Source organism: Falsiroseomonas sp. E2-1-a4 (genome assembly GCF_051433165.1).
GTDB lineage: Bacteria > Pseudomonadota > Alphaproteobacteria > Acetobacterales > Acetobacteraceae > Falsiroseomonas.
Genome location: NZ_JBHMFS010000001.1, coordinates 498,344 through 588,127, shown reverse-complemented (window position 1 = coordinate 588,127; position 89,784 = coordinate 498,344). Strand labels below are relative to the sequence as shown.

At 69.4% G+C, this 89,784-nt stretch carries 87 protein-coding genes, 1 other RNA gene and 1 riboswitch (1 of these 89 running past the window's edge); of the genes, 26 read left to right on the top strand and 62 right to left on the bottom strand.

Features of this window, described 5'->3' with window-relative positions:
- Positions 1–67: 67 nt before the first annotated feature.
- The 3 genes from ACFHNC_RS02785 to ACFHNC_RS02775 are packed head-to-tail and all read right to left on the bottom strand — an operon-like array spanning position 68 to position 3,277.
- Positions 68–1,924, bottom strand: coding sequence for an extracellular solute-binding protein (locus tag ACFHNC_RS02785; RefSeq protein WP_437167678.1), 1,857 nt, complete (start codon positions 1,922–1,924; stop codon positions 68–70).
- 43 nt (positions 1,925–1,967) lie between these two features.
- Entirely contained in the window at positions 1,968–2,750 is a 783-nt protein-coding gene (gene hisN / locus ACFHNC_RS02780; RefSeq protein ID WP_437167691.1) for a histidinol-phosphatase, read from the bottom strand.
- On the bottom strand, positions 2,747–3,277 hold the full coding sequence (locus tag ACFHNC_RS02775) for a c-type cytochrome (protein WP_437167677.1): 531 nt from the start codon (positions 3,275–3,277) through the stop codon (positions 2,747–2,749). Before ACFHNC_RS02775 ends, hisN begins: the two co-directional genes overlap by 4 nt.
- A gap of 210 nt (positions 3,278–3,487) precedes the next feature.
- On the opposite strand from ACFHNC_RS02775, the gene ACFHNC_RS02770 reads away from it, so the two are divergent.
- Entirely contained in the window at positions 3,488–4,363 is an 876-nt protein-coding gene (locus ACFHNC_RS02770) for a prephenate dehydratase (RefSeq protein ID WP_437167676.1), read from the top strand.
- Between the two features lie 24 nt (positions 4,364–4,387).
- Here the strand turns inward: ACFHNC_RS02770 and ACFHNC_RS02765 are convergent, their stop codons facing one another.
- Genes ACFHNC_RS02765 through nudC form a run of 3 tightly spaced genes read right to left on the bottom strand, consistent with a single transcriptional unit; the run spans position 4,388 to position 7,048 of the window.
- Positions 4,388–5,764, bottom strand: a complete 1,377-nt coding sequence (locus tag ACFHNC_RS02765) for a hypothetical protein (RefSeq protein WP_437167675.1) — start codon at positions 5,762–5,764, stop codon at positions 4,388–4,390.
- A 58-nt stretch (positions 5,765–5,822) separates the two neighbouring features.
- Positions 5,823–6,122: a phosphoribosylamine--glycine ligase gene (locus tag ACFHNC_RS02760; protein WP_437167674.1), complete on the bottom strand. Its 300-nt coding sequence runs from the start codon at positions 6,120–6,122 to the stop codon at positions 5,823–5,825.
- Positions 6,119–7,048, bottom strand: coding sequence for an NAD(+) diphosphatase (gene nudC, locus ACFHNC_RS02755; protein WP_437167673.1), 930 nt, complete (start codon positions 7,046–7,048; stop codon positions 6,119–6,121). The genes ACFHNC_RS02760 and nudC overlap by 4 nt, the downstream gene beginning before the upstream one ends.
- Before the next feature lie 168 nt (positions 7,049–7,216).
- On the opposite strand from nudC, the gene ffs reads away from it, so the two are divergent.
- The 4 genes from ffs to recR all read left to right on the top strand — a co-directional run bounded on the left by ffs (position 7,217) and on the right by recR (position 10,398).
- Positions 7,217–7,309, top strand: an RNA gene (gene ffs, locus ACFHNC_RS02750) — signal recognition particle sRNA small type.
- 53 nt (positions 7,310–7,362) lie between these two features.
- A complete protein-coding gene (locus ACFHNC_RS02745; RefSeq protein ID WP_437167672.1) occupies positions 7,363–9,294 on the top strand; it encodes a DNA polymerase III subunit gamma/tau in 1,932 nt (643 codons plus the stop codon).
- A 6-nt stretch (positions 9,295–9,300) separates the two neighbouring features.
- The gene (locus tag ACFHNC_RS02740) at positions 9,301–9,642 is read left to right on the top strand and encodes a YbaB/EbfC family nucleoid-associated protein (RefSeq protein WP_437167671.1); all 342 of its coding nucleotides are present in this window, start codon (positions 9,301–9,303) and stop codon (positions 9,640–9,642) included.
- 159 nt (positions 9,643–9,801) lie between these two features.
- Complete coding sequence (gene recR, locus ACFHNC_RS02735; RefSeq protein WP_437167670.1) at positions 9,802–10,398, top strand: recombination mediator RecR; 597 nt, start codon at positions 9,802–9,804, stop codon at positions 10,396–10,398.
- A 61-nt stretch (positions 10,399–10,459) separates the two neighbouring features.
- Here recR and ACFHNC_RS02730 read toward each other — a convergent pair whose 3' ends face one another.
- From ACFHNC_RS02730 to ACFHNC_RS02700, 7 genes are all read right to left on the bottom strand, one after another.
- The gene (locus ACFHNC_RS02730) at positions 10,460–12,016 is read right to left on the bottom strand and encodes a D-aminopeptidase (protein ID WP_437167669.1); all 1,557 of its coding nucleotides are present in this window, start codon (positions 12,014–12,016) and stop codon (positions 10,460–10,462) included.
- Entirely contained in the window at positions 12,016–12,927 is a 912-nt protein-coding gene (locus ACFHNC_RS02725; RefSeq protein WP_437167668.1) for an EamA family transporter, read from the bottom strand. The genes ACFHNC_RS02730 and ACFHNC_RS02725 overlap by 1 nt, the downstream gene beginning before the upstream one ends.
- 231 nt (positions 12,928–13,158) lie before the next feature.
- Positions 13,159–14,304 (bottom strand): mandelate racemase/muconate lactonizing enzyme family protein, encoded by a 1,146-nt coding sequence (locus tag ACFHNC_RS02720; RefSeq protein WP_437167667.1) that lies wholly within the window; start codon positions 14,302–14,304, stop codon positions 13,159–13,161.
- The gene (locus ACFHNC_RS02715) at positions 14,301–15,278 is read right to left on the bottom strand and encodes a Bug family tripartite tricarboxylate transporter substrate binding protein (protein ID WP_437167666.1); all 978 of its coding nucleotides are present in this window, start codon (positions 15,276–15,278) and stop codon (positions 14,301–14,303) included. The genes ACFHNC_RS02720 and ACFHNC_RS02715 overlap by 4 nt, the downstream gene beginning before the upstream one ends.
- Before the next feature lie 73 nt (positions 15,279–15,351).
- Positions 15,352–16,746, bottom strand: coding sequence for an amidase family protein (locus tag ACFHNC_RS02710; RefSeq protein WP_437167665.1), 1,395 nt, complete (start codon positions 16,744–16,746; stop codon positions 15,352–15,354).
- A gap of 52 nt (positions 16,747–16,798) precedes the next feature.
- Positions 16,799–17,575 carry an enoyl-CoA hydratase/isomerase family protein gene (locus ACFHNC_RS02705; RefSeq protein WP_437167664.1) on the bottom strand — a complete coding sequence of 259 codons (777 nt, stop codon included), beginning with the start codon at positions 17,573–17,575 and terminating at the stop codon, positions 16,799–16,801.
- Positions 17,572–18,219, bottom strand: a complete 648-nt coding sequence (locus ACFHNC_RS02700; RefSeq protein WP_437167663.1) for a 3-oxoacid CoA-transferase subunit B — start codon at positions 18,217–18,219, stop codon at positions 17,572–17,574. The genes ACFHNC_RS02705 and ACFHNC_RS02700 overlap by 4 nt, the downstream gene beginning before the upstream one ends.
- A gap of 169 nt (positions 18,220–18,388) precedes the next feature.
- On the opposite strand from ACFHNC_RS02700, the gene ACFHNC_RS02695 reads away from it, so the two are divergent.
- Positions 18,389–18,793 carry a host attachment family protein gene (locus ACFHNC_RS02695; RefSeq protein WP_437167662.1) on the top strand — a complete coding sequence of 135 codons (405 nt, stop codon included), beginning with the start codon at positions 18,389–18,391 and terminating at the stop codon, positions 18,791–18,793.
- A gap of 4 nt (positions 18,794–18,797) precedes the next feature.
- Here ACFHNC_RS02695 and ACFHNC_RS02690 read toward each other — a convergent pair whose 3' ends face one another.
- From ACFHNC_RS02690 to ACFHNC_RS02665, 6 genes are all read right to left on the bottom strand, one after another.
- Complete coding sequence (locus ACFHNC_RS02690; protein ID WP_437167661.1) at positions 18,798–19,478, bottom strand: 3-oxoacid CoA-transferase subunit A; 681 nt, start codon at positions 19,476–19,478, stop codon at positions 18,798–18,800.
- A 38-nt stretch (positions 19,479–19,516) separates the two neighbouring features.
- A complete protein-coding gene (locus ACFHNC_RS02685) occupies positions 19,517–20,377 on the bottom strand; it encodes a MaoC/PaaZ C-terminal domain-containing protein (RefSeq protein ID WP_437167660.1) in 861 nt (286 codons plus the stop codon).
- Positions 20,378–20,379: 2 nt separating this feature from the next.
- Positions 20,380–22,512 carry an acetate--CoA ligase family protein gene (locus ACFHNC_RS02680; RefSeq protein WP_437167659.1) on the bottom strand — a complete coding sequence of 711 codons (2,133 nt, stop codon included), beginning with the start codon at positions 22,510–22,512 and terminating at the stop codon, positions 20,380–20,382.
- Positions 22,513–22,619: 107 nt separating this feature from the next.
- The gene (locus ACFHNC_RS02675; RefSeq protein ID WP_437167658.1) at positions 22,620–22,850 is read right to left on the bottom strand and encodes a hypothetical protein; all 231 of its coding nucleotides are present in this window, start codon (positions 22,848–22,850) and stop codon (positions 22,620–22,622) included.
- A gap of 178 nt (positions 22,851–23,028) precedes the next feature.
- The gene (locus tag ACFHNC_RS02670) at positions 23,029–23,676 is read right to left on the bottom strand and encodes an acetyltransferase (RefSeq protein WP_437167657.1); all 648 of its coding nucleotides are present in this window, start codon (positions 23,674–23,676) and stop codon (positions 23,029–23,031) included.
- Positions 23,677–23,685: 9 nt separating this feature from the next.
- Positions 23,686–25,188 (bottom strand): transglycosylase SLT domain-containing protein, encoded by a 1,503-nt coding sequence (locus tag ACFHNC_RS02665; protein ID WP_437167656.1) that lies wholly within the window; start codon positions 25,186–25,188, stop codon positions 23,686–23,688.
- Between the two features lie 383 nt (positions 25,189–25,571).
- Between ACFHNC_RS02665 and ACFHNC_RS02660 the strand changes: the two genes are divergently transcribed.
- Both ACFHNC_RS02660 and ACFHNC_RS02655 read left to right on the top strand, forming a co-directional pair.
- Positions 25,572–26,189 (top strand): glycine zipper 2TM domain-containing protein, encoded by a 618-nt coding sequence (locus ACFHNC_RS02660; protein WP_437167655.1) that lies wholly within the window; start codon positions 25,572–25,574, stop codon positions 26,187–26,189.
- 56 nt (positions 26,190–26,245) lie between these two features.
- Positions 26,246–26,812: an ABC transporter permease gene (locus ACFHNC_RS02655; protein WP_437167654.1), complete on the top strand. Its 567-nt coding sequence runs from the start codon at positions 26,246–26,248 to the stop codon at positions 26,810–26,812.
- On the opposite strand, the gene ACFHNC_RS02650 is transcribed toward ACFHNC_RS02655, so the two are convergent.
- Positions 26,730–27,302 (bottom strand): D-sedoheptulose-7-phosphate isomerase, encoded by a 573-nt coding sequence (locus ACFHNC_RS02650; RefSeq protein ID WP_437167653.1) that lies wholly within the window; start codon positions 27,300–27,302, stop codon positions 26,730–26,732. The two genes, ACFHNC_RS02655 and ACFHNC_RS02650, sit on opposite strands and share 83 nt — an antisense overlap.
- Positions 27,303–27,636: 334 nt before the next feature.
- On the bottom strand, positions 27,637–27,768 hold the full coding sequence (locus tag ACFHNC_RS02645; RefSeq protein WP_437167652.1) for a hypothetical protein: 132 nt from the start codon (positions 27,766–27,768) through the stop codon (positions 27,637–27,639).
- A gap of 35 nt (positions 27,769–27,803) precedes the next feature.
- Between ACFHNC_RS02645 and ACFHNC_RS02640 the strand changes: the two genes are divergently transcribed.
- Together ACFHNC_RS02640 and ACFHNC_RS02635 are read left to right on the top strand one after the other, a co-directional pair.
- Positions 27,804–28,478 (top strand): hypothetical protein, encoded by a 675-nt coding sequence (locus ACFHNC_RS02640; protein WP_437167651.1) that lies wholly within the window; start codon positions 27,804–27,806, stop codon positions 28,476–28,478.
- Entirely contained in the window at positions 28,472–28,978 is a 507-nt protein-coding gene (locus ACFHNC_RS02635) for a hypothetical protein (protein WP_437167650.1), read from the top strand. The genes ACFHNC_RS02640 and ACFHNC_RS02635 overlap by 7 nt, the downstream gene beginning before the upstream one ends.
- 171 nt (positions 28,979–29,149) lie before the next feature.
- Here the strand turns inward: ACFHNC_RS02635 and ACFHNC_RS02630 are convergent, their stop codons facing one another.
- Together ACFHNC_RS02630 and ACFHNC_RS02625 are read right to left on the bottom strand one after the other, a co-directional pair.
- The gene (locus ACFHNC_RS02630) at positions 29,150–30,268 is read right to left on the bottom strand and encodes an ATP-grasp domain-containing protein (protein ID WP_437167649.1); all 1,119 of its coding nucleotides are present in this window, start codon (positions 30,266–30,268) and stop codon (positions 29,150–29,152) included.
- Positions 30,268–31,653 carry a cytochrome P450 gene (locus tag ACFHNC_RS02625; protein WP_437167648.1) on the bottom strand — a complete coding sequence of 462 codons (1,386 nt, stop codon included), beginning with the start codon at positions 31,651–31,653 and terminating at the stop codon, positions 30,268–30,270. Before ACFHNC_RS02625 ends, ACFHNC_RS02630 begins: the two co-directional genes overlap by 1 nt.
- A 76-nt stretch (positions 31,654–31,729) precedes the next feature.
- Between ACFHNC_RS02625 and ACFHNC_RS02620 the strand changes: the two genes are divergently transcribed.
- Positions 31,730–32,470 (top strand): hypothetical protein, encoded by a 741-nt coding sequence (locus ACFHNC_RS02620; RefSeq protein ID WP_437167647.1) that lies wholly within the window; start codon positions 31,730–31,732, stop codon positions 32,468–32,470.
- Between the two features lie 4 nt (positions 32,471–32,474).
- The gene (gene crtD, locus ACFHNC_RS02615; RefSeq protein ID WP_437167646.1) at positions 32,475–33,953 is read left to right on the top strand and encodes a 1-hydroxycarotenoid 3,4-desaturase CrtD; all 1,479 of its coding nucleotides are present in this window, start codon (positions 32,475–32,477) and stop codon (positions 33,951–33,953) included.
- Between the two features lie 30 nt (positions 33,954–33,983).
- Here the strand turns inward: crtD and ACFHNC_RS02610 are convergent, their stop codons facing one another.
- The 15 genes from ACFHNC_RS02610 to ACFHNC_RS02540 all read right to left on the bottom strand — a co-directional run bounded on the left by ACFHNC_RS02610 (position 33,984) and on the right by ACFHNC_RS02540 (position 48,144).
- A complete protein-coding gene (locus tag ACFHNC_RS02610; protein WP_437167645.1) occupies positions 33,984–34,577 on the bottom strand; it encodes a hypothetical protein in 594 nt (197 codons plus the stop codon).
- Between the two features lie 33 nt (positions 34,578–34,610).
- Entirely contained in the window at positions 34,611–35,297 is a 687-nt protein-coding gene (locus ACFHNC_RS02605) for a response regulator transcription factor (protein ID WP_437167690.1), read from the bottom strand.
- Between the two features lie 177 nt (positions 35,298–35,474).
- Positions 35,475–37,019 carry a phytoene desaturase family protein gene (gene crtI, locus ACFHNC_RS02600; protein WP_437167644.1) on the bottom strand — a complete coding sequence of 515 codons (1,545 nt, stop codon included), beginning with the start codon at positions 37,017–37,019 and terminating at the stop codon, positions 35,475–35,477.
- Positions 37,020–37,038: 19 nt separating this feature from the next.
- Positions 37,039–37,476 (bottom strand): YqaA family protein, encoded by a 438-nt coding sequence (locus ACFHNC_RS02595; protein ID WP_437167643.1) that lies wholly within the window; start codon positions 37,474–37,476, stop codon positions 37,039–37,041.
- Between the two features lie 75 nt (positions 37,477–37,551).
- Positions 37,552–38,628 (bottom strand): photosynthetic reaction center cytochrome PufC, encoded by a 1,077-nt coding sequence (gene pufC / locus ACFHNC_RS02590; protein WP_437167642.1) that lies wholly within the window; start codon positions 38,626–38,628, stop codon positions 37,552–37,554.
- Positions 38,625–39,629 (bottom strand): photosynthetic reaction center subunit M, encoded by a 1,005-nt coding sequence (gene pufM / locus ACFHNC_RS02585; protein WP_437167641.1) that lies wholly within the window; start codon positions 39,627–39,629, stop codon positions 38,625–38,627. Before pufM ends, pufC begins: the two co-directional genes overlap by 4 nt.
- Before the next feature lie 21 nt (positions 39,630–39,650).
- Positions 39,651–40,478, bottom strand: a complete 828-nt coding sequence (gene pufL, locus ACFHNC_RS02580) for a photosynthetic reaction center subunit L (RefSeq protein WP_437167640.1) — start codon at positions 40,476–40,478, stop codon at positions 39,651–39,653.
- Between the two features lie 128 nt (positions 40,479–40,606).
- Positions 40,607–40,792, bottom strand: coding sequence for a light-harvesting antenna LH1, alpha subunit (pufA, locus tag ACFHNC_RS02575; protein ID WP_437167639.1), 186 nt, complete (start codon positions 40,790–40,792; stop codon positions 40,607–40,609).
- A 36-nt stretch (positions 40,793–40,828) separates the two neighbouring features.
- Positions 40,829–41,023: a hypothetical protein gene (locus ACFHNC_RS02570; protein WP_437167638.1), complete on the bottom strand. Its 195-nt coding sequence runs from the start codon at positions 41,021–41,023 to the stop codon at positions 40,829–40,831.
- A 124-nt stretch (positions 41,024–41,147) separates the two neighbouring features.
- A complete protein-coding gene (gene bchZ, locus ACFHNC_RS02565) occupies positions 41,148–42,608 on the bottom strand; it encodes a chlorophyllide a reductase subunit Z (protein ID WP_437167637.1) in 1,461 nt (486 codons plus the stop codon).
- A gap of 1 nt (position 42,609) precedes the next feature.
- Entirely contained in the window at positions 42,610–44,091 is a 1,482-nt protein-coding gene (gene bchY, locus ACFHNC_RS02560; RefSeq protein WP_437167636.1) for a chlorophyllide a reductase subunit Y, read from the bottom strand.
- A 4-nt stretch (positions 44,092–44,095) separates the two neighbouring features.
- On the bottom strand, positions 44,096–45,115 hold the full coding sequence (locus ACFHNC_RS02555; RefSeq protein ID WP_437167635.1) for a chlorophyllide a reductase iron protein subunit X: 1,020 nt from the start codon (positions 45,113–45,115) through the stop codon (positions 44,096–44,098).
- Positions 45,112–46,041: a chlorophyll synthesis pathway protein BchC gene (gene bchC / locus ACFHNC_RS02550; RefSeq protein WP_437167634.1), complete on the bottom strand. Its 930-nt coding sequence runs from the start codon at positions 46,039–46,041 to the stop codon at positions 45,112–45,114. Before bchC ends, ACFHNC_RS02555 begins: the two co-directional genes overlap by 4 nt.
- A gap of 79 nt (positions 46,042–46,120) precedes the next feature.
- Positions 46,121–47,263, bottom strand: coding sequence for a methyltransferase (locus ACFHNC_RS02545; protein WP_437167633.1), 1,143 nt, complete (start codon positions 47,261–47,263; stop codon positions 46,121–46,123).
- Positions 47,264–47,271: 8 nt separating this feature from the next.
- Positions 47,272–48,144, bottom strand: coding sequence for a polyprenyl synthetase family protein (locus ACFHNC_RS02540; protein ID WP_437167632.1), 873 nt, complete (start codon positions 48,142–48,144; stop codon positions 47,272–47,274).
- A gap of 220 nt (positions 48,145–48,364) precedes the next feature.
- On the opposite strand from ACFHNC_RS02540, the gene ACFHNC_RS02535 reads away from it, so the two are divergent.
- Positions 48,365–49,162, top strand: coding sequence for a DUF2189 domain-containing protein (locus tag ACFHNC_RS02535; RefSeq protein ID WP_437167631.1), 798 nt, complete (start codon positions 48,365–48,367; stop codon positions 49,160–49,162).
- A gap of 3 nt (positions 49,163–49,165) precedes the next feature.
- Here ACFHNC_RS02535 and ACFHNC_RS02530 read toward each other — a convergent pair whose 3' ends face one another.
- From ACFHNC_RS02530 to bchF, 18 genes are read right to left on the bottom strand one after another with little or no spacing between them, the layout of a single operon-like run.
- On the bottom strand, positions 49,166–50,194 hold the full coding sequence (locus ACFHNC_RS02530; RefSeq protein ID WP_437167630.1) for a phytoene/squalene synthase family protein: 1,029 nt from the start codon (positions 50,192–50,194) through the stop codon (positions 49,166–49,168).
- Positions 50,191–51,084, bottom strand: a complete 894-nt coding sequence (bchO, locus tag ACFHNC_RS02525) for an alpha/beta fold hydrolase BchO (protein ID WP_437167629.1) — start codon at positions 51,082–51,084, stop codon at positions 50,191–50,193. The genes ACFHNC_RS02530 and bchO overlap by 4 nt, the downstream gene beginning before the upstream one ends.
- Positions 51,084–52,817 (bottom strand): magnesium chelatase subunit D, encoded by a 1,734-nt coding sequence (locus tag ACFHNC_RS02520; protein WP_437167628.1) that lies wholly within the window; start codon positions 52,815–52,817, stop codon positions 51,084–51,086. The genes bchO and ACFHNC_RS02520 overlap by 1 nt, the downstream gene beginning before the upstream one ends.
- On the bottom strand, positions 52,814–53,854 hold the full coding sequence (bchI, locus tag ACFHNC_RS02515) for a magnesium chelatase ATPase subunit I (RefSeq protein ID WP_437167627.1): 1,041 nt from the start codon (positions 53,852–53,854) through the stop codon (positions 52,814–52,816). Before bchI ends, ACFHNC_RS02520 begins: the two co-directional genes overlap by 4 nt.
- A 20-nt stretch (positions 53,855–53,874) precedes the next feature.
- Positions 53,875–55,086 carry a 5-aminolevulinate synthase gene (hemA, locus tag ACFHNC_RS02510; protein WP_437167626.1) on the bottom strand — a complete coding sequence of 404 codons (1,212 nt, stop codon included), beginning with the start codon at positions 55,084–55,086 and terminating at the stop codon, positions 53,875–53,877.
- Positions 55,083–55,919: a putative photosynthetic complex assembly protein PuhE gene (gene puhE / locus ACFHNC_RS02505; RefSeq protein WP_437167625.1), complete on the bottom strand. Its 837-nt coding sequence runs from the start codon at positions 55,917–55,919 to the stop codon at positions 55,083–55,085. The genes hemA and puhE overlap by 4 nt, the downstream gene beginning before the upstream one ends.
- A gap of 4 nt (positions 55,920–55,923) precedes the next feature.
- Positions 55,924–57,048: a magnesium-protoporphyrin IX monomethyl ester (oxidative) cyclase gene (gene acsF / locus ACFHNC_RS02500; RefSeq protein WP_437167624.1), complete on the bottom strand. Its 1,125-nt coding sequence runs from the start codon at positions 57,046–57,048 to the stop codon at positions 55,924–55,926.
- The gene (locus ACFHNC_RS02495; protein ID WP_437167623.1) at positions 57,036–57,365 is read right to left on the bottom strand and encodes a hypothetical protein; all 330 of its coding nucleotides are present in this window, start codon (positions 57,363–57,365) and stop codon (positions 57,036–57,038) included. Before ACFHNC_RS02495 ends, acsF begins: the two co-directional genes overlap by 13 nt.
- Positions 57,366–57,370: 5 nt before the next feature.
- Complete coding sequence (puhC, locus tag ACFHNC_RS02490) at positions 57,371–57,817, bottom strand: photosynthetic complex assembly protein PuhC (protein WP_437167622.1); 447 nt, start codon at positions 57,815–57,817, stop codon at positions 57,371–57,373.
- A 17-nt stretch (positions 57,818–57,834) separates the two neighbouring features.
- Entirely contained in the window at positions 57,835–58,500 is a 666-nt protein-coding gene (puhB, locus tag ACFHNC_RS02485) for a photosynthetic complex putative assembly protein PuhB (protein WP_437167621.1), read from the bottom strand.
- On the bottom strand, positions 58,497–59,273 hold the full coding sequence (gene puhA / locus ACFHNC_RS02480; protein WP_437167620.1) for a photosynthetic reaction center subunit H: 777 nt from the start codon (positions 59,271–59,273) through the stop codon (positions 58,497–58,499). The genes puhB and puhA overlap by 4 nt, the downstream gene beginning before the upstream one ends.
- Positions 59,274–59,296: 23 nt before the next feature.
- The gene (locus tag ACFHNC_RS02475; protein ID WP_437167619.1) at positions 59,297–60,700 is read right to left on the bottom strand and encodes a BCD family MFS transporter; all 1,404 of its coding nucleotides are present in this window, start codon (positions 60,698–60,700) and stop codon (positions 59,297–59,299) included.
- A 23-nt stretch (positions 60,701–60,723) separates the two neighbouring features.
- Positions 60,724–61,425 carry a magnesium protoporphyrin IX methyltransferase gene (gene bchM, locus ACFHNC_RS02470; RefSeq protein WP_437167618.1) on the bottom strand — a complete coding sequence of 234 codons (702 nt, stop codon included), beginning with the start codon at positions 61,423–61,425 and terminating at the stop codon, positions 60,724–60,726.
- A 1-nt stretch (position 61,426) separates the two neighbouring features.
- The gene (bchL, locus tag ACFHNC_RS02465) at positions 61,427–62,323 is read right to left on the bottom strand and encodes a ferredoxin:protochlorophyllide reductase (ATP-dependent) iron-sulfur ATP-binding protein (protein ID WP_437167617.1); all 897 of its coding nucleotides are present in this window, start codon (positions 62,321–62,323) and stop codon (positions 61,427–61,429) included.
- A complete protein-coding gene (locus tag ACFHNC_RS02460; protein WP_437167616.1) occupies positions 62,320–65,955 on the bottom strand; it encodes a magnesium chelatase subunit H in 3,636 nt (1,211 codons plus the stop codon). Before ACFHNC_RS02460 ends, bchL begins: the two co-directional genes overlap by 4 nt.
- Before the next feature lie 33 nt (positions 65,956–65,988).
- Positions 65,989–67,575 carry a ferredoxin:protochlorophyllide reductase (ATP-dependent) subunit B gene (gene bchB, locus ACFHNC_RS02455; protein ID WP_437167615.1) on the bottom strand — a complete coding sequence of 529 codons (1,587 nt, stop codon included), beginning with the start codon at positions 67,573–67,575 and terminating at the stop codon, positions 65,989–65,991.
- A 4-nt stretch (positions 67,576–67,579) separates the two neighbouring features.
- Positions 67,580–68,857: a ferredoxin:protochlorophyllide reductase (ATP-dependent) subunit N gene (locus ACFHNC_RS02450; protein ID WP_437167614.1), complete on the bottom strand. Its 1,278-nt coding sequence runs from the start codon at positions 68,855–68,857 to the stop codon at positions 67,580–67,582.
- Complete coding sequence (gene bchF / locus ACFHNC_RS02445; RefSeq protein ID WP_437167613.1) at positions 68,854–69,339, bottom strand: 2-vinyl bacteriochlorophyllide hydratase; 486 nt, start codon at positions 69,337–69,339, stop codon at positions 68,854–68,856. The genes ACFHNC_RS02450 and bchF overlap by 4 nt, the downstream gene beginning before the upstream one ends.
- A 366-nt stretch (positions 69,340–69,705) precedes the next feature.
- On the opposite strand from bchF, the gene ACFHNC_RS02440 reads away from it, so the two are divergent.
- The 8 genes from ACFHNC_RS02440 (at position 69,706) to ACFHNC_RS02405 (ending at position 78,308) form a co-directional block, all read left to right on the top strand.
- Positions 69,706–70,665, top strand: coding sequence for a cobalamin B12-binding domain-containing protein (locus ACFHNC_RS02440; RefSeq protein ID WP_437167612.1), 960 nt, complete (start codon positions 69,706–69,708; stop codon positions 70,663–70,665).
- Between the two features lie 97 nt (positions 70,666–70,762).
- Positions 70,763–72,178: a transcriptional regulator PpsR gene (ppsR, locus tag ACFHNC_RS02435; RefSeq protein ID WP_437167611.1), complete on the top strand. Its 1,416-nt coding sequence runs from the start codon at positions 70,763–70,765 to the stop codon at positions 72,176–72,178.
- On the top strand, positions 72,162–73,082 hold the full coding sequence (gene chlG / locus ACFHNC_RS02430) for a chlorophyll synthase ChlG (RefSeq protein WP_437167610.1): 921 nt from the start codon (positions 72,162–72,164) through the stop codon (positions 73,080–73,082). Before ppsR (ACFHNC_RS02435) ends, chlG begins: the two co-directional genes overlap by 17 nt.
- Positions 73,079–74,410: a BCD family MFS transporter gene (locus ACFHNC_RS02425; protein ID WP_437167609.1), complete on the top strand. Its 1,332-nt coding sequence runs from the start codon at positions 73,079–73,081 to the stop codon at positions 74,408–74,410. Before chlG ends, ACFHNC_RS02425 begins: the two co-directional genes overlap by 4 nt.
- Entirely contained in the window at positions 74,407–75,639 is a 1,233-nt protein-coding gene (locus ACFHNC_RS02420; protein ID WP_437167608.1) for a geranylgeranyl diphosphate reductase, read from the top strand. The genes ACFHNC_RS02425 and ACFHNC_RS02420 overlap by 4 nt, the downstream gene beginning before the upstream one ends.
- Positions 75,640–75,641: 2 nt before the next feature.
- The gene (hemC, locus tag ACFHNC_RS02415; RefSeq protein ID WP_437167607.1) at positions 75,642–76,685 is read left to right on the top strand and encodes a hydroxymethylbilane synthase; all 1,044 of its coding nucleotides are present in this window, start codon (positions 75,642–75,644) and stop codon (positions 76,683–76,685) included.
- A gap of 415 nt (positions 76,686–77,100) precedes the next feature.
- Positions 77,101–77,937: a HesA/MoeB/ThiF family protein gene (locus ACFHNC_RS02410; protein ID WP_437167606.1), complete on the top strand. Its 837-nt coding sequence runs from the start codon at positions 77,101–77,103 to the stop codon at positions 77,935–77,937.
- Positions 77,934–78,308, top strand: a complete 375-nt coding sequence (locus tag ACFHNC_RS02405) for a DsrE/DsrF/DrsH-like family protein (RefSeq protein ID WP_437167605.1) — start codon at positions 77,934–77,936, stop codon at positions 78,306–78,308. The genes ACFHNC_RS02410 and ACFHNC_RS02405 overlap by 4 nt, the downstream gene beginning before the upstream one ends.
- Positions 78,309–78,446: 138 nt before the next feature.
- Here ACFHNC_RS02405 and ACFHNC_RS02400 read toward each other — a convergent pair whose 3' ends face one another.
- Positions 78,447–79,370, bottom strand: a complete 924-nt coding sequence (locus tag ACFHNC_RS02400; RefSeq protein WP_437167604.1) for a YihY/virulence factor BrkB family protein — start codon at positions 79,368–79,370, stop codon at positions 78,447–78,449.
- Positions 79,371–79,494: 124 nt separating this feature from the next.
- On the opposite strand from ACFHNC_RS02400, the gene ACFHNC_RS02395 reads away from it, so the two are divergent.
- The 4 genes from ACFHNC_RS02395 (at position 79,495) to ACFHNC_RS02380 (ending at position 81,992) form a co-directional block, all read left to right on the top strand.
- Positions 79,495–79,908: a DUF3830 family protein gene (locus tag ACFHNC_RS02395; protein ID WP_437167603.1), complete on the top strand. Its 414-nt coding sequence runs from the start codon at positions 79,495–79,497 to the stop codon at positions 79,906–79,908.
- A 15-nt stretch (positions 79,909–79,923) separates the two neighbouring features.
- A complete protein-coding gene (locus ACFHNC_RS02390) occupies positions 79,924–80,256 on the top strand; it encodes an FKBP-type peptidyl-prolyl cis-trans isomerase (protein ID WP_437167602.1) in 333 nt (110 codons plus the stop codon).
- Positions 80,257–80,318: 62 nt separating this feature from the next.
- A riboswitch (SAM-I-IV-variant riboswitch) is annotated at positions 80,319–80,428 on the top strand.
- A gap of 30 nt (positions 80,429–80,458) precedes the next feature.
- Positions 80,459–80,749 carry a hypothetical protein gene (locus tag ACFHNC_RS02385; RefSeq protein ID WP_437167601.1) on the top strand — a complete coding sequence of 97 codons (291 nt, stop codon included), beginning with the start codon at positions 80,459–80,461 and terminating at the stop codon, positions 80,747–80,749.
- Positions 80,750–80,816: 67 nt separating this feature from the next.
- Positions 80,817–81,992 carry a 3-hydroxybenzoate 6-monooxygenase gene (locus ACFHNC_RS02380; protein ID WP_437167600.1) on the top strand — a complete coding sequence of 392 codons (1,176 nt, stop codon included), beginning with the start codon at positions 80,817–80,819 and terminating at the stop codon, positions 81,990–81,992.
- A 3-nt stretch (positions 81,993–81,995) separates the two neighbouring features.
- On the opposite strand, the gene ACFHNC_RS02375 is transcribed toward ACFHNC_RS02380, so the two are convergent.
- The 5 genes from ACFHNC_RS02375 to ppsR (ACFHNC_RS02355) are packed head-to-tail and all read right to left on the bottom strand — an operon-like array spanning position 81,996 to position 88,980.
- A complete protein-coding gene (locus ACFHNC_RS02375; RefSeq protein WP_437167599.1) occupies positions 81,996–83,855 on the bottom strand; it encodes a putative bifunctional diguanylate cyclase/phosphodiesterase in 1,860 nt (619 codons plus the stop codon).
- Positions 83,852–84,745: a substrate-binding domain-containing protein gene (locus ACFHNC_RS02370; RefSeq protein ID WP_437167598.1), complete on the bottom strand. Its 894-nt coding sequence runs from the start codon at positions 84,743–84,745 to the stop codon at positions 83,852–83,854. Before ACFHNC_RS02370 ends, ACFHNC_RS02375 begins: the two co-directional genes overlap by 4 nt.
- A 24-nt stretch (positions 84,746–84,769) precedes the next feature.
- Positions 84,770–85,378, bottom strand: coding sequence for a biliverdin-producing heme oxygenase (locus tag ACFHNC_RS02365; RefSeq protein WP_437167597.1), 609 nt, complete (start codon positions 85,376–85,378; stop codon positions 84,770–84,772).
- Between the two features lie 3 nt (positions 85,379–85,381).
- Positions 85,382–87,637: a GAF domain-containing protein gene (locus ACFHNC_RS02360; protein WP_437167596.1), complete on the bottom strand. Its 2,256-nt coding sequence runs from the start codon at positions 87,635–87,637 to the stop codon at positions 85,382–85,384.
- On the bottom strand, positions 87,634–88,980 hold the full coding sequence (gene ppsR, locus ACFHNC_RS02355) for a transcriptional regulator PpsR (protein WP_437167595.1): 1,347 nt from the start codon (positions 88,978–88,980) through the stop codon (positions 87,634–87,636). The genes ACFHNC_RS02360 and ppsR (ACFHNC_RS02355) overlap by 4 nt, the downstream gene beginning before the upstream one ends.
- A gap of 227 nt (positions 88,981–89,207) precedes the next feature.
- On the opposite strand from ppsR (ACFHNC_RS02355), the gene ACFHNC_RS02350 reads away from it, so the two are divergent.
- Positions 89,208–89,784 carry the start of a phytoene desaturase family protein gene (locus ACFHNC_RS02350; RefSeq protein ID WP_437167594.1) on the top strand. Its footprint extends 887 nt past the window's final position, so the window shows 577 of its 1,464 coding nt (coding positions 1–577); it begins with the start codon at positions 89,208–89,210; the stop codon falls past the right edge of the window.

Here is an 89,784-nt window from a genome sequence, read left to right as displayed (position 1 = left end):
CCCCCCCCCCCCCCCCCCCCCCCCCCCCCCCCCCCCCCGGGCCACAAACGCAGCACTCCCATAGCCACTACAGCGTCCGCCGGGCTTCGGTCAGGGCGCGTTCCTTGGCGGGGTCGATCCACCAGGTTTCGAGGCCGAGGCCGTAGCGCGGGTTGCGTTCGGGGCGGCCGAATTTGTCCCAGAAGGCGATGCGGAAGCTGCGGGTGTGCCAGTTGGGGATCATGAAGTTGTTCCACAGCAGCACGCGGTCCAGTGCGCGGGTGCGGGCGATGAGTTGGTCGCGGTCCGGTGCGCTGATGACGAGTTCCACCAGCTCGTCGATCGCCGGATCGCTGATGCCGGCGACGTTGCGGCTGCCATTCTCCCGCGCCTTGGCGGAGGAGAAGAAGTCCCGCTGTTCGTTGCCGGGGGAGAGCGACTGGCCGATGACGTCCACGGTCATGTCGAAGTCAAAGGCGTCGGTGCGGGTCTGGTACTGCGCCGGGTCCACGGTGCGGACGCGGACGGACATGCCGATGCGTTCCAGTGCCTGAACATAGGGCAGGGCGATGCGTTCGAAGGTGGCGCCTTGCAGCAGGATCTCGAATTCGAAGGGCTGGCCCTGCGGCCCGACCAGGCGGCGGTTCTGCACGCGCCAGCCGGCGGCCTGCAGCAGGCGGAGCGCGTTGCGGATGCCCTCGCGGTTGTTGCCGGAGCCGTCGGTGACGGGAAGCTTGTATTCGGTGGTGAAGACTTCCTCCGGCACGCGGCCGCGAAAGGGTTCAAGGATCGCGAGTTCGGCGCCTGTCGGCAGGCCAGATGAAGCCAATTCGGAATTGGAGAAGTAGCTCTGTGTGCGGGTGTAGCTGCCGAAGAACAGGTTGGCGTTCATCCATTCATAGTCGAACAGCTCGATCAGCGCGCGGCGCACGCGGGCATCCTGGAACAGCGGCCGGCGCAGGTTCATGGCGAAGGCCTGCATGCCGGTCGGCAGTTCGTGGCGCACCTCGTCCTGCTTCGCCAGGCCGCGGCGCATGGCGGGGAAGTCGTAGCCGGTCGCCCAGTCGCGGGCGCTGTTTTCCGTGCGGAAGTCGATCTGCCCGGCCTTGAAGGCTTCCAGCGCCACGGTGGTGTCGCGGAAATATTCGTAGCGCTGCACGTCCCAGTTCTGCGTGCCCTTCTGGGTCGGGATGTCCTTCGCCCACCAATCCGGCACGCGGCGATAGACCAGGCTGCGCCCGGCGTCGAAGCGCTCCAGCCGGTAGGCGCCGGAGCCGAGCGGCGGGTCCAGCAGCGGGCGGGCGAAGTCGCGACCCTCCCACCAATGGGCGGGCATCACGGGCATCTGGCCGAGGATCAGGCCGAGTTCGCGGTTCTCATTGCTGCGGAAGCGGAAGGTCACGCGGCGCTCGGAGTCAGCCACCACCTCCGTGACGTCGCCCCAATAGGACCGGAAGAAGGGGCGGCCATGGGTGCGCAGCGCGTTGAAGGTGAAGACGACGTCGGCGGCGGTGACGGGGCGGCCATCATGCCAGCGGGCGGCCGGGTTCAGCTCGAAGCTGATCGCCATGCGGTCGGCCGGCAGGTCGATCCATTGCGCGAGATAGGGGTATTCGCTGCTCGCCTCATCGGTGCTGTTGGACAGCAGCGTGTCGTAGAGCAGGCTCAGACCGACGGCGGGGGTGCCGCGCAGGATGTATTGGTTGAAGCTGTCGAACGACCCGATCGCGGTCAACGCAATCTCCCCGCCCTTCGGCGCATCGGGGTTCACCCAGGGGAAGTGGGTGAAATCCGCGGGCAGCGCGGGTTCGCCCAGCAGGGACAGCGCATGGGTGCGTATCGCCTCACCGGGCGCGGCGGAACCGCCGGCGGGCGTTGCGGCATGCAGGGCGCTCGGCGCGAGGCCGAGGGCGGCGGAAAGGGTCAGCAAATCGCGTCGGCGCATAGCCGCTATGTTGGGGGTTCCGCCCCGCCACCGCAACCGCGGCTCAGCCGGTTAGCAGGCGGGTCGCTTCCGGCAGCAGGGCGGCATCGCCGAGGGCCAGCACGGTGCCGTCGCCATCCAGGCGCAGCGGGCGGCCGGCCCAGTCGGTGCAGGTGCCGCCGGCGCCCTGGATCACCGGCACCAGCGCGGCCCAGTCCCAGGGCTTCATGGTGGCATCCACCACCGCATCCACCAGGCCGAGCGCCAGCAGGCCATAGGCGTAGCAATCGCCGCCCCAGGTGGTGCGGCGCGCGGCCGCCTTCACGGCGGCGAATCGGGGGGCGGAGTCGGCATCGAACATGTCGGGGGAGGTGCAGGAGAGTTCGGCCTCCACCAGCCGTGCGCAGGGCCGGCAGCGCGGGGTGCCGCCGAAGCCGGAGCGGAAGGTGGTGGGCTGGCCCGCCACGCCGATCCAGCGTTCCCCGGTTGTCGGCTGGTCGATCAGCCCGAGCACGGGGGTGCCCCGGTGCAGCAGGCCGATCAACGTGCCGAATAGCGGGCGGCCGGTGACGAAGGCGCGGGTCCCGTCGATTGGGTCCAGCACCCAGACCCATTCGGCGTCCGGGTTGGTGTCCCCGTATTCCTCGCCGATCACGCCGTGGTCGGGGTGGCGTTCGGCGAGCAGCGCCCGGATGGCGCGTTCCGCAGCCCGGTCGGCTTCGGTGACCGGGCTGGCATCGCCCTTCGCTTCCACCAGCAGGGCGGAGCGGAACAGCGGGCGGATGACGGCGCCCGCTGCCTCCGCGGCGGCTTCCGCCGTCGCGAGGAAGTCAGCCGCGCCGCTCAGGGCAGCGGTGCCGGCTCTGCGGACAGGGAGCGCAGGTAGGCGATGACGTCCGCGCGCTGGCCGATGTTGGACATGCCGGCATAGGCCATGCGCGTGCCCGGGATGGCGGCGGAGGGGCGCAGCAGGAAGGCGTTCAGCGACTCGTAATCCCAAGGTTCGGCGGCCTTCGCCCGCAGCGCGGCGGAGTAGTTGAAGCCCTCGACATGGGCGTGCGGCCCATTCACCACGTTCCACAGATTCGGGCCGATACCGTTGTTCCCGCCCTGGTTGAAGCTGTGGCAGGAAGCGCAGGCGCGCTGGGCGACCTGGCGGCCGGTATCGACATTGGCAGCGGCCAGCAGCGGGCCGATCGGCTGCGGCGCGGCGGCTGCGGCGGGCGCAGCGGCGGGCGGCGGCGCGGCGACGGCCAGCGCGCTGGTCTCCAGCCGCTTCGGATGCACGATGGCGCCGCCGATCACGCCCGAGACCATGAAGACCACGCCTGCGGTCAGGACCGCGGCGAACACCTTGTTGACTTCCAGACTCATCCTGGAGTGCACCCTTCCGAAGCGCCGCTGCGGGCTGCCACAACCGGGCCACCGCAAGGCCAACATGAAAAACAGGCCGTCGCGGCGGGCTCGCGCCGCTTGCGGCGGGCTTGCGCCGGTTTCGGCCTGCCGTAAAACCTGCCAGACAATATAGGCGCCGGCGGTTAACGACAACCCGCACGGATGCCGCCCGCAGGACCTTCGCACCCCATGCCCCAAGCCACTTCCGGGATGCCCTCTGGCATCATCGCCTTCCAGGGCCTGCCGGGCGCCTATTCGGACCTCGCCTGCCGCCAGGCCTATCCCGGCTGGACCACCCTGCCCTGCGCCTCCTTCGAGGCGGCGATCGCGGCGGTACGCGAAGGGCGCGCGGGCCTGGCCATGCTACCTTGCGAGAATTCGCTGGCCGGCCGCGTGCCGGACATCCACCGCCTGCTGCCCGATAGCGGCCTGCATGTGGTGGGGGAACACTTCGAGCGGGTGGAGCATTGCCTTCTCGCGCCGAAGGGCGCCTCGATCGCCACGCTCAGGCGCGCCCACAGCCACCCGGTGGCGCTGGGCCAGGTGCTGAACCTGCTCAAGGACCTGAACCTGCAGCCGGTGATCGAGGCCGATACCGCCGGCGCCGCCAGCCTGATCGCGGAACGCGGCGGGGTGGAGGATGCGGCGATTGCCAGCGAACTGGCGGCCGAAATCTATGGCCTTGAGATCCTGCGAAGGAATGTTGAGGACGCGGCGCACAACACCACGCGCTTCTATGTCTGTTCCCTGACGCAGCTCGCGCCGCCCTTCGAGGCCGGGGATTGGGTGACCAGCTTCGTCTTCCGCGTCCGCAACATCCCGGCGGCGCTGTACAAGGCGCTGGGCGGCTTCGCGACCAATGGCGTGAACATGACCAAGCTTGAAAGCTACATGGTCGGCGGCGCCTTCACCGCGACGCAGTTCCTGGCCGATGTCGATGGCCGCCCGGATGAGCCGGGCCTGGCGCGGGCGCTGGAGGAATTGTCCTTCTTCTCCGCCGATCTCCGCATCCTCGGCACCTACCGCGCGCACAAGCTGCGGCTGGCGCAGCGCGAGGGGAATTAGCCCCGCGCGGCTCCGCCGCAGGACTCAGCGCGGCTCCGCAGCAAGGGTCAGCACAAGATCCGGCTCAGGCCCGAGCGCAGCCTCGGGCCGGGCGATGTGCAGCGCCTCGCTGATCACGCATTCCGCGACCATCCGGCGCAGCCACCAGCCGATCCGGGTGGGTTCCGCGCTGCCGCCGAGGCCCGGCTCGGTCAGCACCACAACCCGCCACGGAAGCGGCGCGGCTGTGGTGGACCAGGCTTCCAGCCCCGGCAGGTCCGGCCCCATCGCGCGCGGTGCCGGCAGGTCGGCGAACAGCCCCTCAGGCAGCGCCGGTTCCGTCTCCGCCACCGAGACGCCAAGGAAGGCCTGCCGCCCCGGTGCCGCGGAGGCCGGCAGATCCCGCCGCGGCAGCGCGGCGAGATCAGCGCGGGCGAGCAGGTTGGCGGCGCGGACGAGATCCGTCGTCGCCCGCGGATACCGCAATTGCAGCACCGCCAGCAGGGTGGCCAGCAGCGCCACGCAACCCTCCACCGACAGGCTGCACCCATCCAGGCGCCACAGCGTGGCCAGTTGCGGCTGGCGGGCGAAGGCGTGGCGCAGCGGCACCCAATCCCGCGCCAGCAGCGGCCGCGAGGCCGCCAGATCCTCCAGCGCCGCAAGACCCGGCGCGGGCACGCCACCGAGCAAGGAACCGCGCGCCGGCACCAGCAGGTGCAGCACCGGCCGCCCCGCCGCCTCGGCCAGCCGCGCCAGGGCCTGCATGGGTGCCAGCGGCGGCGGCAGTGGGGGGTCCGGGTCCGGACCGAGCATGGGCAGGACAGGGGCGACCGGCGCCGGCGGCTGGGCCATGGTTGACGGTGGCGGCGACGGGACGGAGGACGCCGGTGCTGCCCGCACCGGCTCCGGCCGTTCCCCCGGCGCCGGCGGCCGCGGCACCCAGCCCGGCGCGGACCAGGCGGCTTGGGGAGCGGGCGGGGAACGTGGTGGTTGGGCAGGCGGTGGTTGGGAAGGCTCGGGCGGCGGGGGGTGAGGCGGTGCCTCTGGCATTGCCTCCGCCGTCGGCTGGGTCGTCGGCTCCCAGCCCGCGGCGCCTTCCAGTTGTTCGCGCATCCGCCGGGTCATCACCAGCGTGGTGGCCGCCTGGTGGCCGGCCAGAAGGGCCCGCACCCGCACCCGGCCTTCCAGGAAATCCTCCGGCGCCAGCGGCATCGGGGCGCGCAGGCGGAAACCGGGGTTGCCATCGTCGCGGGTCACATCCGCGGTGCATTCGGCCAGCACCTCCAGCCCGCGCATCAGCCGGATCACCGGCCGCGCCGCGCGGTCCTTCGGGTCCGCCGCCCAACCCACCACCACCTGGCCATCACGCAGCGCATCGAGGAAGCCGACCAGGCCACGGGATGGCGGCGCGGCGCCACTCACAGCCCGTAATCCTGTGCGAACCGCGGCTCCGCCGGGCAGAGAACGCCGCACGCCACGGTCAGAAGCCCGGCTGGCGCAACGGTTCGACTCCACCACCACGGGCCAGGCCGCGGCGTCGCAGACAGTCGGTGAAGGCGCGGCTTTCGGCGGCGCGGCGCGCCTGGTCGAAGCGTTCCTCGCTGCTTGGCAGGCCGATCACCACACGGCGGGACTGCGCCGCCACCCCCGGCGCCTGCCGCGCCTCCGCCCGGCATTCGGCATGGGTGGGGCTTTCGGCCGCCACCGGTCCAGGCGCCGCGCGGCCACCGCAGCCGGCCAGCAGCAGGATCGCGGCGAGGGACGAAACGAAGATTCTCATGCGTCCTGCTCCAGCCAATCCTCGATCAGCCGGCGCGCGATGGAATCGACGCGCGGCAGGGAAAATCCATGCGCCGCAGGGTCGCGGAGCTGTTCGCGCGTGAACCAGCGGGCGTCCTTCAACTCCTCCGGGTCGATGTGGATCTCGTCCGACAGGCCCTCGGCATGGAAGCCCAGCATGATGCTGGCGGGGAAGGGCCAGGGCTGGGAGGAATGGTACAGCACATCCCCCACCTCGATGGCGGCTTCCTCCATCACCTCCCGCCGCACCGCTTCCTCCAGGCTCTCGCCCGGCTCCACGAAGCCCGCGAGGGTGGAATACATCGCCACATTGGGGAAACGGTGCGAATGGCCCAGCAGGCAGCGGCCGTTCCGCACCACCAGCATGATGACAGCCGGGTCGGTGCGCGGAAAATGCTGGGCGTTGCAGTTGGTGCATTGCATGGCGTTGCCGGCACTGCGCGGCGCGCAAGTGTGGCCGCAGACGCCGCAGAAGCGGTGCCGGGTGCGCCAATGCATCAGCCCGCGCGCATGGGCCAGCACCGAGGCCTCCCCCGGCGGCAGCAGGCCGGCCACCTGGCGGAGGTCGGTGAAGCCGCCCATGCCTTCGGGCAGCAGCGGCAGCGGGTCCTCGGCGGCGGAGCAATCCACCGCGAAAACCGGGCGCTGCTCCCACATCCCAAGAAAAGCCCAGGGGCCGCCGGCCATCCGGACGGCCTCCGCCGCGCCGCCGGTCAGCAGCACGGCCTCCGGATGGCCATCCTCGACCCCCTTCATCAGGCTGCGACTGCGCCAGACCGGGGCGAACAGGGTCTCGGGATCGGCAAGCGCCTGGGCGATCCAGTCGGCATCGTCCCGGCGGGTGCCCGCACGGTCGAGCGGGCTGCCGGTATAGGCATTGGGGCGGCTGGCGGGGACGGAGAGCATCAGGGCGGACCCTGCCACGCGGCTGTGATGGGGGCAACTGAGGGGGCGGCGGGGGAGGAAGGCCGGGGAGAAGGTATTCTCCCCGGACCCCTCATCTATTTTTGGGATTTGGTCCGACGCCGGGGGGGCATTGCCCCGGAGCGACCGAGGCCCGATATTAGGGGTGGAAGGTCGGCGACGGACGTGCTCCTCGCCAACCCGGTCAGGTCCGGAAGGAAGCAGCCGTAACGAGTTCTCGCGCGGGTCGCCCGCCGATCTTCCACCTTTCCCGCGGCCCTGGCATCCGGGCCCCACGTTCCCCGGACAGCGCCCCGATGACCAGCGACATCTTTGGCGACCCCGTTGAACAGGACCTGCCCGAGCCGCCGCAGGACGGGCCGGGGCTGTTCGGCGACCCGGCACCGGCCGCGCCCGCACCTGCCTCGCCGCCTGCCCCCGTCCAGGCCCCCGCCGGCACGCCTTATCGGGTCCTCGCCCGCAAATACCGCCCGGCCACCTTCGCCGATTTGATCGGGCAGGAGGCGCTGGTCCGCACGCTGCGGAACGCCTTCGCACAGGGGCGGGTGCACCACGCCTTCATGCTCACCGGCGTCCGCGGCGTCGGCAAGACCACCACCGCCCGCATCATCGCCCGCGCGCTGAACTGCATCGGGGTGGACGGCACCGGCAAGCCGACGCCGGAACCCTGCGGCGTGTGTTCCGAATGCCGCGCCATCCTGGCCGACCGCCACCCGGACGTGCAGGAACTGGATGCCGCCAGCAACAACGGCATCGACGATGTGCGCGAACTGCGCGAACGCCTGCGCTTCCGCCCCGCCCAGGGCCGCTTCAAGGTCATCATCCTGGACGAGGTCCACATGATGTCCAACGCCGCCTTCAACGCGCTGCTGAAGACGCTGGAGGAACCGCCGCCGGATGTGAAGTTCATGCTGGCGACGACGGAACTGCGGAAGGTGCCCACCACCATCCTGTCCCGCTGCCAGACGTTCCGCCTGGCCCGCGTGCCCCAGGAGACGCTGCGGACGCATTTTTCCCGGATCTGCGACCTCGAATCCGTGCCGGCGGAGGCGGAAGCGCTCGCCATGGTCGCCCGCGCGGCGGATGGCTCCGTCCGCGATGGCCTGTCCATCCTCGACCAGGCGATGGCGCTGGCGGGTGGCGAGAAGGTCACCACCGGGCTGGTCACGGAAATGCTGGGCCTGGCGGATCGGGGCCTCGCGATCGACCTGATGGAAGCGCTGATGGCAGGCGACACCGCGGCGGCGCTGGCGCTGTCCGAGGGCGCGCATGCCCGCGGAACGGACCCGGCCGTGGTGCTCTCCGATCTGCTGGAACTCGTCCATCTGCTGTCCCGCATGAAGACCGTGCCGACGCTGAAGGACGACCCGGCCCTGCCCGAGGCCGAGCGCACCCGCGGCGCCGCGCTGGCGGAGAAGCTGGCGATCCCGGTCCTCGCACGCGCCTGGCAGATGCTGCTGAAGGGGCTGGCGGAGGTGGCGCAGGATGGCGTCAACCGCCGCGCCGCCGCCGAGATGGTGCTGATCCGCCTGGCCCATGTGGCGGACCTGCCGACCCCGGGCGACCTGGTGCGCCGCCTGACCGAAGCCGGCCCCGCCACCGCCGCGCCCAGCCCCGCACCCACGGGCGGCGGCGGCGGGCTGCGTGCCATTGCGGGTGGCGGCGCGGCGCTCGCCATGGCCGCGCCTGCCCCGGTTGCGGCACCCGCTGCCGCACCGGCTCCGATGCCGTCCAGCTTCCGGGAGATCGTGGCGCTCGCCTCCGGCCGGAAGCCCAGCCTGCACGCGCATCTGCGGCTCAATGTGCATCCGGTGCGGATCAGCCCCGGCCGCATCGAGATCCGCCCCCGCCCGGAAGCCCCGCGCGACCTGGCGCAGCAGATCACGGCCCTGATGCAGGAGGCGACTGGCACGCGCTGGACCGTCTCCCTGGTGAATGAGGGCGGCGAGCCGACCCTGGCCGAACAGGGCAAGACGGCGGAAGCCGACCGCCTGGCCCTGGCACAGACCCACCCGCTGGTGCAGGCCGTGTTAGCCGCCTTTCCGGGGGCGCGGATCGAGGCGGTGCGCGATGCCTCGCTGGATGCCTACGGCCTGGCCCCCGCCATGGCGGCCGACCTGGCCGCCGCCGAAGATGGCCGCGACTTTGCCCCGCCCGATGCCGAATCGGCCGGGCTGGACGATTTCCACGCCGGGCCCGGCGATGATGACCTTTCGCAGGAGGATTGAGACCCCATGAAGAACCTCGGCAACATGCTGAAGCAGGCGCAGCAGATGCAGACCCGCATGCAGGAAATGCAGGCGCGGCTGGAACAGACGGAAGTCGAAGGCGGCGCGGGCGGCGGCATGGTGAAGGTGTTGCTCTCCGGCAAGGGCGATTTGCGCCGCGTCTCCATCGACCCGTCCCTGATGGTGGCCGATGACCGGGAGGTGCTGGAGGATCTGCTGGTCGCCGCCCATGCCGACGCCAAGCAGAAGGTGGAGGCGACGATGGCGGAGGAAATGCAGAAGGCCACCGCCGGGCTGGACATTCCGGGCGGGCTGGGCGGCCTCGGTGGCCTCAAGCTGCCATTCTGACAATCCCCACCACGTTGCTGCGCCACGCGGCGGGGGCCCCGGAATGGTGTTGATCCTCCGGGGTTGGTCGCCCTGCCCTGGCAAACCCACGGCAGGTTTCCGGCGGCAGCGATGAACACGGCAGCCCTGGCGCGTGCACGCGGATGATGGGTCTGAGGCATGTCTGACCGCGACCCGATCGAGCATCTGATCGCCCTGCTCTCGCGCATCCCCGGCCTCGGCCGGCGGAGCGCCAGGCGGGCGGCGCTGCGGATGCTGATGCGGCCGCAGGAGACCATGCTGCCGCTGGCCGAGGCGCTGTCGGCCGCCGCGCGCGCCGTCAGGCCCTGCGAAAGCTGCGGCAATTTGGACGCAAGCTCCCCCTGCAGCATCTGCCGCGACCCGCGGCGCGACCGGCATCTGATCTGCGTGGTGGAGGGGGTGGCTGATCTCTGGGCGCTGGAACGCGCCCATGCGCATCAAGGGCTGTACCATGTGCTCGGCGGCGTGCTGTCGCCGCTCGGCGGGGTGGGGCCGGAGGATCTGTCGATCAGCCCCCTGCTGGCCCGTATCGCGGCGGACGGGGTGGAGGAGGTGATCCTCGCCTTGCCCGCCACGGTGGATGGCACGGCAACGGCGCATTACGTGACGGACCGGTTGCGGCCCGCCGGCGTGGCGGTGACACGGCTGGCGCAGGGCGTGCCGATGGGCGGCGCGCTGGATGTGCTGGATGAAGGCACGCTGGCCGCGGCGCTACGGTCCCGCCGGCCAGCTTGATATGTTCTGACGCATTTTCCGAGTCGTCAGGCGAATCCGCCTGACTTGAAAATGCTTGGGCCTACCGGTCCCCGATGCGCGCATAGTCGAGACCCCGCGCGAGCCAGCACCCCGCCGTGACCCCCGCCACGCGACCGGCGGCGTCGCGGCGGAAGGCGAGGGTCCAGTCGCCGGGCGGGGTGTGGTCCAAGGCGCGCCAGCAGGGCAGCGCCCAGAGGTCCGGGCTGATCGGGTCCAGCAATTCCATCCGCCCCTGGCCGAGGAAACCCGAAAAGCCGCCATAGGGCGGGCCGCCGGAATCGCTCACCAGCAGATCGGCGTCGAGTTCCGCGCAGCGGTAGCGGCCGGCGATGTCGGCTGGCGCCTCGCCTTGGCTGGGGATGAGCAGGCTGGCCTGGTTCTCCTGCGGCCGGTCCATCCACAACCCTTGCGGCGTCGGGCGCAGGCGGGTGCGGCCATTACCGGCGCTGCCATCGGCGTGAAGGTCCAGCCGTTCCGCGCCATGGCCGAAGCGCAGCCGCACCACGCCGGGGGCGGCGTGATCGATCCGCGCCGTCAGGCCGGTCTGCGGTTCCTGATAGGCGCCGAGCCAATCCGGCGCGGGCAGGGTTGCATCGGCCAGCGGCGGCTGCGCGCCGAGCAGCGCGGCCAGCGCCTCCATCGCCGCGGCATTGGCGTCCGACAGGTGGTTGAACATCACCACCACGGAGATGCGGTGCGCCGGCGCGTAAAGCCGGTGGCTGCGCCAGCCGCGCAATGCGCCGCCATGGCCGAGGATAGGCGTGCCGAAGGCCTCGCCCCGGCCGAGGCCGAAGCCATAGGGCGCGGCGGCACCATCGGCGAAGGCGACCGGCACGGAAAGGCGGGCGTGCAGGCTGGCTGGGTCGTCGCGCGTCGCGTCGATATGGCGTTCCCAGGCGATCATGTCGTCCAGGCTGGCGCCGAGGCCAGCATCGCCGGTCCAGATCACGCGGTTCTCGGCGGCGCGGAAGCCGGTGGCGTGGGTGCCCTCATAGCCCTCGGTGCCGTCGGGCATGGCGCGCGTATCCGCGGACAACATCGCGGTTTCCATGCCGACACGGTCGAAGATGCGGGTGCGCAGCAGGTCGGCGAAGGATTCGCCGGTGACGTCCTGCAAGGCGTCCGAGATCAGCCGGAAGTTCTGGTTGCAATAGGCATAGCGGGTCCCGCGGGCGAAGTGCAGGCTGGTGGTGCCGGCGATGACGCGCGCGGACTCCACATCCCCGAAGGCGGATTCCGCCGGCGCACCGTGCAGCATGGCGACTGCCCAGTAGTCGCGCAGGCCGGATTGATTGTGCGCGAGGTGCCGCGTGGCCGGCGCTGCCTCGCCCAGCAAAGGCAGGCGCGCGCGGATGGCGGCGTCCAGCGCTTCCGGCGCGCCGACTGCCTCCAGCATCGCGCCGCAGGTGAATTGCTTGGTGATGGAGCACAGGCGGAACAGCGTGCGCGGGGTGAAGGGAATGCGCCGCTCGGCATTCGCATAGCCCCAGGCATGGCGCGCCAGCACCTCGCCCTGCCGCAGCACGGCGATGGCGCCGCCGGGGCCGGGGTAGCGGCGCGGCAGGTCGCGCAAAACCTGGTCGAGGCGATCGGACATCAACGGCTTCCCCACAGGACCAGCACCACGCCGGCCACCACGATCAAGGCGCCGATCACATCGGCACGCGTCGCCTTCTCCCGCAGATAGAAGCGGCTGAAGGCGAGGGTGAACAGGATCTCCACCTGCCCCACCGCGCGCACCAGCGCCACCGGCGCCAGCGCGAAGGCGGAGAACCAGCAGGCGGAGCCCATGGCGGACAGCGCCCCCACCTGCGCGCTGTCCCGCCAGGTGGCGAAGACGGCGCGGAACTGCGTCGGCTCCTTCCAAGCCAGGTAGCTGCCCTGCATCAGCGTCTGCAGCGTATTGGTGATGACCAGGATCAGTAGCGCCTTGAAGATCACGTCGGAGCCCGGCATTTCCTGGTTTGCCATCTTGATCAGCACGCCGGTGACGCCGAAGCAGAAGCCGGCGCCGATGCCGCACAAGGCCGCCGGCTGCGTCACCCCGCGCAGCAGCTCCGCCGGGCTGGTGCCGCGCCCGGCGAGCGACAAATACAGCACGCCGCCGACGCCGACCGCGATGCCGACCCAGGAGAACAGCGACAGATGCTCGTTCAGCAGGAGCGTCGCGACGATGGCGGCCTGCATCGCCTCGGTCTTGGAATAGGCGGTGCCGACCGCGAAGTTGCGATGGCCGAAGGCCATGATGAGCAGGTTGGTGCCGAGGATCTGCCCGAAGCCACCAATGGCGCACAGCGCCAGCACCGCCCAGCTCAGCGACGGCAGCGTGCCGCCGAAGATCGCGAAGTAGAGGCCGAAGATCAGCAGCCCCACCGGCAGGCCATACAGATACCGCACCACCCCGGCCGCATTGACGGAAAGCTGCCCGCGCAGCTTCTGCTGCTGCGCAGTGCGCCAGCACTGGAACAGCGCCGCGGAGACGGTGAAGCCGATCCAGCCGGGGATCATTCCTTGCCCTCAGGTGCCGGGCGGCCCCTCCGGGGCCTTGGCTCGCCGGACTGCCGGCGGGCCGCCTTCGCGGCCTCGCCCGCCCTCGGCAGGCGCAGGTCGTGCCCTTGGGCCGGGCGGCCCCTCCGGGGCCTTGGCTCGCCGGACTGCGGGCGGGCCGCCTTCGCGGCCTTGCCCGCCCTCGGCGGGCGCAGGTCGTGCCCTTGGGCCGCTGATATCATAAGGCGGTTATCAGCCCAGCCGCGGGTCCAGCCAAGGGCGGTCCATGCGTTTCCAGGGCGGAATCTCGCCCGGGTTCAGGGTGATGCCGAGCCCCGCCGCCTGCGGAAGCGGCGCCGTGCCCTGGATGAAGCGCAGGCTCTCGCCCTGGACGATGTCGAAGAAGGCCTCCGTCTCCCCATACTGCACTTCCAGCACCAGGAAGTTCGGGATGGTGGCGCAGAGATGCACGGAATGGGCGTGGCAGACCGGGCCGGTGGGGTTGTGTGGCGCGATCTCCACCCCCGCCGTCTGGGCCAGCGCGGCAATTCGCAAAATTTCCTCCAAGCCCCCGGCGTGCTTCGCATCGGGCATCAGCACGTCGTAGCAGCCCGCCTCCACCAGCGGGCGATAGGCGGCGAGGCCGGCCAGGCTCTCGGCCCCCGCCAGCCGCATGCCGCGCGCATTGGCCATGCCGCGCAGGCGGATGATCTCGCGGTGGTTCGCCTCCGCCACCGGGCATTCGAGCCAGAACAGGTCGGCGTCCGCCACATCGCAAATGAGCTGCGCGGCGCCGCCTGGCGAGAAGCGCCAATGCGCGTCCACCATCAGATCCACATCCAGGCCGATGGCGGCGCGGACCGCGGCGATGCGGGCAAGGCCCTCGGCATAGGCGGCGCGGTTGGCCGGCGTGCGGCCATCCTCCCACACCATCGGCTCGAAGGGCGCCAGCTTCACGCCGCCGAATCCCTCCGCCACCGCACGGCGTGCGGCGGCGGCGAAGCCGTCCGGCGTGCGCGGATTGGCGCCGCGGTTGATGTTGGCATAGAGCCGCACCGTGTCATGGAAGGCACCGCCGAGCAGACGGAACAGCGGCTCCCCATTCCGCTGCGCCGCCAGATCGCACAGCGCCTGGTCCAACGCGGAGATCGCGGTCGCCGTCACCAGCCCGCCCGGCGCATGCGGCAGCAGGCGGGCGATGCGGTTGCGGTCGCGTGCATCGGCGCCGCGCCAATTCGCCTCCAGCCGCGAGATCTCGGCCGCCATCAGCGGTTCATGGTTGCCCAGCGTGCATTCGCCGAGGCCCACCAGCCCATCCTCGGTCCGTACCTCGACGAAGCACCAATTGGTTTTCGGCGTGACGTTGAAGCCCCGGAAGGCGATGCCCTCGATCTTCATGTGACGCGGATATTCGCGCGGGCGGCCAGGTCCTTCCACTTGGCGATGTCGCTGCGCACGCGCGCCGCCAGCACATCCGGCCCGCTGGCGATCACCTGCCCGCCGATCAGCTTCACGCGGTCCACCACTTCCGGCATGCGGCCGATGCGCTGCAATTCCGGCACCAGCCGATCCGCGATCGGCCGTGGCAGGCCGGGCGGGCCGAACAGGGCGTTCCAAGCAATGGTCTCGAAGCCCGGCAGGCCGGATTCATGCAGCGTCGGCACCTCCGGCGTATCGGGCCAGCGTTCCAGGCTGGTGACGGCGAGCATCTTCACATCGCCGCGGCGGACGAAGGGCAGGATGTTGACCATGTTGGCGATCAGGAACGGCGTGTCGCCGCTGATCACGCCCTGGCCCATCTGCGACGCGCCGCGATAGGGAATATGCTCCATCCGCACGCCGGCCATCATGCAGAACAGCTCCGCCGACAGATGCGCGGAGGATCCGACGCCGCCGCTGCCATAGTTGAAATGCCCGGCCGGCTGCGCCTTGATCGCCGCGATCAGGCCCGCGACGTCCGCCACCGGAAAGACGCGCGGGTTCACCACCAGCGCGTTCGGCCCGGTCACCAGCAGGGAGATCGGCACGAAGTCGGTTTCGAGGTTGTAGGGCAGGTCCGGGTAGATCGCGGCGTTGATGCCGTTGGACCCGGCATTACCGAGCAGCAGCGTGCTGCCATCCGGCGCCGTGCGAAACGCATGTTCCACACCGACGCGGCCGCCAGCGCCGGGGCGGTTGTCGATGACGAAGGGCTGGCCGAGCGCCTGTTCCAGATAGGGCGCGAACAGGCGGATGGTGGTGTCGTTGCCGCCGCCGGGCGCACCGGGCTCGACGATGCGGACAGGGCGCGTTGGCCAGGATTGCGCATGGGCGGCGCGGGCGGCGAAGGGCGCAGCGAGGGCGGCGCCGAGCAGGGTGCGACGTTGCGGCATGGGTTGTTCTTTCTTCCGGCGTTGCTCCAGCGTCATCATGGCGCCAGATGCGGGCCTGGAACAACCCGTCCGGTCAGCCGGGATCCACGGGGCTGGCCGGCACGCCGGCGGCCTCGATCACCTCGGCCGCGGCGAACAGCACATCCTCCCGGTACCGCCCGGCCAGAAGCTGCGCGCCCACCGGGACGCGGCCGACGAGACCGGTGGTCACCACCAGGCCGGGCAGACCCATCAGCGGCAGGCCGACCTGGGTGAGCTGGGCGTCCATGATCTGCCGGAATCGCGCCGGGCTGGCCACGTCATCCTGGTCCGGGAAGGGCAGCTCGGCGGAGACGGGGGTGATGGCCAGGGGGTAGCGCTCGAAGAAGGTCATCCAGGCGCGGAGGAAGAAGGCGCGCTTCTGCAGCCCGTCCATGAAGGCGTTGAGGTCCGGCTCCGGGCACAGCGCCTCCATCTGGGCGAAGACGAAGCTGGCATCCGGGTCGGCTTCCTGGTGCAGGCTGGCATTCAGGCCGCGGCGGCTTTCGGCCAGCCACAGCATGGCCTGGATCGAGGCGGGTTCGCGCAGGGGTGGGCATTCCACCTCCTCCACCACCCAGCCATCGGCCTCCAGGCGCTTCGCGGCGTCACGCAGCGCGGCCTCCACCTCCGGCACCGTGGCCATGCCCTCGGGGCGGATGCAGAGCGCGGCGCGCTTCTCGACCGGCGGGCCGGCATGGGCGGCATCGACCCACCAGGGGTCGCGGATGTCCCGCGCGCTCATCGCCGCGAAGGACAGGCGCAGATCGCCGATGGTGCGCGCGATGGGGCCGGAGACGGCCATCAACTGCCCGCCCGCGTGCCGCTCCGCCCCCGAGGCATTCCAGGCCGGAATCCGCCCAAGCGTCGGCCGCAGCCCATGCACGCCGCAGGCATAGGCCGGATAGCGGATGGAGCCGCCGATATCCGTGCCATGCCCCACGGCGCCGATGCCGGCCGCGACGCCCGCCGCCGCCCCACCGGAGGAACCGCCGGGCGTGATGCTCGCATCGCGTGGGTTCTTCGTGTGGCCATGGAGGCCATTCCGGCAGAACCAGCGCAGCGAGAAGGCCGGCGTATTCGTGCGTCCCAGCAGCACCGCGCCGGCGCGGCGGAGATTCGCCACCACCGGGCTGTCCTGCTGCGCCACCAGGTCCTTCTGCACGCGCAGGCCGTTGGTGGTGGCGTAGCCCATCTGGTCCGCATTGACCTTGATGGTCACCGGTACGCCCGCCATCGGGCCGGGGTCCTCGCCACGGCCGATCGCGGCATCGATCACCGCAGCCTGCGCCAGCACATCTTCCGGCCGATGGTCCACCACGGCGTTGATAGCGGGGTTCGCCGCATCCAGCCGGGCCAGGGCGTCGCGCGCCACCTCCGTCGCGCTGACCTGACCGCTGCGTACGCGTGCGGCGATTTCGGTGGCTGGCAGGCGCCAATACTCGGTCATGTTGCGGCTTCCCCTTGCGTCGCAGTCAGGCTGCGTCGCAAGGGGAGAACGGTCAACCGCCGCCGAACACCGGCTCCCGCTTCGCCATGAAGGCCGCGCGACCCTCGGCATGGTCGGCCGAGAGGAAGCACATGGTCTGCCAGTCCCGCTCCCGTTCCAGCGCCGCATCCAGACCCTCGGCCAGCATGCGTTTTGTCAGCGCGATCGGCAGGGCGGCCTGGGCGGCGAGACCTGCCGCGACGCGCTGCGCTTCGGCCAGCGCCCCGCCCTTCGGCACCACGCGATCGACCAGGCCGATCCGCTCCGCCTCGGCGGCGTTGATCGGCTCGGCGTAGAACAGAACCTGGCGCGCCCGCGCCACGCCGATCCGCGCCGGCAGGGTGAAGGGCAGGCCGAGATCGGCCATCAGCCCGACCTTGTTGAAGCCCGCCATGAAGCGCGCCTCGGCGGAGGCCACGATGGTGTCACTGGCACAAGCGACCGACAGGCCGGCGCCGACGCACCAGCCCTCCACGGCTGCCACGATCGGCAGGCGCCCGCCGACCATCAGGCGGATGATGCGATGGGTGCGCCGCATCCTCTCCCGCCCCTGCTCCGCATCCCGCACATCCATGCCCGAGATGTCGCCGCCCGAGCAGAAGGTGCCACCAGCGCCGGTGATGACCAGGGCGCGCACGGCGGCATCGCCCTGCGCGGCTTCCAGCGCCTCGAACAACTGTTCGCGCAGCGGCACGGACAGGGCGTTGCGCCGCGCCGGGTAGTCCAGCGTCAGCGTCAGCACGCCACCGTCGCGCGCCTGCGCCACGCGCATCACCGGAGTCTCGCTCATGAATCGGTGTGCAGCACGGCGCCGGTCTGCGCCTGGAGATCGGCGAGCGACAGGCCTTCCGCCAGAATCTCCCGCAGCACGAAGCCGCGGCCCTGCACCACATCCACCACCGCCAGGTTGGTGTAGATGCGCTGCACCGCGCCCGGCGCCGTCAGCGGGTAGCCGCAATTCTCCACCAGCTTCGGCCGACCATCCTTGGTGGTGTGGTCCATCACCACCCACAGCCGCTTCGCACCCGCGGCCAGGTCCATCGCGCCGCCGACGGCGGGTGCCGTGTCGTTCTCGCTGGTGGCCCAATTGGCGATGTCGCCATTCTCCGCGACCTCGAAGGCGCCGAGCACGCACAGGTCGATATGCCCGCCGCGAATCATCCCGAAGCTGTCGGCGTGATGGAAGAAGCTGCCGCCCGGGCGGAGCGTGACCTGCTGCTTGCCGGCATTGACCAGCCAGGCATTGCCCTTCCCGGCCTCCGGCGCCGGACCCATGCCCAGGATGCCGTTCTCGGAGTGCAGGATCACCTCGCGTTCCACCGGCACGTGATCCGCCACCATGGTGGGAATGCCGATCCCGAGATTGACGAACCACCCTTCCGGGATGTCCTGCGCCACCCGCGCCGCCATGCCCTGCCGCGTCACACCCGCCATTGCGTCGTTCTCCTGCCGATCCTCTTGCCGGTCAGCTTATCGCCCCGGCCGGGGTGGTGCCAGGGAGCCAACCGGCTGCCCCGGCGTTGGTGCTGCAGGGCGTCCCCCTTTTCCACCGGCATCTGGCCGGTGGAACTTCGGGGGCGCGATCCGGCCCCAGGAGTTCCCCATGCAGCTTCCGAACAATGCCTATGTCGCCGTCGTCGATGGCGAGAAGCTTCAGCTTTACCGCAACGATGGCGATGCCGGCGCGATGGAGTTGGCCGAGATGCAGCCGCCCGCGGTGGATGCCGACAACAAGGGCAGCGGCGGCCGCCATGCCAGCAGCTCTGCCAATCCCAGCGACAGCCAGCAGGATGAGGATGGCTTTGCGGCCGGCGTCGCCGCGATGCTGAACCAGCAGGTGCTGGCCGGCCATATCGAGAATCTGGTGATCATCGCCGCGCCGCGCACGCTCGGTGAGCTGCGCAAGCACTACCACAAGACCCTGTCGGCGAAGCTGCTCGGCGAGATCGCCAAGGACCTGACCGGGCATTCGATGAAGGACGTCGAGGCGACCGTCACCGCCAACTGAAGCCCTACACCCAGGGCGCCCCGCGCCGGACCTCGATGACGCGCTGGACGAAGATTCCCGGCGTGTGGACATGGTCCGGCGCGATATCGCCGAGCTCCAGCACATGGTGGGTCTGCGCCACCGTCAGGGTGGCGGCCATGGCCATCACCGGGTTGAAGTTCCGGCCCGATTCCCGATAGGTCAGGTTGCCCCAGCGATCGGCCTGCCAGGCCTCGACCAGCGCGACGTCGCCCGGCAGCGCCATTTCCAGGATGTGCTCGCGGCCGTTGAAGACGCGGCTTTCCTTGCCCTGGGCGAGCTTGGTGCCGGCGCCCGTGGGCGTGAAGAAGGCCGGGATGCCGGCGCCGGCGGCGCGCATGCGCTCGGCCAAGGTGCCCTGCGGCACGATCTCCAGCTCCAGCTTGCCGGCGCGGTACAGCTCCTCGAACACCGTCGAGCCGGCAGAGCGAGGGAAGGAGCAGATGATCTTCCGCACGCGGCCTTCCATCATCAGCCGCGCCAGCCCGACCTTGCCGGCGCCGGCATTGTTGGCGACCACGACCAGGTCGCGCGCGCCCTGTTCCAACAGGCCCTCGATCAGCTCGTCCGGCTGCCCGACGGCGCCGAAGCCACCCATCATCACGGTGGCGCCGTCCTTCACGCCTTCCAGCGATTCGGCGATCGACTGGACGATCTTGTTGATCATATCCGCCCTCAATTCCTGTGTTCAGCTAGCGGGTTGGTTCAGCGGGTGCGGAAGGCGCCGTGGCTGATGACGGTCAGGTCGCGCTCCACGACCTTGGCGCGGAAGGCGGCACCTTCCGGCGTCCGCCAGATTTCGGTGCGGATGGTCTCGCCCGGGAAGACGGGGGCGGAGAAGCGGCATTCCATGCGGCCGAAGCGATCCGGGTCGTGGTCGCAAATCGTGGCCAGCAGCGCGCGGCCGACCACGCCGAAGGTGCCGAGGCCATGCAGGATCGGCCGCGGGAAGCCCGCCTTGGCGGCCAGCGCCGGGTCGGAGTGCAGCGGGTTGTGGTCGCCGTTCAGGCGGTAGATCAGCGCCATTTCGGGCCGCGTCGGCAGGTCCAGGGTGATTTCCGGCGCGGAGTCGGGCTCCGCCGCCAGCCGCTTCACCGGCCCGTCCGGCCCGCCAAAGCCGCCATCGCCGCGCAGGAAGGTGGTGTTCTCCACGGTGGCGAGTTTCGCGCCGGTGGCGTCGTCCAGGATATCGCGCGCGGTGTAGAGCAAGGCGCCCTTGCCGGCGCCCCGGTCCACCAGTCCGGTCACGCGGGATTTCCCCACCACCGTGCCGCTGGTGGGCAGCGGGGCGAACAGTTCCACGGCCTGCTCGCCGGCCACCAGCTTTACGGCGTCCACGCCGGTCGCCGGGTCCGCCAGCCAGAATCCGGGATAGCCGAGCACCACCGCCATGGTCGGCAGCGCGCGCATCGCCGCGCCCTCGGTGACGTAGCGCAGCGCCGCACTGTCCATCGGGTCCTGCCCGACACCCAGGGACAGGGCGTACAGTGCACTATCCTGCCAACGAAGCGCCTGGCGGATTTCGGGGATCCGAAAATTCAGCAGAGATTGATAATCGATCGGCATGGTCAGTCCGTCAGTTCGAGGACGGCATCGGCGGCGAAGGCGCCCTGCCCCGCGGGCAGCACCAGCAGCGGGTTGATCTCCGCCGAGGCCAGGCGCGGCCCTGCCGCCGCGCCGAAGCGGGACAGCGCCACCAGCGCCTGGGCCAGCGCCGCCACATCCGCCTTGGGCTTTCCGCGCGCCCCGTCCAGCAGAGGGAAGCCGCGCAGGGATCGGATCATCGCCTCGGCCTGGCTCACATCCACCGGGCAGCGGCGGAAGGCGACGTCCGCAAAAATCTCGATGAAGACGCCGCCGAGACCCACCATCGCCATCGGCCCGAAGACCGGGTCCCGCACCACGCCGAGCGCGATCTCGGTCCCGCCCACCACCTGCTTCGCGACCAGCACGCCATCGATGCGCGCTTCCGGCGCATGGGCACGGGCGCGTTGCATCAGCAGGGCGAAGCCCTCGCGCACGGCGGCATCACTGGCCAGGTTCAGCAGCACGCCGCCGATCTCGGATTTGTGCAGGATGTCGGGCGACAGGATCTTGGCCACTACCGGGTAGCCGATGGCCTCCGCCGCATTCACCGCATCCTCGGCGCTCTGGCAGGCGGCTTCCGGCACCATGGGGATGCCGGCGGCGTCCAGGATGCGCTTGGCATCTGCTTCGTTCGGCGCGCGGGCGGGCAGCCGGATCGGCGGCAGGGTTTCGGGCGGAATTGCAGGCTGGGCGAAGGCTTCGCCGAAGCGGCCCATTACGGCCAGCGCCACCACGGCCCGAGAAGGATCCTCCATGCACAGGAAGCCATCCGCCTCCCACTCCCGCACCCGCTCCAGCGGCGCCAGGATGGACAGCAGGAAGATGCGGTCCGGGTGTGCATCCAGCACCTTCTTCAGTTCCGCCCGCAGCCTTGGCGCCATGGAGGGGCTGGCACCCCACTGGGTGAAGAAGGCGATGACGCTGGCATAGCCGCCATCGGTGACCATGGATTCGGCGAAGGCGCCGATCACGCTCATGTCGTTGAAGGCCTGCGCGGTGCAGTCCACCGGATTGAGCGGCGAGGAGAAGGGCACGAGCGCCTTCAGTTTCGCCTGCGCCTCCTCCGGCATCGGCGGCATCGGCAGGCCCACGGCCTCCGCCGCATCCGACATCAGCACCCCGGCGCCGCCGGAAATCGTCACCACGCCAAGCGAGTTGCGCTTTGGAAAAATGCCGCGCTGGGCGACGTAGCAGACATCCAGAAGCTCTTCCGTGGTGCGCGCGCGGTGCACGCCGAATTCGGCCAGCACCGCATCCATCACCCGGTCATCGCCGGCGATGGAGGCGGTGTGGGATTGCGCCGCCGCCTGGCCGAGCGCGCTGCGGCCGACCTTCATCATCACCACCGGCTTTTTCGCAGCGCGGGCAGCTTCCAGCGCCGCGATGAAGCGCGGGCCGTTCTGGATACCCTCGGCATAGGCGGCGATGACCTGCACCTCATCGCTCTCCGCCATCCAGCCGATGATGTCGGACAGGCCCAGATCGGCCTCATTGCCCGTGGTCACCAGGACGGGGGTGGCGATGCCGCGGTCCCGCGCGGCGGCGAACAGATGGCTGCCATAGGCGCCGGACTGGCTGGCGATGCCGACACCGCCCATCCCGGGCAGCGCCTGGCGCGGCCAGCCATTCTCGAAGCTGGCGGAGAAGATCGGGAAGTAGCCGAGCGTCGCGTTGAACAGGCCGAGGCAGTTGGGGCCCAGCAGCCGCATCCCCGAAGGCCGCGCCGCCTCCAGCAGCCGCGCCTGCATCGCGGCACCCGCCTCACCCGTCTCCGCGAACCCGGCGGTGAAGACGATGGCCGCGCCGCAGCCCCGCGCACCGAGATCGGCCACGGCCTGGATCGCGGCTTCCCCGGGGATGGCCACGATCGCCGCATCCGGCGCCTGTGGCAGGTCGCCCACGCTGGCGAAGGCCGGGACCCCCTGCACCGTCGCCCGGTTCGGGTTCACCGGCATCAGCGCGCCCTCAATCCCCTGGGCAAAACCCTGGGAGAGCATGTAGGCCAATGGCCGCCCGCCGATGCGGGTGGCGTCGTCGGACGCACCGACCACGGCGACGGAGCGCGGCCGCAACAGCCGATCGAGATCCCGGAATGCCAGCGACGCCTCCCCCATCAAGTCGCCGGCAAATTGCGGGAGTGGCGGGGGCGGGGCAAGCCCGGCCCGCCGATATCGAGGCGGTCGCAGCCCGCACGGGTCGCGTGATAGTGCCCTGAGGGGCCTCAGCGGATCAGCAGGCCGAGCCCGACCATCAGCACCAGCAACACCAACCCGGCCCGCACCGCGGTCATCAGGTCGCTGGTCTTGCTGGCTGGGCCAGTATCCTCATCCTCCCATCCGGAGGAGATGACGGGGTATTCGGGACGTGCGGGCGTTTCCTCGGCCCCTGCCGTGCGGTCCGGCCGGGTGGCGGGCGCGTGACCGGTTTCCGCGAGTTGCGCGGGCGGCCGCAATCCAAGCAGATCGCGCTGACCCCTGGGGATTCTGGAACCTGTTTCCATGGCCCGGGAGTATTTCCATTTCGCAAGGAAATTTCCAGCACCCGGTGGTTACAGACTCACTTTTTTGCGACGCACGAAACGCGCCGCCGGGCACCGACTGCAATCCAGACGTGTCTCGCGATGCCCGTGCTCAAGTCTTTCGCGTGGCGCCTGGGCCAGAAAGCCGCCGCGCCGGCACGCCGCCCAGCCGTGCACCATCCGGCACCGGCCCCGCCACCGCGGCACCCGGCGCCACCAGGGCATCGGCGCCGATCGCCACCGCCGGTCGCACCACGGCGCCAGCCGCCACCAGCGCCCGCCGGCCCAGCGAAACGCCGCCGCACAGCACCGCGCCGGGGCCGAGATGGGCGGCATCCTCCAGCCGGCATTCATGCTCCACGATGGCGCCGGTATTCACCAGCACCAGCCGCCCCAGCCGCACCAGCGGGCCGAGCAGGGCGCGGGCCATCACCTGGCTGCCCGCACCGAGGACGGCGGAGGGCGAGACCAGCGCTGCGGGATGGATCAGCGGCGGCAGGGTGAAGCCGGCGGCCTCGCAGCGCGCCCCGAGGGCCTCGCGGGCGGCATTGTCACCGATGGCGATGACCGCCTCGGCCAGGCCCTGCGCCCGCAATGCGGGAAGCAGGCTGGTGCTGCCGAGGATCGCGCAGCCGAGCAACGGCCCGGCGTCCGGGCCGCGACCCAGGCCATCATCCAGCAGCCCGGTGATGGGCTGGCCGCAGGCGCGCAGTGCCTCGATCACTACCAGCGCATGGCCGCCCGCGCCGATGATCAGCACGGGCGTCGTTCAGACGCCGGGCGCCACCACCATGCAGGCGCCCTGGCCGCGCAAGCGCTCACAGGCCTGTTCGGCGGCGGCGCGGTCCGCCAGCCCGGTCACCCGCGCCCGGTACAGGGTGGAACGCCCCTGCGGCACCGGCTGGACCTGGGCCTGGGTGCCGGCGGCGCCGACCCGGCTGCGCGCCTGGCCGGCCGCGTCCCGCGCCAGATTGGTGGAGGCGAAGGCACCGACCTGGATGCCCCAATTGCCGCCGCCCGCCGGTGTGGTGGCAACAGCCCGGCGCGCCGGCAGCGTGCTGGCCTGCGCCTGCGGGATCAGCCCGAAGCCGCGGGAGGGCGGAGCCGAGGCAACCAGGCCCGGCGGATCGACCCGCACGAAGGGCAACGTCTGCGGCTGCAGCGACGCGACGGAGGGCGCGAGCTGGCGCGGTTCGGGCCGCGGTGGCGGCGCCATCGCCAGACGCGACGCGGCCGGCGGCGGTGCCATCGGTGAGAGCTGCTCCGTGGCGACACCCCCATAGCTGCTGAAGCTGCCCGGATCGCCAGGGCTGTCCACGGGCTGCATCCGCGTCACCTGCGATGACACCTGCTGGAAGCTGGCGAAGCTGGTGGCTGGCGGCGGGGTGGCGGCGTGGTCGCCGGGGCTGGCGATCGGCTCCATGCGGGTCTGGAAATCGCCCAGGCTCGCCACCGGCGCCATGGCCACCACCGTGCCCGGAATCGCGCTCGGACTCGTGCCATGGGCGGCGGCCTGGGACACCATGAAGCCCCCGGCGGAGGCGATCTGCGTCGGCGCCGAGTAGCTCTGCGTCGAGCCATCCGGAATCGGGTCCATCCGCACCACCGGGCCCGGCGGCAGGCTGGCCACCTGGATGCCCGGATCCACCGCGCGGCGCTGGTCGCGCAGCGCCAGCATGGTGGCGGTGTCGCCGCGGCGCGGGCCGACGGGGATGCTCAGCGGGATTTCAGCGGCGGCATAGACCTCCGGCGCCGCGCGGCGGCCCGGATGCGTGCCCTGGATGCGCGGCCCGATGCGGGCGACGTAGTTGCGGGTTTCGGCCGGCAGGCCGCGACCACCCCACAGATAGTCCTCGAGCCGTCGCGGTCCGGCATTGTAGGCCGCCAGGAAGCCCGGCGCGCCGTACAGTTCATACATCTCCCGCAGATAGGCGGTGCCGGCCATCAGGCTGTCCCACGGATGGTAGGGGTCGGAACCGAGGCCGTATTTCGCCCGCAATTCGCGATAGGTGCCGGGCATCACCTGCATCAGGCCCATGGCGCCGACGCGGGAGGTGGCGGAGACGCGACCACCGGATTCCTGGCGCATCACCTCCCGGATCCAGCGCTCCGGAATGTCGAAGCGCTGCGAGGCCTGGGTGATGTAGGGCCCCCAGGGGTCGTGCGACGGGCCGGGCGGGTCGTAGCTGTGCGGCCGCGCCCACTGCGAGGATGCTGTGGACGGCGATTGTGTCACCGCCCGTTGCGTGGTCTGGCCGCAGGCGGCCAGCATCCCAAGAATCAGGCAGGCCGCCAGAGGGCGCCCCATAAGCCCCCTCGGGCCCGCAGCGCTGAACCGGTTCATGCCCAGGATCTCCGTCGGTTGCGGGTGCCGATCCCGAGGCCTGCCCCCCCGGCCCGCGCATCGCCCCCTAGCGATGCACCGGCCCAGGCCAACCCCGACTTCCGTCCCGTCGTTCAAGTCCGCTCGCAAGTATCTAAGGAATTGCCTAACCCATTGCGACCGGCTGAGGCAAGGACGAGATCATGGCAGAACCTGCCCGGATCGCGCCTTGATGGTGGAACAACCTTCGCGCAAACACTATTTCTGAGGCTTGTACGCGACCATTCCGGCACCTGACCCTGCCGCACATCTTGCTGAGAGGTAACGTGACCATGCGCCTGACACCCCTGCGTCTGACCACCGGGCGCCTGACCCAAAGGCTGATCCCAGCCATCGCCGCGCTGGCCCTGGTGGTCACCCTGCCGGCCTGCGCGCCGCAGCAAACCGGCAGCACGGTGCGAGCCGGCACGCTGGGCAGCGCCGCCTCCGTCTCCTACGGCACCATTGTCGGCAGCCGGCCGGTGCAGGTTGGGGGCGGCGGGTCCGGTATCGGCACCGTGGGCGGCGCGGTGGCGGGCGGCATCGCCGGCAGCTTCATCGGCGGCGACACGCGCTCCAACCTCCTGGCCGGGCTGGGCGGCGCGCTGCTCGGCGGCCTCGCCGGCACCGCGGTGGAAGGCGGCATGACCCGCGGCACCGCCATCGAATTCGTGGTGCGGGAGGATCGCGGCGGCGATATCGCCGTGGTGCAGACGAACGAGGAAGGGCTTCAGGCCGGCGATCGCGTGGTGATCACGCGCGGTGACCGGGTGCGCCTGTCCCGCGCCGCGGGCGGCCCGCCGCCGGCGTCCTACCTGCCCCCGCAGGGCTACCTGCCGGGTGCCGGAAGCGGGGCGCAGGTCTCCAGCCCCTATGGCTCGCCGCAGGGCAATCGCGGCGCGGTGAAGTAGCCGGGCGCCGGCCAAAGCTCTGGCCCGGCCTAGCCCGCCGGGCTATGAGCCGCCGCATGCTGGACCAGACCGCTGCGACGATGCCGGCCTATCATGTCGACGCGGCAGACCCGCAGCGGCTGCGGAAGGCGATCGAGGATGTGCGGTTGGGCACCAGCCGCTGGCGCCTGGCCTTCACCCTGGCCTGGCTCGATATCAGCAACCGCTACCGTGGCTCGGTCCTCGGCCCGTTCTGGCTGACGCTGTCCACCGGCGTGATGCTGGCCGGCCTCGGCCTGCTGTATGCAAGGCTGTTCGACCTGCCGCTGCGGGAGTACCTGCCGCATCTGGCGGTCAGCCTGGTGATCTGGAACGCCATCAGCCAGATGGTGAACGACAGTACCACCAGCCTGATATCGTCCGAGGCCATCATCCGGCAGTTGCCGCTGCCCTACACCGTGCATGCGCTGCGCTGTGTCATGCGGAACGGTATCATCGCCGCGCACAACCTGCCGCTGATCCTTCTGAGGGCGCAGCAACCAGGCAGCATGCTGAGGCTGTTCAGCCCACCGCGAACCGCTCCTCCACCGCCGCGCAAAACCAGTGATATAGCGCCAGATGCACCTGCTGAATGGCCGGGGTGAAGCGGGAGGGGACGGCCAGCAGGTGGTCCGACACCGCGGCCAGCTTGCCGCCGCCCTGCCCGGTCATGCCGATGGTGGTCATCCCGATCCTTCGCGCGGTCTCGAACGCCTGCACCATATTCTCCGAGTTGCCGGAGGTCGATAGCCCCAGCAGCACGCCACCCGCCTCGCCATAGGCCTCGACCTGGCGGGCGAAGACGCTGGCGAAGCTGTAGTCATTGGCCCAGGCGGTCAGGATGGTGGCGTCGGCGGACAGGCAGATGGCCTTCAGCGCCCGGCGCTCCTTCAGGAAACGGCCGACCAGTTCCCCCACGATATGCTGGGCATCGGCCGCCGAGCCGCCATTGCCGCAAACCAGCAACGGCCGCCCCGCCACCAGGGCGGCGACGGTAGCCTCCACCGCCGCCTCCATCACCGGATCCAGGCCCTGCGCGCGGGTGGCGGACAGCAGGGCCTCGGCCTCCGAGAGCCAGGCATCGAGCGTGATCATGGGGTTGGTCCCTTCAGCCAGCCGTTGCCGCGGGCGCATAGAGCAATTCCACGTCAGGCGGAACCGCCAAGGCGCGGGGGACGGCCGGGACCCGGGCGCCGGCGCCCCGCTTAACCAGGCTTTCAGTGCCGCGCTGGTAGCCTTCCGCCGGTTCAACCCCGGCCAAGGAGTGCCGCATTACGCTTTCGGCGCTTCCCAACGCCGCCGCCGCCGTCACCGACAGCATCTTCACCTGAACCTTCCGCGCCACCGGCGGGGACAGTTGGGGCGGGCTCCTGGTCGAGGATTTCACCCGCTACGTCGTCGGCAGCACCCTCGGCACGGCGCATGGCAGCTACACCATCGTCGCCGCCGCGCCGCAGGGCACGGATCTCGGCACCTTCGGCATGGAGGAGGGCTGGATCTCCGTCGGCTGGTACCGGGACAGCACCGGCGTCTGGATGCTGACCCGGCTGGGCGAGGCCACCGCCGCCGGCTTCGCTGGGCTGGGCAGCGAGGTGGATGCCGCCTGGACCGGCAGCGCCTGGGAGAGCTTCCGGGCTGGGCGGCGCCGACCAGGCCGATGTCGACAACCTGGCCGACAGCCTGTTCACCTGGTCCTTCACCGCCCATGGCGGCGACATGATGTTCGGCACGCTGCTGGGAAAGGGTGCGGCCTGGGCAGTCGGCGACACCTTGGCCACCGCGCATGGCGTGTATCAGATCCTGACCAGGGCCGCCCTGGGACAGGACCAAGCGCAGGCCGCCGCGGCCGGCACTGTCCATACCACCCGCTACTACGATGCCGCGGCGCGCACCGACTTCGCGCTGGAAAGCGGCGGGGCGGGGCCCACCGGCTATGCCGGGCTGGGCAGCGAGCTGGACCGCGCCTGGACCGGCAGCGCCTGGGTCCTGGTGGGCCAGGGTGGAGCGCTGCAGGCGGACCGCATCCCGGATGTGGTGCTGGGTTGGACCTTCCTGGCGCGGAACGGCGACACCTACACCGGCCATCTCATCGGGCACAGCACGGCCTGGGACGTTGGCGACCAGTTGGTGATGCCGCGCGGCAGCTACACCATCACCTCCGAGACCTCGCTAGGCGGCCAGATCTTTGCGGATGCCACGGTCTGGACCACGGGGGATATTTCGACCACAGCGCATCGCGGCTGCTGCCCAGCTATTCCAGCGCGGTGCTGAACGGCGCACCGAGCGGCTATGCCGGCCTGGGCTCCGAATACGACTATGCCTGGCATGGGCGTGTCTGGGATGATTACGGTCGGGCCGGCGCCGTGCTCGCCTCCGTCGAGCCCAGCGCCATCTTCCGCTGGCGGTTCGACGCCAATAATGGCGACTATTACACGGGTTGGGTGATCCAGAACCTGGATGTCTACGACCCGGGCGACGTCATCGCCACGGCGCATGGCCGCTACACCATTGAGGCGGAGGATCCGTGGACCGGCAGCCAGGCCTTCGGCACCGTCTGGACCTACACCTACTTCGACGCCTCGGCCAACCAGCTCATGCCGACCTATCGTTGGAGCACGCTCGGCGGCGTGCCGAGCGGTAGCCGTGGCCTGGGCAGCGAAGCCGACTTTGCCTGGAACGGTCGATCCTTCTCGGATTTCGGCCAGGGCGGCGCCAGACAGGCCTTTGCTTCAGCCTCTACTTCTGGCGGTGCGGATGAGCTGTTCGGTTGAGGCTCGGCTAAGTGACCGTTTGAGAATGCCGGCGGCTGAGGACCCGCAGGTGAATTTTCGTCCCTGCAAGGCGCCGGATGCAGCCGATGCTGGTTGCATCGGCAAATCCGGCAACACAGCAGGGGCGGAAAAGCACCGTGGGACCGACCCGCCGGTGTTTTCAAACGGTCACTAAGCATACCAGCCGACATCCAGTGTCGCGACCTCTCCGAACGGCACGCGCTTCTGCGCCGCCATGCGGATGATGGGCCAGGTGGTCCAGGGCATGGCCAGCAGCGGCATCGGGTCCCGCGCCTGCCAGCAGACATCGCGCGTGGTCAGCAACTGGCGCAGGTTGCGCCGGAAGGGACCGCCACGGAACAGCGAAAGCTGTGTCTCCGTCAGGCAGGACCAGAATTGCTGCAGGCGGGTTTCCGGCCTGTGGCACGGCGGCGGGGCGTCGGGGTCCACCACGGCGCGGGCCAAATCGGCAGATTCGAAGAAGTGCAGGCCGCTGGTGGTGCGCGGGTTGCACTCCAGCCCCCAGGGGCGCCCGGCTTCGTCCACGATCAGGTCGAAGGCGATGAAGCCGGACCAGTTGGCGGCGGCGGCGAAACGGCGCACCCAATCCTCGATGGCGGGATGCGCCACACGTTCAAACGCCACGGCGACGGAGCCGGACATCTGGATGCCCCGATAGACCGTGGTTGCCAGCACGCGGCCCTGATGCGCCAGGGAGCAGGTGCTGAACTCCGCCCCGGCGACGAAGCTCTGCACGAGGCACGGCACCTCCGCCGAAGGCAGCGCCGCGCCCTGCGGCAGCAGCATCACGCCACGGCCGGAGCAGCCATGCACCGGCTTCACCACCACGCGTCCTGCCGCTACGATCGCCTGCGCGCCGGGATCACCGAGCGGCGCCGAATCCGGTACGTCCAACCCGTGCGCCCGGGCGAAGGCGACGAAGCCCCCCTTGTGGTGCAGCGGCAGCAGCACATCCGGCGGCATGGTCAGCACGCGGACGCCGGCGGGCAGCAGCGGCGGCAGGTGCGCGACATGCATCGTCTCCTCCGACACCGGCAGCACCAGCTCCACCGCCTCATCGCGCACCACCTGGGCGAGCGCGGACAGGTAGGCCTGCTTGCCGTCAACGGGTGCCGGCACGCGGATGGATTTTGCCACGGCGCGGGAGGAGCCGCAGAGGTGTCGTGCAAAAGGCTCCGCGACAACGACGCGCCAGCCGATCTGCGAAAAGCCGCGCGCGAGGTCGAGCGCCTTAGGCAGGCGGCCCAGCGTCAGCAGCACGGTGGGCATCAGGCCGCCGTCACCCGCATCTGGATCTGCCGCGCCGGCCGCGTGGTCAGCCGCGCGGCCGGGCGTACATCCTGCGGTTCCACCAGCGAAAAATCGAAGCGGCGGAACAGGCGGGCGATCAGCAACACCGCCTCCACCGTCGCGAAGGCGGCGCCGGCGCAGATGCGCGGGCCGATGCCGAAGGGAATGTAGGCGCCGGCCGTCAATTCCGCCTCGCGTTCTGGCAGGAAGCGGTCGGGGTCGAAGGTGTTGGGGTTGGTCCAGTAGCTTCGGTGCCGGTGCAGCAGCCAGGGTGCCACCATGATCAGCGCGCCGCGCTTCACGCGATAGTCGCCAATCCGCGTCGCTTCATTGGCGATGCGCGGCAGGAAGGTGATGGGCGGGTAGAGACGCAGCGTTTCGCGGAACACGTTGCGGGTGAAGACCAGGCGCTTGGTGTGCTCGAAGCCTATCGGCCCGTCACCGCATACCGCCGTGATCTCCGCGCGCAGCCGCGCGACGTAATCCGGCCGCGAGGCCAACAGATAGAAGACCCAGGTCAGCGCGCTGGCGCTGGTCTCATGGCCTGCCAGGAACAGCACGCCGAGCTGGTCGATCAGCTCCTCCCGCGTGAAGGCGCGGCCTTCCCCATCCCGCGCGGCGACGACGGCGCTGGCGATGTCATCGAAGCTCTGGCCGGCGTCGAGGTGGCTGCCCAGCAATTCGCCCAAGCTGCGGCGGATCAGCGCGCAGCTGTCCAGCACGGCCTGGGTCTGGGGGATGCGCGTCCAGGCGCGGTCCATGATCAGGCGGCGGATTTCCACCTGCGCCACGCTGCGTTCGAAGAAGGTGAAGGCGTCGAACACCTCATGCGCCACGCGGGATTGCAGGCTGGTGGAGAAGACGGAGCGGCAGATGATGTCCGCCGTCAGATGGCTCATCGCCAGGTCGAGCGAGAAGACCTCCTGCGAGGCCGCGGTCTGCCCGAGTGTCGCTTCCGCCGCCTCGATCCCGGCTTCCATGCAGGGGAAGGCGCGGTTCACGCGCATCAGGGTCAGCGCCGGGTCCATCATCTGGCGCTGGCGCTTCCAGGTGGCGCCGGAACTCACAAAAATGCTGTCGCCGATCAGCGGCTCCAGCGCATTCACCATCAGGTCCGATTTCGGGAAGATGCCGTCCGGATCGACCAGCACGTGGCGCACCAGCTTCGGCTCGTTCACCACCACGATGGACCGGCGCGAATAGCCCAGCGGGCCGATCGGCATGGTGTAGGCCTCGGTCGGCAGCAGGCCGAGCAGGTCTCCCTCCCCTTCCAGCAGCGCGCGGAACAGCGCCACCACGGGGGAGCGCGGCGTGGGGTGCGGCGGCACGAAATTGCGCGCCACGCTGGCGCCAAAGCCTTCCATCACCGTCATTTCCTCGCCTTGCAGCGGCAACTGTCAAGTGGCATTGTCACTTTCTGTCAAGGGAGGAGAACAGCAGATGGTGTTGATGCTGTTCCACAGCCTGGTCATCGCGCACATCCTGACCGGCGTGACCGGCGCCATCGCCTTCTGGGTGCCGGTGATCGGCCGCAAGGGTGGCGCCAACCATCGCCGCTGGGGGCGCATCTTCACCTTCGCCATGCTCGCCACCGGCAACTTCGCAGTGGCGATGAGCCTGCTGACGCTGGCCGACCCCTTCGGCACGCATCCGCACCTGGCCGCCGACTACGATGCGCCCTTCCTGCGCGGCATGTTCGGCTGGATGATGCTGCATACCGGCATCCTGACCATCAACCTCGCCTGGTATGGCTGGCTCTGCATCACCAGCAAGCAACGCCACGCGGCAAACCGCACGCCGTTGAACCTGGCGCTGCAATACGCCGTGATCGCCGCAGCGCTGGTCTGCGCGGTGCAGGGCTGGATCATCGGGCAGAATTTGATGATCGGCATCGCGGTGGTCGGCATCGCCACCGGACTGACCAATCTGTGGTTCCTGCACAAGCCGAGCGCGACGCGGACCGATTGGCTGAAGGAGCACATCAAGGCCTTCGTTGGCGCCGGCATCTCCGTCTACACCGCCTTCATGGCCTTCGGCTCCGTCCGCATCTTCCCGGAGCTCGCGCTGCATCCCGGCATGTGGAGCATCCCGCTGATCGTCGGCCTCGCGCTGATCATCTGGCACCGGCTGGAGGTGGAGCGGCAGGCGCGCAACCGGCAGCGTCTGCGCGCGGCGGCCTGACGCGATGCATGTCGTGGTGATCGGCGCCGGCATCGGCGGCCTGTCGGCTGCGGCGGATCTGGCCCGCCAGGGTGTGCGCGTCACGGTGCTGGAACGCGCGGCGACGCCGGGCGGCAAGATGCGGCATGTGCAGGCCGGCGGTGCGGCCATCGATGGCGGCCCCACGGTCTTCACCATGCGCTGGATTTTTTCGGGTTTGTTCGAGGATGCGGGGCGGCGGCTGGAGGATGCGCTGGTGCTGCGCCGTGCGGATATCCTGGCACGCCACGCCTGGCGCGAGGGCGGGCGGCTGGACCTGTTCGCGGATATAGACGAATCCGCGGAGGCCATCGGCGCATTCGCCGGGGCGCAGGACGCGCAGGGGTTTCGCGATTTCGCCGCCCGCAGCGCGGACATTTTCCGCACGCTGCAACACAGCTTCATCGCGGCGCAGCGGCCCTCCCCGCTCGATCTTGTGCGGCGCGTCGGGCGGCTGGATGCGCTGTGGCGCACGGCGCCCTGGGCGACGATGTGGCAGGCGCTCGGCAGCCACTTTCGCGATCCGCGGCTGCGCCAGTTGTTCGGCCGCTATGCCACCTATTGCGGCTGCTCCCCCTTCCTCGCACCCGCCACGCTGATGCTGGTCGCGCATGTGGAACAGGACGGCGTCTGGCTGGTGGAGGGCGGCATGCGAGGCGTGGCCGACGCCATCCGCGACCTTGCCGAAAGCCAGGGCGCCAGCTTCCGCTTCAACGCGGAGGTGGAGGAAATCCTGGTGCAGAACGGCCGTGCCGCCGGCGTGCGGTTGGCGGGTGGGGAGACGCTGGCGGCCGATGCCGTGGTATTCAATGGCGATGTGGCCGCGCTCGGCCAGGGGCTGCTCGGCGGCGCCGCGCGACATGCGGCGCGCGATACGCCGCGTGCCGCGCGGTCCCTCTCCGCCGTCACCTGGTGCATGAATGCGGTGACGCACGGCTTCCCGCTGACCCACCACAACGTCTTCTTCGCCGAGGACTACGCCGCCGAATTCGCCGCCATCTTCCGCGCCCGCCAGATCACCGAAGCACCCACCGTCTATATCTGCGCCCAGGATCGCGGCCACGCCGAGGTGCCACCCGGCACGCCCGAACGCCTGCTGCTGCTGGTCAACGCCCCCGCCGATGGCGACCTGGCCGACCTGTCGCCCGATGCGCTGGAGCAGTTGCAGCAGCGCAGCCTGGATCTGCTGCGCCGTTGCGGCCTGATGATTGAGGCGACCCCCGGCAACACCACCACGACCACGCCGGCCGGCTTCCACAGCCTGTTCCCCGGCACCGGCGGCGCGCTGTATGGCCGCGCCAGCCACGGCGCCACCGGCACCTTCGCGCGCCCGGGCGCCGCATCGCGCCTGCCGGGTCTGTTCCTCGCCGGCGGCTCCGTCCATCCGGGGCCGGGCATTCCCATGGCGGCCATGTCCGGCCGGCTGGCAGCGGCACGGGTGCTGGAGGTTCGGCCGCGCCGCTGATTCGCGCGGATGCCGAAGTCCGCCGCTAGTTCAGGCCGCGCCATCCGCGCGGCGCGAGGCACAGGTGCGGGCAAGCCGGCGCCGCCTGGCAGCGGTGCAGACCAGCAGGGCGGCCATCAGGGCCAGCGGAACACCGAACAGTCCGATCGAGGCCGGCTCGGGCACCGGGGCAGGTTCCGGCTGGGCCAACGGGCGCCCGCCTTCGACATGCTGTGCTCCCTCCCGGTACGCGATGCCTGGAGCAAATATGCTGGGGCCGGTCAGAAGGAGGTCCATTCCCTCGCCGATCAGCGTCGTGGCGGCCACTTCCCCGTCACCGCCGGCCTCGGCCACACCATCACCAGCAAGCAGCCGACGCCCGGTCTCCATCAGCGCATTGGGCAGGCCGAGCGTCTGGCAGACCAGGAGCGTGCCGCCCGTGGCCGCGGCACCCGTGGCCATGGGCGCCGAGACCTGTGCAATCCGCCGGCTAGCGCCGATGACCCGCCAACTGCCATCGACGAACTCGGTCGGCGAGGCGGCCTGCGGCGCGCTGCCGGAAGCCGGCCCCGCACCGCTTCGCCCTGACGGCCGCTTCCGTGCGAGGAGCCGGCAGATGAGCGGCGCAAGATCCAGCGCGCTCATGTCACGAACTCAGGAAGGGCATCGGGCGCATCATCATGCGGCCTGGTTCAGGCGGTAGCCGTCGCGATTCGTCAGCAGCAAACGTGCGTTGGCCGGATTGTCCTCGATCTTCTGGCGTAGGCGCCAGATATGGGTCTCCAGCGTATGGCTGCTGACTGCGCTGTTGTAGCCCCACACCTCCATGAGCAGCGTGTGCTTCGCCACCGGCCGTCCATCCGCGGCATGAAGATACTTCAGAACGGCAACCTCCTTGCTCGTCAGCCGGATGGTCCGGTTGCGGGCGCGCTCGAACAACTGCTTGGCGGAGGGGCGGAACGCATAGGGCCCGATGGTGCGCACGGCCGATTCCGTCGTGGCGGAAATCCGCAGATGGGCCCGGAGGCGTGCCAGCAGTTCCGGCATGCTGAATGGCTTGAGGATGTAATCATTGGCGCCGCTGTCGAGGCCCGCGACGACATCCGCCTCGTCACTTGCCTCGCTGAGCAGAAGGATCGGCATGTCGAAGCCTTCAGACCGCAGGCCGCGGCAGGGCTCGGGGCCATCTGCCGCGTTGAGACCCGTATCGATCAGAACCGCGCTGCAGCCGCCCGCCGAGGCGCGAAGGAAGACCCTGGCTTCCGCGCCGTCATCGGCCTGGTGGACGGAGAAGGAAGGCGCCAGGCCCTCGGCGAGGCTGGCACGCAGGCGGCGATCGCTGCAAATGAGCAAGACCGTATTCATCTGGAGACCTTTCCCGCAAAAAAACTTCTTCTCCATCAGCATACGGCCGCAGAAGATCTGCACACCTCACATCCGTGGGAGAATTCGTCTTAAATTGCGGTATTTGTCTTTTTTAGGGACGTCGCCGGTAGCCGTGCCCTGCCGGCGGTGCGTTGCCGCCGGCCAACACCGTTCAGCTCAGGCCGTCTGTTGAGACCGCAGCCGCGATCCTGCCAGCGTGTCGCCATGCGGCACCACCTGGTCCAGGATGCGCGCCGAGGACACCACGCCCGGGACGCCGGCGCCGGGGTGCGTGCCGGCGCCGACGAGGAACAATCCGGGCAGATCCTCGCTGACATTGTGCGGACGGAACCAGGCAGATTGGAAAAGCTGCGGTTCCAGCGAGAAGGCCGCGCCCTGCACGGATAGCAGCCGGTCGCGGAAATCCTGCGGTGTCAGGATTCGGGAGGTGACGAGGCTCGCACCCAGGCCGGGCAGCACCGTGTCCTCCAGTCGCTTTTCGATGGCGGCGCGGTAGGGTTCGGCATGCTGCGCCCAATCCGTGTTGCCACCGAGATGCGGCACCGGGGACAGCACATAGAAGCTGTCGCAGCCAGGCGGGGCGAGGGACGGGTCGGTGGCGGTGGGCCGGTGCAGGTACAGCGAGAAATCCTCCGACAGCACCTTCCGCTTGAAGATGTCCGTCAGCAGTTCCTGGTAGCGCGGGCCGAGCACCATGGTGTGGTGGTAGACATCCTCGAAGCGCCGATTGGTGCCGAAATACCAGACGAACAGGCTCATCGAATAATTGGCGCGCGCCACCTTCGCATCGGTCCAGCGCCGGCGCTTATGCTCCGAGAGCAGTTTCGTGTAGGTCCAGCCGACATCGGCGTTGGAAATGACGATGTCGGCCGCAAGGGTCTCGCCGCTGGCCAGGCGCACGCCGCTGGCGCGGCCGTCCTTCACCGTGATCTGTGCGACCTCCGTGCTGGTGCGCAGCGTGCCACCGAAATGCCGGATCAGCCCCAGCAGTCCGTCGACCACCGCACCCATGCCACCCATGGCGTAGTGCACGCCATGCAGCCGTTCCAGATGCGCGATCAGGCAGTAATAGGCGGTGGTGTTCAGCGGGTTGCCGCCGATCAGCAGCGGGTGGAAGCTGAAGGCGATCCGCAGCTTGTCGTTGGTGAAGTAGTCGCTGACCTTGCTGTAGACGGTGCGGTAGCCTTGCAGCCGCAGCATGTCCGGCACAGCGCGCAGAAGCGTGGACAATTGATGGAAGGGCTGGTCGGCGAGCTTCGCGAAGGCGACCTCGAAAATCTTCTCGCTGTCGGCGATGAAACGGTCGAAGCCGGGCAGATCCTCCGGCGCTATCCGGGCAATCTCGGCGCGCGTTGCCACCAGATCGGCGCTGCAATTCATCACCGTGCCGTCGTCGAACCGGATCTGGTAGAAGGGGTTCATCGCGCGCAGGTCGAGGTCATCCGCCATGCGGCGCCCCGCGAGCGTCCACAATTCTTCCAGCAGGTACGGCGCGGTGATGATGGTGGGGCCGGCGTCGAAGGTGAAGCCATCCTGCCGATAGACATAGGCGCGGCCGCCAGCCGCATCCAGCTTTTCCACCACCGTCACGCGCCAGCCACGCGCACCGAGGCGAATGGCAGCGGCTAGGCCGCCAAACCCGGCGCCGATGACCACGGCATGCGGGCGCGTGTCCCGGTGCAGATCCGTGCCGTCCATCATGCTGCGTCCTCCCTTCCGTTCAGGTGAGGCCGAGCGTCACCAGCGCAAGCACCACATAGCGTCCGGTCTTGGCGATGGCGACCAGCAGCAGGAAGCGCCAGAACGGTTCGCGCATCACGCCGGCTGCCAATGTCAGCGGATCGCCGATCACCGGCGCCCAGCTCAGCAGCAGCGACCAATGGCCCCAGCGACGGTACCAGCCGCTCGCGCGTTCCAGCGCCGAGGGTTTCACGGGAAACCAGCGCCGGTCCTGCCAGCGCAGCAATTGCAGGCCCAGCGCCCAGTTGATGACGGAGCCCAGCGTATTGCCCAGGCTCGCCACCGCCACCAACAGCCAAACGGGCTGCCCGCCCAAAAGCAGCAGCCCGACCACCAGCGGCTCCGATGCCATGGGAAGCAGGCTGGCGGCGCCCACCGCCACCGCAAACAACCCGAGAAGTTCCAGCGCGCCTGACACGGGCCTTGCTATGCCCGATTGCGCGCCGGATGCAAACACGGCAGCCAGGCCGCGCGGGCCTGGCGCCGTGCCAGTTCACTGCGGTGTCGCCACCGAGGCGGCCCGCAGCGGACCCTGGGAGACCATGTTGAGCTCCGGATAGTCCTGCAGCATCGGGGCACCGTAGAAGGGCCGGTTGGCACCCTGGTGGCAGGTGGCGCAGTTCACCTTCAACGCATCACCGGCCGGACCCACGCGCGGCATGTGCGGGCCTTCCGCCGGCCCGCGCGGATTGGCGGCCCAGAGCGGCGTCAGCGGCACGATGTAGTCATTGTTGATGTCCCGCACCATGCGGATTCCGTGCCAGGCGTTGAGCCGTGCCGGCGGGCTGGTAGACCAGTTCGCGAAGGATCGGCTGTTGTGGCAGAAGGTGCAATTCACGCCGAGACCCTGGCTCATGTGGATCATCAGCGAGTAGACCCAATCGGTTTCATTGGTGCTGACGGTGTTGCCGTTCGGGTGGGCCGCCGTGCTGATCACGCGGATCTCGCGGTCCTGCAGCAGGAAGGGCGTGAAGGGCTCGCCGGGCAGGGAGCTGAGATTGGCCACCGGTGCCGGGGTATTCTGCCCGCGCGGTGCCTGAAGCCCGTTCTGCGGCAGGATGGTGGAGGCCCAGACCTCCGCCGGCACCGGGCGGCCCCGGTGGCAGGTGTAGCAGGTGACGCCGGCATCACCGACATGCGCAGTCCAATCCACATTGATGGTGCGCGTCATCTGCAGCATCCGGCGCGACACCACCTTGGTGTAGATCTCGTCGGACGCCATGTTCTCGACATTGTGGCAATAGGCGCAGCCCTGTTCGGGTGCGATCCACTCCGTCATCGACGCCATGATGCGGTTGAACTGCCCGACACTCAGCTCACCCAGCACCTGGACGTTCTCGTAGATCTCACGCGCCCTTTCGCCATCCGTCTCGGCGGCCTCGGGCGCCTCGGGAACGCGGTTGGCGGCAAGGCGCACCGCCTGGGTGCGCGGGTTGACCACCTGTTCCATCGCGGTGCCGCGGAAGCCCACTTGGGTCGCGTTGACCGGTGGCCGTTCGAAGGTCATCAGCACGATCACGACGCAAAGGGCTGCGGCGAAGACCAGGCCGACGCGTGCGGTGAGGCTCATCGAGGCGCTCCTTGCATCGGGGCAGCGAGGGCCGGATCGATGACCGGTTCCCAGATCTGCGGATAGGCCGGGGCGAAGTGGCGATCGACCGCCCAGAGATACCAGTTATCCACCACCGTGCCGGTCAGCAGGATGCCGATGCCGCCTGTCAGCGGGCAGAGCACGGCGAACCACCAGGCCCAGCGATGGATGCTCTCGAAGCTGGCATTGAAGCCCATGCACCAGCGCCAGAACAGCGCACCACGTTCGGCCGCCGTGCCACGATCCAGCACCAGTTCGATCTCACGCTCACCGCCATAACGGCCAAGTGCGAGAATGGTCGCGCCATGCATGGCGAATAGCAGGGTGGAGCCATACAGGAAGACGATCGAGAGTGCGTGGAACGGGTTGTAGAACAGGTTGCCGTAGCGGATGGAAAACGCTGCGGTCCAGTCAAGATGTGGGAAGATGCCGAAGGGCACCGCCTCCGCCCAGGACCCCATCAGCACGGGGCGGATGAAGCCCAGCACCAGGTAAAGCCAGATCGCGGCGGCGAAGGCCCAGGCCACATGCGTGCCCATGCCGAGCGCCCGTGCGCGGCGATAGGTGCGCGCCCACCACAGCAAAATCGAGACCGTCAGACAGAAGCCGGCGACAATCCACCAGCCGCCTTCACGCAGCGGCGGAATGCTGAGCCCGTATTCAGCCGAAGGCGGCTCCAGCGCCAGCCAGAAAAGCTGGCGGATGAACTGGACGACGTCCCAGTTCACGGAGGCGAGCATGTTGAGGCCGATGATCTCGAAGGCGATGAAGCCGAAGATGATCGACAGGACACCGAGTGTACCGAGATAGACCGGCCCGACCTGCGCATCGCCGATCTTGCCAAACAGGCTGACGAATGTGCCCTGCGTTTCGCGTTCTGAATTGCCCGCGAGCAGCTGGGCGGTGCCCATCGGCGTGCCCGGATAGGGCACCGGCCCCCGGACCTGCACCCGGGTAAAGAGGTTCTGATATTCAGGCATCTGCGTAATCCCCCCTTCCCGTCACTTGTTCCAGATCGGCAGGTTGAGCCACCAGCCCCACCATTCCGGCCAGCCCTGGGTCCAGAACGGCCCGCTGATGACGATGCAAACCGCGCTCCAGAAACCCGCCGACAGCGCCAGGAACAGCCCGAGGCGATGGATGCCGAGCGTGCCGATCGAATAGCCGATCAGGTCGCGGAAATAGGTGTTCTCGTGTTCCGCCGTCTTCACCACTTCGCCCTTGGCCGGGTTCAGCGCGGACAGCACCAGGCCACCATGCATCGACAGCGCCAGTGTGGTGGTGAAGAAGAACGTCACCGCCAGCATGTGCGCCGGGTTGTAGTGGAAATGCAGGTGCTGATAGCCGACGTTGGAGACCCAATCGAGGTGGCTGAAGATGCCGTAGGGGAAGCCGTGCCCCCAGGCGCCCATCAGCACGGGGCGGATCACCACCAGCGTGATGTAGGCAAAGACCGCAACGCTGTAGGCAATGGGGATGTGATAGCCCATGCCGAGCTTGCGGGAGATTTCGGCCTGGCGAAGTGTCCACGACACGAAGGCGCCGATCGCGCACACCGTGATGGCCTGCCAGAGACCGCCCTCGGCCATCGGTGCCAGGCGCAGACCGTAGCTGAGGTCCGGCGGCGCGATGTTGATGAGCCAGGGGTTGAAGGTGCCGCCCATCGCCGCGCCCATCAGGATCAGGCCAACACCCAAAAAGGTGAAGAAGGCCGTGGTGATCCCAAAGAACCCGATCCAGAACGGGCCTATCCAGAAATCGAACAGGTCGCCGCCCACCAGGGTGCCCCCGCGGACGCGATATTTCCGCTCGAAAGTCATTATCGCCATCGCATGACGCTCCCTTATGGGCGGGGCCTAGTGCCCGCCTGCCTGTGTCGTCGTCCCGGGCAGCGGACGAGGGCCGCTGTATTGGCCTCGCCCGCTGCCGCGGAGCGACACCGGCGCCTTCGCTCTGCTTAGCGCAGAGCTCCGACCGGTTGCCCCGGCGTGAAGGTCGCAGGCGTCGCGCACCAGCCCCAATGGTCGCAGTATCGGGGGGATGCGAGCACGACGACGTGCAGCAACCCCGACACGGCGACCACGCCGACCATCGCCAGGAACAGCGAGCGGCGCGGGTCAACTACCATCCAGATCTTATGCATAGCTTCTATCTCCTATCTCTCGACGAACCACGCGCCTCAGAAGAAGCGCCAGTCCGGCGGGACGATCTGGTTGCCGTAAACCAGCGGGCGCCACAGCCACACCAGGATATGCGCGCCCATCGAAGCGAACACGGAGAACGCCCAACCCTGGATCAGCAGAGAGTGGATCTCGCGTGCCTCGCCCTCGGTCAGGCCGGTCTTTGAGCTTTCGGCCATGATGATGACCTCCATTTTGCCTTTCGGCCGCCACCGCGCTGATCCCGCGCGGCTGGGATGGAAACGGCGGGAAACCGCCAAGGCCGAACCGCGAACCGCACTTGGCGGCAGGCAGGAACGGAAGGATGCAGGGGCCGCATCATGCGACGCCCTCTGCAACGGGGTGCGCGACCACGTCGCCCAGCGTGTGCCGGACGCGTTCGCGGACAATTCGTGGCTCACCGGCCTCGCGCGCTGCGCGCTCCACCGCTTCACGCAGCCGCTTGGCGGCCGAGATGCGGAGCAGGAAAGGCTCGGTCTCCACATGCGCGTCGAGCAGCGCGACCGCATCATCGTCCCAGGGCTCCGCAGCCCGCGCCGGCGTGGGATCCACGCGGTCGAGGTCGGTGCCAAGCGGCAGGATGTGGAACAGCGCGTCGAACAGCGCGTTGCAGTATTCCTGCACGATGTAGGTCGCGCCGGCATAGCCCATGAAGGGCGTGCCGGTGGCGCGTCGGATGATCGCACCCGGGAAGCTGGCAGGGATGTACATGGCGCGGGACTTCAGCTCCGCCGCATACATGCGTTCATTGTAGCTGCCGAACAGCACCAACGGCGGCGTCTTCTTCATCGCCTCCCGCACCGCCGCGTTGTCCGGTTTCTCGCCGGCCATGCGGCTGAAGGCGAAGGCGCAGGGCACGCCCATTTCCTCGCCGAGGAAGCGTTGCAGGCCGCGCGTGTAGGTACCCGTCGCGACAACCGCGAAGCTGGCGCTCGCAAAAAAGTCCTGCGTGACGCTGCGCCACAGATCCCAGATCGGCTTGATCGTGGTGTGCTTTTCCCGCTCGATGAACGGCTCGGGGTCGAGCCCCGTCATCTCGCCTAGCTTGCGGAGGAAGTTGGTTGTGGCGAACAGGCCCATCGGCGCGCGCAGCCAGGGGCGTTCCAGTTCCTCGCACAGCTTCTGGCCGAATTCGCGATACATGCAGATGTTCACATCCGCATCCGGCAGCTTAGCGATGTCCTCGACATGGCTGCCCAGCGGGAACACCAGGTTCACTTCGCAGCCGATGCCCTCCACCAGGCGGCGGATCTCGGCCAGGTCGGACGGCATGTTGAAGGTACCGTAGATCGGGCCGATGATGTTGACGCGCGGCGTAGTGCCGAGCTTCGGGTTACGCGCGCGCATCTTGCGGCCGCGGGCGCCGAATTCCGTCCACAGCCACATGATGGCGCGATCGGCGGCCTGCCACTGGTCTTCATCGATGGTGCGGCAGATGAAGCGCTGCAGGTTGCTGCCCTGCGGCGTTACGCCACCACCGATCATCTCGGCGATGGAACCGGTGACGACCACAGCCGGCAATTCGCGATCCTGCGTGCCGGCAGCACGGCGCATGGAATCCTCAGTGCCGTTCTTCGACAGGCTGTCCTCGTCGAGGCCGGTGACGACCACCGGCAGCTCATGCGGCGGCAGCGCATCTGTGTAGTGCAGCACGGCGGTGACGGGCAGGTTTTCGCAGCCCACCGGGCCGTCGATCACCACGCGCAATCCGCGCACGGCGGAGAAGGCGTAGATCGCACCCCAATAGCCACCGGCCCTGTCGTGATCGAGGACGAGCATATCAGGTGCCCACCGATTCTTCGGCTTTCGCCTTGGCGGCCTGGATCTTGCGCTGACGCTCCCGGAAGCCCGGCGGATCGACCGGCTTGTCTCGAAAACCGTAGCCCGCGCCATCTGGCGTGCCGACGCCCTCGAAGAAGCTGACCATGCGGCTGAAGCGCTCGCGCCCCTTGGTCTGCGCGGCCACGATGCTCGCCATGGAGCCTGCGCCGGCGGCGCCGAACAGCGGCCGGGCGGAAATCATGTTGGTGAAGTACAGCGCGGGGATGCCGAGCTCCTTCGCCTTCTGCACCAGCGGCGTGGTGCCGAGCGCAAGGTCGGGCTTCACCTCCCGCATCGCCGCCATGTCCTGCTCCAGGCTGGCGCGGAACTGCACATGCGTGCCGCGTGCTTCCAGCCATTCACGGTCGGCGTCGGACCATTCGGTGCGCGGGCAGGCGGTGCCGACATAGGGCACTTCCGCACCGGCTTCCGCCAACAACCGCGCCACCAGCAATTCGGAGCCTTCGTAGCCGGAGACGGTGATGCGCGCGTTGATCGGCGCCGCCTCCAGCGCGGCCTTGATGGCCGGCAGCGCCCGCGCCTTCGCGGCATCGAGCTGCGCGGCGCTGGCGCCGGTGGCACGCGCGATCGCTTCCAGCCAGGCGGCCGTGCCGTCGTGCCCGACGGGGCCGGAGCCCACCACGGGCCGCCCGGCGGCGCGGAATTCGCGGATGCTTGCGGTGTAGAAGGGATGCACCGCGGCGGCCACTTCGCAATCCAGCGCGGCGTACAGGTCGCGCCATTCTCGCGCCGGCGTCTGCGGGGCGACGGCCAGGCCCATCGGGGCGAGCATGGCCCCGACGCCCATCGGGTCCGCCGGGAACAGCTCGCCGATCAGCGCCACGGTCCGCGCGCCATCCACCATCTGCCGCGGCCTTGCCACGGGGCCGGACTCGGCCTCGCCGCGGGCATAGCGCAGCATGGCGCCGGCCAGCACATCCTTGGCTTCCGCATGCGTCGGTACGCCGAAGCCGGGCACGTCGATACCGATGATCCGCACGCCGTTGATCTGCTTCGGCAGCAGGTCGAGCGGTACGCCGGAGGCGGTGGGTACGCAGAGATTGATGATGACGACCGTGTCGTAGTCTTCCGGCTTTGCGGTCTCCGTCACCGCGTCGCGGATATCCTCGAACAGTTTTCCCGTAACAAGCGTCTCGGAGTTGAAGGGCACGTAGCCAACCGTCCGCCGTGCGCCATAGAAGTGGCTTGTAAATGTCAGGCCATAAACGCAGCAGGCGCTGCCCGACAAAATCGTCGCCGTGCGCCGCATCCGCAGCCCAACCCGCAGCGACCCGAAGGCGGGGCACATGCTCTGCGGCTGGTCATGCGGACCGCGCGGGTAGTTCTTGGTCAGCTCGTCCATCACAAGAGACTTGCCGGCGGCGCGCGCGGCGGCCTCCAACGTCTCACGGCCTCCGTGGCAGCCTGCTGTCTCGGTCATGGTATCAGGCGCCCTCATAGACGACTTCGAGGGACGGCTTGTTCAGCACCTCGGCGCCGCACATGTCTTCCATCGTCGCCGGGTCCAGCACCACGCCACGGCCGACCGCATCGCCCTTGAACAGGTTCAGCAGGTTTTCATGCGTCAGCGGATAGGGCCGAACGGGCGGGGCGCCGGCGACCTGCAAGGCGAGTTCCTCGAACACGCTGGCCCACTGGCCACCGGGGATGCCGACGATCTCGTAGTTCGCGGACTTGCGGCGGATGTCGTCATCGGCCGGGATCGCAGCCAGCACCGGAATGCCGACTTCCTTGGCGAAGGCAGCCGCCTCGCCCGTGCCATCATCCTTGTTAATGACCATGCCGGCCACGCCGACATTGCCGCCGAGCTTCTTGAAGTATTCGACCGCGCTGCAGACGTTGTTCGCGACATACAGCGATTGCAGGTCGTTGGACCCGACCACGATCACCTTCTGACACATGTCCCGCGCGATCGGCAGGCCGAAGCCGCCGCAGACCACGTCGCCCAGGAAGTCGAGCAGCACGTAGTCGAAGTCCCACTGATGGAAGCCCAGCTTCTCCAGCAGCTCGAAGCCGTGGATGATGCCGCGCCCGCCGCAGCCGCGGCCAACTTCCGGGCCGCCGAGTTCCATGGCGAAGACGCCGTCGCGCTTGAAGCAGACATCGCCGATCTTCACCGCCTCACCGGCCGCCTTCTTCTTCGAAGACGTCTCGATAATCGTCGGCACGGAACGGCCGCCGAACAGCAGGCTGGTCGTGTCGGATTTCGGATCACAGCCGATCAGCAGCACGCGCTTGCCCTGCTGCGCCATCATGTAGCTCAGGTTGGCCAGCGTGAAGGACTTGCCGATGCCGCCCTTGCCGTAGATGGCAATGATCTGCGTTTCCTTCTTCACGGGGCCCGTCGCCACCGCATCCGGCTCCTGCTCCGCTTCCGCCCGCAGCGCATCCGCCATGCTCTGCTGTGCGGACGACGTGGGCTGCGAACCAGTCTGTGCGGTCATGAGCATGCTCTCCAATCGAGGATCATCTTGAGGCACGCGGGATCGTTGAAGGCGGTGCGGTAGGCATCCGGCGCGGCCGCGGCGTCACGCCGATGCGTGATCAGGCCTGCGAAGGACAGACGCCCGGCATCGAGCAAGGCACGCACCGCAACCAGATCAGGCTCGCGCCATTCCGCGGCGACGCGGAACCGCGCCTCCCGCATGAAGGCCGGGGGAAAGGAAAAGCTGAGCGGCGCGCTGTAGAAGCCGGCCAGCACGATCTCGCCGCCGGGTGCCAGGCGCTGCACCAAGGTGTCCAGCAGCGCACTGTCGCCACTGACATCGCAGATGCTGCGGTAGTCACGCCGCGTATCATTCTCGGGCGCCACCACCTGGTAGCCGAGCGCACCATCGGCACGCGCCGGGTTGGTCTCCCACACCGTGGGCGTCCGGCCCGCGGCCACCACCAGCCGCGCCACCAGCCGACCGAGCACGCCATGGCCGATAATCAGCTCCGGTAACTCCGCCGCGATCGCATGCTGTGCGGTGGCGGCCAGCGCCATCAGCACACCATCCTCGCCCAGCGCCTCATCGATCGGCACGGCGCGGGCGCCGGGGACCACGAGACGCGAGGCTGCGCCACCGAACAGGCCGCGTACCGGGCCGAAGCACTTGGCGCCGGGAACGAAAACCCGCTCACCGACACGGCGGTTGGCTGTGGCACCGGCAGAGACCACGCGGCCCACCGATTCGTAGCCAGGCACCAGCGGATAGCCCATGCCCGGGAAGGGCGGCATCCGGCCGGACCACAGCAGGCGCTCGGTGCCGGTGCTGATCCCGCTCCATTCCACATCCACCACGATATCCGCATCGCCCGGGGGCGTGAGGTCGAGGCGGCTCAGAACGAGCTGCTCAGGCGCTTCCAGCAAGACTGCCACCGTGTCCACCTGGACGGTTGCTCCCTTTTCCTTGTGTGTCAGCCTACCCTGACAGTCGCACATGTCAAGACAAACTGACATGCGAGCGTCAGGTAATGCCGACATCAGCAACAAGCACCTGAGTCAGCAGTGGCGTCGGCGTCGGCAGGGCGCGGCTGCGGGCGAAACCGGCGGCGGTGAGCATGGCCTGCAGCTCCTCCGCCCGGCGCGGACGGCCGCGGCCCATGGCCAGCAGGTAGAAGCCGAAATACGCCTCTCCCATCGGTTCCGCGCCGCTGGTGCCGGCCATCGGCTCGGCGATCAGCAGGCGACCCTGGGGCGGCAGTGCGGTGCGGGCGGCGCGCAGCAGGTTCAGCACCACGGCATCGTCATGGTCGTGCAGCACACGGACGAAGCTGATGATATCGGCGCCCTGCGGCAGCGGATCGGCGCTGAAATCGCCGCCGAAAACCTGCGAACGATCCGCCAGGCCACGCGCGGCAAACCGCGCCGTGGCCCGGGCCGCCACCTGGGGCAGGTCGAACAGCATCAGCCGCAGATCGGGCGCGGCCGGCGCGACCTCCGTCAGGAAGGCTCCCTCCCCGCCGCCGACATCGAGCAGCGCGCTGTGGCGCCGGAAATCGTAGCTTGCCAGCACTTCCGCCGCGACCATGGGCTGGGAGGCCGCCATCAGCGCGGAGTAATCCGCAACGCGATCCGCCCCCAGCGCCTCGGGCGCCGCAGCGCCGGCATAGGCCCAGTAGTCGGAAAGCGCATTGCCGCCGCGGTCCCGCCGCAGCAGAGCCACCGGATCGGCCAAATCGGCGTAGAGCAGTGCGTGGTGCTCGACCATGGCGGCGATGCCGGGGTTGCCGATCATGGCCGCACCGAGCGGCCCCAGCACCCACATCCCGTCCTTGCGCCGGCGGGTCAGGTCCAGCGCGGCGGCGGCGGCCAGCAGGCGGCCCATGGCCTCCGGCGGCACGGCCAGGCGCAGCGCCAGCGCGGTTTCGCTGGCGGGCGCCTCGTGCAGAATTTCGAACAGCCGCAGCCGCACGCAGGCGGCCAGCACTTGCGAATAGACGAAGCCCGCGCAGAGATCGAATAATTGGCGCGCCCGCCGCCGCGCCACTGGCCGGGTCACCGGGAAGCGCGCGGCCCAGGCACGGAATTGCGGATTGGCCGTCACGCCTTCCCGCCAGGCGCGGAAGCGGTCCATCAGCCCAGGTGCCGGCATGGCAGGGGCCTGCATGGCGGGTTTCACGCCGCCTGGGCGGCCAGTTTCGCGGGCATCAGGCGCTTCGACTCGGCCAGGATCAGTCCGCGCAGCAGGGCCTGCCCCCGGCATTCCGGAATTGCCGCCACAGCCTGCTCGGACAGCGCCAGCAGCCGCGCCACCGCGCCGGAAAGGCCGAACTCCGCCACCGCGCTCGGCCGCCCCAGCGCCTTGTCGACGCCCACGGGCTTGCCGATCGTTGCCTCATCCTCCACCGCGTCGCGCAGATCGTCCGCCACCTGATAGGCCTCGCCCAACCGGTCGCCGAGCAGGCGCCAGGCTTCCGGCTCCGCATGGCCCGCGGCGGTGGCGCCGGCGACGGTGGCGGCGGCGAACAGGCTGCCGGTTTTCTGGCGCTGGTATTCGGAAAGATCGGCGCGCAGCTCGCATTCCCAAGCCTGGCCCGCGACGATGCCAAAGGGCACGCCGACGCCGTCGCCGACGATCAGCAGCAACGGACCCAGCCGTTCGGGCCCCGCCGGCGCGGCCCGCGCCAGGGTCTGGAAGGCCAGCACGATCAACGCATCCCCGGCCAGCACGGCCAGCGGCTCGCCGAAGGCACGGTGCACGCTGGGCTTGCCACGGCGGGTGGCGGCGTCGTCGAAGCAGGGCAGGTCGTCATGCACCAGGCTGGCGCAATGCAGCAGCTCGATCGCGGCGGCCGCGGCGGAGGACAGCGCCGGGCGGTCATCGCCGCAGGCCGCAGCCACCGCGAGCGTCAGCCGCGGGCGGATCCGCCCGCCCTTCGGAAACACCGCATGCCGCATGGCCGCCGCAAGCCGCGGTGGCGCGCCGGCCGCTTCGGCGCAGAGCACCGCATCCGCCAGGCTGGCTTCGATCCGCGACACGGTGTCCATTGGCAACCTCCCGAACGCGCCGGCTCGATGTAAGTCCAGCTTGTCAGTCGTGAGTGTCAGACTTTCTTGACACTCAAGTCAACCGTCATTCGGTCACGCGGGCTTGAGGCGCAGCCAGTCCTGTACGCCCCACTTGACAGTCGCGGGGTCCTTGTCGGCCGTCGCCGGCACCGGGCCGTCCGTGGAACCTGAATGGGGGAAGCGAACGATGGCTGAGGCTATGACCACCACACGAGATCTCGATCTTGCCCCACCGGCGCTGCGGCGCATCGGGCTGGGGGATCTGCGCACCGCGCTACGCCGGGGCTGGGCCGATTTCCTGGCGACCCCGACGCAGCTGATGTTCCTCTGTGTCCTCTATCCCCTCATCGGGCTGGTGGCGGCCTCCCTGGCGGCGGGGGGTGAGGTGATGCACCTGTTCTACCCGATGGCCGCCGGCTTCGCCCTGATCGGTCCGCTGGCCGCGCTCGGCCTGTACGAGATCAGCCGGCGGCGGGAGGCCGGGCAGCCGACCCACTGGACCGATGTGTTCGATGTGCTGCGTGCACCCGCCCTGCCCGCCATCAGCGGCCTCGGGCTGCTGCTGCTCGGGGTGTTCCTGGCCTGGCTGTGGGCGGCGGATACCATCCATGCAGCCACCCTCGGCACCCTGGCGCAGGACCCGCGATACAATGGCGGCGCGGTGGCGCTGCTGGAACAGGTGTTCGGCACGGCGGAGGGCCAGCGCATGCTGCTGCTCGGCCATGCCGTGGGCCTCGGCTTTGCGGCGCTGGTGCTGGCGCTGACCGTGGTGTCCTTTCCCATGCTGCTGGACCGGCCGCAGGCAGGTCTGGGCCAGGCCATCGGCACTTCGCTGCGCGCCGTCGCCATGAACCCGCTGGCCATGGCGGCCTGGGGGTTCATCGTGGCGGTGCTGCTGCTGCTGGGGTCACTGCCGCTGTTCATCGGGCTGGCGGTAGTGCTGCCGGTGCTCGGGCATGCGACTTGGCATCTGTACCGGATGGTGGTGGTGCGCTGAGCTTCAGCGCGCCATCGGGCCGAGCGTCGTAGCCTCCGCCAGCCGGTCGAACAAGGCGACGGCGCGGGCGATCCGCTCCGCCAGCCGGTCCGTGGCAAGCGGTGCCTGGGCGGCCACCGCCTCCACCAGGAAGCGCGTGGCCGGCAGCGGCGGCGCGGGACTGGCAGCGCGGCGGGCGGCGAAAGCCGTGGCACCGCGTGCCATCAGCAGTGCCTTGCGGCGGTTCGGCACCATGGCGCGCCGGCTGACCGAATCGCCGCCCTGGCGTTCCACGGCTCGACCAATCCCGGCATAGACATGCCGCGCGGCGCCAATGCCCGCGCGACAATCCCAGGGCAGCCGGCCGAAGCCATCCTCGGCCCGCGCATATAGCACATCCGCCGCATCCAGCAGCCGCTGCACCACGCGGCCGAGCGCCGGGGTGAAGACCGGGCGGGCGAGGAACCCCTCCGCCGAAATTCCCTCCTGCATCATCCAGTCGAGCGGCAGATAGAGCCGCCCATTGCGCGCATCCTCCCCCACATCGCGAGCGATGTTGGTGAATTGCATGGCCACGCCCAGGTCGCAGGCGCGTGCGAGCGCCGCGGCATCGCGCACGCCCATCAGCAGCGTCATCATCGCGCCCACTGTTGCGGCGACGCGCGCGGCGTAGGCTTCGAGCGCCGCGAGGTCGGCATAGCGGCGACCCTCGGCGTCCCAGGCAAAACCCTCCAGCAAGGCTGCGGGCAGCACCTGGGGAATGGCGAAATCCCGTGCCACTACGGCGAAAGCGCGATCCGCGGCATGCGGCTGCGGCCGCCCGGCATAGATCGCATCCAGCCGGCGCTGCAACGCCGGCAATGCGGCGGCGGGGTCCGGCGCCTCGTCGATCGCGTCATCGGCGACACGGCAGAAGGCATAGAGCGCCGCCGCCGGCTCCGCGATTCGCGCGGGCAGCAGCAGCGACGCAGCACGGAAGGATTTCGACCCGCTGGCGAGCATGGCGCGACAGGCGGCGCGATCCTCGGCGGCGAGACCCTGCAATCTGTTCATGCCGCCAGCGCCCCCGCGCATTCCTGCTGAATAAGAATGGCAACCTGCGCCGGCTGTTCTTCATGCGCCAGATGGCCAAGCCCCGGCAGCGTGACGATTCGCGCGGAGGGCAGACGTTTTCGCACCGCCTCCGCCTGCGCCGGCGGCACGGCGCGATCCTGCGCGCCCACCACCAGCACCAGGCGTGGCGCCAGCTTCGGCAGATCGCGCAGCAGCGGCACCAGGTCCCAATGCGCCATCATGCCGAGCGCTGCCGCCAGATGGCCCGAATGGCGGAACAGGCGGGCGTAGAGATCAACGCCGCGCGCCTCGATGCGGCTACCCGTGTCGCGCAGCAGGCGTTCCGCCACCGCACGATCCGCCGCGCGCCAGGCGAACAGGCTCGGCACGAAGGGCAAGCCCACCAGCATCCGTGCCGTGCGGGTGAAGAAGGCCGCGTGGCGGTCCCCCAGCGGCTGCAGCGCGCCGTTCAGACTGAGAATGCAATCCGGCGCGATGCGGCCATCCAGCGCCATGCGCAGTAATATCGCCGCCCCCGCCGAATGCCCCGCCGCCAGCACCGGCCGCAGCCCGAGCACGCCGAGCAGCGCAGCGACGGAGGCCGCCATGTGTGGCAGCGAGAGCCGCGCCGCGGGCACGCCATCCGAGAAGCCATGACCCGGCAGGTCCGGCGCCACCACGGTGAAGTCGCGCGCCAGCAGCGGCATCAGGTCGCGCCAGGAATGCGTGGCCGCGGCGGTGCCATGCAGCAGCAGCAGCACTGGCCGGTCGGGCGCCCTTTGGCCCATCACCTGCACATGCCAGCGCAGGCCGGCGGCGGTGACGAAGCGGCTGGCCTCGCGGTTCGGCCAGTCCCGGCCCTCGATGCTCCAGTTGGGGCGTTCGGCCATCACGCCACCTCCCGCGTCGTGGCCACCGCGGCGGACAGCTTTTGCGAGTCCACGCTGGGCAGCGCGAGGTAGCGCGCGCCCATTGCCTCCGCGAGTTGCTTGGCGAAGGGCTGCGGGCGCGATGCGGTGTCGACCAGCAGCGTTGCGATGCCCGCGGCGCGGCAGGGTATGGCAGCGGCCAGCGCATCGGCCTCCGCCCGTGGCCGGCCCGCCGTGCCGTCACGCGCGATGTTGGCGCGACCATCGGTCAGCAGCACCAGCAGCGGCGTACGGCCACGGCGACGGGCTTCCTCGGCCAGCGCCATCGCTGCATCGATGCCGGCGGCGAGCGGCGTGGCGCCGCCGCCCGGCAGCCCGGCAAGGCTGCGCTTGGCGCGCAGCAGCGAATTGGTCGGCGGCAGCAGCAGTTCCGCCGCACGCCCGCGGAAGGCGACCACGGCAACCCGGTCGCGCCGCACATAGCAATCGGCCAGCAGCAATTCCACCGCGCCCTTGGCTTCCGCCAGACGCGCGAGGGCGGCGGAGCCGGAGGCATCGACGGCGAAGATGGCGGTGGTTTCCGTGTGCTGCTGGAAACGCAGAAGACGGACATCATCCTGCTTCACCAGCACCAGCGGGCCGGGCCTGTCGCCACGTTCCCGCCGACGGATGCCCTGCCAGGGTGCGGCGGCGCGCAGCGTCTCCACCAGCGAAAGCCTGGCGCCAGCGCGCAGCGCGCCGGCTCGCGTGCCGATCGGGCGGCCACGCATCGCCGAGAGGCGGCGCTGGCCTTCCCGCCCCTGCGCGCCCGCCTGCCGCGCCGCATCCCGCGCACCGGCGCCGAGTGCCGCGAGAAGCCCGGCCGGCAGCGCCGCGCGCGTCGCCTCCAGCAGCATGTCCTGCAATTCCTGCGGGCCGGGCTGCGGTTCCGGCTGGTCGCTGTCCTGCGGGGCGTTCTCGGGCTCGGGCGACGGCTCCGCCTGCTCCGGCTCCGATTCGGGCAGGCGTGTCGCGCGCGGCCCGTAGACCAGCCGCACGGCCAGCGCGGCATCCGCCTCCGTCACCTCATCGTGCCCGGCCAGCGCCGCGGCCGCCCGTGCCGCCCGCAGCGCGAAAAGCGGCGCGCGGAGGGTGGCGATGCCGAATTGCATGGCGGCACCGCACAGCGCGGCCAGCAGCGCATCGGGCACCGCAACCTGATCCAGCCGCGCGCGGGCCGCGGCGATTTGGGGGGCGGCCCCCAGCGGCACCGACTGCGGCTCCAGCCGAAAGGCAAGGCGTTCCGCCAGTGCAGGCGGCAGCGTTTCCTCCGCCGTCAGACCTTCATCCAGTGCGATCAGCGCCAGGCGCGCAGGCAGGTTCAGGTCCAGCCCATCCCGTTGCACGGCGACCTGGCCGGCATCCAGCACCGCGGCCAGCTTCGCCGCGGTATTCGCCTCCAGCCGTTCCGCCATGGGGGCGACGACGATGCCGCCATCGGCCTCGGCCAGCACGCCGCGTTCCAGCACCGGTCGTCCGGCGGAAAGCGTGCCCGCGAGATCCAGCCCGCCGAGCAGTCGTGAATCGGGAATGCCGAGCGGCAGCCGCCGCCAGGGCGTGCCGGCGGGCAGCGCCGCGCGCAACCCGGCGAGCCATCCCTCCCGCGCCGGCCCCGGGCCGGCCCGCAGCACGGCGCCGCCGAGACCAACAGGATCGACGGCCAGCAGCAGCGCGGCCTGCGCGGCATCCGAAGCCGGTGCCGCCGCGTCACTCACGCGCCGAACAATTCAGTGACCGCACGATCCACGCGCGTGGTCGCCACCGCTTCATCCAGCGGGTTGCGGCGCAGGCGGTGGCGCAGGGCGGGGGCGGCGATGCGGCGCAGATGCGGCACGCCCACCACCTCATCACCCTCCAGCGCCGCCAGGGCGCGCGCCGTGCGGATCAGGGTGAGTTCGCCGCGCAGCCCATCCGTGCCCAACGCCATGCACAGCCGCGCCGCATTTTCGAGCGTCACGTCCGGCACGGCCACGGCCGGCAACAGGGCCCGCGCCGCCAGGATCTTTTCCCGCGTCGTCGCGGCCGCCTCCGCCCAGTTGGCAAGGAAGGTCACGCCATCGCGTTCGAAGGCGTCGCGCCGCTTGATGACCTCGACGCGCGTTGCGAGGTCGGTGGGCGTGCGGACATCGACGGACAGGCCGAACCGGTCCAGCAATTGCGGCCGCAGCTCCCCTTCCTCCGGATTGCCGCTGCCGACCAGCACGAAACGTGCCGGGTGGCGGATGCTGATGCCCTCCCGCTCCACGACATTCTCGCCGGAGGCCGCGACATCCAGCAGCAGATCGACCAGATGGTCTTCCAGCAGATTCACTTCGTCGATGTAGAGGAAGCCACGATGCGCGCGGGCCAGCAGCCCAGGCTCGAAGGCCTTCTCGCCCTGTGCCAGGGCGCGCTCGATATCCAGCGCGCCGGCCACGCGGTCTTCGGTCGCACCCAGCGGCAGATCGACCACCGGCACCGGCACAGTCGCCACGACCAGGTCGGTCGAGTCGCGGCACGCATCGCACAGCCCCTCCGGACGCGCCGGGTCGCAGGAAAAGCGGCAGCCGGCCACCGCCTGCATCGGCGGCAACAGCGCCGCCAAGGCGCGCACCGCGGTGGATTTGCCGGTACCCCGATCGCCAAACACCAGCACGCCGCCAATGGACGCGTCCACCGCTGCGATCAGCAGCGCCAGCTTCATCTCATCCTGGCCAACAATCGCATCAAACGGAAAGACCGGCCGTGGCGTCGTTGTCTTGCGGCTGGCCAAGGTGCTTGTTCCAATATCCATTAGGCAGCCCGCTGCAGGCTGAATTGCGACCATACGGCGGAAAGCGCTTCCACCAGATGGTCCATGTCGGCATCGCTGTGCACCGGGCTCGGCGTGATGCGAAGCCGTTCCGTGCCGCGCGGCACGGTGGGATAGTTGATCGGCTGCACATAGACGCCGTGATCATCCAGCAGGATGTCGCTGATCGCCTTGCAGACCACGGGGTCCCCCACCATCACCGGCACGATGTGGCTGGGGTTGTCCAGATGCGGCACGCCGATGGCGTCGAGGCGGCGGCGCAGGGTCGCCGCCCGTTCATGCAGCTGTTCCCGCTCCACGCCGCTGGCCATCAGATGTTCGATGGAAGCGCGCGCGCCCGCGGCAATCGCCGGCGGCAATGCGGTGGAGAAGATAAAGCCGCTGGCATAGCTGCGGACGAAATCGCACATGGCGGCGGAGCCGGCGATGTAGCCGCCGATCACGCCGAAGGCCTTTGCCAAAGTTCCCTCGATGACGGTCAGCCGGTGCGACACGCCATCGCGGTCCGTGATGCCGCCGCCATTCGGGCCGTACAGGCCAACGCCATGCACCTCGTCGCAATAGGTCATCGCGCCGTATTTGTCGGCCAGGTCGCAGATGGCGGCGATGGGGGCGATGTCGCCATCCATGGAGTAGACGCTCTCGAACGCCACCAGCTTCGGCGCGGAAGGATCGATCTCCGACAGCACGCGCTCCAGATCCACCAGGTCGTTGTGGCGGAACATGCGGCGCTGGGCGCGGGAATGGCGCATGCCCTCGATCATCGAGGCATGGTTCATCTCATCCGAGACAATCACGCAGCCCGGCATCCGCGCGGCCAGGGTGGACAGCGAGGCCCAATTGGACATGTAGCCCGAATTGAACAGCAGCGCGTCTTCCGTGCCATGCAGCCGCGCCAGGGCGCGTTCCAGCAGCACATGCTCATGGTTGGTGCCGGAGATGTTGCGCGTGCCGCCGGCGCCTGCACCATGCTGGTCCAGCGCCCGGTGCATCGCCGCCAGCACCTTCGGGTGCTGTCCCATGCCGAGATAATCGTTGGAGCACCAGACGGTGACCTCGGAGGTCTTGCCGTTGCGGTGCCGCGTCGCCTTGGGGAATTGCCCGGCATGGCGTTCGATATCGGCGAAAACGCGATAGCGGCCTTCGCGGCGGAGGCCGTCGAGCTGGGCACGGAAGAAGGATTCGTAGTTCATCTCGGACCCCCTGTGGCCGGAACTGGTCTGCAGTGCGTTGGCTCGCACCCCATGCTGTCGCGAACTGGCTTTTGTTTGCGCGAGGCAAGACCCCACCGCCACAGCGCATCGGCCGGAACCGGCATCACCATGAAGATGTGCTCGACCAGGCCCAGCGCGACAAGCGTGGCGAGCAGGGTGAAGCCCGTCACCTCATGCGGCGTTGCTTCCGGAGCAATCGCCTGCTGCACCAGCAGCACGCAGGCGAGGATCCCGGCAGCAACCGAAAACGGCAAGAGCGCATTCATCCGGCGCCGGCGGAAGAAGCTTTCCAGGTAGCGCAGGTGATCCGGCAGGAAGGATTCCGCCAGGTTCCGCACGCCAAGATACACGTTCAGCTTGGCCGATTGCCGCATGATCCAGAAGGCCAGGAAGGTCCACAGCCCGATGCGGTTCGGCGCATCCCAGGTGGCCAGCGCGATGGCGGCCGCACCCGCGATGATCGCCAGCTCATGCCACAGCACCGCCGCCAGCGCCGCGCGAAACCGGACCCATCCGGTCGCACCCGGCGGGCAGGCCGTGCGGCGCGGGCCGGTGACCAGGCCGGTGAGAAAAGCCATCTCGATCCAGGCCCAGACCAGCAGCGCACCGAGAAAGCCGAGATAGGCGCCCTGGATCGTCATGTCCCAGGCGCTCGCCTGGAGCCCGGCGAGGCCCGCGACGGCCAGGATGGTCGCGCCGAGCATGGTCCACCGAAATGTCTCTCGGCGCAGCCCGTCCAGGTACAGGATGACGCCGGTGCTGAACCACCAGATGAACAGGGTGAACAGCGCGGGCAGACCATATTCGGCCATGGGGCTACCAGGCCGGTGATAGACGGGGGTCGGCCGGCAGCGCCTGGCGCCTTGGCGGCAGGAAATACAGCCGCGCGAAATTCGCGCCCGCTGCCGCCATCAGACTGGCGCGCTTGATGCCACCGACGATGCCGCCCTGCGCCTTCGCCGCGGCAATGCCGTCGCCGATCTTCCGCAGCCGTTCCAACCCGCGCAGGAAGCTCGGGTTGTCCACATCCAGCGTGGCCGGGAAGACCTGGCGGCAGATCTCCTCCGTGATGCGGAACACCTTCATGTCGTATTCCGTCGGCGTCATGCCGAGCGCCTTGTGGAATTCCGGCCGCGCATGGTCACGCACATACATCGTGGCAAAGACCGCGAGCTGGAAGAACCGTACCCAGTAGACATTTCCGCCCGACAGCAGATGAGGATTGGCGCGCATCAGCAGGGCGAAGGCTTCGCCATGCCGGAACTCGTCATTGCACCAATTCTCGAACCATTTGAAAATCGGATGGAAGCGCAGTTCCGGGTGCCGCTCAAACTGGCGGAAGATGGTGATGTAGCGGGCGTAGCCGATCTTCTCGCTCAGATAGGTGGCGTAGAAGATGAACTTCGGCTGGAAGTAGTGGTACTTCTTCGCCTTGGTCAGGAAGCCGAGGTCGACGCCGACGCCGACATCCTTCAGCGCATCATTGATGAAGCCGGCATGCCGGCTTTCATCCCGCGCCATGACGCTGAAGATGTCCTTCATGTCCGGGTTGGTCACGCGCTTCTTGATCTCGGCATACAGCACGCAGCCGGAGAATTCGGCAGTGACGGAGCTGACGAGAAACTCCAGCAGCTCCTTCTGCAACGGCGCCGGCAGCGCCTTGATGTCGAACTCGTCGAATTCGGCGGTGCGGGTGAAATGCCCCTTGTTCGGGTCGGCGTGGAACTCTGCCATCATCGCATCCCATTGCTGGCGCACGGGCTCGATGCTGATGCGGTCCATCGCGTCGAAATCGGTGGTGTAGAAGCGTGGCGAAAGCACCGTCTCGGTCAGCGCCATCTTGGTGGCGGCACCATCCGCATCCGGGCGCCCGCCCGGTGTCATGCCCACGGCCACCGAAGGCTCGACAATGGCGGGCCCATCCAGAATCAGGCGTTCCATGCGACGGCCTCCTTCGGCTCGAAGCCGCAATGGTACAACTCGGTCAGCTCGAAGATCGCGACCCACTGGGTCCACCAACGAGTCAGCGGCCCGGCGCGCAGCACCGTCGCCCGCGTCTCGAAGGTCATGCGCTCGCCGAACGCCACATGGTCCGGCGTGCCATGCACGATGACCTGGTCGCCAGGGCGCAGAAACACGCCTTCCGGCACGGCATAGGCATGAAAGCTGTCCGCCGTTCTCTCGATATCCACCGTGCAGGGCACTTCGAGTGTCTCTCCCCCGAAGATCGCCCGGCCCACTCCCCAGCGGCCGTTCATCCTGGTTACTCCCTGTTGGACAAGAAGCGTGCAAACGCCCTTGCGTTGGTCTCGCCAAAGCCCGTCAGGTCCAGCTTTCGGCCGGTCGCCTGATCCTCCAGCGTGATCTGGCCAGTTTGCCATGCCGTGAGGCGAAACGGTATGGCGGAACCGATATCCTCGCGCTTCCTCTCACGCACCAGACTACGCACGGTGCCGCGGACGAATCCGCCTTCGCCCGGCTCCAGCATGGCCACATCCTGGCCGTTGCGGGAATCTGTGATGACCACGCCGCCATCGCCGCGATCCGAAAAGAACAGGTCCCGCTGCGCCAGCGCCACCGGCACCACGCCGTCCTGCACGCTCGGCAGGAAGGGCGAAGCCAGCACCAACGCCAGTACGCCCGCGATCATGCTGCCGCAGACCAATGCCGGGCGGCGCAGGATCGGGTTGGTTTCGACGGTCTCCGACATCACCTTCCCTCCTTCTCTCAAGCCATCGCTTCGGCGTGGCCCGGCTCGCGCGCCTCACCACTCGCCGCCATTGCCGGCACCGGCACGGAGGCCGCAGCCGCCAAGGCACGGGACAGGACCTGTGCCGCCACATCCGCATCCTTCAATGCCCGCAACATGGGTTGGGGATGTGAAATGCGGAAGGGCCGGATATGCGGCCACAGCGCCAGCCAGGACACCCGGTGCGGCTTCACCAGCGTGACCACCAGATCCCCGGTGCCATCCGCCTGCTTCGCCACATCGGCCTTGTCGATCAGCACGAAGGGAATATTGATGGTCATCGGCAGCGCCACGCCGACACGCATGACGATACGCCGCGTCGTGATGGTGTACAGGCTGGTGCGCGCCGAAAGGCCGGCAAACAGCAGCAGCAGCGCCACCGGCACGGCCCCGATCACCACCAGCAACAACCCCTCCGCCAGCGCCTCCATCGCGCCTGCGCCCTGCGTCGTCAGGTCGCCGCCACGCAGCACGGCGAGCAGGATGAAGTAGATGGCGATGCCGCGCACGAACAGCGCGCGCCGCGCAATGCCGCGCCATTCGGGCGCACCCTGCCACAGGATGGTCTCGCCCTTCGGCAGCGGGCCGGGCAGGCCGGGGACATCTTCCCCGTCATGCTCCAGGACTTCGGGATGCCGGCTCATACCAGTGCCTCGCTACGCGCGGGCGTCGCATAGAAATGCCCGCCGCCGAAATAGGCCGCGACCTTGTCTTCCTCGAGCAGCGTGATCTGTTCCGGCTGCGCGATGCCCGGCGCAACCGCGAGCTGCGCGGCAGTGACCGAAATCACCCGCACCGTGCCGGCGGAGTTGATGGTGGCCAGGAACATCGGCACCAGCACACGGCGCGCGGCACCGGTGGCCTCGACCTCCAAGTAGCGCAAGATCATTTCCGAGCGATCGACCCAGAGGTCCACCACCACACCAGCCACCTTGCCGTCCAACGTGATGACCGGCTTGCCGCGCGGGTCCGGGTCCGTCTCACCAATGGTGAAACCATGCGCGGCCCGCAGCGGAATGATCTTCGGCAGATCGTCGTCGAAGGCGAGGTCCGGCACATCGGCGCGTTCCGCATAGGCGGCCGGGCCGATGCCATCCTGCATCGCATCACCGGTCGGGATCAGCGGCGCGCCGGCATAGTAATCCGCCGGCTCAACGAGACCGGTCAGGTCGCGTTCCCGGCGCGTCGCCGCGTGATGGTCATCATGCTTCAGCTTAAACACCTTGAGCGGCGGCACGCCGGGAAAGCCCTCGATCGGCACGCGCAGCGGATGGCTCGGCCGGTCGGAGATCAGCGGATAGCCCTCGCGCTTGCCTTCGCGATGCAGCCAGAGAACCAGAATGAAGAAGAAGGCGAAGAAGGCGTAGAGCAGCCCTGCCGCCAGATCCATTTGAACGAATTGGTGTGCGCCGGGCATTGGTGGCCTCCGCTTCCTGTTGGTCAGATTTGTGCCGCGCCGGCGAGGCCGGCTGCGGGGCGAGGTTGAGACGCACCACGGCTGCGAACCAGCGGTCCGACAACGGCGAGCGTGATGAACAGCAGCACGATCTCGATCAGGTAGATGCTGACATAGCCGGTGGCCGCCTGCGCCAGGCCCTCGCCCAGCGCACCGGCCTCAGCGATTGCCGAAATTACATCCCGCAGCACGCCGCCCAATGCGATGGCAACGCCTGCAGAAGTTGCCGTCACCGCGCCCCAGACGCCAAGCGCCAAACCGGTCTGCTCCGGCGGCGCAGCGCGCATGCAGGCCGTCAGTGTCGCATGGCCGAACAGACCCGCGCCAAGGCCGATCAGCGCCACGCCGCCTGCGAACAGCGCGCCGCTGCCGATGGCGCCGGAGAAGATGATCACGGTGAAGCCGGCAATGCCGAACAGTCCCCCAGTTGCCGCAACCTGGTGCGGATCCGCCCCCTGCCGCAGGCGCCCTGCGGCGCGCAAGAACCCGATCACCGCACCGCCCGCGAGCAATGCGGACAGCCCCGTGGTCGCGCCCACCGACAGGCCGAGGATCTGCCCGCCATAGGGCTCCAGCAGTACGTCCTGCATGGCAAAGCCCGCCGTGCCCAGGCCGGCACCCAGCAGGCGGCGGTTCCACGGGCCGGATTGGCGCAAGGCGCGAAATGCTTCGAGGAAGGTCGGCTCGCGCTCCGCGGTCCGGGCGGTGCGCGACGGGTCACGCGCTTCCTGCTGCCAGACAGCAACCAGGTTCAGCACCAGCGTCAATGCTGCCGCGCCCTGCACCACCTGGATCAACCGAAGCTGCGAGAAATCCGCCAGCAGAGCGCCGAAGACCAGCCCCGCCAGAACCATGCCGACAAGCTGCATGGCCGACAGCATCGCCACCACATTCGGCTGCTGGTCGTGCGGCGTGAGGTCCGACGCCAAGGCCAGGCCTACCGTCTGCACCATGTGCATGCCGAAGCCGGTCATCAGGAAGGCGATCGCCGCCGCCAGCTGCCCGGTCCAGGGATCGGCCCAGGTGTCCCCGGCCAGCACAAGGAGCGCGAAGGGCATCATCGCCAACCCGCCGAACTGGATGATGGTGCCAAGCCACAGATAGGGCACGCGGCGCCAGCCGAGCACGGATTTGTAGGTATCGGACTTGAAGCCAATCAGCGCCCGCAGCGGCGCGAAGACCAGCGGCAGCGCCACCATGGTGGCGACCAGCCAGGCGGAGACCTTCAGCTCCACGATCATCACGCGGTTCAGCGTACCGACCAGCAGCACCGCCGCCATGCCGCAGGAAATCTGGAACAGCGACAGCCGCAGAAGTCGCGACATCGGCAGGCGTTCGGAGGTGGCGTTGGCGAAGGGCAGCAGATGCGGCCCCACACCCTGCCACATCCGGATGATCCTGCCGGGACGCTTCATCGCCGCACGAGCTCCAGTGCCTGGGAGGTGTAGAAGCCGCTCGCCACCCGATGCGTGCGCACCGAATGCCAGCCAGCCATCGCGGTATCGCCGGCGACCAACCGCCGCAGCGTGCCCTCCGCCACCGGCACGATGGCCGGCGAGCGATCGCCACGCGGCACTAGGCGGCCGACCGTCAGGAAGGCCATCAGGAAGGCGCTACGCGGCGCGAAGGTGAACAGGATGCTGCGCTCCGTGCGGGCGGAGAGACCAGCCAGCGCGCGCAGCACATCTGTAGGCTGGTAGTGGATCAGGCAATCCATCCCCACCACATGGTCGAAGCGCCCGAAGGCCGGGTCGAGCATGTCGCCGACATGGAAGCTGACAGAGCCTGCGCCATGCTGACCCGCCGCCCGTTCCTGGCCGAGCGCGATCAGTGTGGGCGAGATATCGACGGCCACCACCTCCGCACCGCGCCGCGCGGCTTCCACGGCGAGTGCACCGGTGCCGCAGCCGGCATCCAGCACGCGCTTGCCGCGCAGGTCCGGCGGCAGCCAGGACAGCAGCTTGCCACGCATCGCATCCCGCCCGGCGCGGACGGTGGCGCGGATGCCGCTGACCGGCGCATCCGAGGTCAGGCGTTCCCAGGCCTTCGCCGCAGTGCGGTCGAAATAGGTTTCCAGTTCCCCGCGGCGGGTGGCGTAGCTGGAGGTCTGCATTTCAATCATACCCCAGCAGGTCGAATATCTCGCGATCCTTCAGCGGCGTCGCCTCCAGCGGCGTCACCCCAGCGAGCAGCCCGGCGGCGAGGCGGAGGTACTCCGTGCACACCGCCTCCACCTCCGGCGTCTGTTCCATGTCGAACAACGTCGCCTTCTTGAGGCGGGAGCGGCGAATCACGTCGAGGTCCGGCAGATGCGCCAGCATCTTCATGCCCGTCGCGTCGTTGTATTTCTGGATCTGGTCGGTGTCCTTGGAGCGGTTGACGATCACCCCGCCCAGCCGAACGCCGTAATTCTGCGACTTCGCCTTGATGGCAGCCACGATGCGATTCATCGCGAAGATGCTGTCGAAATCATTCGCGGCGACGATCACGCCACGGTCCGCATGTAGCAGCGGGGCCGCGAAGCCGCCGCAGACCACGTCGCCGAGCACATCGAAGATGACGATGTCGGTGTCTTCCAGCAGGTGATGCTCCTTAAGCAGCTTCACCGTCTGACCCACCACATAGCCGCCGCAGCCCGTGCCGGCCGGCGGGCCGCCGGCTTCGACGCACATCACGCCGTGGCGGCCTTCCACCACGAAATCCTCGGCGCGGAGTTCCTCCGAATGGAAGCCGACGCCGTCCAACACATCGATCACCGTCGGGATCATGCGGCCGGTCAGGGTGAAGGTGCTGTCATGCTTCGGATCGCAGCCGATCTGCAGGACGCGCTTGCCCAGCTTCGCGAAAGCCACCGAGAGATTGGAGGACGTTGTGCTCTTGCCGATGCCGCCCTTGCCGTAGATGGCAAAGACCTTCGCGCCTTCGATACGATCGGCCATGTGCACCTGCACACTGCCGTCGCCATCGCCGATCAGGCGCTCATCGGGCCGCGGTCGTACGATCACGGTCATGCCGCCATCTCCTCGGTAATGCCTTCGAGCCGGTCTTCGAGTTCCTCACCCGCGCGCCGCAGCGCCGCCAGGGTTTCGGCATCCGGCTGCCAGTAGCTGCGCTCCTGCGCTTCGATCAGCCGGTTGGCGATCTTCGCGGAAGCGGTGGGGTTCAGGGCTGCCAGCCGCGCGCGCATGGCGGGGTCGAGCATGTAGGTCTCGGCCAGGTTCTGGTAGATCCAGGGCGCCACCTGACCAGTGGTGGCCGACCAACCCATGGTGTTGGTCACCTGCGCCTCGATCTGGCGCACACCCTCATAGCCATGCGCCAGCAGCGGCTCGAACCATTTCGGGTTCAGCGCCCGCGTGCGTGTCTCCAGCGCCACCTGTTCGGCGACACTGCGGATCGTGCCCTCGCCGCGGGTCTGGTCGCCGACATAGACCGACGCCTCCTGCCCGCCACGCGCACGCCGCACCGCGCGGCTCATGCCGCCCAGCGTATCAAAATACTGGTCGATGGTGGTCAGCCCGACCTCGACGCTGTCGAGGTTCTGGTAGGTGACATCGACCGAGCTCAAAAGCTGCGTCAGCACCTTGTCCTGCCGCGCCGCCTTGCCGTCCACGCCATAGGCGAAGCCCTTGCGCTTCACATAGGCCTCGGCCAGTTCATCCTCATCCGTCCACAGCCCGGCATCGAGGATCTGATTCACGTTGGTGCCATAAGCACCGTCCGCATTGCCGAAGACCCGCAGCGCTGCCTGCGCTATCTCGCCGCCATGCTGGGCCAGATGCGCCAGCGCATGCTTGCGGATGAAGTTCTGCTCGATCGGCTCCTCGGCGCTGGCCGCCAGCAGCGCAGCCTCCGCCAGCAGCTTCGTCTGCAGCGGCAGCAGATCCCGGAAGATGCCAGACAGCGTCACCATCACGTCGATGCGCGGCCTGCCAAGCTCCGCGAGCGGCACCAGCTGGGCACCGGTCAGGCGGCCATAGCTGTCATGCCGCGGCTCCGCGCCCATCAGCCACAGCGCCTGGGCAATCGGGCCGCCCTCGGTCTTGAGGTTGTCGGTCCCCCACAGCACGATCGCCACCGTCTCCGGCAGTCCCTTGCCATCGGCCGCATGCCGCGCCAGCAGCCGTTCCGCCTGGCGCGCGCCATCCTGCACCGCAAAGGCGGAGGGTATCTTGAAGGGGTCGAAGCCGTGCAGGTTACGGCCGGTCGGCAGCACATCCGTGGTGCGCAGCAGGTCGCCGCCCGGCGCGGGGCGGGTGTAGCCGCCATCCAGCGCGTGCAGGATGGCCGGAATCTCATGCTCCGTCGCCAGCAGCAGGTCGAGCCGTGCGAATTCCGCAGGCTCGGTCACGCCGGCCGCGTCCAGCATCTCCTTGCGCTGCGCCGCATCCGGCACCTCGCCCACCACATGCAGGCCGTGCGGGATCAGCGTGTACTCAAGTTCCAGCAGTTGATTGCCCAGGCGCAAAACCACGCCCGGTGCGTCAGCCGCATCCCAGGCCGGCTCGGCCGGCGCCAAGTCCACAGCGGCGGCCTGTGCTTGAACCAGCTCGGCCAGCGCGGCACGGACACCGTCGTCGCAATTCGGCTCCAGCGCGCGCCAGCGGTCCAGCGTTGCCTTCAGATCGAGCAAACCGCGATACAGGCCAGCACTGGTTACCGGCGGCGTCAGGTAGCTGATCAGCGAGGCACCGGCGCGCCGCTTGGCCAACATGCCCTCGGACGGATTGTTTGACGCATACAAATACAGGTTCGGCAGGTCGCCGATCAGCCGGTCCGGCCAGCATTCGGCGGACAGCCCCGCCTGTTTGCCCGGCATGAATTCGAGCGCGCCATGCGTGCCGAAATGCAGCACGGCGTGGGCGCCGAAATCCTCGCGGATCCAGCGATAGAAGGCGCTGAAGGCATGCGTCGGCGCGAAGCCGCGCTCGAACAGCAGCCGCATCGGGTCGCCCTCATAGCCGAAGCCGGGCTGCACGCCGATGAACACATTCCCGAACTGCGCGCCGAGCACGAAGATGCTGGCGCCATCGGATTGCGCACGGCCCGGCGCCGGGCCCCAGGTGCGCTCGATCTCGGCCAGGTGGGGCTCGCGCCGCACATGGTCATCGGCCGGGATGCGCGCCGCGACATTGGCGACTGCGCCGTATTGCTGGGCGTTGCCGTTGATGATGGCGTTGCGCAGCGCATCGACGCTGGCCGGCATCTCCACCGTGTAGCCAGCCTTCTGCATCGCGCCCAGCGTGTTGAACAGCGACTGGAAGACAGAGAGATAGGCGGCGGTGCCGGTGTTGCCGGCATTGGGCGGGAAGTTGAATACCACCGCCGCAACACGCCGCTCCGCCCGCGCCGAGCGACGCAGCGCCACGATGCGCGCCACGCGTGCCGCCAGCGTGTCCGCGCGTTCGCGATAGGAGACCATGTCGCGTCCGCACTGCACGCCATCGCAGCCCGGGCAGACCGTGCCGGTGGAGGAGGCGCCGCAGCGGCCGCCGAAGGTCATCGGCAGGATGCCGCCATCCAGCTCCGGGATCGCCACCATCATCGTGGCCTCGACCGGCAGCAGGCCGCGCGGATCGGCCTCCCATTGCCGCATCGTCTGGAATTCCAGCGGATGAGCAGAGATGTAGGGCACATCCAGCGCCGCCAGCGTTTCTTCCGCCGCGCGCGCATCATTGTAGGCCGGGCCACCCACCAGCGAGAAACCGGTAAGCGAGACCACCGCATCCACCGTCGTCACGCCATCCCGCATGAAGTAGGCTTCGATGGCGGGGCGGTTGTCGAGGCCACTGGCGAAGGCCGGCACCACGTTCAGGCCGCGTGCCTCCAGCGCCGCGATCACGCCATCATAATGCGCGGCATTTGCGGCCAGCACATAGGACCGCATGATCAGCACACCGACCGTGCCCTTGGTCCCGCGCGCCGGAAGCTGGGACACGCGATCCGTCACCTGCCCCGGGATGCGCGGATGATACAGCCCGACTTCCGGATATTCGACCGGCGGCGCCACCTTCAGTGTACCGACCAGCACTTGGCGCGGACCGGCCGCATAGCGGTTCACCAGCAGCCGCACGAGGTTGGCAAGGTTCGCCTGGCTACCGGCCAGCCAGTATTGCAGCGCCAGGAAATATACCCGCACATCCTGCGCGGTGCCGGGGATGAAGCGCAGCAGCTTCGGCAATTCCCTCAGCATCTTCATCTGGCCCTTGCCGGAAGATGCCGCGCCCTTCTTGCTGCCGCGCAGGCGCTTCAGCAGGCCCATCACCCCCTTGGCCTCGGCGCCCATGTCGAAGCGCCCGAGCCGGGTCAGCTTCATCACCTCGCCGGCCGAAAGGCAGCACACCATCGCGTCACAGGCATCGCGCCGCGCGCGCAGCGCCGGCAGCACCAGGTTAATGTGGTCTTCGAGGAACAACATGGTGGCAATAACGATGTCGCCGCGGGCGATATCGGTATGGCAGGCGGCCAACGCCTCCGCATCCGTGCCCCATTCATCCGCCGCGTGCACGGACAATTCCAGTCCGGGAATGTCCCGCCGCAGCACATCGCGCGCCTGCATCATCGCGCCTGCGAGGTGGCTGTCCATGGTGACCACGACGACTCGCATCGTGGTGGCAGCACGCCAATTCATACCCTCAGGCATCCGGCCCTCCGGTGCGGCGGCGAGAGAAATATCTCACCGCGAAAAATGCGCTTTCGCGTCGTAGAGAGTCTCGATCGTGATGGTCCCGATCCCACGCTCCTGCGCGAATCGTTCGGTGTTGCGCCGGGCCTTGCCGCGGACGAAGAAGGGAATCTTCTTTAACTCCTTCTCCGCATCTGGCCCCCAGGCAAGCAAAAGGGCGCCCGCGGCGGAGTGGGGAGTCTCCGCCGCGGGCACGGGCATGGGCTGCGCGGCGGGCGCGGCCTCTTTGCCCGACTGTGACGGCGCAGCATGGCCAAGATGGCTGGGCTGCACGCCGTCGTTGAACTCGAAATCCTCGCGGAACATGCCGAGAAGATGTTCCTCCAGCCCCATCATCAGGGGGTGGACCCAGGTGTCGAACAGCACATTCGCGCCTTCGAGACCCATCTGCGGTGAATTGCGCGCCGGGAAATCCTGCACATGCACCGGTGCGGAAATCACTGCGCAGGGCACACCGAGGCGCTTGGCCACATGGCGTTCCATCTGCGTGCCCAGCACCAGTTCCGGCTGCAATGCCGTGATCTGCGCCTCGACCTCAAGATAGTCGTCGGTGATCAGCGGCTCCACGCCATGCAGCGCGGCGGCCGCGCGGATCTCGCGGCCGAATTCACGGGAATAGCTGCCGAGGCCGACAACGGTGAAGCCGAGCTCCTTCTCCGCCACCCGCGCCGCCGCGATCGCATGCGTCGCATCGCCGAAGATGAAGACGCGCTTGCCGGTCAGGTAGGTGCTGTCGACTGACCGCGAATACCACGGCAGCCGCAGCGTGCCTTCCGCCGTCGTCGCCGGCACACCGGCCAGCTTCGCGACTTCCTGCACGAAATCCCGCGTCGCGCCGACGCCGATCGGCACCACCGTGGTGCAGGGCTGGCCGAAGCTGCGGCGCAGCCAGGCGGCCGCCTGGCCGGCGACTTCCGGGTACAGCACCACGTTGAAATCGGCATCCCCAAGCGTGGCGAGATCGGCGGGCGTCGCGCCCATCGGCGCGATCACATGCGTCTCGATGCCGAGTGCCTCCAGCAGCCGCTCCACCTCCGGCACGTCGTCACGGTGACGGAAGCCAAGTGCGGTGGGGCCGAGGATGTTGCAGCGGGGCGTCGCATTCTTCGGTCGCACAGTGCCGGGCTTCGGCACATGCGGGCCGGCGCAGGCGCGGACCAGCTGATAGAAGGTTTCGGACGCGCCCCAGTTCTCCTTGCGCTGATAGGCGGGCAGTTCCAGCGGCACCACCGGGATCGGCAGGCCGAGCGTCTTGGCCAGCCCGCCCGGATCGTCCTGGATCAGCTCCGCCGTGCAGCTAGCGCCCACCAGCATCGCCTGCGGCTTGAACCGCTCATAGGCATCCAGCACCGCCTCGCGGAACAGGTTCGCCGTGTCCCCGCCCAGGTCGCGTGCCTGGAAGGTGGTGTAGGTGACGGGCGGGCGCTTGGCGCGGCGCTCGATCATGGTGAACAGCAGGTCCGCGTAGGTATCGCCCTGCGGCGCGTGCAGCACGTAGTGCACGCCTTCCATCGCGGTGGCGACGCGCATGGCGCCGATATGGGGGGGGCCTTCATAGGTCCAGAGCGCGAGCTGCATGGCGCTATACCGCCAGCTTCGCGTGGCGCAGCAGCGGCCGCGCGAACAGCTCGGCCAGATCAGCCGCCTGGTCGTAGCCCTGGATCGGCGTGAAGACGAGCTCGATGGACCATTTGGTCGTCAGCCCCTCCGCCTCCAGCGGATTGGCGAGGCCAAGACCGCAGACGGTCAGGTCGGGTCGCAGCGCGCGGCAGCGGTCCAATTGGCGATCGACATGCTGGCCTTCGGAGAGCATCGTCTCCGCCGGTAGCAGCGCCAGCTCCTCCGCCAGATGCTGGCGGTGCAGATAGGGCGTGCCGACCTCGGTCAACCGCATGCCCAATTCGCGCGAAAGAAACCGCGCCAGCGGGATTTCGAGCTGGCTGTCCGGGAAGAAGAAGATGCTCTTGCCCTCAAGCCTTTGGCGAATTCTCGCGAGAGCCGCACCGGCCCTTGCCGCTGCGGCGCCGGTGGCTTCCTCGATGCGCGCGGGCGAGGCGCCCCAGACTTCGGCGGCCGCGGTCAGCCAGGCGGTGGTGCCCTCCACGCCCAATGGGAAGGGTGCTGCAATGCGCGTCGCGCCGCGGGCTTCCAGCGCCCGGGCCGTGTCGTTCAGGAAGGGCTGTGCCAGCAGGTAGCGCGTGCCCGGCCCCACCGCCGGCAGTTCCGCGGCGCGGCGGGACGGCAGGAAGCGCACCGGTCCCACGCCGAGCGCCGCAAAAATTCGGAGAAACTGGTCTTCCACCACCTCGGCCAGCGCGCCGACCACCAGCAGGGACCGCGCGGCACCTGGCTCGGCGGGCATTTCCGGCACCAGGGAGGCCAGGCAGGCATCTTCGCCCTGGGTGAAGGTCGTCTCGATGCCGCTGCCCGAATAATTCAGCACCCGCACCTGCGGCAGGAAGCGCTGCGACAGGCGCTGAGCGGCACGGGACAGATCGAGCTTGATCACCTCGCTCGGGCAGGAGCCGACGAGGAACAGCATGCGGATGTCGGGGCGCCGCTCCAGCAGCCGCGTCACCACGCGGTCCAGTTCCGCATTGCAATCGGCCAGCCCTGCCAGATCCCGCTCATCAATGATGGCGGTGGCGAAGCGGGGCTCGGCGAAGATCATCACGCCGGCGGCGGATTGCAGCAGATGCGCGCAGGTCCGGCTGCCGACGACCAGGAAGAAGGCGTCCTGGATCTTGCGATGCAGCCAGACGATGCCGGTCAGCCCGCAGAACACCTCGCGCTGGCCGCGCTCCCGCAGCACGGGCGCATCGGCGCAGCCAGGCTGGGGCAGGGCGGCCGCGGCGCTCATGCCGCCACGCTGCGGGCGGTGGCGCGGGCTTCGTCCAGCCGTGCGGCGCGCAGCTTCATGAGGAACTGCGCGGCGTTGACGACGTAGGCGGCGTAGGCGGCGAGTGCCAGCAGCATCTGCCCCTGCCCGTCACCGAAGCCGGTGAAGACGGCCAGCAGGTAGGCGCTGTGCAGGGCCAGCACCAGCATGCTGAAGACGTCTTCCCAGAAGAAGGCCGGGGCGAACAGGTAGCGGCCGAACACCACCTTCTCCCACACGCAGCCGGTCACCATGATGGTGTAGAGCAGCGCCGTCTTCACGACGACGGAGGCGGTGGCGACCGCCAGCCCATCGCCGGTGGCCAGGAAGTTCAGCACCAGGCCGAGGCTCACCAGGAACACCGCGAACTGGATCGGTGCCAGGACCCCCTGCACCAGGGTCCAGGGCGTGGCATCGCGCCGCTGCCGTTCCTCCGGTGTGTAAAGCGGCCGGCGCGACGCCATGGCGTCCCGATTCTGGCGCGCGGCGCGCCCCGACGTGGCGCCCCAGGGCGACGCGTCGAGAGCGTCAAGCATTCCGGACAACCCGTTCATTGTAAGCATGGCTTGACAACCCTCCGTCAAAGGCGGTCCGCTGTCCGCGAACGGCTGCCGTGGCCCCTGGCCGGCAGCCCGCGATGGGGGAAATATCCGAGAAGACTGCGCTTGTTGGCCGGCTTGGCCGCTTCCCTGCGCATCTTTTTCTCTCCCACACCGTGCTTGTTCAGGGAGGCTAGAGGCCCGGCGCTCATAGTGTCAAGCACGATTGACGTAAATCGCGGTTGACAGGAGAGGGTGCCGGCATTCAAGTATGAAGCACCGGAGGGGGCGATGTCCGCGAAGCCGATGATGGCAGCACAGCATATGGCGGAAAGCGCCAGCCAGACGCAGGAGGCAGGGTCCGCCCCGCATTCCAGCCATGGCCGCGATACCGCCGGCAGCGACAGGTGGTCGCCGCCCGCCAGCCCCCGCGCGCCGCCCGCGCGCATCCGGCCTGCGAACGCCGAGCGCCGGCGCGTCGCCCTGCTGGCCCGCACCCTGGAGACGGAGGTGATCCCCCGCCTGGTGCTTTCGCGGCGCGAAGCCAATACGCCCGCCTATATCGACAACCCCGGCGCCAGCATGCCGCAGCCGGAGGATATTTCCGTCGTTGCCGGCCTGGCCCTGCAGGGCGACCTCAGCGGCGCGCTCGCCTATGTCAGCGGCCTGACGGGGCGCGGCATGCCGCTGGAGCGGATCTATCTTTACCTGTTGGCGCCGGTCGCCCGGCATCTCGGCGAGATGTGGGAACAGGATCGCTGCGACTTCACGGCGGTCACCATCGGCCTTTGCTGCCTGCAGCAGGTGGTGCTGGAGAACAGCCCCGCCTTCCAGCCGCGACTCGGCCGCGGTGATGTCGAACGCCGGATCCTGCTGGCCCCGGTGCCGGGTGAGCAGCACAGCTTCGGCCTGGTCATGGTTGGCGAATTTTTCCGGCGCCAGGGGTGGGAAGTGACCTCCGGCAGCGGCACCAACGCCAAGGAAATCTCAGCCGTGGTGCGGCGGCAGTGGTTCGCCGCCATCGGCTTCTCGATGGCCAGCGAGGATCATCTGGAGGTCCTGGCCACCACCATCCGGGCGGTGCGTCGCGCCTCCCGCAATCCACAGATCGGGGTGCTCGTCGGCGGACGGGTTTTCGTCGATCGGCCGGAGCTGGCCGCGCTGGTGGGCGCGGATGCAACTGCGGCAGATGGTCAACAGGCAGCGCTGAAGGCGGAGACGCTTCTGGCTCTGCTGATGCGTGAAGCCTAACGCCGGGCACCCCCCGGCAGGATGTGAATGACGACGTGTGGACGCTCAGGAGGCTCGGCTGGGGAGGGGACCCTCGGGATGAAGGACGCAATGGTTCGTGAAATCGTTCGCTACCCCCAGGATTTCGCTCGGCCCCCTCGATGCGGATGCGACCGCAGGGCTGATCACGGCTGCCGCGGACGTCTCGCTCGTGCTTGATCAGGCGGGCATCATTCGTGACATCGCCTTCAGCCAGGTGGACCTGGCCCGGGAATTCGACGGCCCGGACACCCTCCTCGGCCGCGCCTGGAGCGAGACGGTGGCCAAGGACAGCCGCGTCAAGGTCGAGTCCATGCTGGCGCGCGATCTGCCGAAGGATGCCGCACGCTGGCGGCACATCAACCAGATGACGACGCGTGGTTCCACCATTCCGCTACTGTGTTCCGTGGCGCCGCTGGGCGATGCCGGCCGGCATGTGGTGTTCGGGCGGGACCTGCGGCCGCTGTCGCAGTTGCAGCAGCGCATGGTCGAGGTGCAGCAATCCATGGAGCGGGACTATTCCCGCCTGCGCCAGGCCGAAACCCGCTACCGCCTGCTGTTCCAGATGGCGATGGACCCGGTGCTGATCCTGGACGCCGACCAGCAGCGCATCATGGAGGCGAACCCCGCCGCGCAGCGCCTGTTCGGCCGCAACGCCCGGCGCAGCTCGGCCCGCACCCTGGCCGAGTTGTTCGAACCGGCGGATCGCCCCGCCGTCCAAGCCCTGCTCGCCAGCGTCCGCAGCGCCGGCCGCGCGGATGACGTGACCGCCCATCTGGTGGAAAGCGGGGAGGCGATGGTGGTTTCCGCCTCCACCTTCCGGCAGGAGGCGGGGCTGCTGTTTCTGGTGCGGCTTTCCGCGCCGGCGCAGATCAGCGCGGCGCTGCCCGATACGCAGGCCCGGATGCTGAAGGTGGTGCAGGTGGCGCCCGATGGCTTCGTCGTCACCGATGACAGCGCCCATGTGCTGACCGCCAACGCCGCCTTCCTCGAAATGGCGCAGCTCGCGCATGAGGAGCAGGCGCGCGGCGAAACACTGGACCGCTGGATCGGCCGCCAGGGCGTAGAGATGGATGTGCTGCTCTCCAACCTCCGCAATCGCGGCGCGGTGCGGCTTTATGTCACCACGCTGCATGGCGCGCTGGGCGGACAGGTGGAGGTGGAGATTTCCGCCGTGTCCGTGATGAATGAGGGGCAGCCCTGCTTCGGCTTCCAGCTCCGCGACATCGGCGCGCGCACCCGCCCGGCCGTGCGCGCCGCGGATGGCGCAACGCGGTCCGTGGAACAGCTCACCGAACTCATCGGCCGCGTGCCGCTGAAGGATCTCGTGCGCGAAGCAACCGATGCCATCGAGCGTCTGTGCATCGAGGCGGCGCTGGAGCTGACCGGCGATAACCGCGCCTCGGCGGCCGAGATGCTCGGCCTGTCACGGCAGAGCCTGTATGTGAAATTGCGGCGCTACGGCCTTGGCGATCTCGATGACCAGCAGGGATAGCGAGATGGCCAGTCCGGCGAGCAGCATCGGCCTGCCCGCACCCCGGCTTCAGCCGGCGGCGGTGCTGGAGCTGTTGAAGCCGGTCACCTGGTTTCCGCCGATGTGGGCCTTCGGCTGCGGCGTCGCGGCCTCCGGCGTCAATGTGCTGGAGAATTTTCCGCTCATCGCGCTCGGCGTGCTGCTCACCGGGCCGATGGTCTGCGGCATGAGCCAGGCGGTGAATGACTGGTACGACCGGCATGTGGACGCGATCAACGAGCCGAACCGGCCGATCCCATCCGGCCGCATTCCGGGCCGCTGGGGGCTGGTCATCGCCATCCTGTGGACGCTGGCCTCGCTCGCCATCGGCCTGGCGCTCGGCCCCTGGGGTTTCGCAGCGACGGTGCTGGCGGTGGTGATGGCCTGGATCTACTCCGCGCCGCCGCTGCGGCTGAAGCAGAATGGCTGGTGGGGCAATCTGGCCTGCGGCCTGTCCTATGAGACGCTGCCCTGGATCACCGCGGTGGCGGTGCTGTCCGCCGGCGCGCCGGATGCGCGGGTGGTGGCGATCGCGGTGCTGTATGGCCTCGGCGCGCATGGCATCATGACGCTGAACGACTTCAAGTCGATAGAGGGCGATACCCGCTTCGGCCTGCGGTCCCTGCCCGTCATCCTCGGCGCACCGCGTGCGGCGCGCGTCGCCTGCCTGTTCATGGCGGCGCCGCAGGCGGTGGTCGTGGCGCTGCTGCTGGCCTGGGGCTTGCCCATCGCGGCCGGGCTGATCGCGGCCTCGCTGCTGGCGCAGATCGCCCTGATGCGGAAGCTGCTGCGCGATCCGCGCGGCCTGGCGCCCTGGTACAATGGCACCGGCATCACCCTTTACGTCGCGGGCATGATGGCCGCGGCGGTGGCGCTCTCCCCATGAACCCAACGCTTCCCCCCCTCGGCTGGCTCGGCATTGTGCGCCTCGGTCTGGTGCAGACGGCGCTGGGTGCGGTGGTGGTGCTGACCACGGCGGCGTTGAACCGCGTGATGGTGGTGGAACACGCCCTGCCCGCCACGCTGCCCGGCATTCTGGTGGCGCTGCATTACGCGGTGCAGATGCTGCGGCCGCGGCTCGGCCATGGCTCGGACCAGGGCGGGCGTCGCACGCCCTGGATCATCGGCGGCATGGCGGTGCTCGGCCTGGGCGGCGTGCTGGGGGCGGTGGCGACGGCCTGGATGGGCACGGCGCTGGTGCCCGGCATCGCGCTGGCCGTCCTGGCCTTCCTGCTGGTTGGCATCGGCGTCGGCGCCGCTGGCACCTCGCTGCTCGTGCTGCTGGCCACGCGCGTCGCGCCGGCGCGGCGGCCGGCGGCGGCCTCCCTCGTCTGGATCATGATGATCGCGGGCTTCGTGGTGACCACGGCGATCGCCGGGCGGCTGCTGGACCCCTACTCCGGCATGCGGCTTGTCGCGGTTTCCGCTGGCGTGTCCGTCATCGCCTTCCTGCTGGCGCTGGTCGCCGTCGCGGGGATCGAGGGTCCGACCCGCGCCGCGCTGCCCGCCAGCGCCCGCACCGCCTTCATGCCGGCGCTGCGCGAGGTGTGGGCGGAGCCGGTGGCACGGCATTTCAGCATCTTCGTCTTCGTCTCCATGCTGGCCTACAGCGCCCAGGACCTGATCCTGGAGCCTTTCGCCGGCACTGTCTTCGGCATGTCCCTGGGTGAGACCACGCGGCTTTCTTCCGTGCAGAATGCCGGTGTGCTGGCGGGCATGATCCTGGCCGCCCTTATCGGCAGCCTTGCCGGCGGCCGGATCGCGGTGCTGCGCGGCTGCATCCTGGCCGGCTGCATCGCGGCCTGCGCGATGCTGGTGGCGCTGGCCGGCGCGGGCACGGCGGGCGCGCAATTCCCGCTGCGCGAAAGCTTCTTCGCCTTGGGCTTGGCCAATGGCGTCTTCGCCGCGGCCGCCATCGCCGCGATGATGCAGCTCGTCTCCCAGGGGGCGGAAGGGCGGCAGGGCGTGCGGATGGGCATGTTCGGCGCGGCGCAGGCGATTGCCTTCGGTGCGGGTGGCCTGGCCGGCACGGTGGTGCTGGATCTCGGCCGGCTGATCACCGGCAGCGCCGGCGGTGGCTACGTCACGGTATTCCTGGCCGATGCGGGGCTGTTCCTCGTCGCGGCACTACTGGCGTTGCGCATCGGGCGCGCGCCAGGGCGACAGACCAGCGCGGGTAATGTCCCGCCGCTGATGGGGAGGCAACGGGCATGACCCTCACGATGCAGGAATTCGACGTCGTCGTCGTCGGCGGCGGCCCCGCCGGCGCCACCGCGGCGCATGACCTGGCCCGGCAGGGCCGCAGCGTGGCACTGCTGGACAAGGCGGGGCGCATCAAGCCCTGCGGAGGCGCCATTCCGCCGCGCCTGATCCGCGATTTCGAGATTCCGGACCACATGCTGGTCGCCAAGGTCAACGCCGCGCGGATGATCTCGCCCTCGGACCGTGAGGTCGACATGCCGATCGATGGCGGCTTCGTCGGCATGGTGGAGCGTGAACCCTTCGACGAATTCCTGCGCGTCCGCGCGGCCGAATCCGGCGCGACGCGCCTGACCGGCAGCTTCGAACGCATCGAGCATGATGCGGATGGCGTCGCCATCGTTGCCTTCACGCCGAAGGGCGCCACCGAGGAAACCCGCATCCGCGCCCGCTGCATCATCGGCGCCGATGGCGCGCGCAGCGCAGTTGCCAAGCAGTCGGTGAAGGGCGCGGAGAAGATCCCCTGCGTCTTCGCCTACCACGAGATCGTCGAGGCTCCGACGACCGAGGCGCCCAAATATGACGCGAAGCGCTGCGACGTGTTCTACCAGGGCAAGCTCTCGCCGGATTTCTACGCCTGGATCTTCCCGCATGGCGACAAGGTCTCCATCGGCACCGGCTCGGCGAATAAGGGCTTCTCGCTGCGCGGTTCGGTGACCGAGCTGCGCGCCTCGACCGGCCTCGACAAGATGCGGACCATCCGGCGCGAGGGCGCGCCGATCCCGCTGAAGCCGCTGAAGCGCTGGGACAATGGCCGCGACGTGGTTTTGGCCGGCGATGCCGCGGGGGTGGTTGCGCCTTCGTCCGGCGAGGGCATCTACTACGCCATGCTGTGCGGACGACTGGCCGCCGATGCCGCAGCCGAATTCTGTGCCACCGGTCGCGCCAGCGCGCTGCGGACGGCGCGGAAACGCTTCATGAAGGCGCATGGCCGCGTCTTCCTGATCCTCGGGATTATGCAGTATTTTTGGTACTCGTCGGACAAGCGCCGCGAGAAGTTCGTTGCGATCTGCCAGGACAAGGACGTTCAGCGCCTGACCTGGGAGGCCTACATGAACAAGGAACTCGTGCGCAAAGATCCTTTGACGCACATCAAGATATTCTTGAAGGACATGGCGCATCTTGTCGGCCTCGCGGGGCCACGCCTGGACCGGACCGCCGCGACCTCGCGTGGAGACGCCTGACCATGCTGCTTTCTTCCCTCGATTCCACCGGTCCCCAGGGCCTTCGCCAACGCGGCGCCATCCATGGCCATTCGCCGCAGCACCGGCATTCCACCCGCACCCTGCCGCTGAAGGTGGGCACCCGAGGGTCGCCGCTGGCGCTGTGGCAGACGCGGCATTTCCTCGGCCTGATCACCAAGGTCTGCCCGCTGCTGCGGGAGGTGAAGGCCTTCGAGGAATGCATCATCGCCACCTCCGGCGACCTGGTGCAGGACCGGCGCCTGGCGGATATCGGCGGCAAGGGCCTGTTCGCCAAGGAAATCCATGAGGCGCTGCTGGATGGCCGGGTCGATTTCGCCGTCCACAGCATGAAGGACCTGGAGACGGAGCTGCCGCCCGGCATCGTCCTGGCCTGCGCACTGAAGCGGGAGGATTCGCGCGATGCCATCGTGCTCGGCCCGACCTGCGCCGGCGGCGCATCGGACGACCCCTATGCCTGTCTGCCACACGGCGCGCTGATCGGCACCGCCTCGATCCGCCGGCAGAGCCAGCTGCTGCATGCCCGCCCGGACCTCCAGGTCGAGATCATCCGCGGCAATGTGCAGATGCGGCTGGCCAAGGTTCGGGCGGAGGGTGGACCGCAGGCCTCGCTGCTCGCCATCGCCGGGCTGAAGCGCATGGAGATGGAGCACGAGGCCGCGGTGGTGCTGGATGCGGAAACCATGGTCCCCGCCGCCTGCCAGGGCATCGTCGGCGTCACCGTCCGCGCCGATGACGTGGAGTTACGCGAGCTGCTGTCGGCCATCGAGGACCGGGACGCCGCCTGCGTCAGCGCCGCCGAACGCGCGCTGCTCGGCTCGCTCGACGGGTCCTGCCGCACGCCGATCGGCGGCCACGCGCAGCTTCTGCCGGACGGGTCGCTGCACCTGACGGGTCTGGTGGCCCGCGCCGACGGATCCTTCCTGCTGAAGCGCAAGCTGTGGGGCGCGCCGGCCGATGCGGCGCGGCTGGGCCGCGAATTGGGCGACAGCCTGCGCATGGACAGCCCGGCCGACATCTTCGGCTGATCGGCGAGGGTGGGGGGCGGCGACCCCCCCTCAGCGGAGGCCGAGCGCCCGGCGCCCGGAGAATTTCTGGCGAGACTGGCAGCCGGCCTGACGCCTTGCGGCTCGGGGCGGATCAGGCCTCGGCCAGCCGGCCTAGCCGGGGACCAGGTCCGGTAAATGCTCCGCCGGGACAGCAGTGCGCGGATCCGCAGATCACCTCGAAGCCAGCGGCGCGGACACGGGGCGCCATGCCGGCCGCGAGGCTGTCGCCGAGCAACAGATCCGCGCAGGCCCAGGCCGCCCGGCCGGCAGCATCCCGAAGACCAGGCTTGCCAGCCATCGCATCCACCACACCCCGCATCGCACGCCACCACAGGCGTGAACCGCGCATGAACCCGCCTTGCATCGGCGGGCGCGGCGCGCCCATATCCTGCGCATGGACCTTGAATTGGACCTCGATTTTTCCGAGGCGGAAATTCGCCGCTACTCCCGCCACATCCTGCTGGAGGAGGTGGGCGCGATCGGCCAGGCGAAGCTGCGCGCCGCGCGTGTCCTGCTGGTTGGCGCCGGCGGCCTTGGCTCGCCGCTGGCGCTGTACCTCGCCGCGGCCGGGGTGGGCACCATCGGGCTGATCGACGATGACCGGCTGGAATTGTCCAACCTGCAGCGCCAGGTGGCGCATGACACGGCCCGCATCGGCCGCAACAAGGCCGAGAGCGCCGCCGAGACCATCACCGCCCTGAACCCGGACACGCGGGTGGAGGTGCATGCGCGGCGGCTCGATGCCGAATGGGCCTGGGCCAATATCGGCAAATACGACCTGGTCTGCGACGGCACGGATAATTTCGCCACGCGCTTCCTGCTCGGCGATGCCTGCCATCTGCTCGGCCGCCCGCTGGTCTCCGCCGCGGTGCTGCGCTTCGAGGGGCAGCTTTCGGTATTCCGGGGGCATGAGGGCGCGCCGCATCCTTGCCACCGCTGCCTGCACCCGGAACCGCCGCCGGAGGGGCTGGTGCCCACCTGTTCCGAGGCCGGCGTGCTCGGCGCCGTCACCGGGGTGATGGGCACGCTGCAGGCGACGGAAGTGCTGAAGCACATCATGGGCATCGGGGAGAGCCTGTCCGGCCGCCTGCTGCTATGGGATGCGCTGGATATGCGGTTCCGCACCGTGAAGCTGCGCCGCGACCCGGCCTGCGCGCTGTGTGGCGAGGCGCCCAGCATCCGCGACCTGTCGGCGCATGCCGCCCCCGCCGTGCCGGCCTGCGCGGTTTGAGCCAGCCGCTCGGCATCCTGCTGCTATCCGGCACACATGACCGCGCGCATTACGCCCTGGTGCTGGCCACCGGCGCCGCCGCGGTGGGGCGGGATGTGGTGGTCTTCGCCAGCAATGAAGGCTGCCGCCTGTTCCTCGACACCTCCCCCCTCCTGGCCGATGCGCGGGAGGGGCTGCTGGCCGAACGCGGCGTCGCCACCCTGGCCGAGCTGCTGGAGGCCGCGGCGGAGCTTGGAATCCGCCGCATCGCCTGCGAGGCCGGGCTGAAGGCGGAGGGGCTGGACGCCGCCGCGCTGGCGCCGGGGGTGGAGGTGGCCGGGGTGGTGACCTTCCTCGTCGCGGTCGGCCAGGGCCAGATCGCCACGCTGTAGCGGTATCCCAAGTCGCCGTGATCGCGACCCGCGGCCGCCGCAGGCGGGCGGGCGCCCCGTCACGGCACTGCCGTGACGCGCCGCGGCTTATGCGCCGTGCCACAGGCGCGGATCAGTCACGATCCGCGGGATTTGCCGTCAGGCCTTTTCCCCCGGCGCCACCTCGTCCCGCCCATCGCCGATCGAGGGCGGCGGCTCCACCACGCCGCCGACCGGCGCCTTGCGCCGACTGCCGACGCGGCCGGTCCAGGCGCGGGTGAATTCAGCGCCCAGCAGGAAGACCTGGGCCGAATAATACACCCACAGCAGCACCACGATCAGCGCACCCGCCGCGCCATACCGCGCCGCCACGCCGCTACCGCCCAGATACCAGCCGATCAGCACCCGCCCGATGGTGAACAGGAAGGCGGTGACCAGCGCGCCCACAGCCACATCCCGCCAGCGCAGGCGCCGGTCCGGCAGCACCTTGTAGATGGCGGCGAACAGCAGCGCGGTCAGCAGGAAGGACACGCCCATGTTCATCGCCCGCATCACCGGCGCGAATTCGGGGAACATCATGTCCGTCCAGGTGCCCAGCGCCGCCAGCAGCGCGCTGGCGATCAGTGAGACCAGCAGCAGGAAGCCCGTGGCCCCCACCAGCCCCATGCTCAGCAGCCGGGCGCGCAGCAGGTAGGACACCGACATCGACGGTTCCTGCGTCTTCCAGATGGCGTTCAAGGCGCCCTGCAATTCGGCGAAGACGCCGCTCGCGGTGATCAGCAGCACCACCAGGCCGACAACCGCCGGCACGCCGGTCCCCTCCAGCCCGCCGGCATCGCGGACCATGGATTGCACCGCGCTGGCGCCCTGCCGGCCAACCAGCGCCACGAGCTGGTCATCCACCGCGCCCTGCACGATGGATTCGCCGAAGAAAACGCTGGCGATGCCGACCGCAACCACCAGCAGCGGCACCAGGGAAAACATGGTGTAGCAGGCAATCGCCGCGCCGCGGGTCATTGCTTCATCGGCGATGTAGCCGCGGATGGTATCGGCCAGCAGGGCACGCGTCCGGGCCAGCAGCATGGGCAACTCCTGTTACTCAGGGGGCAGAACGGTCGGCACCCGCGACGGTTGCGCGCCATTCGGACCGGCTTGGCAAGAGGCGGCCGCTCGCGTAGGCGGTGCGGACAGCACGGAGGCCGAAAAGGTGGCGGATATCGAGATCGAGATCGCGGGTGAGATCTTCCAGGCCCGTTTCGAGGATGTGGACGCGCCGAAGACCTGCGCCCGCTTCCGGGAATTGCTACCCTTCAGTGACCGCATCATCCATGTGCGCTGGTCCGGCGAAGCCTGCTGGATCCCGATGGGCGACCGGGACCTGGGCATCGGGCATGAGAATGCCACCAGCCACCCGGCACCCGGCCATGTCATCGTCTACCCCGGCGGGGTGAGCGAGACCGAGATCCTGATCGCCTACGGCCCCTGCTGCTTCTCCTCCAAGGCCGGGCAGTTGGCGGGCAACCATTTCCTGACCATCACCGGCGGGCTGGACCGGCTGGCGGTGCTTGGGCGCTCCGTGCTGTGGGACGGGGCCAAGAACATCACTTTCCGGAAGGGCTGAGCAATGGGCGTTGCAATGGTTGATCACACCGTCGGCGAGGGGACGCTCGCCGTCTCCGGCAAGCCGGTCGCGGTGCATTACACGGGCTGGCTGTTCGACCCGAAGGCGGCGGACAACAAGGGCCGGAAGTTCGACAGCTCCCGCGACCGCGGCGATGCCTTCCGCTTCCAGCTTGGCGCCGGCCAGGTGATCGCGGGCTGGGACCGCGGCGTGCAGGGGATGAAGGTGGGCGGCCACCGCACCCTGACCATCCCGCCGGAATTCGGCTACGGCGCGCGCGGCGCCGGCGGCGTGATTCCGCCGAACGCGACGCTGGTCTTCGACGTGGAGCTGCTTGAGGTCGGTTGATCTCCATTATGGGCAAGGGGTGAAAGCCCCTTGCCCAATTTGGCTTCCACTTGCTATCTGCGCCTCTGCATCAAGAGTTGGGCCGACGCCCAACGCCAACCTGCCCGCCCGGGCAAGGTGGCGCCTCCTTCACCGGGGGGATGCGGCCGTTCCGGCAATTATTCGGGAAGCGCCGCCGTCGGTCCGTGTGTTGGAGGACGGCATGCTGGATTCGACGGGCGCGGGCCCAGATCTCTCCCTGTTCCTGGGGCCTGACGACACGGCGGAATACGTCGGCGCCGGCCCATGGCGCGACCGTGCCGGGCGCTGCCGGCCCTGCCTGCTCTACGTCATTCTGCACCGTCGCGGCGGCGAGGCCTGGACCCATGCCTGCCGCGTGCCGCCGGATCGCCGCGCCGGGCACCTGACCCTGCATCTGGAACGCGCCTTGCCGGGCGATCGCCGCGCCGAGCTGGCGGCCTGGCTGCGGGGGCGCGCCGGGCTGGGCGACTGACAGCGTCCACCGGTTGACAGTGCCCACCGGCGCGCGATCCTGCCGCGACGGGGCAGGACACACCAGCATGCCAACAGACCCACCCATTCTGGTCGCCGGCGGCGGCATCGGCGGGCTGGCCGCGGCGCTGGGCCTGGCGCGGCAGGGCTTCGCCGTGACCGTGCTGGAAAAGGCGGGCGCGATGGGGGAGGTCGGCGCGGGCATCCAGCTCGGCCCCAACGCCTTCCATGCCTTCGACTGGCTCGGCATCGGCGAGACCGCTCGCGCCATGGCCATCCACATTGACCGGCTGCGCCTGATGGATGCGCTGACCGCCGAGGAAATCTGCCACATCGATCTCGGCGATGCGTTCCGCGCGCGCTTCGGCGCACCCTATGCCGTGATCCATCGCGGCGACCTGCATGGCGTGTTCCTCGCGGCCTGTCGCGCGCAGGACAGCATCACGCTGCGCACCGCGGCGGAGGTGGTGGGTTACGACCAGGACGGCCGCGGCGTCACCGCCATCCTGGCCGACGGCGAAAGGCTGCGCGGCCGGGCGCTGATCGGCGCGGATGGCCTGTGGTCCAGGGTGCGGCGGCAATTGTTGGGGGATGGCGCGCCGCGCGTCTCCGGCCACACCACCTATCGCAGCGTGATCCCGACGGAGCAGATGCCGGAGGCGCTGCGCTGGAATGCCGCGACGCTGTGGGCCGGGCCGAAATGCCACATCGTCCACTACCCCTTGCAGGGCTGGAAGGCGTTCAACCTGGTCGTCACCTGCCACAACGATGCGCCCGAACCGGTGGCCGGCAGGCCGGTGCCGGCCGCGGAGGTGATTGCCGGCTTCGATCATGTGCATGAACTCGGGAAGACCATCATCCGCCAGGGGCGCGACTGGAAGCTGTGGGTGCTGTGCGACCGCGACCCGATCGAGGGCTGGGTGGAGGATCGTGTGGCGCTGCTGGGCGATGCTGCGCATCCCACGCTGCAATACCTCGCGCAGGGCGCCTGCATGGCGATGGAGGATGCGGTCTGCCTGGCACGGATGATGGCGACGCATCAGGGGCAGGTCGCGCCGGCGCTCGTCGCCTATCGCGATGCGCGGGTGCTGCGAACCGCGCGGGTGCAGTTGCAGTCCCGCGCCGTGGGCGATCACATCTATCACCCCGCCGGCGCGCAGGCGGCGCTGCGCAACAGCATCATGGCCGCGAAGTCGCAGGCGGAATGGCGCGATGCGCTGGCCTGGCTCTATGGCGGCGCGTGACGGCTATGCCGCCGCCTCGCCGCTGATGCGGAGCAGCGCGGCCAGATCCTGTTCCGGCACGGCGCGGCCATAGAGGAAGCCCTGCGCCTCCGTGCAGCCTTCCGCCGGCAGCATCGCCGCCTGGGCGCTGCTTTCCACCCCCTCCGCATTGCAGCGCAGGCCGAGCGCCTGGGTGATGGCAATGACGGCGCGGATGATGGCGACCGATTGCGGATCGGCGCCAAGGCTGGTGACGAAGCTGCGGTCGATCTTGATCTTGTCGAAGCGGAATTTGTGGAGATAGCCGAGCGAGGAATAGCCGGTGCCGAAATCATCCATCGCGACGGACACGCCCATCTGCCGCAGCGCGACCAGGGTGGCCAGCGTGCGTTCCGTATCCGTCAGCAGCACGCCTTCCGTGATCTCGATCTCCAGCCGGTGCGGATCGAGCCCGGTGGTCTCCAGCGCATGCCGCACGGCGCGCAGGAAGTCATTGCTCTGGAAGTGGTTGGCGGAAATGTTCACCGCCATGCGCTGTGCGGTGAAGCGGGTGGCGGTGGCGCAGGCCTCCAGCAGCACCCATTCGCCGATGCGGTTCAGCAGGCCGATCTCCTCCGCCACGCCGATGAAGGCATCCGGCATCACCTGGCCGCGGCGCGGATGGTCCCAGCGCAGCAATGCCTCCAGCCCCACCACCTGCTGCGTCGCCAGATCCACCTGCGGCTGGTAGTTCAGTTGCAACTGGCCCTCCGCCAGCGCCACGCGCAGGTCGCGCTCCACCTCCCGCCGTTCCTGAAGGGCGCGGTTCATCTCGGCGGAGAAGAAGCGGAAGCCGTTCCGGCCTTCGGCCTTGGCGCGGTACAGCGCAGTGTCGGCGTCCTGCAGGATCTGCCCCGCATCGATCTCCCGCTCGCCAGGCGTCGCCGGGCCCGACAGCGCGATGCCGATGCTGGTGCCAATCAGTGCCTGGTTGCCGTTCAGGTCGAAGGGCAGGGACAGCCGCTCCACCAGCCGCGCCGCCAGCGCCTCCGCCGAGCGCGGCTGCTGGGCATCGACCTGGATGATGGCGAATTCGTCGCCGCCGAGGCGGGCCAGCGTGTCGCTGTCCCGCAGCGTCGCGGCCAGGGCGTGCGCCACCTGACGCAACAGCTCATCCCCCGCCGCGTGGCCCAGCGTGTCGTTCACATCCTTGAAGCGATCGAGGTCCAGCGCCAGCACGGCGAAGCCCCCGCCATAACGGTTGGTGCGCAGCGCGATCTGCGCCAGCCGGTCGTGGAACAGGTGGCGGTTGGGCAGCCCGGTGAGCTGGTCATGCGTCGCGAGGTAGGTGACGCGCCCCATGGCCCGCCGCAGCAACCGCAGCGGCAGCAGCCGCAACACCAGATAGGCCGCCCCTGCCAGCAACAGCGCCGGCAGCGCGATCAGCGCCGTGCTGCCCAGCATCGGCAGCGCCGAATGCTCGATCCGCACCAGGCCCACCGGCCTGCCGCTGTCGAAGATGGGCTCCGTGACGGCATGGCGCGGCCAGGGCAGGTCCCGCCGCAATTCCGCCAGCACCTGCCCACTTGCGGCCAGCACCTGAAGGCTGGACTGCGCTTCCTCCCCCGCCGTCAGCAGCGCGCGCAGCCGCGCATCCTGGTACATCCACAGATCCGGGTTGCGGGTGGCGAGCTGGCTGACGGCATGGGCCAGGACCCGGGTTTCCGCCTGCATCGCCGCGCGCTCCGCCCGCAGAGTCGACAGGCCATGCATGGCCGGAACGGCAAGGGCGAGCAGCAGCGCGATGGCGGCGGCGAAGCCACTGACCAGCCGTGCCACGGCGGCCTCCCCGGCCAGCAGGCCGGCGGCCTCCTTCGTAGTGTCGGGTGGCGCCCGGTTGATCATTGCGGCCGGGCCGGCGGCGCGAAGCCGAAATCCAGCAGGGCCTGATGCGCGCGCGGCGTCGCCAGGAAGCCGGCAAAGCCCGCCACCAGCGCCGGTGCATCGCGACGCCAGGCGAGGTGCAGGCCGCGGGCAAGGCGGTACTGGCCCGATCGCATTGCCGCGATCTCCGGCACCGCGCCGTCCAGCGCCAGCAGGCGCAGCCGCCGATGTTCGGCGCGGGTCTGGCCGAGCGTGGTCAGGCCGAAGGACCCGGGCAGGCTTTCCAGCAATTCGGCATTGTCCTGGTCCGAAGCCGCCAGGGCCAGGCCCGGCCGGCCATGCGCCCGCGCCAAGGCCGCTTCCACGATGGGCGATGCGGCGCCGGCCAGGATCCAATCGGTTTCGCTGCGGTCGCGCCGGACCAGACGCACCGGGCCGCCCCGCGGCCAGTCCGGGGTCGCGCCGCTCAGCATCGCCGCGGCCTCGGCCAGGGTGAGGCCCTCCACCGGCGTGTCGTGCCGTGTGGCGAAGGCGATGGGGGTGCGCGCGAACGGAGTCTCAGCCAGCCCGGCGGCGCGTTCCGACGCATTCAGCGCACGGGACACCACGGCCAGGTCGATCCGCCCCGCCGCCAGCGCGGCCAGCCCGCCCGCCGTGCCCAGGCTCGGCAGCACCATGACGTCGGGCAGATCCTCCGTCCCGCCATGCAGGTGGAGCAGCAGGCGGGTGATTGCCAGCCCCATGCCGGTGCCGCCGAGGCGCAGTGGCGCGGCATCCGCCGCCCGGGCGTGCCGGGGTGGAAGCGCGGCCAGCAGCGGCAGGGCGACCAGCACCTCGCGACGGGTGATGGCCTTGGCCTGGCCTGGAAGGCCATCGCCCGGAACCAGGGACGTTCTACGGAAGGGGGTCATGCCGGCATTCTGCGCCGGCATCCCTTACCCCGCGGCTAAGGGCGCGCGCCCCGGTCCCGGCGCCGGTTCGGTGAACCAGGCCTCGAAGCGCGCGAAGGTGGCCTCGGCGCCGGCGATCATGGCGGCAAGCCGACCGGCCTCGGCGCCGCAGCTCTCGATGGCGACGCAGCAATCGCGCCACATGGCGCCGTGCCGGGCGCCATAGCCGCGCAGGAAGCTGCGCCCGGCCTCCCCCGGCAGCACGCCGTCCAGGGCGCGCGCCAGATGCTGGCCGCCGAGCGTTGAGCCTTCCGTCACATACAGGCACCCCATGGCCCAGGCGGCGCACTCCGGCGCTGGCAGGCTGGCCACCGGGGCCAGCGGCGCCGCGCCGAGCGCCACAAGATCCGCCATCAGCATCGGCGACCTCCGGCGGGCCTCGACCTCGATGCCATAGAAGGCCAGCGAGGGCGCGGCGCCGAGTGCCGCCTCGACGCCGAGATGGAAACCCAGCAGGCGCCGCAGCAGCCGCACATATTCCTCCGGCGCGATCCGGCCGGCGGCGAGCCGGGCGAAGACCGGGACACCATGCAGCCGTTCATGCACGGCCCCCGTGGCCTGCCGCAGCGCCAACCGCGCGGCGTCCAGGGGCATGGCTTAATCGCCTCGCGGCGGTTGGTGGGCCGGTGGTGGGCTAGGCGGCGGTGGGCTGGCGGGCGGTTGGCTTGAGTGCCTCATCAGCGTCTCCAGCACCGCGGCGGTGCGGGCGACGGAGGCGCGGACCGATTCCAGCAGGTCCGGCATCCGCGCCACATCCACGCCATCGGCAATCTCCAGCGCCGCAAGCTGCGCGTTTTCCACCACCGAGGCCAGGATGGCCTGGAAGGCGACATCCGCCTGGCGATCCAGCCGCCCACCGGGGCGCCGGGCACCTTCCTCGATCCCGGCCTGGAAGCGCCGACGCGCCGCATCCGCCGCCTTGCGTTCCGCCAGATCGTTGAACAGGAAGACGAAGCCGAGCACCCGGTCCGGCGCCGAGAAGACCGGGTCGGCGCGTACCAGCACCGGCCGGCCGCCGCCCAGCCCAGCGCCCTGGCCATCGGCCAGCCGCACCTCGCCACGCCAGGACCGCTTGTTCTCCAGCACGTCGCGCAGCCTGCGGCCAACCTCGGCCGGGTCGGCGAAATAGGGCAGCAGGTGGTCGATCCGGCGCGGCGCCGCGCCGCGCAGGCCGGGCAGCAGCCGGTCGAAGGCCTCGTTCCGCAGATCGATATTACCGGCCTGGTCGCAGATCACCACCGGCTGGGCGGAAAGCCCCACCTGGCGCCGCACCTGGGCCAACTGGTCCTCCGCGATCAGCATCCGGACGGAGCGGAACTGCAGCACCACATCCGTCACGGTGTCGCCGATCAGCCGCGCGGTCGCGAGGTCCTTGGGCGACCACGCCTCCGACCGCCCTTCCACCACCTGGTTCCATTTGGCGAAGGACCGCCGTGGCGACAGATCGCGCGGGTCGTCGCCCACCAGCACCGGCTTGGTCGGATCGCCGCCCCAGGTGACGGTGGAGACCTGCTCGGGCCGGAACCACACCAGATATTCGCCGGGCGCGGTGGAGATCGGTGCCGCCAGCACGCCGCTGGCCACCCGCGTCAGCCCGGCCAGATGCGGCGCCTCCGCCGCCAGGGCGGAGGTGGCGATAACTGTGGCGCCCCCGGCCGAAATCCGCGGCCGGCTGTCCAGCCAGGTGCCGATGTCGCGCAGCCCGGCGGTGCCGGGCACGTCGCCCGCGGTCTGCACCTGGCCCTCGAACAGCAGGGCCGCGCCGCTGGCGCCCAGCGGCAGCAGCAGGGTCTGGGCGTTGTCGAACAGGGCGGTGCGCCAGTCGCCGTCACGGGTGATCGCCTCGATCATCCGCTGTTCCAGGCGGCGCACGGCGAGTTCGGCCTGCGACTGCACGAAGGACTCCAGCGCCGCGATGCGGGTGCCAACGGCTTCCGACAGCAATTCGGTGATGGCACGCAGCGCGAAGGGGGTGCGGCGCGGTGTCTGGTGATGGCAGGAGATCAGCCCCCACAGCCGCCCACCCACCAGGATGGAGGCGACCAGCGTGGCGCCCACGCCCATGTTCTTCAGATACTGCAGATGTATGGGCGAGGTGCTGCGCAGCACGCACAGCGACATGTCCAGATCCTGCCCGGTGCGCGGCGAAAGCCGCGGCTCCAACGGCACCGGCGCATAGTGCACATCCGTCACCACCCGCACCCGGTTGCGGATGTACAGCCGCCGCGCGATCTCCGGGATGTCGGAGGCCGGGTAGCGGTTGCCCAGATAGGGCTCCATCCCCGCCGCGTGTTCTTCCGCGAACACCTCGCCATGGCCGTCATCGTCGAAGCGATAGACCATGACGCGGTCGTAGCCGGTCAGCCCACGGAAGATCCGCGCCACTTCCTCACACAAGGGCTTCAGCGCGTAGCTGCCGAGGATGGCCTGCAAGGCGGGTTCGATTCGCTTGGCGGCATCATCCTCCGGCGCCGCGCGTTCCAGCTCCAGGATCACGCCGCCGCCGATCGGTCGGTGCAGCTGCACATCCAGCGGCACGGCGGCCGCGGTGGGCACGCGCACCGCGGCGGGGACCACATCCAGCGGGTCAGCCAGCAGCGGCGCGATGGCCCGCGCGATATCTGGCGCGAAATCGGCCAGCCGGCGGCCCAGCGCCGGCCCGTCCAGGCCGAGGAAGGCCGCCGCATTGGCGCTGACCTGCAACACCGTCAGCTCCGGCTCCCGCAGCGACAGCAGGGCGCCATGCGGCTGGATCGAGGCGGCGAGGTGAATCTGCTCCCGCTCGCAATTCGAAAGGTCGGCAGTGCCGAAGGCGGGAGAACCGGCGGAGCTGCCGGGCAGGGCAATGGTCACCGCGCGCGATCCTCGTTCGCCTCACGATCTTCGCCGATCTCGTAGCGTTCGAGCTTGGCGTAGAGGCTCTGCCGGCTGAGGCCGAGCGCATCGGCCGCCGCGGTGCGGTTGCCATTCGCCAGGCGCAGCGCCTGTTCGATGCAGGCGCGTTCCACCAGCGCCGCGGTGTTGCGGACCATGGTGGGCAGCGGCACGCGGCCGACATCATTGGCCAGCGCGCTGAGCGCGGTCCGCAGCGCCGCGGCCTCACCGGAGGCCAGCACGCGGCGGCCGACATCGCGGATGATCAGCCCCACCATGCGCTGGCCGTCGCGGTTCACGGCGCTGCCCGAGATCTCGACCTCGATCTCGGAGCCGAGATTGCCGGTGAGCTGGGTCGGGAACAGCCGGACCTCGCCATGCTGGGCGATGGTCGCCATCAGCACGCCGATATCCATGCCGGGCTGGGCCAGCCAACGGTCCAGCTTCTCGCCAATGATGCTGGCTTCTGTCCCGGCTTGGGCGAGGTCGAGGAAGGCGCGGTTGGCGCGGCGGATGGCGCCTTCGGCATCGATCGCGACGAAGCCGTCCGGCATGTCCTCCATCAGCGCGTCGCCGCGCAGCGTGACGGCGCGGGGCTGGGTGGCCGGCGCGGCCGGGCTGAGCTGGACCAGGAAGACCGGGCCGGGCGTGCGCGCCATCAGGGAAGCGCGCAGCAGCCAGGGCGTCCCATCGGCGCCCAGATGCACCATGATGCCCGGCGCGCGGCCCTGTTCGCGGGCACGCATCAGCACATCGCGCAGCGCGGCGCGGTCGCGCGCGGCGACCTCATCCGAGAAGTTCCAGCCCGGCGCCATGCCGAGCTCGCGGATCGCGGCCGGATTGGCCTCGACGATTCGCAGCGTGGAGGCGGCGATGACCAGCACGGCCTCACTCGATGCGTCGAACAGCAGGCGGGACCGGGTCTCGATCTCGCGCAGCTTCCAGTAATCCTGTTCGCGGGCCTGCTGGGCCGCGACCAGGCGAGATTGTAGTTCCGCCACCGCCTGGAGGTTCTTGCCGACGGCGATCAACCCGGCCTGCCCGCCGAGGCGGACGGTGGTGTATTCGATCGGCAGTTCGAGGCCGGAGGGGAAACGCTGGGTGATCTGGAGATAGGCGGAGACGCCGCTGGCGCGGGCATCCTCCACCATGCGGCGGACCTGAAGCCCGGCAATCTCCCCCACCGTCTCCATCCAGGGTCGCCCGAGCCACTCCTTCACCGGTTCGGAGGGAATGGCGTCGGAGAGGGCGGCGTCACGAATCACACCTTCCCAATCGAGGCTCAGGGTGATGTCGGGCTGGATCACGGCGACGCGGGTCATGGCGGTATCCGAATGAGCTGCCAGGGCCGCTCCGTTTATTCGGAGCGTCTGGCCCGAAGCGGCACCAGGGAGGAAGTGCCGCCACGGTAGTCCATGTGTGGTGTTTAGCCGATGGAACGTCAACACGAGATGACGGTTTCGCGCGAATGAGACGGTTTCCGCCAAAATTTTCCTGGGATGTCCAGGTATCTTGACACCCGGATCAGACCTTAGCCCTATTTCTGGCCATGCGGGAAGCGGGGCGCGCCATCATCGTCGTCGGTGCCGGGATCGGCGGGCTGGCCGCCGCGCTGCATCTGGCAGCGGCCGGGCGCCCGGTGCTGCTGCTGGAAAGGGCCGCTGCGCCGGGTGGGCGGGTGCGCAGCCTGCATCCCGGCGTGGTTGCCGTGGATGCCGGGCCGGCGGTGCTGACCCTGCTGCCGGTGTTCCAGCACCTGTTCGCCACCGCCGGCGCCAAGCTGGAGGATCATCTGGCGCTGCGGCCGCTGACCGTGCTCGGGCGGCATGTCTGGCCCGATGGGCGATACCTGGACCTCATGGCAGACCGGCAGGCGGCGACGGCGGCAATCGGTGATTTCGCCGGCGCGGCGGCGGCGCGCGGCTTCCTGGACTTCCAGGCCCGCGCCGCGCGCTGCTGGGACGCGCTGGAAAAGCCCTTCCTGACGGTGCAGCGGCCGGGGATGCTGGCGCTCGGCACCCAGGTGGGCCTCGGCCTGCGCGGCACCTCCCCCTTCGGCACGCTGTGGGATGCGCTGGGCGAGCATTTTGGCGACCCGCGGCTGCGCCAGGTATTCGGGCGGATGG

Coding starts and splice junctions, on each gene's coding strand:
- ACFHNC_RS02380 (WP_437167600.1), top strand. CDS start 80,817: ATGCCAACAGACCCACCCATTCTGGTCGCCGGCGGCGGCATCGGCGGG.
- ACFHNC_RS02555 (WP_437167635.1), bottom strand. CDS start 45,115: ATGACCGCACAGACTGGTTCGCAGCCCACGTCGTCCGCACAGCAGAGC.
- ACFHNC_RS02620 (WP_437167647.1), top strand. CDS start 31,730: ATGGTGTTGATGCTGTTCCACAGCCTGGTCATCGCGCACATCCTGACC.
- bchB (WP_437167615.1), bottom strand. CDS start 67,575: ATGCAGCTCGCGCTCTGGACCTATGAAGGCCCCCCCCATATCGGCGCC.
- ACFHNC_RS02650 (WP_437167653.1), bottom strand. CDS start 27,302: ATGATCACGCTCGATGCCTGGCTCTCGGAGGCCGAGGCCCTGCTGTCC.
- ACFHNC_RS02425 (WP_437167609.1), top strand. CDS start 73,079: ATGAACCCAACGCTTCCCCCCCTCGGCTGGCTCGGCATTGTGCGCCTC.
- ACFHNC_RS02745 (WP_437167672.1), top strand. CDS start 7,363: ATGACCAGCGACATCTTTGGCGACCCCGTTGAACAGGACCTGCCCGAG.
- ACFHNC_RS02700 (WP_437167663.1), bottom strand. CDS start 18,219: ATGGCGGGTGTGACGCGGCAGGGCATGGCGGCGCGGGTGGCGCAGGAC.
- ACFHNC_RS02730 (WP_437167669.1), bottom strand. CDS start 12,016: ATGTCCGATCGCCTCGACCAGGTTTTGCGCGACCTGCCGCGCCGCTAC.
- ACFHNC_RS02390 (WP_437167602.1), top strand. CDS start 79,924: ATGGTTGATCACACCGTCGGCGAGGGGACGCTCGCCGTCTCCGGCAAG.
- puhB (WP_437167621.1), bottom strand. CDS start 58,500: ATGAGCCGGCATCCCGAAGTCCTGGAGCATGACGGGGAAGATGTCCCC.
- ACFHNC_RS02570 (WP_437167638.1), bottom strand. CDS start 41,023: ATGGAGGTCATCATCATGGCCGAAAGCTCAAAGACCGGCCTGACCGAG.
- ACFHNC_RS02740 (WP_437167671.1), top strand. CDS start 9,301: ATGAAGAACCTCGGCAACATGCTGAAGCAGGCGCAGCAGATGCAGACC.
- ACFHNC_RS02375 (WP_437167599.1), bottom strand. CDS start 83,855: ATGATCAACCGGGCGCCACCCGACACTACGAAGGAGGCCGCCGGCCTG.
- ACFHNC_RS02705 (WP_437167664.1), bottom strand. CDS start 17,575: ATGAGCGAGACTCCGGTGATGCGCGTGGCGCAGGCGCGCGACGGTGGC.
- acsF (WP_437167624.1), bottom strand. CDS start 57,048: ATGGAACGCCTGATTCTGGATGGGCCCGCCATTGTCGAGCCTTCGGTG.
- ACFHNC_RS02545 (WP_437167633.1), bottom strand. CDS start 47,263: ATGCAGGCCCCTGCCATGCCGGCACCTGGGCTGATGGACCGCTTCCGC.
- ACFHNC_RS02760 (WP_437167674.1), bottom strand. CDS start 6,122: ATGAGAATCTTCGTTTCGTCCCTCGCCGCGATCCTGCTGCTGGCCGGC.
- recR (WP_437167670.1), top strand. CDS start 9,802: ATGTCTGACCGCGACCCGATCGAGCATCTGATCGCCCTGCTCTCGCGC.
- pufM (WP_437167641.1), bottom strand. CDS start 39,629: ATGCCTGAATATCAGAACCTCTTTACCCGGGTGCAGGTCCGGGGGCCG.
- ACFHNC_RS02440 (WP_437167612.1), top strand. CDS start 69,706: ATGTCCGCGAAGCCGATGATGGCAGCACAGCATATGGCGGAAAGCGCC.
- ACFHNC_RS02400 (WP_437167604.1), bottom strand. CDS start 79,370: ATGCTGCTGGCCCGGACGCGTGCCCTGCTGGCCGATACCATCCGCGGC.
- hemA (WP_437167626.1), bottom strand. CDS start 55,086: ATGAACTACGAATCCTTCTTCCGTGCCCAGCTCGACGGCCTCCGCCGC.
- ACFHNC_RS02460 (WP_437167616.1), bottom strand. CDS start 65,955: ATGCCTGAGGGTATGAATTGGCGTGCTGCCACCACGATGCGAGTCGTC.
- ACFHNC_RS02530 (WP_437167630.1), bottom strand. CDS start 50,194: ATGAACAGATTGCAGGGTCTCGCCGCCGAGGATCGCGCCGCCTGTCGC.
- ACFHNC_RS02410 (WP_437167606.1), top strand. CDS start 77,101: ATGGACCTTGAATTGGACCTCGATTTTTCCGAGGCGGAAATTCGCCGC.
- puhA (WP_437167620.1), bottom strand. CDS start 59,273: ATGCCCGGCGCACACCAATTCGTTCAAATGGATCTGGCGGCAGGGCTG.
- ACFHNC_RS02365 (WP_437167597.1), bottom strand. CDS start 85,378: ATGCCCCTGGACGCCGCGCGGTTGGCGCTGCGGCAGGCCACGGGGGCC.
- ACFHNC_RS02450 (WP_437167614.1), bottom strand. CDS start 68,857: ATGAGCGCCGCGGCCGCCCTGCCCCAGCCTGGCTGCGCCGATGCGCCC.
- crtD (WP_437167646.1), top strand. CDS start 32,475: ATGCATGTCGTGGTGATCGGCGCCGGCATCGGCGGCCTGTCGGCTGCG.
- ACFHNC_RS02420 (WP_437167608.1), top strand. CDS start 74,407: ATGACCCTCACGATGCAGGAATTCGACGTCGTCGTCGTCGGCGGCGGC.
- bchO (WP_437167629.1), bottom strand. CDS start 51,084: ATGGCCGAACGCCCCAACTGGAGCATCGAGGGCCGGGACTGGCCGAAC.
- bchL (WP_437167617.1), bottom strand. CDS start 62,323: ATGACCGTGATCGTACGACCGCGGCCCGATGAGCGCCTGATCGGCGAT.
- ACFHNC_RS02640 (WP_437167651.1), top strand. CDS start 27,804: ATGCCGCCTGGACCGGCAGCGCCTGGGAGAGCTTCCGGGCTGGGCGGC.
- ACFHNC_RS02605 (WP_437167690.1), bottom strand. CDS start 35,297: ATGAATACGGTCTTGCTCATTTGCAGCGATCGCCGCCTGCGTGCCAGC.
- bchZ (WP_437167637.1), bottom strand. CDS start 42,608: ATGCTCGTCCTCGATCACGACAGGGCCGGTGGCTATTGGGGTGCGATC.
- hemC (WP_437167607.1), top strand. CDS start 75,642: ATGCTGCTTTCTTCCCTCGATTCCACCGGTCCCCAGGGCCTTCGCCAA.
- crtI (WP_437167644.1), bottom strand. CDS start 37,019: ATGATGGACGGCACGGATCTGCACCGGGACACGCGCCCGCATGCCGTG.
- puhE (WP_437167625.1), bottom strand. CDS start 55,919: ATGGCCGAATATGGTCTGCCCGCGCTGTTCACCCTGTTCATCTGGTGG.
- ACFHNC_RS02610 (WP_437167645.1), bottom strand. CDS start 34,577: ATGAGCGCGCTGGATCTTGCGCCGCTCATCTGCCGGCTCCTCGCACGG.
- ACFHNC_RS02370 (WP_437167598.1), bottom strand. CDS start 84,745: ATGACCCCCTTCCGTAGAACGTCCCTGGTTCCGGGCGATGGCCTTCCA.
- bchM (WP_437167618.1), bottom strand. CDS start 61,425: ATGCAGACCTCCAGCTACGCCACCCGCCGCGGGGAACTGGAAACCTAT.
- ACFHNC_RS02540 (WP_437167632.1), bottom strand. CDS start 48,144: ATGGACACCGTGTCGCGGATCGAAGCCAGCCTGGCGGATGCGGTGCTC.
- ACFHNC_RS02710 (WP_437167665.1), bottom strand. CDS start 16,746: ATGACCGAGTATTGGCGCCTGCCAGCCACCGAAATCGCCGCACGCGTA.
- ACFHNC_RS02725 (WP_437167668.1), bottom strand. CDS start 12,927: ATGATCCCCGGCTGGATCGGCTTCACCGTCTCCGCGGCGCTGTTCCAG.
- ACFHNC_RS02385 (WP_437167601.1), top strand. CDS start 80,459: ATGCTGGATTCGACGGGCGCGGGCCCAGATCTCTCCCTGTTCCTGGGG.
- ACFHNC_RS02685 (WP_437167660.1), bottom strand. CDS start 20,377: ATGCCGATCGATTATCAATCTCTGCTGAATTTTCGGATCCCCGAAATC.
- ACFHNC_RS02720 (WP_437167667.1), bottom strand. CDS start 14,304: ATGAAGATCGAGGGCATCGCCTTCCGGGGCTTCAACGTCACGCCGAAA.
- pufA (WP_437167639.1), bottom strand. CDS start 40,792: ATGCATAAGATCTGGATGGTAGTTGACCCGCGCCGCTCGCTGTTCCTG.
- pufC (WP_437167642.1), bottom strand. CDS start 38,628: ATGAGCCTCACCGCACGCGTCGGCCTGGTCTTCGCCGCAGCCCTTTGC.
- ACFHNC_RS02475 (WP_437167619.1), bottom strand. CDS start 60,700: ATGTGGCAGGGTGTGGGGCCGCATCTGCTGCCCTTCGCCAACGCCACC.
- ACFHNC_RS02625 (WP_437167648.1), bottom strand. CDS start 31,653: ATGGAAGGCTTTGGCGCCAGCGTGGCGCGCAATTTCGTGCCGCCGCAC.
- ACFHNC_RS02785 (WP_437167678.1), bottom strand. CDS start 1,924: ATGCGCCGACGCGATTTGCTGACCCTTTCCGCCGCCCTCGGCCTCGCG.
- bchY (WP_437167636.1), bottom strand. CDS start 44,091: ATGACCGAGACAGCAGGCTGCCACGGAGGCCGTGAGACGTTGGAGGCC.
- ACFHNC_RS02660 (WP_437167655.1), top strand. CDS start 25,572: ATGCGCCTGACACCCCTGCGTCTGACCACCGGGCGCCTGACCCAAAGG.
- ACFHNC_RS02690 (WP_437167661.1), bottom strand. CDS start 19,478: ATGATCAACAAGATCGTCCAGTCGATCGCCGAATCGCTGGAAGGCGTG.
- ACFHNC_RS02680 (WP_437167659.1), bottom strand. CDS start 22,512: ATGGGGGAGGCGTCGCTGGCATTCCGGGATCTCGATCGGCTGTTGCGG.
- chlG (WP_437167610.1), top strand. CDS start 72,162: ATGACCAGCAGGGATAGCGAGATGGCCAGTCCGGCGAGCAGCATCGGC.
- pufL (WP_437167640.1), bottom strand. CDS start 40,478: ATGGCGATAATGACTTTCGAGCGGAAATATCGCGTCCGCGGGGGCACC.
- ACFHNC_RS02655 (WP_437167654.1), top strand. CDS start 26,246: ATGCTGGACCAGACCGCTGCGACGATGCCGGCCTATCATGTCGACGCG.
- ACFHNC_RS02715 (WP_437167666.1), bottom strand. CDS start 15,278: ATGCCGCAACGTCGCACCCTGCTCGGCGCCGCCCTCGCTGCGCCCTTC.
- bchF (WP_437167613.1), bottom strand. CDS start 69,339: ATGGCGTCGCGCCGGCCGCTTTACACACCGGAGGAACGGCAGCGGCGC.
- ACFHNC_RS02695 (WP_437167662.1), top strand. CDS start 18,389: ATGCAGCTTCCGAACAATGCCTATGTCGCCGTCGTCGATGGCGAGAAG.
- puhC (WP_437167622.1), bottom strand. CDS start 57,817: ATGTCGGAGACCGTCGAAACCAACCCGATCCTGCGCCGCCCGGCATTG.
- ACFHNC_RS02630 (WP_437167649.1), bottom strand. CDS start 30,268: ATGCCCACCGTGCTGCTGACGCTGGGCCGCCTGCCTAAGGCGCTCGAC.
- ACFHNC_RS02770 (WP_437167676.1), top strand. CDS start 3,488: ATGCCCCAAGCCACTTCCGGGATGCCCTCTGGCATCATCGCCTTCCAG.
- ACFHNC_RS02535 (WP_437167631.1), top strand. CDS start 48,365: ATGACCACCACACGAGATCTCGATCTTGCCCCACCGGCGCTGCGGCGC.
- ACFHNC_RS02775 (WP_437167677.1), bottom strand. CDS start 3,277: ATGAGTCTGGAAGTCAACAAGGTGTTCGCCGCGGTCCTGACCGCAGGC.
- ACFHNC_RS02665 (WP_437167656.1), bottom strand. CDS start 25,188: ATGCTGGCCGCCTGCGGCCAGACCACGCAACGGGCGGTGACACAATCG.
- ppsR (WP_437167595.1), bottom strand. CDS start 88,980: ATGACCCGCGTCGCCGTGATCCAGCCCGACATCACCCTGAGCCTCGAT.
- nudC (WP_437167673.1), bottom strand. CDS start 7,048: ATGCTCTCCGTCCCCGCCAGCCGCCCCAATGCCTATACCGGCAGCCCG.
- ACFHNC_RS02495 (WP_437167623.1), bottom strand. CDS start 57,365: ATGAACGGCCGCTGGGGAGTGGGCCGGGCGATCTTCGGGGGAGAGACA.